The organism is Psychrobacter proteolyticus (assembly GCF_039762275.1).
Lineage (GTDB): Bacteria > Pseudomonadota > Gammaproteobacteria > Pseudomonadales > Moraxellaceae > Psychrobacter > Psychrobacter proteolyticus_C.
In genome coordinates, this window is record NZ_JBDLOB010000003.1 from 1 (window position 1) to 115,343 (window position 115,343).

Annotated in this window: 91 protein-coding genes, 1 tRNA gene and 1 pseudogene (1 of these 93 running past the window's edge); 59 read left to right on the forward strand and 34 right to left on the reverse strand. The window is 43.0% G+C overall.

The window, feature by feature from the left end:
- The 11 genes and pseudogenes from ABFV72_RS05850 to ABFV72_RS05900 all read left to right on the forward strand — a co-directional run.
- A pseudogene (locus ABFV72_RS05850) lies at positions 1 to 92 on the forward strand (elongation factor Tu); the annotation flags it as partial.
- Positions 93 to 423: 331 nt separating this feature from the next.
- Positions 424 to 499 (forward strand) — tRNA-Trp (locus tag ABFV72_RS05855).
- Positions 500 to 550: 51 nt separating this feature from the next.
- The gene (secE, locus tag ABFV72_RS05860; RefSeq protein ID WP_057761731.1) at positions 551 to 1,036 is read left to right on the forward strand and encodes a preprotein translocase subunit SecE; all 486 of its coding nucleotides are present in this window, start codon (positions 551 to 553) and stop codon (positions 1,034 to 1,036) included.
- A 71-nt stretch (positions 1,037 to 1,107) separates the two neighbouring features.
- Entirely contained in the window at positions 1,108 to 1,638 is a 531-nt protein-coding gene (gene nusG / locus ABFV72_RS05865) for a transcription termination/antitermination protein NusG (RefSeq protein ID WP_057761729.1), read from the forward strand.
- Between the two features lie 90 nt (positions 1,639 to 1,728).
- Entirely contained in the window at positions 1,729 to 2,160 is a 432-nt protein-coding gene (gene rplK / locus ABFV72_RS05870; RefSeq protein WP_057761727.1) for a 50S ribosomal protein L11, read from the forward strand.
- Complete coding sequence (gene rplA / locus ABFV72_RS05875; RefSeq protein WP_057761725.1) at positions 2,160 to 2,861, forward strand: 50S ribosomal protein L1; 702 nt, start codon at positions 2,160 to 2,162, stop codon at positions 2,859 to 2,861. The genes rplK and rplA overlap by 1 nt, the downstream gene beginning before the upstream one ends.
- Before the next feature lie 457 nt (positions 2,862 to 3,318).
- Positions 3,319 to 3,846 carry a 50S ribosomal protein L10 gene (rplJ, locus tag ABFV72_RS05880; protein ID WP_057761724.1) on the forward strand — a complete coding sequence of 176 codons (528 nt, stop codon included), beginning with the start codon at positions 3,319 to 3,321 and terminating at the stop codon, positions 3,844 to 3,846.
- A gap of 120 nt (positions 3,847 to 3,966) precedes the next feature.
- On the forward strand, positions 3,967 to 4,338 hold the full coding sequence (gene rplL, locus ABFV72_RS05885; protein WP_057761722.1) for a 50S ribosomal protein L7/L12: 372 nt from the start codon (positions 3,967 to 3,969) through the stop codon (positions 4,336 to 4,338).
- 764 nt (positions 4,339 to 5,102) lie between these two features.
- The gene (gene rpoB / locus ABFV72_RS05890; RefSeq protein WP_347162804.1) at positions 5,103 to 9,221 is read left to right on the forward strand and encodes a DNA-directed RNA polymerase subunit beta; all 4,119 of its coding nucleotides are present in this window, start codon (positions 5,103 to 5,105) and stop codon (positions 9,219 to 9,221) included.
- 151 nt (positions 9,222 to 9,372) lie between these two features.
- Positions 9,373 to 13,590: a DNA-directed RNA polymerase subunit beta' gene (gene rpoC, locus ABFV72_RS05895; RefSeq protein ID WP_102090387.1), complete on the forward strand. Its 4,218-nt coding sequence runs from the start codon at positions 9,373 to 9,375 to the stop codon at positions 13,588 to 13,590.
- A gap of 166 nt (positions 13,591 to 13,756) precedes the next feature.
- Positions 13,757 to 14,281, forward strand: coding sequence for a DUF6586 family protein (locus ABFV72_RS05900; protein ID WP_347162805.1), 525 nt, complete (start codon positions 13,757 to 13,759; stop codon positions 14,279 to 14,281).
- Positions 14,282 to 14,441: 160 nt separating this feature from the next.
- Here the strand turns inward: ABFV72_RS05900 and ABFV72_RS05905 are convergent, their stop codons facing one another.
- Positions 14,442 to 17,078, reverse strand: a complete 2,637-nt coding sequence (locus ABFV72_RS05905) for a penicillin-binding protein 1A (RefSeq protein ID WP_347162806.1) — start codon at positions 17,076 to 17,078, stop codon at positions 14,442 to 14,444.
- A 193-nt stretch (positions 17,079 to 17,271) separates the two neighbouring features.
- On the opposite strand from ABFV72_RS05905, the gene pilM reads away from it, so the two are divergent.
- The 11 genes from pilM to ABFV72_RS05960 all read left to right on the forward strand — a co-directional run bounded on the left by pilM (position 17,272) and on the right by ABFV72_RS05960 (position 34,258).
- A complete protein-coding gene (gene pilM, locus ABFV72_RS05910; protein ID WP_347162807.1) occupies positions 17,272 to 18,327 on the forward strand; it encodes a type IV pilus assembly protein PilM in 1,056 nt (351 codons plus the stop codon).
- Positions 18,327 to 18,980 (forward strand): PilN domain-containing protein, encoded by a 654-nt coding sequence (locus tag ABFV72_RS05915; RefSeq protein ID WP_101204297.1) that lies wholly within the window; start codon positions 18,327 to 18,329, stop codon positions 18,978 to 18,980. The genes pilM and ABFV72_RS05915 overlap by 1 nt, the downstream gene beginning before the upstream one ends.
- Positions 18,977 to 19,696 (forward strand): type 4a pilus biogenesis protein PilO, encoded by a 720-nt coding sequence (locus ABFV72_RS05920; protein ID WP_179799317.1) that lies wholly within the window; start codon positions 18,977 to 18,979, stop codon positions 19,694 to 19,696. Before ABFV72_RS05915 ends, ABFV72_RS05920 begins: the two co-directional genes overlap by 4 nt.
- Positions 19,696 to 20,229: a pilus assembly protein PilP gene (locus ABFV72_RS05925; RefSeq protein WP_347162808.1), complete on the forward strand. Its 534-nt coding sequence runs from the start codon at positions 19,696 to 19,698 to the stop codon at positions 20,227 to 20,229. Before ABFV72_RS05920 ends, ABFV72_RS05925 begins: the two co-directional genes overlap by 1 nt.
- A 27-nt stretch (positions 20,230 to 20,256) precedes the next feature.
- A complete protein-coding gene (gene pilQ / locus ABFV72_RS05930; protein ID WP_347162809.1) occupies positions 20,257 to 22,608 on the forward strand; it encodes a type IV pilus secretin PilQ in 2,352 nt (783 codons plus the stop codon).
- Positions 22,609 to 22,813: 205 nt separating this feature from the next.
- Positions 22,814 to 23,374 carry a shikimate kinase AroK gene (gene aroK, locus ABFV72_RS05935; RefSeq protein ID WP_102093188.1) on the forward strand — a complete coding sequence of 187 codons (561 nt, stop codon included), beginning with the start codon at positions 22,814 to 22,816 and terminating at the stop codon, positions 23,372 to 23,374.
- A 75-nt stretch (positions 23,375 to 23,449) separates the two neighbouring features.
- Complete coding sequence (gene aroB / locus ABFV72_RS05940) at positions 23,450 to 24,571, forward strand: 3-dehydroquinate synthase (RefSeq protein ID WP_347162810.1); 1,122 nt, start codon at positions 23,450 to 23,452, stop codon at positions 24,569 to 24,571.
- Between the two features lie 130 nt (positions 24,572 to 24,701).
- Positions 24,702 to 25,790: a hypothetical protein gene (locus ABFV72_RS05945; protein ID WP_347162811.1), complete on the forward strand. Its 1,089-nt coding sequence runs from the start codon at positions 24,702 to 24,704 to the stop codon at positions 25,788 to 25,790.
- A gap of 863 nt (positions 25,791 to 26,653) precedes the next feature.
- A complete protein-coding gene (gene gltB, locus ABFV72_RS05950) occupies positions 26,654 to 31,117 on the forward strand; it encodes a glutamate synthase large subunit (protein WP_347162812.1) in 4,464 nt (1,487 codons plus the stop codon).
- Between the two features lie 218 nt (positions 31,118 to 31,335).
- Entirely contained in the window at positions 31,336 to 32,757 is a 1,422-nt protein-coding gene (locus ABFV72_RS05955; protein ID WP_347162813.1) for a glutamate synthase subunit beta, read from the forward strand.
- Between the two features lie 289 nt (positions 32,758 to 33,046).
- Positions 33,047 to 34,258 (forward strand): FUSC family protein, encoded by a 1,212-nt coding sequence (locus tag ABFV72_RS05960; RefSeq protein ID WP_347162814.1) that lies wholly within the window; start codon positions 33,047 to 33,049, stop codon positions 34,256 to 34,258.
- Positions 34,259 to 34,339: 81 nt separating this feature from the next.
- Here ABFV72_RS05960 and ABFV72_RS05965 read toward each other — a convergent pair whose 3' ends face one another.
- Positions 34,340 to 35,473: an ABC transporter substrate-binding protein gene (locus ABFV72_RS05965; protein WP_347162815.1), complete on the reverse strand. Its 1,134-nt coding sequence runs from the start codon at positions 35,471 to 35,473 to the stop codon at positions 34,340 to 34,342.
- A gap of 374 nt (positions 35,474 to 35,847) precedes the next feature.
- Between ABFV72_RS05965 and ABFV72_RS05970 the strand changes: the two genes are divergently transcribed.
- Positions 35,848 to 36,675 carry a 3-oxoacyl-ACP reductase gene (locus ABFV72_RS05970; protein WP_347162816.1) on the forward strand — a complete coding sequence of 276 codons (828 nt, stop codon included), beginning with the start codon at positions 35,848 to 35,850 and terminating at the stop codon, positions 36,673 to 36,675.
- A gap of 215 nt (positions 36,676 to 36,890) precedes the next feature.
- Here the strand turns inward: ABFV72_RS05970 and ABFV72_RS05975 are convergent, their stop codons facing one another.
- A complete protein-coding gene (locus ABFV72_RS05975) occupies positions 36,891 to 37,721 on the reverse strand; it encodes a Cof-type HAD-IIB family hydrolase (RefSeq protein ID WP_347162817.1) in 831 nt (276 codons plus the stop codon).
- Positions 37,722 to 38,019: 298 nt separating this feature from the next.
- On the opposite strand from ABFV72_RS05975, the gene ABFV72_RS05980 reads away from it, so the two are divergent.
- The 4 genes from ABFV72_RS05980 to ABFV72_RS05995 all read left to right on the forward strand — a co-directional run bounded on the left by ABFV72_RS05980 (position 38,020) and on the right by ABFV72_RS05995 (position 40,892).
- Positions 38,020 to 38,526 carry a hypothetical protein gene (locus tag ABFV72_RS05980; protein ID WP_347162818.1) on the forward strand — a complete coding sequence of 169 codons (507 nt, stop codon included), beginning with the start codon at positions 38,020 to 38,022 and terminating at the stop codon, positions 38,524 to 38,526.
- 452 nt (positions 38,527 to 38,978) lie between these two features.
- Positions 38,979 to 39,452: a BLUF domain-containing protein gene (locus tag ABFV72_RS05985; RefSeq protein ID WP_347162819.1), complete on the forward strand. Its 474-nt coding sequence runs from the start codon at positions 38,979 to 38,981 to the stop codon at positions 39,450 to 39,452.
- Positions 39,453 to 39,825: 373 nt separating this feature from the next.
- The gene (locus ABFV72_RS05990) at positions 39,826 to 40,305 is read left to right on the forward strand and encodes a BLUF domain-containing protein (protein WP_347162820.1); all 480 of its coding nucleotides are present in this window, start codon (positions 39,826 to 39,828) and stop codon (positions 40,303 to 40,305) included.
- Between the two features lie 107 nt (positions 40,306 to 40,412).
- Positions 40,413 to 40,892 (forward strand): BLUF domain-containing protein, encoded by a 480-nt coding sequence (locus ABFV72_RS05995; protein WP_347162821.1) that lies wholly within the window; start codon positions 40,413 to 40,415, stop codon positions 40,890 to 40,892.
- Between the two features lie 129 nt (positions 40,893 to 41,021).
- Here ABFV72_RS05995 and parC read toward each other — a convergent pair whose 3' ends face one another.
- Positions 41,022 to 43,328: a DNA topoisomerase IV subunit A gene (parC, locus tag ABFV72_RS06000; RefSeq protein WP_347162822.1), complete on the reverse strand. Its 2,307-nt coding sequence runs from the start codon at positions 43,326 to 43,328 to the stop codon at positions 41,022 to 41,024.
- A 457-nt stretch (positions 43,329 to 43,785) separates the two neighbouring features.
- Here parC and ABFV72_RS06005 point away from each other — a divergent pair, with 457 nt between their 5' ends.
- The 6 genes from ABFV72_RS06005 to ABFV72_RS06030 all read left to right on the forward strand — a co-directional run bounded on the left by ABFV72_RS06005 (position 43,786) and on the right by ABFV72_RS06030 (position 52,380).
- A complete protein-coding gene (locus tag ABFV72_RS06005) occupies positions 43,786 to 45,579 on the forward strand; it encodes a vWA domain-containing protein (RefSeq protein WP_347162823.1) in 1,794 nt (597 codons plus the stop codon).
- Positions 45,580 to 45,932: 353 nt separating this feature from the next.
- A complete protein-coding gene (locus ABFV72_RS06010) occupies positions 45,933 to 47,660 on the forward strand; it encodes an AMP-binding protein (protein ID WP_347162824.1) in 1,728 nt (575 codons plus the stop codon).
- A 509-nt stretch (positions 47,661 to 48,169) separates the two neighbouring features.
- Entirely contained in the window at positions 48,170 to 49,969 is a 1,800-nt protein-coding gene (locus ABFV72_RS06015) for an AMP-binding protein (RefSeq protein ID WP_347162825.1), read from the forward strand.
- 181 nt (positions 49,970 to 50,150) lie between these two features.
- A complete protein-coding gene (gene rph / locus ABFV72_RS06020; RefSeq protein ID WP_347162826.1) occupies positions 50,151 to 50,867 on the forward strand; it encodes a ribonuclease PH in 717 nt (238 codons plus the stop codon).
- A 118-nt stretch (positions 50,868 to 50,985) separates the two neighbouring features.
- Positions 50,986 to 51,477, forward strand: a complete 492-nt coding sequence (locus tag ABFV72_RS06025; RefSeq protein ID WP_347162827.1) for a hypothetical protein — start codon at positions 50,986 to 50,988, stop codon at positions 51,475 to 51,477.
- 264 nt (positions 51,478 to 51,741) lie between these two features.
- A complete protein-coding gene (locus tag ABFV72_RS06030) occupies positions 51,742 to 52,380 on the forward strand; it encodes a hypothetical protein (protein WP_347162828.1) in 639 nt (212 codons plus the stop codon).
- Between the two features lie 111 nt (positions 52,381 to 52,491).
- Here the strand turns inward: ABFV72_RS06030 and hemJ are convergent, their stop codons facing one another.
- The 6 genes from hemJ to serB all read right to left on the reverse strand — a co-directional run bounded on the left by hemJ (position 52,492) and on the right by serB (position 58,284).
- On the reverse strand, positions 52,492 to 52,926 hold the full coding sequence (hemJ, locus tag ABFV72_RS06035) for a protoporphyrinogen oxidase HemJ (protein ID WP_102090486.1): 435 nt from the start codon (positions 52,924 to 52,926) through the stop codon (positions 52,492 to 52,494).
- Positions 52,927 to 52,966: 40 nt separating this feature from the next.
- The gene (bioB, locus tag ABFV72_RS06040) at positions 52,967 to 54,130 is read right to left on the reverse strand and encodes a biotin synthase BioB (protein WP_347162829.1); all 1,164 of its coding nucleotides are present in this window, start codon (positions 54,128 to 54,130) and stop codon (positions 52,967 to 52,969) included.
- Positions 54,131 to 54,375: 245 nt separating this feature from the next.
- Positions 54,376 to 54,882, reverse strand: a complete 507-nt coding sequence (locus ABFV72_RS06045) for an SCP2 sterol-binding domain-containing protein (RefSeq protein ID WP_296208198.1) — start codon at positions 54,880 to 54,882, stop codon at positions 54,376 to 54,378.
- Between the two features lie 206 nt (positions 54,883 to 55,088).
- Positions 55,089 to 55,481 (reverse strand): AciT family ciprofloxacin tolerance protein, encoded by a 393-nt coding sequence (gene aciT, locus ABFV72_RS06050; RefSeq protein WP_347162830.1) that lies wholly within the window; start codon positions 55,479 to 55,481, stop codon positions 55,089 to 55,091.
- A 282-nt stretch (positions 55,482 to 55,763) separates the two neighbouring features.
- Positions 55,764 to 56,759: a DUF368 domain-containing protein gene (locus ABFV72_RS06055; protein WP_347162831.1), complete on the reverse strand. Its 996-nt coding sequence runs from the start codon at positions 56,757 to 56,759 to the stop codon at positions 55,764 to 55,766.
- A 334-nt stretch (positions 56,760 to 57,093) separates the two neighbouring features.
- Positions 57,094 to 58,284: a phosphoserine phosphatase SerB gene (serB, locus tag ABFV72_RS06060; protein ID WP_347162832.1), complete on the reverse strand. Its 1,191-nt coding sequence runs from the start codon at positions 58,282 to 58,284 to the stop codon at positions 57,094 to 57,096.
- 427 nt (positions 58,285 to 58,711) lie between these two features.
- On the opposite strand from serB, the gene ABFV72_RS06065 reads away from it, so the two are divergent.
- The 6 genes from ABFV72_RS06065 to ABFV72_RS06090 all read left to right on the forward strand — a co-directional run bounded on the left by ABFV72_RS06065 (position 58,712) and on the right by ABFV72_RS06090 (position 63,845).
- Entirely contained in the window at positions 58,712 to 60,169 is a 1,458-nt protein-coding gene (locus ABFV72_RS06065) for a hypothetical protein (RefSeq protein ID WP_347162833.1), read from the forward strand.
- A gap of 186 nt (positions 60,170 to 60,355) precedes the next feature.
- Complete coding sequence (locus tag ABFV72_RS06070) at positions 60,356 to 60,592, forward strand: PA3496 family putative envelope integrity protein (protein WP_057761656.1); 237 nt, start codon at positions 60,356 to 60,358, stop codon at positions 60,590 to 60,592.
- Positions 60,593 to 60,908: 316 nt separating this feature from the next.
- Positions 60,909 to 61,466, forward strand: a complete 558-nt coding sequence (locus tag ABFV72_RS06075) for a UPF0149 family protein (protein WP_101206057.1) — start codon at positions 60,909 to 60,911, stop codon at positions 61,464 to 61,466.
- A 108-nt stretch (positions 61,467 to 61,574) separates the two neighbouring features.
- Positions 61,575 to 62,015: a YbjQ family protein gene (locus ABFV72_RS06080; RefSeq protein WP_227526636.1), complete on the forward strand. Its 441-nt coding sequence runs from the start codon at positions 61,575 to 61,577 to the stop codon at positions 62,013 to 62,015.
- Positions 62,016 to 62,108: 93 nt separating this feature from the next.
- Complete coding sequence (locus tag ABFV72_RS06085) at positions 62,109 to 62,615, forward strand: YbjQ family protein (RefSeq protein ID WP_347162834.1); 507 nt, start codon at positions 62,109 to 62,111, stop codon at positions 62,613 to 62,615.
- Positions 62,616 to 62,921: 306 nt separating this feature from the next.
- Entirely contained in the window at positions 62,922 to 63,845 is a 924-nt protein-coding gene (locus ABFV72_RS06090) for a bile acid:sodium symporter family protein (protein WP_179799341.1), read from the forward strand.
- A gap of 206 nt (positions 63,846 to 64,051) precedes the next feature.
- Here ABFV72_RS06090 and ABFV72_RS06095 read toward each other — a convergent pair whose 3' ends face one another.
- Positions 64,052 to 65,194, reverse strand: a complete 1,143-nt coding sequence (locus ABFV72_RS06095; protein WP_347162835.1) for a formate/nitrite transporter family protein — start codon at positions 65,192 to 65,194, stop codon at positions 64,052 to 64,054.
- Between the two features lie 260 nt (positions 65,195 to 65,454).
- Here ABFV72_RS06095 and ABFV72_RS06100 point away from each other — a divergent pair, with 260 nt between their 5' ends.
- The 3 genes from ABFV72_RS06100 to ABFV72_RS06110 all read left to right on the forward strand — a co-directional run bounded on the left by ABFV72_RS06100 (position 65,455) and on the right by ABFV72_RS06110 (position 70,942).
- A complete protein-coding gene (locus ABFV72_RS06100; protein WP_347162836.1) occupies positions 65,455 to 68,424 on the forward strand; it encodes a valine--tRNA ligase in 2,970 nt (989 codons plus the stop codon).
- 211 nt (positions 68,425 to 68,635) lie between these two features.
- The gene (locus ABFV72_RS06105) at positions 68,636 to 70,057 is read left to right on the forward strand and encodes an AAA family ATPase (RefSeq protein WP_347162837.1); all 1,422 of its coding nucleotides are present in this window, start codon (positions 68,636 to 68,638) and stop codon (positions 70,055 to 70,057) included.
- Between the two features lie 9 nt (positions 70,058 to 70,066).
- Positions 70,067 to 70,942 carry a hypothetical protein gene (locus tag ABFV72_RS06110; RefSeq protein ID WP_347162838.1) on the forward strand — a complete coding sequence of 292 codons (876 nt, stop codon included), beginning with the start codon at positions 70,067 to 70,069 and terminating at the stop codon, positions 70,940 to 70,942.
- A 291-nt stretch (positions 70,943 to 71,233) separates the two neighbouring features.
- On the opposite strand, the gene ABFV72_RS06115 is transcribed toward ABFV72_RS06110, so the two are convergent.
- Positions 71,234 to 72,130, reverse strand: a complete 897-nt coding sequence (locus ABFV72_RS06115) for an ABC transporter substrate-binding protein (RefSeq protein ID WP_347162839.1) — start codon at positions 72,128 to 72,130, stop codon at positions 71,234 to 71,236.
- 251 nt (positions 72,131 to 72,381) lie between these two features.
- Between ABFV72_RS06115 and ABFV72_RS06120 the strand changes: the two genes are divergently transcribed.
- The 3 genes from ABFV72_RS06120 to ABFV72_RS06130 all read left to right on the forward strand — a co-directional run bounded on the left by ABFV72_RS06120 (position 72,382) and on the right by ABFV72_RS06130 (position 73,720).
- Entirely contained in the window at positions 72,382 to 72,558 is a 177-nt protein-coding gene (locus ABFV72_RS06120; RefSeq protein WP_347162840.1) for a hypothetical protein, read from the forward strand.
- A 286-nt stretch (positions 72,559 to 72,844) separates the two neighbouring features.
- Entirely contained in the window at positions 72,845 to 73,267 is a 423-nt protein-coding gene (locus ABFV72_RS06125; RefSeq protein WP_102094045.1) for a YbaN family protein, read from the forward strand.
- A 243-nt stretch (positions 73,268 to 73,510) separates the two neighbouring features.
- The gene (locus tag ABFV72_RS06130; protein ID WP_045453470.1) at positions 73,511 to 73,720 is read left to right on the forward strand and encodes a cold-shock protein; all 210 of its coding nucleotides are present in this window, start codon (positions 73,511 to 73,513) and stop codon (positions 73,718 to 73,720) included.
- Positions 73,721 to 73,960: 240 nt separating this feature from the next.
- Here ABFV72_RS06130 and ABFV72_RS06135 read toward each other — a convergent pair whose 3' ends face one another.
- Complete coding sequence (locus tag ABFV72_RS06135) at positions 73,961 to 75,085, reverse strand: YeiH family protein (RefSeq protein WP_347162841.1); 1,125 nt, start codon at positions 75,083 to 75,085, stop codon at positions 73,961 to 73,963.
- Between the two features lie 220 nt (positions 75,086 to 75,305).
- Between ABFV72_RS06135 and ABFV72_RS06140 the strand changes: the two genes are divergently transcribed.
- On the forward strand, positions 75,306 to 76,241 hold the full coding sequence (locus tag ABFV72_RS06140; protein WP_347162842.1) for a LysR substrate-binding domain-containing protein: 936 nt from the start codon (positions 75,306 to 75,308) through the stop codon (positions 76,239 to 76,241).
- Between the two features lie 116 nt (positions 76,242 to 76,357).
- On the opposite strand, the gene ABFV72_RS06145 is transcribed toward ABFV72_RS06140, so the two are convergent.
- Positions 76,358 to 76,819: a universal stress protein gene (locus ABFV72_RS06145; protein ID WP_347162843.1), complete on the reverse strand. Its 462-nt coding sequence runs from the start codon at positions 76,817 to 76,819 to the stop codon at positions 76,358 to 76,360.
- A 99-nt stretch (positions 76,820 to 76,918) separates the two neighbouring features.
- Positions 76,919 to 77,380 carry a universal stress protein gene (locus tag ABFV72_RS06150; RefSeq protein ID WP_347162844.1) on the reverse strand — a complete coding sequence of 154 codons (462 nt, stop codon included), beginning with the start codon at positions 77,378 to 77,380 and terminating at the stop codon, positions 76,919 to 76,921.
- Positions 77,381 to 77,777: 397 nt separating this feature from the next.
- Here ABFV72_RS06150 and ABFV72_RS06155 point away from each other — a divergent pair, with 397 nt between their 5' ends.
- Positions 77,778 to 80,858 (forward strand): insulinase family protein, encoded by a 3,081-nt coding sequence (locus ABFV72_RS06155; RefSeq protein WP_347162845.1) that lies wholly within the window; start codon positions 77,778 to 77,780, stop codon positions 80,856 to 80,858.
- An 82-nt stretch (positions 80,859 to 80,940) separates the two neighbouring features.
- Here ABFV72_RS06155 and ABFV72_RS06160 read toward each other — a convergent pair whose 3' ends face one another.
- The 3 genes from ABFV72_RS06160 to ABFV72_RS06170 form a co-directional block, all read right to left on the reverse strand.
- On the reverse strand, positions 80,941 to 81,504 hold the full coding sequence (locus ABFV72_RS06160) for an NUDIX hydrolase (RefSeq protein ID WP_057761624.1): 564 nt from the start codon (positions 81,502 to 81,504) through the stop codon (positions 80,941 to 80,943).
- Positions 81,505 to 81,772: 268 nt separating this feature from the next.
- A complete protein-coding gene (locus tag ABFV72_RS06165) occupies positions 81,773 to 83,044 on the reverse strand; it encodes an AGE family epimerase/isomerase (protein WP_347162846.1) in 1,272 nt (423 codons plus the stop codon).
- Between the two features lie 4 nt (positions 83,045 to 83,048).
- Positions 83,049 to 83,864 carry an SDR family oxidoreductase gene (locus ABFV72_RS06170; RefSeq protein WP_347162847.1) on the reverse strand — a complete coding sequence of 272 codons (816 nt, stop codon included), beginning with the start codon at positions 83,862 to 83,864 and terminating at the stop codon, positions 83,049 to 83,051.
- A gap of 619 nt (positions 83,865 to 84,483) precedes the next feature.
- Between ABFV72_RS06170 and ABFV72_RS06175 the strand changes: the two genes are divergently transcribed.
- Entirely contained in the window at positions 84,484 to 85,218 is a 735-nt protein-coding gene (locus ABFV72_RS06175; RefSeq protein ID WP_057761619.1) for an NUDIX hydrolase, read from the forward strand.
- Positions 85,219 to 85,344: 126 nt separating this feature from the next.
- On the opposite strand, the gene ABFV72_RS06180 is transcribed toward ABFV72_RS06175, so the two are convergent.
- From ABFV72_RS06180 to nhaA, 3 genes are all read right to left on the reverse strand, one after another.
- Positions 85,345 to 86,733 (reverse strand): oxygenase MpaB family protein, encoded by a 1,389-nt coding sequence (locus tag ABFV72_RS06180; protein WP_347162848.1) that lies wholly within the window; start codon positions 86,731 to 86,733, stop codon positions 85,345 to 85,347.
- A 77-nt stretch (positions 86,734 to 86,810) separates the two neighbouring features.
- On the reverse strand, positions 86,811 to 87,413 hold the full coding sequence (locus tag ABFV72_RS06185; protein ID WP_347162849.1) for a DUF2799 domain-containing protein: 603 nt from the start codon (positions 87,411 to 87,413) through the stop codon (positions 86,811 to 86,813).
- A gap of 209 nt (positions 87,414 to 87,622) precedes the next feature.
- A complete protein-coding gene (nhaA, locus tag ABFV72_RS06190) occupies positions 87,623 to 88,825 on the reverse strand; it encodes a Na+/H+ antiporter NhaA (RefSeq protein WP_347162850.1) in 1,203 nt (400 codons plus the stop codon).
- Between the two features lie 464 nt (positions 88,826 to 89,289).
- Here nhaA and ABFV72_RS06195 point away from each other — a divergent pair, with 464 nt between their 5' ends.
- Positions 89,290 to 90,045, forward strand: coding sequence for a TSUP family transporter (locus ABFV72_RS06195; RefSeq protein WP_057761611.1), 756 nt, complete (start codon positions 89,290 to 89,292; stop codon positions 90,043 to 90,045).
- Between the two features lie 118 nt (positions 90,046 to 90,163).
- On the opposite strand, the gene ABFV72_RS06200 is transcribed toward ABFV72_RS06195, so the two are convergent.
- From ABFV72_RS06200 to radC, 3 genes are all read right to left on the reverse strand, one after another.
- Entirely contained in the window at positions 90,164 to 91,540 is a 1,377-nt protein-coding gene (locus ABFV72_RS06200) for a dicarboxylate/amino acid:cation symporter (protein WP_057761609.1), read from the reverse strand.
- Positions 91,541 to 92,063: 523 nt separating this feature from the next.
- Positions 92,064 to 94,994 (reverse strand): acyl-CoA dehydrogenase, encoded by a 2,931-nt coding sequence (locus ABFV72_RS06205; protein WP_347162851.1) that lies wholly within the window; start codon positions 94,992 to 94,994, stop codon positions 92,064 to 92,066.
- 349 nt (positions 94,995 to 95,343) lie between these two features.
- Positions 95,344 to 96,027 (reverse strand): RadC family protein, encoded by a 684-nt coding sequence (gene radC, locus ABFV72_RS06210; RefSeq protein ID WP_347162852.1) that lies wholly within the window; start codon positions 96,025 to 96,027, stop codon positions 95,344 to 95,346.
- Positions 96,028 to 96,155: 128 nt separating this feature from the next.
- Here radC and coaBC point away from each other — a divergent pair, with 128 nt between their 5' ends.
- Both coaBC and ABFV72_RS06220 read left to right on the forward strand, forming a co-directional pair.
- A complete protein-coding gene (coaBC, locus tag ABFV72_RS06215) occupies positions 96,156 to 97,571 on the forward strand; it encodes a bifunctional phosphopantothenoylcysteine decarboxylase/phosphopantothenate--cysteine ligase CoaBC (RefSeq protein ID WP_347162853.1) in 1,416 nt (471 codons plus the stop codon).
- An 80-nt stretch (positions 97,572 to 97,651) separates the two neighbouring features.
- Entirely contained in the window at positions 97,652 to 98,434 is a 783-nt protein-coding gene (locus tag ABFV72_RS06220) for a sulfite exporter TauE/SafE family protein (RefSeq protein ID WP_347162854.1), read from the forward strand.
- Between the two features lie 33 nt (positions 98,435 to 98,467).
- Here ABFV72_RS06220 and ABFV72_RS06225 read toward each other — a convergent pair whose 3' ends face one another.
- From ABFV72_RS06225 to ABFV72_RS06235, 3 genes are all read right to left on the reverse strand, one after another.
- Positions 98,468 to 99,382: a histone deacetylase family protein gene (locus ABFV72_RS06225; RefSeq protein WP_347162855.1), complete on the reverse strand. Its 915-nt coding sequence runs from the start codon at positions 99,380 to 99,382 to the stop codon at positions 98,468 to 98,470.
- Positions 99,383 to 99,527: 145 nt separating this feature from the next.
- Positions 99,528 to 100,343: a YbjN domain-containing protein gene (locus ABFV72_RS06230; protein ID WP_347162856.1), complete on the reverse strand. Its 816-nt coding sequence runs from the start codon at positions 100,341 to 100,343 to the stop codon at positions 99,528 to 99,530.
- A gap of 30 nt (positions 100,344 to 100,373) precedes the next feature.
- Entirely contained in the window at positions 100,374 to 101,483 is a 1,110-nt protein-coding gene (locus tag ABFV72_RS06235) for a hypothetical protein (protein WP_347162857.1), read from the reverse strand.
- A gap of 162 nt (positions 101,484 to 101,645) precedes the next feature.
- Here ABFV72_RS06235 and ccmA point away from each other — a divergent pair, with 162 nt between their 5' ends.
- The 5 genes from ccmA (at position 101,646) to ccmE (ending at position 105,139) form a co-directional block, all read left to right on the forward strand.
- Positions 101,646 to 102,275 (forward strand): heme ABC exporter ATP-binding protein CcmA, encoded by a 630-nt coding sequence (ccmA, locus tag ABFV72_RS06240; protein ID WP_347162858.1) that lies wholly within the window; start codon positions 101,646 to 101,648, stop codon positions 102,273 to 102,275.
- A gap of 84 nt (positions 102,276 to 102,359) precedes the next feature.
- On the forward strand, positions 102,360 to 103,067 hold the full coding sequence (locus tag ABFV72_RS06245; RefSeq protein WP_347163055.1) for a heme exporter protein CcmB: 708 nt from the start codon (positions 102,360 to 102,362) through the stop codon (positions 103,065 to 103,067).
- A gap of 300 nt (positions 103,068 to 103,367) precedes the next feature.
- A complete protein-coding gene (gene ccmC / locus ABFV72_RS06250) occupies positions 103,368 to 104,156 on the forward strand; it encodes a heme ABC transporter permease CcmC (protein WP_347162859.1) in 789 nt (262 codons plus the stop codon).
- Between the two features lie 16 nt (positions 104,157 to 104,172).
- The gene (ccmD, locus tag ABFV72_RS06255; RefSeq protein WP_160023571.1) at positions 104,173 to 104,394 is read left to right on the forward strand and encodes a heme exporter protein CcmD; all 222 of its coding nucleotides are present in this window, start codon (positions 104,173 to 104,175) and stop codon (positions 104,392 to 104,394) included.
- 244 nt (positions 104,395 to 104,638) lie between these two features.
- The gene (gene ccmE / locus ABFV72_RS06260; RefSeq protein WP_101206027.1) at positions 104,639 to 105,139 is read left to right on the forward strand and encodes a cytochrome c maturation protein CcmE; all 501 of its coding nucleotides are present in this window, start codon (positions 104,639 to 104,641) and stop codon (positions 105,137 to 105,139) included.
- A 96-nt stretch (positions 105,140 to 105,235) separates the two neighbouring features.
- Here ccmE and ABFV72_RS06265 read toward each other — a convergent pair whose 3' ends face one another.
- The 7 genes from ABFV72_RS06265 to ABFV72_RS06295 form a co-directional block, all read right to left on the reverse strand.
- On the reverse strand, positions 105,236 to 106,084 hold the full coding sequence (locus tag ABFV72_RS06265; protein ID WP_347162860.1) for an aldo/keto reductase: 849 nt from the start codon (positions 106,082 to 106,084) through the stop codon (positions 105,236 to 105,238).
- A 327-nt stretch (positions 106,085 to 106,411) separates the two neighbouring features.
- Complete coding sequence (locus tag ABFV72_RS06270) at positions 106,412 to 107,389, reverse strand: MetQ/NlpA family ABC transporter substrate-binding protein (protein ID WP_347162861.1); 978 nt, start codon at positions 107,387 to 107,389, stop codon at positions 106,412 to 106,414.
- Positions 107,390 to 107,559: 170 nt separating this feature from the next.
- A complete protein-coding gene (locus ABFV72_RS06275) occupies positions 107,560 to 108,246 on the reverse strand; it encodes a methionine ABC transporter permease (protein ID WP_057761583.1) in 687 nt (228 codons plus the stop codon).
- Between the two features lie 19 nt (positions 108,247 to 108,265).
- Positions 108,266 to 109,036, reverse strand: a complete 771-nt coding sequence (locus ABFV72_RS06280; protein WP_347162862.1) for a methionine ABC transporter ATP-binding protein — start codon at positions 109,034 to 109,036, stop codon at positions 108,266 to 108,268.
- Between the two features lie 256 nt (positions 109,037 to 109,292).
- Entirely contained in the window at positions 109,293 to 111,422 is a 2,130-nt protein-coding gene (locus ABFV72_RS06285; protein ID WP_347162863.1) for a sensor histidine kinase, read from the reverse strand.
- An 82-nt stretch (positions 111,423 to 111,504) separates the two neighbouring features.
- The gene (locus tag ABFV72_RS06290; RefSeq protein ID WP_057761578.1) at positions 111,505 to 112,227 is read right to left on the reverse strand and encodes a response regulator transcription factor; all 723 of its coding nucleotides are present in this window, start codon (positions 112,225 to 112,227) and stop codon (positions 111,505 to 111,507) included.
- A 260-nt stretch (positions 112,228 to 112,487) separates the two neighbouring features.
- Entirely contained in the window at positions 112,488 to 113,717 is a 1,230-nt protein-coding gene (locus tag ABFV72_RS06295; RefSeq protein ID WP_347162864.1) for an efflux RND transporter periplasmic adaptor subunit, read from the reverse strand.
- A 686-nt stretch (positions 113,718 to 114,403) separates the two neighbouring features.
- Here ABFV72_RS06295 and pilG point away from each other — a divergent pair.
- The 3 genes from pilG to ABFV72_RS06310 all read left to right on the forward strand — a co-directional run.
- Positions 114,404 to 114,781, forward strand: a complete 378-nt coding sequence (pilG, locus tag ABFV72_RS06300) for a twitching motility response regulator PilG (RefSeq protein WP_102091826.1) — start codon at positions 114,404 to 114,406, stop codon at positions 114,779 to 114,781.
- Between the two features lie 176 nt (positions 114,782 to 114,957).
- Positions 114,958 to 115,320, forward strand: a complete 363-nt coding sequence (locus tag ABFV72_RS06305) for a response regulator (protein WP_057761573.1) — start codon at positions 114,958 to 114,960, stop codon at positions 115,318 to 115,320.
- A gap of 3 nt (positions 115,321 to 115,323) precedes the next feature.
- Positions 115,324 to 115,343, forward strand: partial view of a chemotaxis protein CheW gene (locus tag ABFV72_RS06310; protein ID WP_160022438.1) — the 5' end (the start) only. 511 nt of this gene lie beyond the right edge of the window; 20 of the gene's 531 nt are visible here — the first part of the coding sequence; it begins with the start codon at positions 115,324 to 115,326; its stop codon lies off the right edge, out of view.

A 115,343-nucleotide genomic window follows, 5' to 3' on the forward strand; every position in this document is an offset into this window, starting at 1 on the left:
ACCCAATCGCTATGGACAAAGGTCTTCGCTTTGCAATTCGTGAAGGCGGCCGTACTGTAGGCGCTGGTGTTGTTGCTAACGTATTGAACTAAGACTTAAGTCTCAGCAATGAGCTTATGAATTAGTCGTAAAAAAGGCCATCCTATCTAGGGTGGCCTTTTTTTATTGGAGAAAGTTGAAGCATGATCGAAAATAGAATTATGCCTAACGTGTATTAATAAATTAGCTATATGTGTGACAGAGACAATTATTTGTTAGACAGCATATTGTAATCTACGGCATAGCTTGTTATATTATCGCTGCACTTGACGCTAGCAGTTATTTTAAACTACGGCAGTGCAAAATCAGGTAAAATTAATAATTTTACCGTCAAGGGCTTGCATTCTATGCTAAATATTGTATAATGCTGTCCTTTACACCCATAGGCGATTGGCTCAATTGGTAGAGCATCGGTCTCCAAAACCGAGGGTTGTAGGTTCGAGTCCTACATCGCCTGCCATCTTCTTATCACATCTTTGTTGTACCCCACCATCTCCGAAGCGAGTTCTTTATGAGCAATGATCAAGATAACCTCGAGACTAAGTTATCTGATGCCAAGGCGGTTGCTGGTGGAATGCTGTCTAAAAATAAGCATGTTTCAGCTAGCGGTACTACTGCTGTTGAAGTGGCTAAGACTGGCTCAATAAAAGATTTGATTTTGTGGCTACTTGCCGCAGCTGTATTAATCGGTGCGACTCTAGTAAATCAATACTTACCGGGCTATTGGCAACCTGCCAACGATGTTTGGGTACGTATTGGTATTATTGTCGCACTTGTTGTATTTGCATTAGTCTGTTTGGCGTTAACGCATCAAGGCCGTGCTTTTAAAATATTATTAAAAGACGCTGCTGTTGAGCTTCGCCGAGTGACATGGCCAGGTAAAGACGAAACCTTTCAATATACATGGCAAGTGATTGTCGTGATTGCGATTGCTGGTTTCTTTATTTGGTTATTGGATAACTTTTTTAATTGGTTCGTTGGTATCTTTATCGGTTAATAGCACGTATTAGTGACTATTAGCGAGACATTTACTCATAACAACTTATTTATAATGATCAGGAGCGTGATATGCGTTGGTATATTGTCCAAGCGTTTTCAGGATATGAAAAACAAGTACAACGTTCATTAACTGATCGTATTAATCGTAGTGACTTCGCTGAGTCATTCGGTGATGTATTGGTTCCTACTGAAGAAGTCGTCGAAATGAAAGACGGCAAAAAACGTAAGAGTGAGCGTAAGTTCTTTCCTGGATATGTATTGATCCAGATGGAGATGAACGATAATACTTGGCACATCGTAAAAGACTGCCCTCGTATTATGGGCTTCATCGGTGGTACGCCTGAGATGCCTGCACCGATTACGCAAGTAGAAGCTGATCGCATTTTAAACCGTTTGAACCAGACTGAAACTGACCCACGTCCTAAGACTCTATTTGAGCCAGGCGAAGAGTTGTTGGTTATCGATGGTCCATTTACTGACTTTAAAGGGTTGGTAGAAAAAGTGGATTATGAGAAGTCTAAACTACATCTAACGGTAAACGTATTTAATCGACCTACGCAGGTTGAGCTTGAATTTAGTAAAGTTGAAAAACTAGACTAAATTAGCAAAAAATTCATCAACCGGGGAGCTGTTAGTCAATTAGGTATATACCACGTTGATTTGGCGCTATCACCCATTTAGGAGAGTATCATGGCTAAGAAGATTGATGGTTACATCAAACTGCAAGTGCCTGCAGGCAAAGCAAATCCTTCACCACCTATTGGTCCAGCTTTGGGTCAAAAAGGCGTGAACATCATGGCATTCTGTAAAGAATTTAACGCTGCGACCTCAGGCCAAGAGCCAGGTCTACCGATCCCAACTGAGATCACAGTATACAGCGACAAATCTTTTACCTTCATCATGAAGTCACCACCAGCTGCATACTTACTACGTAAGGCTGCTGGTATTGCTAAAGGTTCAGGTACACCGAACACTGCTAAAGTTGGTAAAGTTGACCGTGCACAACTAGAAGACATCGTTAAGACTAAGAATGCAGATTTAACTGCAGCTGATCTTGACGCTGCTGTCCGTACCATCGCTGGTACTGCACGTTCAATGGGTATTACCGTGGAGGGTGTATAATGTCTAAGCTAACCAAACGTCAAAAAGAAATTCAAAGCCGTATTGATAACGAAAAACAGTACACTATTGAAGAAGCGGTTCAAATCCTAAACGATTTGCCAGCGCTAAAATTCAAAGAGTCTATCGATATCGCAGTAAACTTGGGCGTTGACCCACGTAAATCTGATCAAGTAGTTCGTGGTGCAACCAACCTACCTGCTGGTACTGGTAAAACCAAACGCGTTGCTGTATTCGCTCAAGGCGCTGCTGCTGAAGCCGCTAAAGAAGCTGGTGCAGACATCGTTGGTTTTGAAGACCTAGCAGAGCAAATCAAAGCCGGTAACATGGACTTTGATGTTGTTATCGCAGCTCCAGATGCTATGCGTGTTGTTGGTCAGTTAGGTACTATCCTAGGCCCACGTGGTCTAATGCCTAACCCTAAAGTTGGTACAGTAACGCCAAACGTTGCTGAAGCTGTGACTAATGCGAAAGCTGGTCAGGCTCAGTACCGTGTTGATAAAGCTGGTATCATCCATGCAACTATTGGCCAAGTTGGTTTCACTGCTGATCAAATCGAGCAAAACGCGCAAGCGATTCTTTCTGATCTAAAGCGTGCTAAGCCTGCTACTTCTAAAGGTACTTTCATTAAGAAAATTACCTTGTCTAGCACGATGGGTCCAGGTCTAACGATCGACGCTGTTCCTTATCGTACTGCTAAATAATTAAAGTTTTTATCTTCAAATATTTTGAATGATAAACACAAACAGTTTTTAAAGAATTAGGTCAGCGTAGTATTTGCTACGCTGTCTAAGACCGTAGGTAGAGAGTAGTTTAGAGTCATAGTTAGCGATCTTCGGATAGTTGCTTATGATAATAAGTCACTTTTGTTAATCGACGACAGATGAAAATCTTAGTTGTCCTACGCAGACGGTGGCCCACACAGTTTAAGACACGAGCGAATAGGGCGATAAGATTATTTATAACCTTCAAACTATTACTCAACGTCATTCTGATAACGGTGCCGTAATCAGTCGTTACCAGTAGATGCTTTTTTTATTAATTGAATCCGCTGGTAATGTGTCGTATCAAGTCAGTCTTAGCTTACAGTTTGAGCGCATAAAAACCTTGTTTTTGGCACTTTTATTATAAGTCGATTGATAAGATTAAAGGAGTCAACTTATGGCATTAACGCTAGAACAAAAACAACAAGTTGTGGCTGAAGTGTCTGAAGTTGCTGCTAATGCTTACTCAGCAGTAGCTGCCGAATATCACGGTATTGGTGTTGCACAGCTTACTAAGCTGCGCGAACAAGCTCGTGATAAAGGTGTCGTTTTAAAAGTGGTAAAAAATACACTAGCAAAACGCGCTTTTGAAGGCACTAAGTTTGAGAGCATGTCAGACCGTATGACTGGTCCACTACTTTTGGCTTTCTCTATGGAAGATTTGGGATCTGCTGCTCGAGTCGTTTTCGACTTCAGCAAAGATAACAAAGCTTTAGAGACCAAATTAGTATCAGTCGGTGGTGAAGTTTATGGTCCAGAAGAGCTAGAGCGCGTATCGAAGCTACCAACTCGCGACGAAGCAATCTCTATCTTGATGGCTACTATGAATGCACCAGTGACCAAGCTTGTCCAGACTATGAACGCTGTTCCTGGCAAGTTCGTTCGCACTGTAGCGGCAATCAAAGACGCAAAAGAAGCTGCTTAATTGCTTGTTTTAACGTAACTTTAACATCGCTAATTTTGGTTGCACTTTATTGTCACATTAGGCAAGCAATCAAGGCGATATTAGAATCAATTAATTTTTATCAGATAACGGAGAGTTCTCATGGCACTATCTAAAGATGACGTGTTAAATGCAATCGCTGAAATGTCAGTAATGGATATCGTTGAATTAATCAGCGACATGGAAGAAAAATTCGGCGTAACAGCTGCTGTTGCTGCTGCACCTGCTGCTGCTGGTCCTGCTGCTGCTGCTGCTGAAGAAAAAGACGAGTTTGACGTAGTTCTTGCCAGCTTTGGCGAGAAGAAAGTTGGCGTAATTAAAGCCGTACGTGAAGCTACTGGTCTTGGCCTAAAAGAAGCGAAAGATTTGGTTGAAAGCGCTCCAGCTCCAATCAAAGAAGGCGCATCTAAAGCTGAGGCTGAAGAGTTGAAAAAGAAACTTGAAGAAGCTGGTGCAACTGTTGAACTAAAATAAGTTTAACACTGTACGAAAAAAAGCTGGTAATGCCTTGCATTGCCAGCTTTTTTTTACTATAATTCGTAGCTTGACCTTTTGTGTCTGCCAACATACGTATGCAACATCACGGTGGATACCCATCAAAAGGACAGACGATATACATGCAAGCACACATGCCAGTTTTTGAAATCAGTTAATATGAGCTAAACGTCTGTAGATGTTTGGCATTTTTTTGTGTCTGCATGCTTTCCTATCAACACTATAGTTTATACTGATTCTAAAAGTTATAGTTACCCCGATTATTAATCCTGAAAAAAGCGGTATTCTTAAAAAAGTTGTTGATCATAAGTTGCCTACTTGGTGTGGCATGACTGTCGATATTCAGTCTCATAGACAGTTTGTATGTGTAGGGAACATGGTTCGGTAATAAGTAGTCTAGATGGCAAGTGGTATGGATGCAATCTTAGTAGACATTATTTCCCAGCAATGTATTTGTAAAGTAAGCCTGATAGGCAATGCGTTATAGATTATATAATATTGAATTTTTTGGTTGCAACAGTCATATAGACTGATTCACTTACCATGAATCTAGCAAGCAACGACGAGATTAAGTGAAGTGTGCTAGGTAAGCACTGAAGAGTAAAGTAGTAATTGACAGAAAAGACATGAACTGAACACGAAGACCCGTTTTATATTATCGTTTACGTCGCCATGTTTGCATCGTATTTATGCATACTGGCCACGCTTTTAATTTGTTTCCACGTTTACTGTAAGGACTCTCGATGGCATATTCTTATACTGAAAAAAAGCGTATTCGCAAAAGTTTTGCTGAATTGCCCACTGTAATGGACATTCCCTATTTACTGTCTATTCAAGTAGATTCTTACGAGCAATTTTTGCAAGAGCACAAAAAGCCGAAAGCTCGTGAGAATACTGGTTTGCAAGCTGCGTATTCCTCTATTTTCCCAATTGAGAGTCACTCTGGTAACGCAGAGCTACAATTTGTTGAGTACTATTTAGGCACGCCTGAATTTGATGAGCGTGAGTGTATCTTACGTGGTTCAACGTTTGCTGCGCCTATGCGTGTCAAAATCCGTTTGATCATCAAAGACAAAGACAGCAAAGACAAAGATAGCAAAGCTGCTATCAAAGATATCCGTGAGCAAAGCGTTTACATGGGCGAGATGCCTCTGATGACGGCTAACGGTACTTTCATTATCAATGGTACTGAGCGTGTTATCGTATCTCAGCTACATCGTTCACCTGGTGTGTTCTTTGATCATGATAAAGGTAAGTCGCATTCAAGTGGTAAAGTGCTTTATAACGCACGTATTATCCCTTACCGTGGTTCATGGTTAGACTTTGAATTTGATGCAAAAGATTTAGTATTTGCTCGTATTGACCGTCGCCGTAAGCTACTTGCATCAATTATTCTACGCGCACTTGGTCTAACAACTTCTGAAATCTTAGATTTGTTCTTTGATAAAGTTGCTGTTTATAAAGGCGAAGAGCAGTTTGAGATCGATTTAGTTGCCGATCGTCTACGTGGCGAAATGGCTCAGTTCGATATCGTATCACCTGAAGGTGACGTTATCGTAGAGCAGGGCAAACGTATTAACGCCCGCCGTATCCGTCAGCTTGAAGAAGCAGGTATGACGAAGATTGCTGTGCCTGATGAATATTTGTATGAGCGTATCTTAGCAGAAGATATCGTCGTTAATGACGAAATCATCGCTAAAGCAAACACGCCAATCGATCATGAATTATTGGTTAAATTGAGCGCGTTTGAAGCCAGTGAATCTATCAAAGAATTCAGCATTCTATTCACCAATGATATCGACCAAGGTAGTTATATTGCTGATACGCTACGTGCTGATAGTACGTCAAGCCGTGAAGAAGCGTTGATCGAAATCTACAAAGTCATGCGTCCAGGTGAACCACCAACGGTCGAAACTGCTGAGAAACTGTTTGAGAGCATGTTCTTTAACGCAGATCGTTATGATTTATCAAATGTCGGTCGTATGAAATTCAACCGTCGTCTTGGTTTAGAATTTGATAACACTGATGATCCTGATATCCAGCGTGAACGCAGTGTATTGACCAACGATGATATCGTTAACGTTCTAAAAGAGCTTATCGAGATTCGTAATGGTCGCGGTGATGTCGATGATATTGATCATCTTGGTAACCGTCGTATTCGTTCAGTAGGCGAAATGGCAGAAAACCAATTCCGTGTTGGTCTAGTACGTGTTGAGCGTGCTGTAAAAGAGCGTTTAAGTTCAGCAGAATCAGACAACTTGTCACCACAAGATTTGATTAACTCTAAGCCAGTAGCGGCTGCGGTTAAAGAATTCTTTGGTTCAAGTCAGTTGTCACAGTTTATGGATCAGAACAACCCGTTGTCTGAAGTTACCCATAAGCGTCGTGTATCAGCGTTAGGACCTGGTGGTCTAACTCGTGAGCGTGCAGGCTTTGAAGTACGTGACGTACATGATACGCATTATGGCCGTGTATGTCCTATTGAGACTCCTGAAGGTCCAAACATTGGTCTGATCAACTCACTAGCAACATTTGCTAAAACCAACAGCTTTGGCTTCTTAGAAACGCCTTATCGCCGTGTGATTGATGGTAAAGTTACTGATGTTATTGAGTATCTATCAGCAATCGAAGAAGTAGGTACTGTTATTGCACAGGCTGATTCTCCGATGACTGAAGATGGCGCGTTATCTGACGAGATGGTCAGTGTACGTAGCTATGGTGAATTTGTTCGTATGCCACCAGAAAAAGTGACGCATATGGATGTATCACCAAGTCAGGTAGTATCGGTTGCAGCAGGTTTGATTCCGTTCCTAGAGCATGATGATGCTAACCGTGCCTTGATGGGCTCGAACATGCAGCGTCAGGCTGTTCCTACGCTACGTGCTGATAAGCCATTAGTAGGTACTGGTATGGAGCGTCACGTTGCTCGTGACTCTGGTGTTTGTGTTATCGCTAAGCGTGGCGGTGTGATTGAAGATGTTGATGCATCACGTATCGTTGTTCGTGTGAACGAAGACGAGATGACTGCTGGTGAAGCGGGTATCGATATCTATAACTTGATCAAATACACGCGCTCTAACCAAAATACTTGTATCAACCAACGTATCATCGTTAACCAAGGTGACGAGATTGCTTTGGGTGATATCTTGGCTGATGGTCCATCAACGGATCTTGGTGAGCTAGCACTAGGCCAGAACATCCGCATCGCATTTATGCCGTGGAATGGTTACAACTTCGAAGATTCAATCTTGTTATCTGAAAAAGTAGTTAAAGAAGATCGTTTCACTACTATTCATATCCAAGAATTGACTTGTGTGGCTCGTGATACCAAGCTAGGTACAGAAGAGATCACGGCTGATATTCCAAACGTTGGTGAAGCAGCACTATCAAGTCTTGATGAAGCAGGTATCGTCTATATCGGTGCTGAAGTTGACGCTGGTGATATTCTAGTTGGTAAAGTAACGCCAAAAGGTGAAACACAACTAACGCCAGAAGAGAAACTACTACGGGCTATCTTTGGCGAAAAAGCGGCTGATGTTAAAGACACTTCACTACGCGTACCGACTTCAAGTAAAGGTACGGTTATTGATGTACAGGTCTTCACCCGTGATGGCGTTGAAAAAGACGCACGCGCAAGAGCGATTGAAAAATCGCAGCTTGATAGCTATCGTAAAGATTTGAAAGAAGAGCTACGTATCTTTGAAGAAGCAGCACGTGGTCGTATTGGTAATCTATTAGATGGCCAAAAAGTCAGCGGCGGTGCTGGTCTAAAAGCTGGTACGGTTATGGCCTTGGCTGATATGAAAGATATGAGCCTTGAGACCTTGCTTGATATCCAACCAGTAGAAGAAGAAATCTCTGAGCGTCTAACGCAAATCGCTGATTACTTGGTTGATAAGCAAAAAGACATCGATGTGAAGTTTGCTGAGAAAAAACGCAAATTGACTGCTGGTGATGATTTACAACATGGCGTACAGAAAATCGTTAAAGTATATCTAGCGGTTAAGCGTCGTATTCAGCCTGGTGATAAGATGGCTGGTCGTCATGGTAACAAAGGTGTTGTATCGCGCATCATGCCAGTTGAAGACATGCCTTATGATGAAAATGGTAATACCGTTGACATCGTATTGAACCCACTTGGTGTACCATCTCGTATGAATATCGGTCAGGTTCTAGAGACGCATTTGGGTATGGCAGCGAAAGGTTTGGGCGAGAAGATCGATGGTATGCTCAAATCTCAAGCAGCAATCAAAGAGCTACGTGACTTCTTGGACAAAATCTATAACCAAGTAGGCGGTGAGCAAGTTGATCTTGATAGCTTAAGTGATGATGACATCATGGCGCTAGCAGACAACTTACGTGGCGGTGTACCGATGGGCACAGCAGTATTTGACGGCGCAAGAGAAAGCCAAGTTAAAGACTTGCTCGAGCTTGCTGGTATGGATCGCGATGGTCAGCAGACGTTATATGATGGTCGTACAGGTCAGAAGTTTGACCGTAAAGTAACCGTCGGCTATATGTACATGCTCAAGCTTAACCATTTGGTTGATGACAAAATGCATGCGCGTTCAACGGGTTCTTATTCTCTAGTAACGCAGCAGCCATTGGGTGGTAAAGCTCAGTTTGGTGGTCAGCGCTTCGGTGAGATGGAAGTGTGGGCACTAGAAGCATACGGCGCGACTTACACGTTGCAAGAAATGCTAACGGTGAAGTCGGATGACGTTGAAGGCCGTACTCGTATGTACAAAAACATCGTTGATGGTGAGCAGTATATGGATCCAGGCATGCCTGAGTCGTTTAACGTACTGACCAAAGAAATCAAATCACTGGGTATTAATATTGAGTTAAAACAAAGCAACTAGCCCGTTGTTTAACTTAGTTGTCCACTAAAGGCAGTCTGCTTTATTGCTGCTGCTTTTAGTGATTTGTCTCAACCCTATTCATTGCCTTCATTCATCTTATCTGCGTCAATGGTACGCTGTCAGATGATTATAAAGATAACGGAGAAGCAACTTGAAAGATTTACTCGATATCATGCAAAGCCCTACCGGCAACGGTAACCAAGAGTTTGATAGCATTCAAATTACTTTAGCCTCACCTGACGTCATCAAGTCATGGTCGCACGGCGAAGTGAAAAAGCCTGAAACCATCAACTATCGCACGTTCAAGCCTGAGCGTGATGGTCTTTTTTGTGCCAAAATCTTTGGTCCAGTAAAAGACTTCGAATGTCTATGTGGTAAATATAAGCGCCGTAAGTTCCAAGGCGTTATCTGTGAAAAATGTGGTGTTGAAGTTACCACTGCTAAAGTTCGTCGTGATCGCATGGGTCATATCGACCTAGCCAGTCCAGTTGCGCATATTTGGTTCCTAAAGTCATTACCAAGCCGCATCGGTCTATTGCTAGACATGACGCTACGTGATATCGAGCGCGTTCTATATTTTGAAAGCTATATCGTTACTGAGCCTGGTCTAACTAGCTTAGAAAAATACCAGTTGCTTGATGACGAAGATTATTACAAAGCGCTTGAAGAGTTTGGTGACGAATTCACAGCCAAGATGGGTGCTGAAGCAGTTCAAGACCTATTAAAAGATATCGATATCGATCTTGAAATTGATGAGCTACGTGAAGCGATTCCACAAACTGGTTCTGAGACTAAGCTTAAGAAGATGTCTAAGCGTCTCAAATTATTAGAAGCATTCCGTGATTCTAATAACAAGCCTGAGTGGATGGTAATGAACATCTTGCCAGTACTACCACCAGATTTGCGTCCTCTAGTACCGCTAGAAGGCGGCCGTTTTGCGACGTCAGATCTAAACGATCTATATCGCCGTGTGATCAACCGTAACAACCGTCTTAAGCGTCTGCTTGAGCTAAGCGCACCTGACATCATCGTACGTAACGAAAAACGTATGTTGCAAGAGTCAGTAGATGCCTTGCTTGATAACGGTCGTCGCGGTCGTGCCATCACTGGTAGTAACAAGCGTCCATTGAAATCTTTGGCAGATATGATCAAAGGTAAGCAAGGTCGTTTCCGTCAGAACTTACTTGGTAAGCGTGTCGATTACTCTGGTCGTTCGGTTATCGTTGTAGGTCCAACACTACGTCTACATCAGTGTGGTCTACCTAAGAAAATGGCACTAGAATTGTTCAAGCCATTTACTTATAACAAATTATTGTCTCATGGTTTAGCGACTACGATTAAAGCTGCCAAAAAGATGGTAGAACGTGAAGAGCCACAAGTGTGGGATATGCTGGCCATGGTTATCCGTGAGCATCCAGTACTTCTTAACCGTGCGCCAACACTTCACCGTTTGGGTCTACAGGCATTTGAGCCAGTATTGATCGAAGGTAAAGCCATCCAATTGCATCCGCTTGTTTGTACTGCATTCAACGCCGATTTCGATGGTGACCAAATGGCCGTTCACGTGCCATTGACGCTAGAAGCGCAGCTTGAATCACGTGCCTTGATGATGTCTACCAACAACATCTTGTCACCTGCGAACGGTGATCCGATCATCGTACCATCTCAGGATGTTGTACTAGGTCTATATTACATCAGTCGCTCGTCTATCAATGCCAAAGGCGAGAGCATGATTTTTGCTACCGTTAATGAAGCATTGCGTGCAATTGGTTCAAACGACTTACATGTAAACGCCAAGATCAAAGTGCGTGTTACTGAGACGCAAATTGACGAAGAAGGTAACGAGACTAAAGAAATCAGTATCAAAGATACGGTTGCTGGTCGTCTACTTATCTGGAACATCATGCCTAAAGGTATGACGTTTGATGAGTGTAACCAGGAAATGACGAAGAAAAACATCTCTCGTTTAATCAACTCTTGCTACCGTAAAGTTGGCGTAAAAGAAAGTGTTATGTTTGCTGACCAATTGATGTATCTTGGTTTTGCTCAGGCAACGCTATCTGGTGTGTCTATCGGTATCGACGACATGGTCATTCCACCACTTAAGAAGCAAATCATTGAAGTGGCAGAAGGCGAAGTTCGCGAAATCGAAGATCAGTTCGAGCAAGGTTTCGTAACTGCTGGTGAGCGCTATAACAAAGTCGTTGATATCTGGTCACGTACCAATGACAAAGTCGCTAAAGCGATGATGGACAACTTGGCAACAGATAAAGTTATTAATGCACAAGGTGAAGAAGACGAGCAGAAGTCATTTAACTCTATCTTCATCATGTCAGATTCTGGTGCTCGTGGTAGTGCGGCACAGATTCGTCAGTTGGCTGGTATGCGTGGTTTGATGGCGAAACCAGATGGCTCAATCATTGAGACACCGATTAAAGCCAACTTCCGTGAAGGTTTGACTGTACTACAGTACTTCATCTCAACTCACGGTGCACGTAAAGGTCTAGCGGATACGGCACTGAAAACGGCTAACTCGGGTTACCTAACTCGTCGTCTAGTTGATGTGGCACAAGATTTGGTTATCACTAGTGATGATTGTGGTACTGAAGAAGGCTTACTCATGAAACCACATATCCAAGGTGGTGAAATCATTGAGAAGCTAGGTGAGCTAGTACTGGGTCGTGTCACTGCTCGTGACGTTACTTATAACGATGATGCTGATAAAGTATTGATTCCAGCTGGTACATTGATCGATGAGTACTGGGTTAACGTCCTTGATAACAACGCAATCGATGATATCTGGGTACGTTCAGTAATTACGTGTGATATCGAACATGGCGTATGTTCACAGTGCTATGGTCGTGACCTTGCACGTGGTCATAAAGTGAATATCGGTGAATCAGTCGGTGTTATGGCAGCTCAGTCTATTGGTGAGCCGGGTACTCAGTTAACCATGCGTACGTTCCACGTGGGCGGGGCAGCGAGCTCAGCATCTGTAGACAACAGCATCTCTGTACGTAATGCTGGTCAAGCGCACTTTGAGAACATGAAAACAGTACAGCATACCGATGGTCACTTAGTCATCGTATCGCGTTCAGCTGAAATCGCATTGACCGATGAGCTTGGCCGTGAGCGTGAGCGCTATAAAGTACCGTATGGTTCAAGCGTACTTGTGAAAGACGAAGAGCAGGTTGAAGGCGGTCAAACTATCGCTAAGTGGGATCCGCATACGCATCCAATCATCACAGAATTTGCTGGTACCGCACGCTTCAGTGACATCACTGACGGTATGACTGCAACAGTGAAGGTTGATGATGCGACTGGTATGAGCTCATTTGAGATTCTAGCCACTCGCGACCGTTCAAGTTCAGCAAAAGACTTACGTCCTGCGATTATCTTGAACACTGACGAAGGCAAAGAAGTGGTTTACTTCTTACCAGCTGAAACTATCATCCGCGTGAGCGATGGTGAAAAAGTAGCAGCAGGTTCGATTCTAGGCCGTGTACCACAAGCGTCTTCTGGTACAAAAGACATCACCGGTGGTCTACCACGTGTTGCTGACTTGTTCGAAGCACGTCGTCCAAAAGATCACGCCATCATGGCAGAAATGACTGGTGTGGTAAGCTTTGGTAAAGAGACTAAAGGTAAGAACCGCTTCATTATTACTAATGAAGATGGCGAAGTACATGAAGAGCTAATCCCAAAATGGCGTCAAATCAACGTCTTTGAAAACGAGACGGTAGCACGTGGTGAAGTGATCGCTGATGGTCCACAGAACCCACATGATATCTTGCGTTTGAAAGGCCAGACTGCACTTGCTGATTATATCGTCAACGAAGTACAGGACGTTTATCGCTTGCAGGGTGTAAAAATCAACGACAAGCACATCGAAGTTATCATTCGTCAGATGCTGCGTAAAGTTGAAATCACTGACGGCGGCGATTCAAGTCACTTCAAAGGTGATCAGGTCGAGTATGCAGATATTAAAGCATTGAATGCGAAGCTAGAAGCGGAAGATAAATTCCCAGTACAGTTTGAGCGTCAATTACTAGGTATCACCAAAGCAAGTCTAGCAACTGAAAGCTTTATCTCAGCGGCTTCTTTCCAGGAAACAACCCGTGTACTAACTGCGGCTGCTGTGACTGGTAAAGTGGATGAGCTACGTGGTCTGAAAGAAAACGTGGTTGTTGGTCGCTTGATTCCTGCAGGTACTGGTCTTGCTTATCATAAGGCACGTAAAGAAAAAGCAGATCAGAAGCTACAAGATAAAGATTTGAATGCAGCGTTTGACATGACTGCAAGCACTGATAGCAAAGACTTTGCAAGCTTCGACGAGGCATTTGCTCAAGAGTTAAATCAAGATAATTAATCGTATTAAGTATCCTGATTCATTCTTAATTTGATAAAAAAGCCAGCCTAAGTTGCTGGCTTTTTTGTGCGTATAAAAAACTGAGAAAGGCATGGTGCTATCATCTAAAAAAATAGTACACTGGAAATATGCTCTAATTCACTATTCATAAAAGGATAATTAGCAAATGGCAGGTAAAACTCGCGTCGCCAAATATCAAGCAGATCGAACCAATCAAAAGTTATATTTCTGTCGTTTATCTTGCCAATCTGCAGGAAGTACCAATGACAAACAGTTATACCAAGCACACTGTGAGACTGCCATTTTTCACTTGCATGGTGCTTTATTGGCATTCATTCAGGAGCTCGGTCATTTCTATAGCCTAAATATGACGGCGCCAACTTTGCTCGATATTGAGCAAGCATTGAACGAGCGAACCCAAGTATCTCCTGAGATTCAGCGTCTGCAGCAACTGCAACAGCAAGGTTTTATCGCCAATATAGAGCGTGCTTATCAGCGTTGTCTTTATGCGGTACCGCCAGATACTATCGTCGATGAAGCGCTAAGCAGTCATTCAGCGTCACCAGACTTGATTGTCAATGTTGTCACCTTATCCAATCAATGGCTGCCTGATGAGACCACAATACGAGAATGGCGCAATCAGCTTTTGGAGCTGATTGAACAACTGCGTGCAGGTATGGTCGAGTTCTAATAGGAAGTAAACTAGAAGATTTATTTTTTGATAGCTATTTATTGAACCACTTGAAAGTATGATTAAGTAGGGTAGGGCATAGTCTACAGCGTATAAAAAAGGCTTATTCAATCATTATTGAATAAGCCTTTTTCTTATTAACTAAAAATTGTCTTGTTTGTTACTCTGGCATCGGAGGCATACTTTCAACGGGTGTCACCGTTAATGGATTTTCCGGTACGCTGTCATCACTACGATTGCTACTTGGTTTCGTTGATGGTGAAGTGCTCGTCTCCTCAGTAGGCTCTGGAACCGAAGGCTTACGCTGCTGGGTTTGAGTCTTGACTGGTTTTGCTGATTTATTAGCGCCATCATTAACTAGGACACCATCATCAGTCATCTCTATGATACTTTGCTGTTGCTTTTTGGATTTTGAGCGGTTATTGATAGATACCCATTGGCTTGGCGTGTCTTTCAGCTGAGCTTTCATAAAGTCCATCCAGACTGGCAGTGCTGCCACACCACCATATTCACGCCGGCCCATAGTAGATGGTTGGTCAAATCCCATCCATACTACTGTCGCATTGGTAGGATGGAATCCAGCAAACCACGCATCTTTGGCCTGATTGGTGGTACCAGTTTTGCCACCGATATCATTGCGACCTAATGCCTTTGCTCTTACCGCTGTACCGCGTTGGACTACATCGCGTAGTATATCTGCCATCTCAAAAGCGACTCTAGGTTGCAGGATGCGTGGTGCTTGTTTGGCCCTTACATATTGTACGGCAGGCGCTTTTAGGCGGTCTGATTGTGGACCTGCGTTATATACCGTTAAATCAAGCTCTTTATCTGTTGTTTCGCTATCATCATTGCTTTCTGATGATGAATTATCGGGAGTTATTTCATTAGTACTATCATCAAGCGCTTCAATTGACTTCTCATACTCTTTAACTAAGCTGCTATTAACCTTTTCAAGTTTTTCGTTAAAGCATAGTGCACATGCTTGACGTGGATTTGCCTGAAACAACAGCTCGTTTTTATAATTGTAAATTTGTTCAATAAAGTAAGGTTGGACACGATGACCACCATTCGCGAAAGTTGAATAAGCCGTGGCCATTTGTAATGGTGTGGCTTGTCCGGCTCCAAGTGCTAATGATAGTGTTGTTGGTAGCTTTTCTTTATCAAGACCGAATTCATCTAATAGGTTGCGCGTACTTGAGATACCGATAGCTTGTAACAAGCGAATAGATACGAGGTTACGCGACAAATATAAACCACGACGTAAAGTGATATCACCTAAGAAACGTTCATCAGAGTTTTTCGGTTTCCAGTCACCTACTTGAATAGCTCGGTCAGAAACGATGGTATCTGAACGATAACCTTTTTCTAAAGCAGCGGTATAAACAAGTGGCTTAATGGTTGAGCCAGGTTGACGCCAGCCTTGTAAGGCGCGGTTGAATTTACTGTGGTTAAAATCAAAGCCACCAACCAATGCATTGACAGCACCAGTCTCTGGATTCAACGAAACCAAACTGCCTTGAATTTTAGGTATTTGACCTAGTTGCCAATTGCCATTCGAAGTAGGTATCACACGAACGATATCGTTTTTCTTAACGACTTGACTGGCATTGCTAGGGTAATAACCAATACGGTCAGCAGAAATATATTTACGTGCCCATTTCATACCAGACCAATTAACGGTCACTTCTTCGCCGGACTGCAAGACTGCATCAAAACTACGAGAATTGACTTTAGTCACCTTGGCAGGAGACATATTGCTGTAACGTCGGAAGTTTTCGAGAGGCTCATCATTTGCTTCAGCCCCACGCCAACCATGGCGATGCTCATAGGCAATTAAACCTGTTACTACTGCTGCTTCGGCATCTGTTTGTGCTTTACTATCTACTGTGAGACGTACGCGCCACCCACCGTGCATGACTTGATCACCATAACGTTCGACTAAAGAAGCGCGCGTCATTTCTGCCAAATAAGGCATATTTACATCGAGCTTTTCTTTGTATAGGTTGATACCGATAGGGGAGTTGACCGCTTCATCATACTGAGCTTTGGTAATATAGCCAAGCTCATGCATGCGTCCAACGATCCAGTTACGGCGAGTCAGTGCACGGCTAGGATTGGCAACAGGATTGTATTTAGAAGGGGCTTTTGGTAGACCTGCTAACATCGCCATTTCAGCAATGGTTAGATTGTCTAATGACTTACTATAATATTTTTTGGCCGCAGCGCGAATGCCATAGGCGCCTTCACCCAGATAGATCTTATTGACATATAGTGTCAAGATATCGTTTTTACTCAGTTCGTCTTCGATCTTACGCGCCAAAAACAACTCTGTTAGTTTACGGTTTAAAGTACGTTCTGGACTTAAGAAATAGTTTTTAGCGACCTGCATCGTAATGGTAGAGCCACCGGTTTGACCATCGTCATCAGTGACTGCTTCGGTGACAGCGCGACCAAGACCTTTAATGCTAATTCCGCTATGCTGAAAGAAAGAAGCATCTTCGGCCGCTAAAAAAGCATGAGTTAAATCTTCAGGAATGTCTTCAAAACTAACTGGTAACGATAAACGATTGCCGTATTGGCCGATTAATTTATCATCACTACTATAAATCTGTAATGGCATTTCTAATTTGGCTGTTTTAATCTCTTGCGTACTAGGTAGGGTCGGCGATAGATACATAGCCATCCCATAAAAACCAATAGGTACAGCAAGTGCTAGAACAACTGCCAATGCTAGGCAAGCGATAAAGAGTCCCACCAAAAAGCGAATGAGACGAGCGGTAGCATTTGTTTTGGCCATAATAAGACTTATTAGTTAGAATTTGTAGCAGACAATATTATTATACATTGAACAAAATAGGCAGGTCATAATAAATGTGTAAGTTGGCCTTAATATATTTTTAAATGCTTGAATCTATCAATTAAGTAAAGTATTGTATTGAATTATTACAAATAACTACCAGATTGTACACTTAATATAAGGTATAGAGCTAGTGAGGCTATTTACTTCCAAAAGTCGACATTTGATTGGCGTGGATATTTGTGCCACTTCAGTAAAGTTGGTTGACATACAGCGTCAGCAAGGCATGTTCCACCTAAAATCTTATGGTATTGAAAGACTACCGGAAGGTATCGTGGTCGATAAGATTTTAGTAGATACAGAAGCTGCCGGTAATATTATAACGAGCTTGGCAAGACGCTGCCAAGTCGCGGGTAGCAATGCTGCGACCGCTGTTTCTGGCTCTGCAGTGATTACTAAAATCATTGATATGGATATGACACTCAGCGATGTGGAGCGTGAAGCGCAAATACGTTTGGATGCCGACCAATACGTGCCTTATCCATTAGAAGACGTCAATCTAGATTTTGAAGTATTAGGACCGTCTTTGGTTAGTGAAGATATGGTTCAGGTGTTGCTTGCTGCTTCTCGTTCAGAAAACGTCGACCAACGTGTCGATGCTTTAGCCTTTGGTGGCCTACAAACGAAAGTCATGGATATCGAGTCTCATGCAATCGAGCGTGCATTTGGATTGATGGTAGATAGCCTACCAAATGTACCAGAACTAGTAGCGTTGGTAGATATTGGCCACAATCAAACCACATTATACATCGCTAAGAATGGTGAGTTTATTTATAGTCGTGAGCAGTTATTTGGTGGTGCTCAGCTGACCGAGGCAATACAAAATCGCTATGGCCTGTCAGCAGAAGAAGCGACACTAAGCAAACGCGAACGTACCTTACCTGATGATTATTATCCTGAAGTACTGACCCCTTTTATAGAAAATACCATTCAACAGATCACTCGCTCTTTACAGTTTTATTTCTCATCAAGTCAATATAGCAGTATCGATCATGTGGTGCTTGCAGGAGGCAGCAGCTCTATTGCAGGTCTCGCTGGTATGGCACAACAAAAGCTGGGTGTAACTGTCAGTGTTGCTAACCCTTTTATCAATATGACTATTGCACCAAATATCGATAATGAGCAATTGGCAGTTGATGCGCCAAGCTTAATGGCTGCATGCGGTCTTGCGTTAAGGAGCTTTGACTAATGGCTCGTATTAACCTTTTACCTTGGCGACAAGAAGAGCGTGAACGTCGTAACAAAGAGTTTATGACTCTAATAGTGGCGGTGACATTACTGACGCTATTAGCAGCCTTTGCTTCATGGAGTTATTTTAATAATGAACTTGATGAACAGCTTGATGCCAACGCATTGATCGAACAAGAAAACACTCGCTTAGACACCGCATTGACCGAGATTGACAGTTTAGAGCAGCGCCGTGAAGACATTATTTCACGCATGCAAGTCATTCAAGACTTGCAGGGGCGACGTCCTGTGCCTGTACGTTTATGGGATGATCTCGCTAAAGCTATCCCACCAGCACTTTATCTAAATAACCTTAAACGTGAAGGCGATGTCCTAACTTTGACAGGCTTAGCGGACAATCCAAACATTGTGTCCAGTCTAATTCGTAACCTTGATAACAGTAAATGGATGGGCAACTCAGCAGTAAGTAACATTCAGCAGAATATTAGCGCTTATGAAGCTGCTCCAGTCCTCAACAATACGGTTAATACTGGTGAGCAGGCGCGACCTGTTTATCCTGAAGACAGTTACGTACAGTTTGTAGTAACGACTAGAGTACAATCGGAAACTCCGACTGCTGCTGATACCGATACTGGTCTAGGAGGTGCGTTATGAAGCTTATCCGCAAAAAGAGCCTCTCTAAAACCAAAAAATCTGCTTTAAAGCCAAAAAAGCAATTCGATTTAAATGAGTTTCGCCGTAGTTTTGAGTCGCTAGATTCAGAAAACTATGGCAGTTGGCCACTACCTGTAAAGGTGACAGTGATTGGTCTTATCATTACCTTCATCGCAGCGTTGTCATGGGCATTACCCATCAGCAGCAAAATTGACGAGATCAATGCGGCTGAAAGCCAGCAGCAGACCTTGCTCGATAGTTACCGTGAAAAAGAGTCGCGCGCTCGTCATTTAAAAGCGTATCAGGCACAAGTTGTCCAAATGGAAACTGAATTTAATACTTTATTGGATCAGTTGCCGAAAGATACGCGTGTGTCAGAATTGGTAGAAGGCATAAACATGACAGGCGTTGGTAGTAATATCCGTTTTCAGGATATTTCAGTAGAGCCTGAAATTGAAAATGAATTCTTTATTGAGCAGCCAATACGTATTGCTGCGTTAGGTGAATACCATCAGTTTGGTAGCTTTATCAGCGGTCTTGCTGCACTGCCTCGAATTATTACGATGCATGATTTTGAAGTCAGCAATCCACAGCCTACATTGGATGTTTTGCCAGAGCTTAACTTAGTCTTGCAAACTAAGACCTATCGCTCTAAAGAAGCGGCTCCTGAAGGTGATGCAGCCGCTGCTACTGATGCAAATGCAGGAGGCAACTAATGAGTATTCAAAGAATGCCCATGCTATTGGTTTTAAGTGTCGCTGTTTTATCTATGACAGGGTGTAGTGACCGTATAGGTATGGCAGAGCAGGCAATGACTGATATCCGTAACCAGCCTGCACAGCCTATTGAGCCGCCGCCTAAAGCCGAACTGGTAGAGGATTTTGTGTATAGCGCTAGCTCGCAGCGTAGTCCATTTTTACCACCGAGTTTAGTCAATGTACAAGGCCCGACCACTTCTATAGATGGTGTACGACCAGATATCAACAGAATCAAAGAACCGCTTGAGCAGTATGAGCTGTCGCAATTGGTCTTCCGAGGTGTGGTGATTTCGCCCGAAGGTCAGCGATATGCATTGATACAACGTCCAGATGGTTCGGTTGCGAGTGTTAAAGTAGGCGATTATCTTGGATTGAATGACGGCCGTATTGTTGAAATCACGCCGACCCAGGTTAACTTGATTGAAATTGTGCCAGATAGCCGCGCAGGGTTTGTAGAAAAACCCCAGTCGCTGGTATCCCCTATAAGCTAAGTCGGCAGATTTTTTGAGGAATAAATAATGACAGTACGCAATAACAAGGTAATGATGATGAGCAACCGCATGTCTTCTGCTTTTGCCATTTCAGCACTGGCAGTCAGTATGGTGGCTGTGACTAATAGTGCTCATGCTGCACAGCGCATCGATAATGTCTCTGTAGTACAGACCGCACCTGCAGTGACGCAAATGCGTTTGGGGTTTACAGGATTGCCAGTATTGCCTGCAGCCTATCAGCTTGATGATCCTAGTCGCTTAGTCCTAGATTTTGAACAAGTACAGAATGGGCTTGCTAGCCGCTTTAACGAATACAACATCGGTGCGATCAATGACGTTACTACACTCAGCAGTGACAGTACCACGCGCCTTATTGTTGGTTTAAAAGAGTCAGGAAATTATACGACGGCGATTGAAGGCAACGATTTATTGCTAACCATCACTGACCCTAATCGTCCTGTCATTACCAGCGACCCGATTCAAGATGTACTTAATAACAATAATAGTATGACAACGACTGCAGTCATTACGCCTATTGTTGAGAGCTCTACTGTACCAGTGGCACCTATACGTACCACGAGCAAGGTTGTGGTGAAGAACGAAGTACCAGCTGATACGATGGTGGTCAGAGTCAATCCGCTTTTGAACCCTCAATTGGCCGCTTCACAAGTAAGCAAACAGTATAATTATGATGGGCTAAGCGCAGTCAATTTTTCAGCAGGTAACGATGGTGGCGGTAACGTCAGTATGGTACTGGCCAACGAAGCTATTCCAGTAGATGTGCAGCGTCAAGGTAATAAACTTGTCGTACGTTTGACTGGTAGTACGGTTCCAAGAAACTTACTGCGCCGATTGAATATTAACAGTGGCCTTGTTGGTAGTATTGATACTAAAAACCAAGGACAGAATGGCGTCGTCACCATTAATTTGAATGATGATTATGAATATCAAGCCTACCAATCAGGTAACCAGTTAAATATTGGTATTAAAAAGCCCGAGCTATTACGTGAGCCGACGTTGGAAGAAAGAGTCTATAGTGGTGAACCGCTATCTATGGAATTCCAAGATGTTGAGGTTCGTAGTGTCTTAGATATTTTGGCGCAGTTTACTGAGATGAATATCGTGGCAAGTGATTCCGTTGCTGGTAACATCACTTTGCGTTTGATTAACGTTCCTTGGGATCAAGCCCTTGATATTATTTTGAAAAGCAAAAACTTGGGCAAGCGTGAGAATGGTAATGTGATTTTGGTGGCGCCTTCTACTGAGCTCGCTGAGCAAGAAGCACGTGAATTAGAAGCGCAGCAAGCTGTTCAATCTTACGCACCTCTGCGTACTGAGTACATTCGTTTAAGCTATGCAAAAGCACAAGATGTCTTAACGCTTATTTCGCAAGGTAGCGGCGCGACCGGCAATAATAGTGGCCTATCAAATCGTGAGGATAATAATACGTTGTTATCCAATCGTGGGACGGTAACGGTTGACGAACGTACCAATACTTTGATTATTAAAGACGTTGCTGACAGTATCGAAAACATTCATAAATTAATTAGCAAGATTGATATTCCTGTTCGTCAGGTCATGATTGAAGCACGTATCGTCAGTGCAACTGATAGCTTCAGTAAAGAGATTGGTGTTCGTTGGGGTATCTTGTCAAACGGTGCAGCTAATAACCGCAGCTTGTTGGTTGGCGGTAGCGATCAAACCTTATGGGATTTGAAAGATTTTGATGTAGAGACGACGACCGTTAATGGTCAAACAGTCTCTTATCCTTCTTATGACATTACTCGTCCTGATAACCTAAACGTTGATTTAGGTGTTTCTAACCCAGCGGGTAGTATCGCCTTTGGTTTGCTCAGTATGTCTGATGTAATGTTAGATCTTGAATTATCAGCACTGCAAGCGGATAACCGCGGTGAAGTTATTTCTACACCTAAGATTTTGACGGCGGACAAGCAAACAGCAAAGGTCTCTTCTGGTACTCAGATTCCGTATCAGGAAGCGTCAGCCAGTGGTGCGACGACAACCAGCTTTAGAGAGGCTGCATTAAGTCTAGAAGCGACACCAAACATCACACCTGATGGTAAAATTGGTTTGCAATTGGTCATTACCAACGGCACGCCGACAATCATTAATAATCAGGTTGCCATCTCTGAGGATTCTATATCAACCAATGTTATTATTGAAGATGGTCAGACAGTGGTGTTAGGCGGTGTCTTCAAAAACCGTACCAATAACGGTGTAGATAAAGTACCTTTCCTAGGAGACTTGCCTTATATCGGTCGTGCCTTCCGTCGCGATGTACGTAGTAATAACAAAGAAGAGCTACTTATCTTTGTGACCCCAAAGCTTATTAATGATGGTACGAGTCGTCTGAACTAATCATAAATTGTTTAGCTAGTTACTAAAAAAAGTAAGCCATAGTGCTTACTTTTTTTGTGCGCGAAATTAGTGGTTTTAGCGTTGTAATATCTATGTATGTACCGATGAATGATACACTCTAAATTTTACTCACAATAATCACGGCTCATTACTAGCCAGAATAACGATGACGTTGTATCATACCTAATTTAGCTGAGTAAGTATTATGGGGCAGGAATTACCGTCGGTGTTTTTAGTGGGTCCGATGGGAGCAGGGAAGACGACAATCGGAAAACTGCTTGCCAAGCAGTTAGGTCGCACTTTTGTAGACAGTGATTGGTATATTGAATCGCAGACAGGTGCTGACATTGCTTGGATATTTGCCAAAGAAGGCGAGGCAGGTTTCCGTGAGCGTGAAACGCGTGCCATTGATGAATTGACCCAAAACTCTCAAATCGTATTAGCGACCGGTGGCGGTGCAGTCATGTGTGCTGAAAACCGAGAGTTCCTAAAACAGCGTGGCATCGTCGTTTATCTTAATGCACCTGTCGAGGTGCAGCTGGCACGTACCTCTAAGGACAAGTCTCGACCATTATTGCAGCAGCCTAATCCTAGAAAAATATTGCAAGATTTGTATAGTGCTCGCGATCCACTCTATCGCCAAGTCGCCCATATTATTATGCCTACTGGTCACACGTACCCACGCCACATGGTCAATCAATTGATGCAGCAGCTAGAATCATTCGTCGATTGCACTACCGACGCATCAGCGCATCAAGAAGATTAGTAATAGACTGGCAACTACGATTGATATGCAGACTCAATTACTTTTACCTCATCGAAAATGCTTTAGGAGTATCACATGGTAATGCCGTTTCATGATGGCCTAATAGTTCATACGCAAAGTCATGATTATCCTATTGTCATTACTGAACAATCTGCGACTGAACAATCTGCGACTGAGCATAGCAGTATGGCGAAGCAGATCATGCCTTATATCAGTGGCCTTCAGGTTTTGATTGTCACTAATGATACTGTGGCACCTTTATACTTAAAAGCATTAGAAGATGAGCTAGCAGGACAGTTTGTGGTAAAGGTGTGCGTATTGCCAGATGGTGAACAATACAAAAATCAGGCAAGTATTGATCAGATTTATGATGCGCTGATGACAGAACACTTCAATCGCGATGTGACACTTATTGCTCTTGGAGGTGGTGTAATCGGTGATATGACTGGCTTTGCTGCTGCTAGCTTTATGCGCGGTGTCAATTTTATTCAAATTCCAACGACGCTATTGTCACAAGTAGATTCTAGTGTTGGTGGTAAAACGGGTATCAATCATCCGCAAGGTAAAAATATGATTGGTGCTTTTTGGCAGCCGCAAATGGTACTTGCTGATATGAGTACGCTTAAGACACTGCCTGCGCGTGAGTTGTCGGCTGGAGTGGCCGAGATTATTAAATATGCCCTTATCATGGATGAGGCGTTTCTAACGTGGCTTGAGGCAAACTTGCCTGCAATGATGGCGCTTGACTTGGCAGTACTTGGTGAAGCTGTAAAGCGCTGCTGTCAGTACAAAGCCGATGTAGTGGCACAAGACGAAAGAGAGTCCGGTGTGCGCGCGCTATTGAACTTTGGTCATACTTTTGGTCATGTGATTGAAACACATGAAGGCTATGGTAATTGGTTGCATGGCGAAGCAGTAGCGGCTGGTATGGTACAAGCAGCTGAGCTATCGCAAAAGATTGGCTGGTTAACTGATGATGAAGTTGTACGTATTAAGCGTGTTTTAGAATTGGCAAACTTACCTATTACGCCACCAGCTATTGGTGTAGACACTGCTCTAAATTTAATGGGCCACGATAAAAAAGTGAAACACGGACAAATCCGCCTAATTTTGTTAAAATCAATAGGCGATGCGGTAATGACTAATGAGTTTGACAGCCAGTTATTACATGAAGTTTTGTCAAAACATAGCGCATAACGTCTCAAGAATTTATCGTTTATATATTTATACTAAAATCTCGTACTTATAGCCAACTGGTTAGCTGTACCTCTGTTTGAATAAGCATTTATACCATGCTGTAAAACATGTGTTTACCAAGGACCGCCTCATGGCAACATCAAAAACAAAAACGCGAACTGCTAGCCAATCATACAGTCGTCAAGCACTGATTTGGCTAATAGTGACCCTACTTTTAGGGGTGGTCACAGCGTTAGTATGGATGTTTAGTCAAACGCCAGCCATGGGTGCCAAAATTGAAAATGCACCGATATCAGCGCCAGAGATTTTGAATGAAGAGTTTGAACAACCACTAAAAGTCGAATCGCTACATGAGCTAGATACGGATGTACAACCGATTAACTTTGATGCAACGATTCGGGATTTGCGCGATTATCCGGACGAGTTCAAAGACAAGCGTTATCTGCTGGCTAATAAAGGCAAGTGGACTGTTCAAGTAATGAATGTCGCTGAAAACGATGTGATTGTTAGTTATTTAGAAGGTCGTCAAGATCGCGATAAATTCGCTTATTTCCGTTATCTTGATGATGAAAAACAAGTCCGTTATATGCTGACTTATGGAATTATGAGTAGCCCGCAAGAAGCGGTAGGAGCCGCAAAGCTAATAGACTTTAAGTTACCTACAAACGTACGTGTACTGCCAGAAGAGATTAATCGGTATGTCAGTATCATTGATAATTATGAGCGTCCTGACCCAGTAAAAGATCTAAGTACAAAACGTACACGTGCCGTCGATTTAAAGCCTACTAAGCGCGAAGTGCCTGCTCGTTTGCAAGAAGAAGCTGATGACGCCGCTGCTCAATCAGCTAGTACTAACAGTAATCGAGGTAACCAAGAAAGCGCTAATAGTAGCAGTACTCAAGAGAGTATTCGTCAGTCGGTAGATACCTCTGCCACATTATCTGTTAGCGAAGAGCGTACAGTTGGTGGTGAGACGCAGACAATATCTGAATCATCGCCAAAAGACGAAAACAACGCAAGTAAGCCTGCGCCAGAAAACAAAAAGCCTGCGGCACCGGCGGAGAACGCTACTAGTAAAAAGCCACCACTCGTGCCAACGCCTAAGCCCCCTAGTAGCACAAACAACAATTCAAATGCTAATGGCAAAAGTGCTAACGCTAATCCTCCCAAAAATAATAGCGACAGTATAAAAGCGCTAATAGAAGATAAGAGTAATTAATTTTTGCTTGATTAATTAAACCCACTAGCTATTTGGTTAGTGGGTTTTTTTAGCACTATACAAAAAAGTTTTATCGTCATGATAAACGGCAAGCTACTATTGTTAAGTATTATCAAAGCCTTTTGCTAACTGTCATTTATATGGTTTGCATTAAAATTTTAATAGCAGTTATATTTGTCTCATAACCAATAGTAATAAGTCCTCTTACAATTTATGGCTGATGAATCGATAGAAAAGACTAGATTTTTCGACAATCATTAACTAATATAACTGTGGGCGACGTTCTGTATAGTTATCGTAAAAAATGTCTATTTAACAACTATTTAGCGGTTTTTTCTTAGTTTTAGAGTTCTTTACTAAATATTATTGTCTCAAGCGCGGTTACTTACTATCTATAATAAGGTTATCGTAAGTGACGCAACCTCTCTTATTGTCACTCTTTTTAGGGTAAACAAAGTGCTTGAATACAGAGCGTCAGATATTCAAGATAAACAAGTGCACCGTTATTAAGTCATTGTATGCTTAGCTCTAAATGCTAAACATGACAATATAACAAATGATGCTTAAATGGATGGCATTAGGTATCACTGATTGAGTAACTGGCATTTAAGGGCGTAAATTCTCCCGTTGCCAAGGGCTGCTACTTACTATCTTTTGATACACGGACCACATGTCAAGACATCAGCTAATGACCAGGAGGGTCAAGGGTTTTACTTTCTCTTAGAGTATGATGTCTATCGAGCATTGCACTATTTGCCAATTCGAACACACGAATATCCACTATCAGCCCGTTCTGCTTACGGGTACCAACTTATACTCCGCATTGGAAATGTAAGTTGCCCGTCTACTTAAAAGGACAAGCTATGTCAATGATTTCCTCACAAACACACCTGGCCACGCCAGATGATTTTTCTGATAATTGCGGTTTTGGCCTAATTGCCCATATTGAGGGTGAAGCGAGCCATGATTTGGTAAAAACTGCCATTCATAGTTTAAGTTGTATGACACATCGCGGCGGTGTTGCTGCTGACGGTAGAACTGGTGATGGTTGTGGCTTACTATTAGCGACGCCTACCGATTTCTTTAAACAGATTGCTGACGAGCAGCAATTTGCCATTACGGACAACTTTGCTGTCGGTATGGTGTTCGTTAATTTAGATAGCGATAAAGCCAAGCATAGCCAACAAGTGTTAAGCGATGAGATTACCGCCCAAGGATTAGAAGTGGCTGGCTGGCGCAATGTACCACTTGACCTGAGTATTGTTGGTGAGATTGGTCGTGAGACATTGCCAGACTTTAAGCAAGTGTTCGTTAATGCGCCAGATGATCTAGCTGCTGATGACTTCAACCGTAAGCTGTTTGTTGCACGCAAAAAAGCAGAGCAGCGTTTGACGGATGATGAGCTATTTTACGTCTGTTCATTGAGTTGTCAGACCATTATTTATAAAGGCTTGGTAATGCCTTCAGACTTGCCAGCGTTTTTCTTGGATTTGCAAGATGAGCGTTTGGCGTCACATATCGTAGTCTTCCATCAGCGTTTCTCAACCAATACCTTGCCGCGCTGGCCACTGGCACAGCCATTCCGTTATCTTGCGCACAATGGTGAGCTCAATACCATTACAGGTAACCGCAACTGGTCTAAAGCTCGTACGCCAAAGCTAAAATCAGACAAACTGCCTAACTTGAATGAGCTGACACCACTTGTAAATAGTACCGGCTCAGATTCATCTAGCTTAGATAACATGCTCGAAGTGCTTATGTCTGGTGGTATGAATCTGTTCCATGCAATGTCTATCTTGGTACCGCCAGCGTGGCAGAATGTTGATAGCATGGATATGGATCTACGTGCGTTTTATGAGTTTTACTCACAGCATATGGAAGCGTGGGACGGTCCAGCAGGGCTAGTCATTCAAGATGGACGCTATGCGGTCTGTATGCTCGATAGAAACGGTTTGCGCCCGTCACGTTGGGTAACCACTAAGAACGGCTATATCACTGTTGCATCAGAAGTTGGCGTTTGGGATTATGAGCCACAAGACGTGTTAGCAAAAGGTCGCGTTGGACCTGGACAAATGCTGGTCATTGATACGTTGACTGGTCAAATTTTAGATACGACGGCTATTGCAACTTTACTAAAAACGGCGCATCCATATCGCAAATGGTTGCGTGAAGAAGCAACGCGTGTTCGTGATGATGAACGTCTAGAAGAAACGTTGGCAACGCAAGCGTGCCGCGGTGATAAGCTCAAAGCGCTACAAAAGATGTATCACATCACCAATGAAGAGCGCACAGAAATCATTCGCCCTAATGCTGAAAATGGTCAAGAACCAGTCGGCTCAATGGGTGACGATACGCCAATGGCTGTATTGTCGCAGCAAATTCGCCATGTCGGTGATTTCTTCCGTCAACAGTTTGCACAGGTAACCAATCCGCCAATCGATCCATTACGTGAATCAATCGTAATGTCATTGCAGACTTGTTTAGGCGCTGAGACTAACGTGTTCGCGCCATCTGCGAGAGATGCTCATCGTATTATTTTGTCATCGCCAGTATTGTCAGCTAGCAAGATGCAGCAGCTTGAAACCTTGGATGATCCAGCGTTCAAGATGGCTCGTATTGATCTAAACTATGACCGTACTCTAGAGCTATCTGATGCTATCGTGGCTATTTGTGAGCAAGTGGCAGATAACATTCGCTCAGGTAATACGTTGATTGTCTTGTCTGATAAAGATATCGATGCAGACAAAGTACCCGCCAATGCCATTATGGTGACTGGTGCTGTGCATCATTATCTAATCGCGCAAGGTATTCGTACCGATGCTAACTTAATCATTGAGACGGGCCTTGCCCGTGACTCGCATCAAATAGCGGTATTGATCGGCTTCGGTGCAACTTGTGTCTATCCATATCTAGCATATGATGTCATTGATGATTTGGTCGCTACTGGTGAGTTACTTGGTGATCCGATTCAAGCCCGTGTTAATTTCCGCAAAGGCTTGGATAAAGGTTTGCTAAAAATCTTATCAAAAATGGGTATCTCTACCATTGTTTCTTATCGTGGCGCGCAGTTGTTTGAAGCAGTAGGCCTATCAGAAGAAGTCGTCAATTTGTGCTTTAAAGGCGTACAAAGTCGTATCAAAGGCGCTACCTTTGCAGACCTTGCTACTGATCAAGCACAATTGGCTGCCAATGCGTTTAAGCGTCGTGCCCCTTTAGATCAGGGCGGTCTGCTTAAGTTCGTCTTCAATAAAGAGTACCATGCCTTTAACCCTGATGTGATTAACAGCTTGCATACCGCGGTACGTACAGGTGATTACGATAATTACCGCAATTATGCCGATCTAGTTAATAGCCGTCCGGTCGCGACTTTACGTGATTTATTGCAACTGAAAACCGATAACAGTATCGATGTCAATGACGTAGAAGATATCTCTGAAATCTTGACGCGTTTTGACTCAGCTGGCATGTCATTAGGGGCGCTATCTCCTGAAGCGCATGAGTCCATTGCGATGGCTATGAATACCATCGGTGGTCGTTCAAACTCTGGTGAAGGCGGTGAAGATCCTGCGCGTTATGGCACATTGCGCAACTCAAAAATAAAGCAAGTTGCCTCTGGTCGTTTTGGGGTAACGCCTGCCTACCTTCGTTCCGCTGAAGTCATGCAGATTAAAGTAGCCCAAGGTGCGAAGCCTGGTGAAGGTGGGCAATTACCTGGTGGTAAAGTCAATGCGCTGATTGCACGCTTACGTTATTCAGTACCAGGTGTGACTTTGATTTCACCGCCACCGCATCATGATATTTATTCTATCGAAGATTTGGCACAGCTGATTTTTGATTTAAAACAAGTCAATCCAGATGCATTAGTATCGGTTAAATTGGTCTCACGTCCAGGTGTTGGTACGATCGCGACAGGCGTTGCAAAAGCCTACGCCGATTTGATTACTATTTCGGGCTATGACGGTGGTACGGCAGCGTCTCCGCTATCGTCTATCCATCATGCAGGCTCGCCATGGGAGTTAGGTTTGGCTGAGACTCATCAGTCTCTACGAGTGAATGGGTTACGTGATAAGGTACGTGTTCAGACTGACGGTGGTCTAAAAACAGGACTGGATGTAGTAAAAGCTGCTATCTTGGGTGCAGAAAGCTTTGGCTTTGGTACCACGCCAATGATTGCAGTTGGTTGTAAGTACCTACGTATCTGTCATTTAAATAATTGCCCGACAGGGGTTGCTACTCAAAAAGCCAAGCTGCGTGATGAGCATTTCATTGGCGAAGCAGAAATGCTGATTAACTTCTTTAAGTTTGTCGCGACCGAAACACGTGAATGGTTGGCAGCGCTAGGTGTTCGTAGTATGGAAGAGCTGGTCGGTCGTACTGACTTGCTTGATATCTTAGAAGGTAATACGGATAAGCAGCGTCATCTTGATTTAACGCCATTGCTATTTAGTCACCCAGCCAGCGTAGGCAAAGCACAAACTTGTCAGGTTGAGCGTAATGAGCCGTTTGATAAAGGCTTGCTTGCTGAGCAGATGATTAGCGATATGCTGGTGAAAATTCGCAAAGGGGCGGGCGGCGACTATAGCTATTTCGTTGGTAACTGTGACCGCTCTATTGGTGCTCGTATTTCTGGTGAGATTGCGCAAGTCTGGGGCAACCTTGGTATGAGCGATATGCCAATTAAGCTTCGTCTGACAGGTACTGCAGGACAAAGCCTAGGCGTGTGGAACGCTGGCGGTTTAAATATCGAGCTTGAAGGCGACGCCAATGACTATGTGGGCAAAGGTATGGCAGGCGGTGAGATTGTTATTTATCCGCCGAAAGACTCAAACTTTGTAGCACAAGAAACGGCCATCATCGGTAATACCTGTCTCTATGGTGCAACTGGCGGTAAGCTATATGCTGCCGGTACAGCAGGTGAGCGTTTTGGCGTCCGTAACTCTGGCGCACACGCAGTTATCGAAGGCACAGGCGACCATTGCTGTGAGTATATGACTGGCGGTATCGTCACGATTCTTGGACGTACTGGACTCAACTTCGGTGCCGGTATGACGGGTGGTTTTGCGTATGTACTCGATATGGAAGGTGACTTCTTTGACCGTTGCAACCATGAGCTAATCGATCTAAACCGTATTTCAAGCGAGCAAACAGAAGAGCATCGCATTCATTTGCAACAAGTGATTGAAGCTCATGTAGATAAAACAGGCAGTGCATGGGGTCAGACAATTCTGAACGACTTTGAGCACTATGTTCGTAAGTTCTATTTGGTGAAGCCAAAAGCGGCGAACATTGCAAGCCTTCTTAAAACTACCATGGCCGACCCACAATAGCCGATACATGACTGCCTATCGTATCAATGGAATGTATTGATGGATTGGCAGTCGCTTTAATCAGGTTAGCCAGCGTTCCGTTTTTAGAGACGTTTTAACTCACAGGTTTTCAGCAGGTACGTGACAGCAGCGATACATTTCTTAGATTTTAGACAAACCAAACATCGCTGACTGTCGCCACCCACTGCAAAAGAGCCTTATATAAAAGAGATAGCACCATGGCAAAACGCTTAGAAAATAACTTCCAGTTTTTAGATGTACCAAGATTTGATCCAACCAAAAAAGACATTGCAACGCGTTCAACAGAGTTTGTTGAAATTTATAAGCCTTTCGAAAACGAAGCCGTTGCTCAGCAAGCGCATCGCTGTCTTGAGTGTGGTAACCCGTACTGCGAGTGGAAATGTCCAGTACACAACTATATCCCTAACTGGCTAAAACTGGCCACAGAAGGCCAGATATTTCAGGCAGCTGAATTGTGCCACCGTACCAATACCTTACCTGAAGTATGCGGACGAGTTTGCCCACAAGATCGTCTGTGTGAAGGCGCTTGTACGTTAAATGATGGTTTTGGTGCAGTGACCATTGGTAATGTTGAAAAATATATCAACGATACTGCGTTTGCACTTGGCTGGCGTCCAGATATGTCTGAAGTAGTTTGGACAGATAAAAAAGTCGCTATCATTGGCGCAGGACCAGCGGGTCTGGGTTGCGCGGATATTTTGGTCAGAAATGGCGTCAAACCAGTCGTCTTTGATAAGCGCCCTGAAATTGGTGGCTTACTGACATTCGGTATCCCTGAGTTCAAAATGGAAAAAGACGTCATGCGCAATCGCCGCGTGATCTTTGAAGACATGGGTATCGAATTCCGTTTAGAGACAGAGATTGGTACAGACGTCACCATTGATGAACTATTGGCTGAGTATGACGCGGTATTTATGGGTATGGGTACATACACCTATATGCGCGGCGGCTTCGCTGGTGAAGAGCTGACAGGCGTCTACGATGCACTAGATTACCTGATTGCCAACGTAAACCGTTGCAATGACTGGGAAAAAGACGCTGAAGAGTACATCGACTTTAAAGGTAAAAAGGTGGTGGTACTTGGTGGCGGCGATACAGCAATGGACTGTAACCGTACCAGTATCCGTCAAGGTGCCGACAAAGTAGTTTGTGCCTATCGCCGTGACGAAGAAAACATGCCAGGTTCACGCCGTGAAGTGGTCAATGCTCGCGAGGAAGGCGTCGAGTTCTTATTTAATCGTCAGCCAACAGAAATCATCGGCTTAAACGGTAAAGTTAACGGCGTAAAAGTTGTTACTACTCAGCTGGGTGCACCAGACAACCGTGGTCGTCAACGCCCTGAGCCAATTCCTAATTCTGAAGAGATCATCCCATGTGATGCAGTCATCATGGCCTTTGGTTTTAGACCAAGTCCTGCTGATTGGTTCGAGTCTCAGCAAGTGGGGATGGACAGCTCTGGTCGCGTATTAGCAGCCGAAAAGCAAACCTTCAAATTCCAGACTCAAAATCCTAAAATCTTCGCTGGTGGCGATATGGTGCGCGGTTCTGACTTGGTTGTGACCGCGATTTGGGAAGGTCGTGAAGCTGCGGAAGGTATTTTAGACTACCTAGAAGTGTAATACGCTAGCGCAATAGACTGCTATTCATTAACACTGACGCAGTTCTCAATGAAGAATTTGACGAGTCATTTGATAAGTAATCTTCAATAGCCTAGATTTCAATATAGTGTGCTAGGATATTTTTTATAACGCCTTTTACCTGTGAACAATAGGTAAAAGGCGTTATTTTTTGCCCGTCATTTTGCTGATAGAATATCCATTTATACTTACCCATAGTTATTGAGATTTTTTAATAATCCTTTACTAAAATGTCTCACTTAAATATTCCATCCAAAAAGAGTAGCCTTGCGTGAAATCCACCCTTTATCAGCGTATTACTGCTCCATTTGTCGAACCCTATGTTCGCTACCAACATGCAGATATCCTACATGCCACCCGACTAGGTACGGCTGTGATACTGGCTTTATTGGTCAATAAAATCACTAACCTTCCGCACGGTGAATGGACGACTATTACCGTATTTATCATTCTAGGGTTGTTGCAATACCAAGGTGCTATTTATACCAAGGCTAAAGAGCGCGTAATCGGTACTTTATTAGGTATTGGTACTGCGCTTGGGGTGTTATGGTTTAATCAAAATGCAGGTGCATGGTTGTGGGTGGACTATGCGCTTATTGGTCTGCTCAGCGGTATCATTGGCTATTTAGCCGTCAGACAGCTTGGGTATACAGGGCTGCTAACGGGCATCACTATGTTGATGATTGTCTCTGATTTAGGCAATAATAGCATTGGTCAAGATGGCATCTACCGCGCGCTAAATATCCTACTGGGGACAGGCGTTTCGGTAGCAGTGACGCTAATTTTGCCGCTCAAATCAACGTTGATGTGGCGGTTCTTATTGAGTAGCAACCTTGACGCTTGTAGTAGCCTCTACGCAGGCGTAGGTCATCATATTGACGCAACGGATGGAGTAGTGGATGATTCTGTTCAAAAGCTGAACCCATTGGCTTTTCCTGTTAAGGAAGTACCCGTTGATAGAGCATTGGTCACAGCGTTACAACAGATCAATAAACGTCTGCTGGCTGTGCGTCCACATATTGCGGCGACAGCCAGTGAGTCAGGTATCGAAAAAGAAACGCTAGAGACGATCCAACGTACCCATCGTAATATTATCGGAACGATTGATTTACTACTAAGTGCGGCACCGCGCTTGGCAAATATCGAAATTGATGAAGAAAACCATGTTCTATTGGTACATTATCAGCATGAGCTAACCCAAGCGATGCAACATATGGCAGCGGTGTTACGTAGTCCAAGCGATGAGGTATTTCGACCCATTACTCGTATTGCTGTCTCGGAGTATCCAAGCGTACAGCACCTGGCGTTTGAATGGCAGGGCTATTTTTGGTTGACCCAAACCTTGCAGACTCAGTTGCAGCAGCTGAGTGATTTACTTCAAACATCGAAGCCGCATTGGTTTGCTGCATCCGGTCTGGGCTATCAGCGCCGCGAGCAGCGCCGAATGAAAGAGCAGGGCGGCGAGACGGATTTACATTTATAGCGCAAAAAAACGCTGACCATTTAGGATCAGCGTTTTTATTTTTAAAAGACTACTTTATTTTAAAGTACTAAATCAAAACTATTAACGACCAGTCTTTAGCTTATCCCAATACTGTTGATACACTTGCAACGCCTCATCGCCCACATCTTCTTGGAACTCAGCTTTTGCCAGTACTTCTTTAGAAGGATAAATCGTTGGGTTGTTTTGGACGCTCTCATCCATCAGCTCACGCGCTGCTATATTTGGTGATGCGTAGCCAATCTCTTCGCTGACTATTTTTGCATTTTCAGGACGTAATAAATAATCAATAAACTTATGTGCTGCATCAACTTGTTTGGCATTTTTTGGAATGACAAAGTTATCCATCCACAAGATAGCGCCTTCGGTTGGATACTTATAAACCAAGCTGGTCAGACCTTCGTCATTGGCCATGACTGCTTCACCATTCCATGTCATACCAAGCGCAGTCTCACCCTCGATATACGGCATACGTGTCGCATCAGAGTTAAAAGTTTTGACGTTTGGCATCAACGTGGTGAGCTTATCGTAAGCGGCTTCGATTTCGTCAGGATTGCTACTATTACCTGAGTAGCCAAGGGTCAGCAGTGCCATACCGAATACTTCACGCACGTCATTGGTCAGCATCACCTGACCTTTATACTTAGGATCCCATAGGTCATTCCAACTATTGACAGTTTTTGGATCGACACCGTCACCGTTAATGGCTAGACCAGTGCTGCCCCACATATAAGGGATAGAGTATTTGTTGTCAGGATCAACTTTGGTATTGGTAAATGAGGTATCAAGGTTTTTGAAATTGCTCAATTTAGATTTGTCTAGCTCTTGCAACAGCCCTTCTTTCGCCATCTTTTCAACATAATAAGTCGATGGAATCGCTAAGTCATACTGGCTCGAATCATCCAATAGTTTGAGCTTGGCATACATGGCTTCGTTAGAGTCAAATGTGGTGTAATTAACTGAGATGCCAGTTTCTTCTTCAAAACCATCTAAAATCTCTTGCGGCATGTATTCTGACCAGTTGTAAAGGTTCAGCGTCTCATTACTCGCCGCAGCACTGCCATCCGCTGCATTGTCAGAGTTGCTACAACTGGCAAGTACCAAGCCGACAGCCGCTGCTAACAATGCTTTTGGCACTATACGACCGACACTAGCCGAGGTGTGAGTAGTTGGATGGGACGATGATAAATGGGTCAAAATATCTCTCCTAAATAAAGATAATGCAAATCAGAAAAATTCAATAAAAAGCCAAAAAGATAAAAGCCTAATAAGGCCAATAGAACTATTATGGTCATTAGTTTATACAATTTAAAGGGTTGTTATTAAGGTAATACTTAATAATACTAATAAAAATAGCCAGTTGGGTTAATGAGAAGAGTAGCAAAACTAACTGAATAACAGCTAATTTTGGGTAGAATTGCTAGCGAGCTGCTAACGTCGAATCGAAAAAAGATAGTATATAACCATGCTATGATTGGCACAGGCCGAAGTATGACGAACATCATTTAAGCAGATATCAGCCTTTGGCTCTAAGACACCAACCATACCATAATAATAAAGGATACAGCACAATGACCGAAAGTACCTCAACTCAAAACACCTTGAATAAAAGCCACTCAGTTATACCAGCATTGCTTACGGATAAAGTCGCCATAGTCACTGGTGCCAGTCGAGGGCTTGGTGCACAGATTGCACAGCAAATGGCAGCAGCAGGCGCTATCGTTTGCGTCAACTACCTCAATAGTAAACAGGCTGCTGAGGCGGTAGTGGCTGACATCATCGCGACAGGTGGCCAAGCATTTGCTTATCAGGCGGATGTGACCGATCTTGAGCAAGTACAAGCCATGGTAGCTGAAGTCATCACTCGTCATGGTCGTATCGATATATTGGTCAATAATGCTTTGCCCAGTTATCAGTTCAATCCAAGTGCTGCGTACACCAGTATTGAGACCGTAAAGTGGTCGCATTTTTCACAACAAATGGACGGTATCGTTAAAGGCGCAGTCAATACAGTGCAAGCGGTGCTGCCTCAAATGAAAGCGCAGCAAGTAGGTAAAATTATTAATATCTCAACCAATCTTGTCTACAACCCAGTGGTTACCTATTATGATTACACCACGGCTAAATCAGCGTTGATTGGGCTAACGCGCAACCTAGCAAGTGAGCTTGGTCAGTATGGTATCCGGGTTAATTTGCTGGCAGGCGGATTATTAAAAACTACCGATGCAAGTAGCTTAACCACTGAAGAAGTATTCGACTATATCGCGACTACAACACCGCTGCGCCAAGCGACTTCGGTGGCTGACTTTGCCAATTCAGTATTGCTCATGGCATCCGATTTGAGCATGGCGATTACTGGACAATCTATCGCTGTCGATGGTGGCTTGACTATGCCTTAATTGAGCCCTTAACTGACGCCTTAAGGTTCTATTGGATTTGTAGAAGAAAAGAAACGATCGTCGACGTAATGAAATCATCACCGCTACAGTTTTCATTTGAATCGTCTATATAAAATTAGACCATAATAAAAAGCCCTTACTAGTCGGTTAGTAAGGGCTTTTTTAAATGAACGTTAATTAGATAAATATTAATGGCTTTATGTGCCTGAACAGTCTTATGACTTCATTTCTAACTGATTAAGTACGGTTTGAATACCATACTCTTCAATCGTCCCAGTGACGAAATCAGCGCGTTCTATTAAAGCTGGCTGCGCATCTCCCATGGCCACGGCAAACCCAACCAGATCAAACATCTCTAGGTCATTCATACCATCACCAAATGCCATGCACTCGCTTGCATCTACATCATAGTACTCGCATACATCTTTGATACCGCGAGCTTTTGATGCCTCTGCTGGTAATATATCAGCACCAATCTGATGCCAATGTACCAGCTTTAAATCATACTGGGCAAAATTGATGTCTTGCATCTTTTCTTGCTGATTGTTAAAAAATACCGAGCACTGATAGACAGTATTTAATTTGTAGTACTCAGGGTCAAGGATCGAATTGGACGTGACCGCATTGAACTCGCGTAAACGTTCATTTTCACCTGACCAAGCGATATGAGTGGCAGAGTCAAACTTATGAATCAAATCACTCTGCTGGCACAGGCGCACGATTTTATCTGTCTGTTCAGCAGTTAATGGATAATGGCTGATTCGGCCGCTTTTATCAAAACTATATTGTCCATTCATACAAATAATGGCATCCAATATATCTGCGTCGAGCAACGCTAGAATGTCTTCAGGCAATATGGCTTTAGAACGACCAGTCGAAATTACCAGTTTAATATCGGTATCTGCAAGCTGCTCAAGCGTCGCTTTATTGTGTTCAGCGATGATGCCGTTACGACTTAGGGTATCATCAATGTCAAAAAAGATGATTTTGGGGGTCGAAATCTTAGTAGTCATACTTTCTTTGGCAATCTTATCTTCGATAAACATGATGATCCTATTATTCTTAGTCGTGTAGTTACAATGATTCAGATACTACTACAACATACCCAATCAGATAAATACCTATCGAGTAACCTATGATGCTGCAAATACGCTTATTGAGACAGTATTTGGATGTAGCCTGTAGAACCGCTCATTGCTTGTCCAAAGGATTAACAAAAATGCTAAACGATATGATTAACTTAACCGTGTTTATTTATTATAAAGTTATATTCAATTATCAAAACTAATCTACGAAATAAGATGACTATCATCATTAATGCATCAGTTACCTAAAGGAATAAATATGAACTTCTTTACCTTAAAATCGGTTACAGTTTTGGCAACCTTGGCTTTATCTGCCAATGCTTTTGCAATGGATGTTGAATTTAATGATGCTGCTTGGGATGGCAAAAAAATACCTGAGGGGCAGCAATGTTTAAACTATGATGGCAAAAGTCCAGCCACGCCTAGCATGACTGTTTCAAACATTCCGGTAGGCGCGGAAAGCTTGGTGTTCGTCTACAACGATGTAAGCAACAAACGTATGCAGCATGGCGGCCATGGCATTGTCGAGTTTGTACTACCAGAGGGTGCTACGAGCGCAGAAGTGCCAAGAGTATTTGGTCATACTTACGAAGTACCAGTAGGTATTGAGATGGTTGCAGAATACCGTAACCGTAAAGGTGAGGCGGGCGGTGCATATAAGCCGCCTTGCTCTGGCGGCAAGAACCATCTATATACGGTAGATGTACAAGCATGGCAAGGCGACTCGGTACTTGCTGAAACAACAGTTGAGATGGGTCGGTATTGATACGTTAGCTATTCAATTAATATGCAACAATTAGTATGCAACAAAGTCGTCTATACAAAACTGTTTATACATAGCATAGACGGCTTTTTATTGAAGGTAGGTTGTGTTTTATATACCTATAAATACGCTAACTTAATAAACATGATAGACCCTGATAAATGCTTGTAGAGTTTAGTCTATAAGTAAACATGACTTAGTCATATAAGTGCGTTGAGGCAGGGCTATAGGAGAATATAGATTAGGCTTGTTAACTATTAGAATAATGCCAAGATACTGAACGTGACAACTTTGTAGTATAATTTTACTACTATGGATATCGGTATGCTATATCATTGAAACTTCTATGTTATAAATCTAAAAAAATCATAGCAAATGATAAAAAACGTTATTAATTATACTTTATCCTAAAGTATACCTTGATTTGAATGAATTTTTTATAAATAAGGTTTCTTATGAACATAACGACAAGCCAACCTTCAGAAGATAGAAAAAGGCATGGCGAGCATATTCTTATCCACATGACATATATCGCCAAAAATGTCGATCTAGATTCGGGGATTGAGCTGACTCGCGCACTTGAGTACTGGCGCAGATATTTTGAAGAGAACGATATCGTTTCAGCTTTAGTCATTAGTGAAGGTTATTTCGTTCAAAGTTTTCAAGGGACAAGACCTGCTATCAATACTGCCTTGGAAAAGATACTTGACGAGCATTCCACTATTGTTCCTAATATTGTGAATATAGAGGAAATTGAATCGCGCCAATGGAGTGGGTTTTTAGTTAAACATCTAACCTCAAGCGTTGAAGATGAAGAGCATGCCCTAAAGAACTTTTCAGCAGGCTCTGACTACAATCCTTATCTAATGAAAAGCTCTCAGATTGAAAGCTTTTTGAAAGCGATATTTAAAGATGCTGAATCTAATTAACTTTAAATGAATAGCATTTAGTTTTTAAGCATTTACCTCTTAGAATAGGCAACATCCACTTGTCCTAGCTAAAATATAAAAGCCGTCTATACCTGTGTATAGGCGGCTTTTTGTTGAAAGTAAGTTAGCAGTATCGGTACAGGATGTTTTCTTAGCAACTGGATAAAATATTGGCGGATGTTCATAAGTGACTATTCATACCTGACTCTTGCAGGACTTAACTACTAAAAATGACCTAGTGATATCTGTTTTTATCATGTTATTACAAATTATAGATGACAAGAAACTGGTCAATTCCCAAGAGTTTTATTGATTATACTTTATGATAAAGTGTATATTAATTTATATACCTATTATATAAATGGATTTTCTTATGCAAATAACGACCAATCAAACGTCAGAAAATAGGAAAAGACATGGCGAGCATCTGCTGATTAGCCTAACGTATATCGGTAAAAACATCGAAATGAAAACAGGTATAGAGTTGACTCGTGCTCTTGAACAGTGGCGAAGATACTTTGAGGAAAGTGGGTTAGTTGCAGCGCTTGTGATCAATGACGGTTACTTTGTTCAAAACATTCAAGGCTCAAGACCGGCGGTCAACGCTGCTCTAGCAAAGATAATTGATGAGCATTTTAAGATTATTCCTAATGTTGTCAAGGTGGAAGAGATAGAAGCGCTTCGATGGGATGGGTTTGTAACCAAACACCTGACGGAAAGTGTCGAAGATGAAGAGTATGCCTTAAAAAGTTTCTCAGCAGGGTTTGATTTCAATCCTTACCTAATGAAAAGTACTCAGATTGAAAATTTTCTAACAGCGATATTTGAAGGTGCTGAATCCGATAGGTTTTAAGTGAGTAGCATTTACATATCATAAGAGTCATCTATTTTAATTGGCGTAAAAAAGCCGTCTATAAAGTATCTTTTGATTTAGATAGTTTTTTATAAATAAGGTTTCTTATGCGTATCACTACCGGCCAACCTTTAGAAGATAGAAAAAGACATGGTGAGCATATTACTCTCAGCCTAACGTATATTGGCAGAAATAGTGACAGTAATAATGGGATAGGGTTGGCTCGTCTGCTTGAGCAATGGCGAAGGAATAATGAAAAAAGTGGTGTAACCTCAGCGCTTGTCGTGAATGACAATTACTTTATTCAAAATATTGAAGGTCCAAGACCTCTTATCAATGAAATACTAGTAAAATTAATCAGTGAGTACTCTTACCTAGTACCCCACCTCAGTGAGATTGAGGAAATAGAAGAACGTAGGTGGGATGGGTTTTTAATAAAATATTTAACATCAAGTGCAGAAGACGAAGCATATACCCTAAAAAGCTTCTCGGCAGGTGCTGACTTTAATCCGTATTTAATGAAAAGCACTCAGATTACAAGCTTCCTGAAAACGATCTTTGCGGTTAGTGAATCCAATAAATCTTAAGTAAATTCTTGATTTTGATTGTCATAAGAAAGCCGCCTATACATTGTGTATGGGCGGCTTTTTAATAGGAGCTGTTTAATTTTATCATCTAAGTTTTAAACTAGGATTTCCAAAATTTAACTAGTCAAACTAGCCAACCTCAACACTCGTCACATTCTGAAAACCTCTTGGCAACTGACCACCACGATTACCACGAACACCCGTATAGTTAGCCAAATCATTTGGCTTGAGTGTCACATGGCGTTTGCCAGCAGTGATGACAAGGCTGTCTTGCTGACTAAGTGGTGTGATAGCAAGTACTTCTTCCCCGTCTTTTAGTTTAATAAGTTTGTTACCTTTACCGCGAGCCTGTTCAGGCAAATCATCAAGGGCAAATATCAGTAGGTATCCTGCATTGGTCGCGACAGCAACATGATCAGGGGTCACGCGTGTATTGCTATTTTCACCTTCGGTATTAGCGGCGGTCTCTACTGGCGCGTCGATACGTGCAACAGGGAGCAAGCGACTATCAGTTGCTAGGTTAATGACGTTTTTACCAGCTTTTTGATTGCTATCGAGGTTGCCAATGGTATTGATAAAACCATAACCTGCTGAACTAGCAAGGATAATGCGTTGATCGTTATCACCCGTTAGTAGCTGCTCAAAGCTAGCGCCCGCTGGCGGCTTTAATACACTGGTCAATGGATCACCTTGACCACGCGCAGACGCTAAGTTGTGCGCATCGATACTATAGCTGCGTCCCGTACTGTCGAGTACGTAAATTCTTTCGTTTGATTTGCCGCGCACGTGCGCTTGATAGCTGTCACCTGAGCGGTAACTCATACCAGCAGCATCGACATCATGACCTTTGGCAGCACGAATCCAACCCGCTTTTGATAAGATGGCAGTGACCGGCTCACTCGGTACGAGATCTGACTCTTTCAGTGCTTGCGCCTCTTCACGCTCTGCTAATGGTGATGCACGCTCGTTGCCATGTTCTTTCATATCGGCGGTAAGCTCATCGATCATCAGATTGGTTAGACTGTCTGGATTGTCTAAGTACTCTTGAATGATGGCACGTTCGGCAGCGAGTTCATCTTGCTCGCGGCGCAGCTCAATCTCTTCTAATTTTGCCAACTGACGCAAACGAATATCCAAGATAGCATTGGCTTGAATGTCAGTCAGGTCATAATCCTGCATCAAGGTCGCTTTTGGATCATCCTCTTCACGAATGATGCGAATCACTTCATCAATATTCAGATAAGCAATCAGTAAACCTGCCAAGATATGCAAGCGTTTATCGATTTTATCGAGGCGATATTGCAAGCGTCGCGTGACCACCGAGCGGCGACAGATTAACCATTCTTCCAAGACTTCCTTTAGGTTTTTCACCTGAGGCTTACCATTTAAGCCAATCATATTCATATTGACGCGGTAATTGCTTTCTAGGTCAGTACTAGCAAATAGGTGACTCATGACACGATCGACATCGACTCGCGTTGAGCGTAACTCAAGGACGATACGGCAGGCATTTTCGTGATCTGATTCATCATGAATATCCGTCACCCAAGGCAGCTTCTTATCAGTCATAAGCTTAGCAATTTGCTCTTGGATTTTGTTGCCTGAAACTTGGTAAGGAAGCGCATCAATAATGACGAGATTTTTTTCTTTAGGATCGATATGGAACGTCGCGCGCATCTTATAACTGCCACGTCCAGTCTCGTACATCGCTTGCAAATCTTTTTTGCTAGTGATGATTTCCGCTGGCGTTGGTAGGTCAGGTGCTGGTACCGATTGGGTAAGCTGCTTAACCGACAGCTCTGGGTTTTTAAGCAGACGAATGGCAGCGCGTACCACTTCATTAAGGTTATGCGGTGGAATATCGGTTGCCATACCAACCGCAATACCTGTTGTACCGTTTAATAAGATATTAGGCAGGCGGGCAGGTAGGGTAGTTGGCTCTTGCATCGTACCATCGAAGTTATCTTGCCAGTCGACCGTGCCTTGACCCAATTCTGCGAGCAATGTATTGGCATAAGCCGACATTTTAGCTTCGGTATAACGCATCGCAGCAAAAGATTTCGGATCATCTGGGCTACCCCAGTTACCTTGACCAGTGATAAGCGGATAGCGATAACTAAACGGCTGAGCCATCAGTACCATGGCTTCATAACAAGCGCTATCACCATGTGGATGGTATTTACCCAATACATCACCGACCGTACGCGCGGATTTTTTCGCCTTAGCAGATGACTTTAGCCCAAGCTCGCTCATGGCATAGACGATGCGACGCTGGACAGGTTTTAGACCGTCGGCGATATTTGGCAGCGCCCGATCCATGATGACGTACATGGCATAGTTGAGATAGGCCTGCTCAGTGAACTCTGCGACTGAACGAGTATCCATCGGCTCATTAGGGATAATTGGGGCGATCGTATGATCAATAACATCAGACATAAAATAGGATTCACTTATCAGTTTTAATAGGTATAAATAATTGGTTCAAGCATACAAATAGGATAGTGCTATCGTAAAGGATATTGCACCAATTAAAAAGACGTATGTCAGAATATACGACATCTCGTGACGTGCTTAAAATAAGCGCTTATAAAGGTCTTTTATAGTATGGTGATTCATAGCTTTTATAGATTAAGTTAAGTATAGTAAATCTAATATTTGTTTTTTATAAGGGTAATAAATATCTTAATATTTAATCGTTTTTATTTAGGATATTTTATCTGTCTGTAGTCTACAGACAGTAGGTTCAGAATAGTTTTAATGCAAAATTAATAACTGAAAGTATGACAGTTAATAGACTGAATAAGGCGGCTGATTTGTCTATTTAAATAGCATTAACCATATATTGACACGGACAAGTCGCTACCGAATTATCTTACAATAAGGAATTTCTGTTATGTCATTTGACCCTTTATCTAAAATTTCTGCCTCTACAATGCTAAAAAATGAAAATAAGCGCATAGGGAAAAAGTCTACTAAAAATGTACTATTAATTACTGCTATAGCAAGTCTAGGATTGACAGCCTGTAGCCCTTCACAAATGAGCAAAACGCTACCAGCCGAGACAAGCAGCACAGTCAATCAAGATGCAGCAGTGGTGTCAGAGTCTATCATGGCGTCACCCAGTGTTAAGCCCTCAGTCATCAGCCAACAGATGATGATACGTTCTGCGGCGCAGACAGGTATCGTACGCCCACTACCGAGCATCATAGTCACGCCAGAGGCAAAAGACAACTATCAAAAAAACGCAGCCAATCCTGTACATCGAACTACGGATATGGCGGTTTCTACCTTGTCTATCGATACCGATACGGGCAGCTACGCCAATGTGCGCCGCTATTTAAACGAGGGTCAACTACCACCTGTTAATGCCGTACGGGTAGAGGAATTGATTAATTATTTTAACTATCAATTTGATGATGGCAAACGCTTAGGTAGTGCCCCGTTTGTTGTATCAACTGAAGTAGTGGACTCGCCTTGGGATAGAGCGGATCAGGATAATAAAATCGTAAAGGTTGGCATCAAAGCCGTTGATAGTAGCTGGTCGCAAAAAACAGATAAGCGGTCTATACCACCTGCCAATCTCGTATTTTTAGTAGATGTCTCAGGCTCTATGTCGTCGCGCGATAAGCTGCCACTGGCACAGTCTTCGCTTAAGCTGTTAACAGAGCAGATGCGCGCTCAAGACAGCATCAGTATTGTGACCTATTCAGGTAGTACTAGTGTGGCGTTGCCTGCGACCAATGGTGACCAAAAAGCAAAAATATTGGCTGCAATCGAGGGATTAAATGCCTCAGGCTCAACCAATGGGGAAGATGCTCTTAAATTGGCCTACAGACAAGCTGAGCAAGGACTAAAAAAGAACGGTATCAATCGAATCATGATGTTAACGGATGGCGATTTTAATGTCGGTATTAGTGATGTCGATGAGATGCTTGATTTGGTCAAAGCCAATCGCGATCGCGATATCTCTTTGTCTACCGTTGGCTTTGGTCGCGGTAATCTGAATGATCACATGATGGAGCAGATGGCGGACAACGGCAATGGTAATTACAGCTATATTGATAGTCTAACTGAAGCAAAAAAAGTCTTTGGCGATGAATTAGCCGCGACATTTAACACCGTCGCTAAAGACGTAAAAGTCCAAGTTGAGTTTAATCCTGATGTGGTGAGTGAGTGGCGCTTGATTGGTTATGAAAATCGCGTACTGGCTGAAGAAGATTTCAATAATGACAAAATTGATGCAGGTGAGCTTGGGGCAGGTAAGGCGGTTATCGCTTTGTTTGAAGTGACACCAAAAGGTCAAAAAGGGTTATATAGCGATCGCCGTTATGCTAATAGTAATGCCAGTATTAGTTCGAATAACAAAAAGAACTCTAATGAGCTTGGCTATCTAAAAATTCGTTATAAAGAACCGACAGGTGGTAGCTCCAAACTCGTTAGCCAACCTATTAATAAAGCTAGCCACGCTTTAAATAAAGCCAGTATCGATACTCAGTTTGCGATGGCAGTAGCAGGATTCGGTCAACGCTTGACTCAAAGCGATTATATTAACGATTGGCAGTACAGTGATAGCACTAAGCTTGCCAAAAGTAGTATCGCAGATAGACCAAGTAGCGATACTGATGGTACTCGTCGCAATTTTGTGACGTTGACTGAGCTGGCGAGTACACTAAAAAACAGCCGATAGTGAACAGATATCGTGTCGGCAGGGTCATTAAGGGGCAAAAGTCAATGGTCATATTTTCTAATAGCTTGACTGAGTTTTTTAATCTAATATGTTGATATATATATAGATATTGAGCGTCAAGCCTATTTGAGAACTGGTGTAGCAATCTTTTGTATTGAGTACTATGTATAAAGTGTGTATGTTAATGAACAAAGGGCTATTTACCGCTATATTGTTCGCTCAGCACTATACAAATATGTCGCAGTCTTGCTTTTTATCATAACGATAGGCAAGACTCTGACCTTTTGTATATTTATCACACTGTGATTGGCGTGGGTTGACGGTAATGTATTATTACTAGGAGAGAAAAGATTATGGAAAATCAAGGAAACTTAACCCGTCGTGACGATAAAGTTTGGCTAAAAACGTATGAAGAACTTGGTTTGGAGTATGACATTGAGTTGCCAGCCGACAATACGTCACTTATCGATATTTTCGAAAAAAGCTTCGCTGAAAATGCTGATAAAACTGCCTATATCTGCATGGGTTCATCGTTAAGCTTCCAAGAAGTAGATCTATACAGCCGTCAAATGGCCGCTTATCTACAATCATTAGGATTGGTCAAAGGCGATAAAGTTGCGGTCATGATGCCCAACATTTTGCAGTTACCCATCTCTGTCATCGCTGTACTACGTGCAGGCCTTACCTTAGTCAACGTCAACCCTCTGTACACTACCAGAGAGCTTGAGCATCAATTGACTGATTCAGACGCCAAAGTGCTAATCATGGTCGAAAACTTCGCCAAAACCTATCAAGACATCGGTCGCAATGTGGTTGATAAAGTCGTGATTACGGGTATGGGCGATTTGATGGGTACACTCAAGGGCTTTATGGTCAATACAGTCGTCCGCCATGTTAAAAAAATGGTGCCAGACTACAGTATTTCTAATAGCATCAGTTTCAAAACGGCACTAAAGCAAGTCACGGCTAGCAAATATAAGCGCCCAACCAATATCACGCTTGATGATATCGCTGTCCTACAATATACCGGTGGTACGACAGGTGTGGCGAAAGGCGCCATGCTAACGCACAAAAACTTGGTGGCAAACTTAATTCAGTCTAATACCTTTTTGGGCTCTGCTTTTGATGATTTCGATCAAAGAGGTGAGCAACCTGTGATTATGACTGCATTGCCGATGTATCATATTTTCTCATTCACCGTATGTGGTATGTTCGGTCTGTATCGCGGTTGTGTGGTGCTATTAGTACCAAACCCACGCGATCTTGATAGCTTGTTAAAAGCATATAAAGCCAATCCACCAGCGTTCTTCCCAGCGGTCAACACGTTGTTCAACGCGCTTGCCAATAACGAAGAATTTATCGCGATGGATCATAGCAAGCTGCGTCAATCGATGGGTGGCGGCATGGCAGTACTGAGCCCAACGGCTGAAAAATGGCGTCAAGTAACGGGTAATATTATCATTCAAGGTTACGGCCTGTCTGAAACAGCACCAGTTGCGACCTCTAATCCTAGCAACAGCAAAACATTCACAGGTACCATTGGTGTACCGATGCCAGCAACAGATGTGGCAATTTTGGATGATGCAGGTAATGAAGTAGCACTTGGTGAGCGCGGTGAGATTAGTGTTCGTGGCCCACAGGTCATGAAAGGCTACTGGAACCGTGAAGATGCTACTGCCGAAGTCATGACAGCAGATGGGTTTTTCCGTACTGGTGATATCGGTATCATGGCTGACAACGGATATGTGACCATCGTTGACCGCAAAAAAGATATGATTTTGGTGTCTGGTTTTAACGTTTATCCGAACGAAGTCGAAGAAGTCATGGCTGGCCATCCTAAGATTTTGGAATGTGGCGTCATCGGTATTGAAGATGAGAAGAGCGGTGAGATTCCTAAGATCTATGTTGTCCGTAACGATCCTAGTCTGACCACTGAAGAAGTTCTTGAGTATGGTAAAGAGAATCTAACAGGTTATAAACGTCCTCGTCGTGTTGAGTTTATTGACGAGCTACCAAAATCGAACGTTGGTAAGATTCTGCGTAAAGATTTACGCGTACTTGAAGAAAAAAACCACGGTTAATTTGCTGATACACGCACCTAGATAGTTGTTTGATAGCTGCGTGTATTAACTAAAGGCACATGTGAAAGTGTCGCTAAATTAGATACTGTAGTAACTAAAGTAGTAACCAAAAATGATAAGGCTGCAACCATGCTGTCTTATCATTTTTTTGTCTTTATCGCTTTTGACATTTGCGGATGACAGCTACTATTAATAGAGAATATCTATTAAAACTGCTATAGTGCCCATCGACGTATTTTTGTTTTTGTCCAAAAAATCGTACTGGTTTTACTTAAGGTAACTGGTGAAATCAGGGTAGTAAATATCGTTTTCGACTTGGTCGTCCTGAGTGGTAGTATTATTTATCATAGACCCAGTAACACACTTTAATTTGCAAAGCTTATGAATGACAAACCCGATCATACTTATCTATTTCTTATTCATAAGCTTCTGCTGTCAGCGATAATCATAAAAAATGGTGTTTCCATTAGCATATTCAATGTTTTTAACAGTAACATTTAGGGAAAATTATGACGGATAATATTAATAAAAAAACGACAGATAATAGCGCTGCAACTGATGATAAAGCCAATACTACTAACGACGTTTATCAAAGCAATGCGTTTCCTACTATGCCAACCATCGACAGCGATAGTCCGTGGCTGAGCGCTTATGAGCGCTATAGCATCGATGCTACTATCGAGATGCCAGAAGACAATACCTCTTTACTGGATGTGTTCGAGCGTAATTTTAGCCGTTATGGCCAAAAACCTGCCTATATCTGTATGGGTGCATCTATTACTTTTAAGCAATTAGATCTATATAGCCGACAGATTGCTAGCTATTTGCAGTCAATAGGACTGGTCGCAGGCGATAAAGTTGGGGTAATGATGCCCAACGTCTTGCAGTATCCAGTGGTCGCTTTGGGTATCATTCGCGCAGGGATGGTGTTGGTCAATGTAAATCCTCTATACACCAGCCGTGAGCTGTCACATCAGTTGCATGACAGTGGTGCTAAAGCGCTATTTATCGTTGAAAACTTTGCCAAGACGTATCAAGATGCCGAAGACAAAGGTCAGGTAGAGCATGTAGTCGTGTGTACCATTGGTGATATGCTAGGTACGATTAAAGGAGCCGTGGTCAACCTCGTGGCTCGTCATGTCAAAAAGATGATTCCTGCTTATAGCATACCGAATAGTGTGAGCTTCAAGCATGCCTTAAATGCTGAGTCAGCCAGTAAGTACCAACGCCCTGAGTTGAACTTAAGCGATGTGGCCTTGCTGCAATATACTGGTGGTACGACGGGAGTGGCGAAAGGGGCGATGCTGTCTCATGGCAATCTAGTCGCCAACATGCTACAGGTCAGTGCGCTGATGAACAGTGCATTTGATGATGATATAGATGGTAGAGACGTGATTTTGACTGCACTACCGTTATATCATGTATTCTCATTTATGGTCTGCGGTATGTGTAGTATGTATCAAGGTTATGCCTCGCTACTCATTCCGAATCCGCGCGATCTTGATGGACTTATCAAAGAGATGGCCAAGTACAAGCCAGCGTTTATCCCTGCCGTAAATACCTTGTTTAATGGCTTAGTACACAAAGATAACTTTGCTGATTTGGACTTTTCTAACCTAAAAGCGTCTATCGGCGGTGGTATGTCAGTATTGCCTAGCGTAGCCAAAGAGTGGCATAAAATCACTGGTCTGCCTATCGTTGAAGGTTATGGCCTATCTGAGACCTCACCTGTCGTAGCTTTCAATCCGATGACTATTGCGGAATTTACTGGAAAAATCGGTATTCCTGCGCCTAGCACCGATATCGTACTCATTGATGATGACGAAAATATAGTAGCCATGGGCGATCGTGGTGAAATCTGTGTAAAAGGTCCACAGGTCATGATTGGTTATCAGAATCGTCCGAAAGAAACTGCTGAATCCTTTACGGCTAGTGGCTACTTAAAAACTGGCGATATCGGCATCATGGACGAAAAAGGTTTTATCAAAATTGTCGATCGCAAAAAAGACATGATTTTGGTGTCCGGTTTTAACGTCTATCCAAACGAAATTGAAGAAGCGATGAGTGAACATCCAGCAGTCGTAGAATGCGGTGCTATTGGTGTTCCAAACGATGATCGCGGCGAAGAACCAAAGCTATTTGTGGTCAAAAAAGGTAACGTGACTGAAAAAGAGCTACTAGAATATGGCAAAAAACAACTGACTGGCTACAAGCGCCCACGTCATATACAGTTCGTTGACGAATTACCAAAGTCGAACGTTGGCAAAATCCTACGTAAGGAATTGCGTAAGATGGAAGGGTTAGAATAGCTTATATCTGACATTCTGTTGATAACGATGGCGTAATGGCAGGTGTGAATCTTGCTATTGCGCCGTTGTCACGTTAGGATATCTTAAGATTTTAGTCGACTACATACCTATCAATGTGTTTGCTAACGACTGATAGGTATTTTTATGACACTGCTTTTATAACATTGTACTAGGAATTTTTATGCGTATTGACAATCGTGAGCTTGACCAACTTCGCTCGATCAGCTTTGAGCGCCATTATACGAAGCATGCTGAAGGGTCAGTACTGGTAAGTTTTGGCGATACCAAGGTACTATGTACTGCCAGTGTAGAATCTGGTGTGCCGCGCTGGCTCAAAGGTAAAGGCAAAGGTTGGATCACAGCTGAGTATGGTATGTTGCCGCGTGCGACCAACACGCGCAATCAGCGTGAAGCGGCTCGCGGCAAACAGTCAGGTCGTACGCAAGAGATTCAGCGTTTGATTGGTCGTAGCTTACGTGCCATGATTGATCTGAGTAAGCTTGGTGAAAACACTATCTATCTAGATTGCGATGTGTTGCAAGCGGATGGTGGTACTCGTACGGCGAGTATTACTGGTGCTGCAATTGCACTTATCGATGCGCTAGAGAGTATCCAAAAGGCCAAGAAACTTAAAGCAGATCCGCTCATCGGATTGGTTGCTGCGGTTTCTGTTGGTATGAAAGATGGCGAAGCATATCTGGATCTGAACTACGAAGAAGACTCTAGCTGCGATACCGACTTGAACGTCGTGATGACCCAAAAAGGTGAGTACATTGAGGTGCAAGGTACTGCTGAAGAAAAGCCGTTCACTCGTGCTCAAGCAGATGCTATGCTGTCATTAGCTGAAAAAGGCATCGCTGAATTGATTAAAATGCAACAGACGGCGCTTGGTTGGTAGACTAGCGTTTAGATTCAACATACTGTCTTTGTTTTTAGTGTCAATAACTGCCTGTTAGCTACTAATAGGCAGTTTTTTAATAGAAAATATTCGTACATTACGTAATAGGTAACAACACATGCTCAAGCTGACAGATGATGGCGCCAAAATCACCTTACAAGGGCAAGCAAATGCTGCTGATAATGGCATGTTTTGGTTTGGTTCTGCATTATTAGTAGGGGCCGTCGCAGTCGCCATGGCGATGAGCTTGTTGCCTGAGCGTTTAGCCATCGGTGCACTTGCACTGCTTATCATTGGTAGCTTTATTTTCAATAAAAAGCGCCAGCAGCATAAGAAAGCCATGAGCGGTATGATTAGCAGCGGCATATTGTGGGTAAGGGCTGGCGAGCTGGTCCATGACAATCTAGGTAAGCGTGAACATATTCATTTGACTGACGGTGATAAGATAACGCTGACTGGCGAGCAATTACAGATTGTCGATAGCAGTGACGTTCGCAAGTATCGTATTACTGGCTTTGAGAGTGCTCAAGAAGCAAAAGCTGCGAAAGCTATCTTAGAAGGGCAAGCGCTAACGAAACGTCATGTAAATATTAAAATGAAAAGTAATTAGTATCTTTTCTTAATTTCATACTTTACCAAAGCATAGCTATTGTCTTCGTATTATCTAAACTTCTAACTTAAGTGTCATTTTAAATTTCACTCGACGCGCGTCTTCCCAATATCGTCATCTATCAGTATATTTATACCGTCTATCACCTGTCGCAGGCGAATAGTACTTGCAGATTTGTGCGCAAATGGTTTATAAGTAGGATTATAAAATTTATCCTTCTTATTATTAATACTGTCATTGAGATCTATTGACAAGGAGTTAGTCATGCTGCGTTTGTCTATACCGTCAGTCGCCGCGTCGTGCGGTTTTTTACTATTTACCTGCGGCATGGTAGGACAAGCTCATGCAGATAGTATGAGTATGCTTATCGCCCAAAAATCTATTCAACCAACGACGAATACGTCCTATCGTTATCCTGAGGTACAGCGTTCAGCACCTACGGTTTTACCGGCGTTTTTATCAGGAAACTATGACAATGTCGATAGCGAATATTTGCCGCTATTGAGCAATGCCGAGACGCAGAGTAGTATGGCAGCACGTGAGGTAGTCAGTACCGCACGCAAAATGGCACTTAACGAGCGCACAATTATTCAAGGTGGCTGCTGGGACTATTTAAATGCTGTATTTAATCGGGCAGGGGTATCGCGTAATACCATACACAAAGGCACTTATGCGCAAGGGCCCTATGCTAGTAGCAGTGAGATTGAAGCAGGCGACTGGCTCTATTATATCAATCATGGTTACAATGGCGTCGAGCATAGTGGACTGTTTGTCGGTTGGGTCGATGAGCGTGCCAAGCAGGCTTTGATACTGAGCTATGCTGGCGAAAATCGCCGTGAACCAGCTCGTTACCGCGTTTATGACTTAAGCAATGTTTACCAAATTATGCGCCCTAGTGTTTAGTATCTGATATTTCCAGTTTGACAACCTGTTCTATAAGTGAATAAAAAAGCGTCCGCAACTCATTAAAGTTACGGACGCTTTTGTTTTACAGGTTAAATGGTTTTTCTGATATTAAAACGGTTTTACCACGACTAGAATGACGATAATCACTAAGGCGAAGACAGGCACTTCATTAAACCAGCGCCAGAATTTATGCGTTTTATAATGTGGATTATCAATTAGCTTCTTACGATAAAAGCCGCAAGCACCATGATAGCCTGACAGTAGCACAACTAATAGCAATTTGACGTGGAGCCAGCCTTGGGTTTTATAAACATCCCAGCCTAGTCCCAACATCCATAGACCAAAGACCCATGTCGCTATCATTGATGGGGTCATGATGCCGCGATACAGCTTGCGCTCCATAATGGCAAAGCGCTCATGACTGATGCTATCGTCACTCATTGCATGATAGACAAACAGGCGCGGCAAATAAAATATCGCCGCAAACCAGCAGACCATCGAAATAATGTGCGCCGCTTTAATCCAGTTGAAATAATCTGCCATCATAGTTTCTCTTGCTTAACTTGTATATTTTAGCTTGGGCTTAGTCTGCCAATACAACTTGTGTTTGATGACCATTCATCGCATCCATCACAGGCAGTACTTTAGGCGCTCTTGGTGCGGCAAACTGTTTGGTTAGGCCAAGCTCACGCATGAGTCTATCGTCGCCTGACTGGCTTGCATTACCAGTAGTAAGAAGCTTGTCACCATAAAAGAATGAGTTAGCACCTGCCATAAAGGCTAATGCTTGCTCAGAATCAGATAGACTTTCGCGGCCAGCAGATAAACGCACGTAGCTAGTCGGGCAGCAAATACGGGCGACCGCAATAGTACGAATCCACTCAAGTACAGACAGCTGACCCTCGGCCAGTACTTTGTCCCCAATCGGTGTACCTGCAATAGGCACAAGTAAGTTGACTGGAATTGATTCAGGCGCTTTTGGCATTTTTAGTAGCTCAAGTACCCAATCGATACGGTCATCACGGCTTTCACCCATACCAACGATATTACCACTACAGACGTTGATGCCAGAGTTACGCACGTTTTCTATTGTGTCTAAGCGCTCATCATAGCTACGTGTGCTGACGACTTGTTCATAGTAGCTGCGTGAAGTATCTAGGTTATGGTTGTAGTAATCTAACCCTGCATCGGCCAACTGTGTTGCTTGATTGGTATCAAGCATACCCAGTGTCATGCAAGTTTCAAGTCCCAATGCTTTCACTTCTTTGATCAGCTCAACCACATAAGGCATGTCTTTGGCACTTGGATGTTTCCATGCGGCACCCATGCAGAAGCGCGATGAGCCACTGTTTTTGGCACGTTTGGCCGCTGCGATGACTTTGTCAACTTCTATGCGCTTTTCTGCTTGTAGTTTGGTAGTGTCGCGATGATGACCTGACTGTGAGCAGTAGCCGCAATCTTCAGGGCAGTTGCCCGTTTTGATAGAGAGTAGCGTGCTGATTTGTACTTCATTGGCAGTAAAATGCTTTCTATGGATGGTTTGTGCTTGTAATAGCAAGTCCATTAGAGGTAAATCAAACAGTTGCGCGATTTCTTCACGGCTATACGTGGTGGCAACTTTATGATCAGTTTGAGTCGCGTCTGTGGCTAGATTGGCCAAAAAATCACTGTTGGTCGTATCTGGCTGAGTGGCTAGATCAGTTGGCTGGGTGGCGTCAGGTTCGGAGATGCTAAGCAATCCTGCCATAAGGTAAGTCCTTTTATAAGAATGAGAGGGTATTAAATAAAACCAATGTTTTTATCTATTGTCATTTATAAGGTAACAAAAAAGGTTGCCGTATAGTATACCGCAACCTTTTTAGAAAATCAGAACACTGCTAGACAGTATGTATAATTGTCACAGTAGCGCACATAAATAGTAACTATACGTTTGGCTATCTAGTTCTATATCATCCATTCTACCAATGACTACCGCTCAGTGCACCATTCTTTTTATTTACCAAGTTTGTGCTTGGCGATACCAACCCAATGCTCAGCAAATTTCTGTGCTTTATAAGCGTAAGGTTTAGCTTTTTGGATATATGGTTTGCACTCTTCTGGGATAGCTGGAACGATATGCTTAGCAAGTTTGTTGAACCACATCATTAGGCTATAGTCGCCTTCGATGCTCAAGTTACCTTCTTGTACAGCAGTCATAAAGGCAGGCAAGCTACCTTTGGTTAGCAGTCTAACGCCAGTCATAGAATCTTTAAAAGTGATGGTCAAATCGGCTTCTTTTGCATGGCCGCTTTGTTGATTGAACTGTCCATTGTCAAAGCTAAAAGAACGGGCGATATCAGACTCAGTACTAGCAAACTCAATCGTAACTTGACGATCAGCGAATAATGCTTTGACGTCTTCGTTATCGCTATCAGCTAACATAGACAGACGATAGCCAACTACAGCTAATAAAGCATCTAATGGATCAGATTTGATATCTAATACAGGAACAGTAAACATAGCAGAACTCCTAAAGAAATGAGGCATAAAAATAAAGCGTACTTTATACCAGTTTTTATGACAAATATATAACTGGATTATAAACTATCACAGGGTGCCAACTCTTTAGGAGTTAAGTAGAGAGCGTTAAGTATCTTGTAACATTCGATGTCACTGACGTAAGTAAGGTGTTGATATAGACAAACAGAGGTATAAATAGGACAGTTTTAACGGAAACGTGGCTGATAATTATCATCGTAGACAGGAGTATGCTCGATATAGCGTGCGGCTTCTAGCTCACGTTGCTGACTAACTGTTTGGCTCACATCATCATAGCGCAATGCCCGATACAATACCCAAGCTGCCAACGGTAACCAACTGATGCCCATAGCGATGATATAGCGATGCCATGACGATAGCTCCATCAATATAGGACGACCTGCTAATATATTTTGAATCAACTCAACGGTGAACCAGTAAGCCATACCACCAAACAGATATAGCAGTAGCCAACGATATGACGACAAAGCTAGCACCATTACTAAACTGGCTAGCAGTCCATAACCAAGCCATGCCGCGCCGCTCCATGCCTCTACACCGATAAAAGAAAATATAGTCATTAACATCATTCATCTCGCTATTCATAAGGTGAATTCCAATGAGACTATTATGAGAGGTTATTGAGTAAAGCTGAAGAGGGTGCAGGCGACTTTGCGACAACCGTTGACGTTTGGTTTTTTGGCTTGTTTTGCGATATTTGATGGCTAGATTTTAGGCTAAGCGCCGTGAGGAGTAGCGCTTATTTTGAGGAATATGGAAACGATTTTGCTAGGCTAGGAAGGCGTTTGTTAGCTAGCAGACCGAGCCAAACTAGCAAACAGGATTGACAGTTCGTTGAATACTTAGACTCGATTGGTACGATTACCCCACCAAGATAATAGCGAAACTAAGATAGCACCGAGTAGCATAAGTCCTACTGTCGTTGACCACTGTGCGCCAGTAGGATATTGCCACGGCATGACATTATGAACGGCTTCAGTATTTAGTGAGCCTAGCGCATCTACTTTCCATGGCCAGACTTTTATTAGAGATCCTGCGATAAAGCCTGTCAGCAATGCCAAGGTAGCCTGATAATAATGTGACAGTAGCCATTTAAGTGCGCGCGTGAATAGCAATAGCCCAGTCGCCATACCCGCAATGACTGTGAAAATGGCACTCAGATTCATCGTATCGACTGCTTCTAATACTGCATCGTAAGCACCTAACAAAAGCAAAATAAACGACCCTGATATCCCCGGTAGGATCATGGCACAAATAGCAATTGCCCCTGCAAAAAACAGATACGGTAAGCTAGGCGTGGTCGTGAGTAACGGCATACTACTAATGACTACGGCGGCAATAAGTCCAGTCGCAAACAGTGCGACACGTCCTATATTCCAGCGCTTTATCTCACTGAGTAAGATAAATACCGTTGCAACGACCAGTCCAAAAAAGAATGACCAAATAAGCAATGGTTGATTGTCCAATAAATGCTTAATGATACCGGCTAAGGTTGCAAAGCTAGTGGCAATACCCAGTAGCAAACACAATAGGAATGTCGCGTCTACTTGTCGCCAAATTGCAGCGAATCCTTTGACGCCACCTTCTTGTCGAAAGATAGTCCAAAGATTGGGGCCGATACTGCCAAGCGCGTTAATCAAGCGCTCGTAAATCCCTGCAATCAGCGCAATGGTGCCGCCAGAGACGCCAGGTACGATATCAGCTGCGCCCATGGCCATACCTCTGATATAGATACCTACCAGCTGCTTTGGGCTATCTGTACGTACAGGTACCGTATCTTGTTCTAGTGGCGTTGGCGCTGACGGCTGAGTTGGCCGTGGAGATTGTGGTGCCGTCATGGGCATTCCTTTATCGTTTAAAAATAAGTGTTATCTGAAATTTAGTAATAGCGAAAAACAGGTATAAGCTAAAAACAAGCGTTAGCTAAACATCAGTGTGCATAGCAGATTTTATTAATTATCATCACTTACTAAGGCGTGTTTTCCATTCACTTAATAGTCATCTAACTGAGCTAAAAATGGCTAAATCTTGTCAGACATCGTCAAATAGCTGGTTAATATATCGGTACTATCTACGCTACTTTTCTTGTCTAAGCCATGCCCTAAAGCATAAAAGCCAGATTAATGACAAAACATTAACCTAGCTTAGCGGATAATCTAGAATTCTTAGCGATTACTCAGTAGGAGCGAGGGCTGGATAGCCAAGAGCGTACAAAGTACCTTCAAGCCCTGTCACGTTGATAGCGGCATCAGCACGTGCTTGAACGATTGGTTTGGCATGATAGGCCACACCCAGATCAGCCAGTGCCATCATCGGTAAGTCATTGGCCCCATCACCGACACAGACCACTTGTGACATCTCAATGCCTAAGCGCTCAGCGGTATGCTCAACGATAGCGGCTTTTTTGGCACCATTGACAATAGGCCACTGTACATGACCAGTCACTTCACCTTCCTCGATATCTAGAGCGTTGGCATGCACTTCATCGATACCCAACTGCTCAGCGATATAACGGGCAAAATAAGTGAAGCCGCCCGAGACCAGCACCGTATGATAACCCAGTGCTTTTAGCGCACTAATCGTTGTGCGCGCACCAGTCGATAATGTTAGGCGACTACAGATATCATCCAGCACATCAGTAGAAGTGCCTTTTAGCAAAGCCACACGCTGAGCAAACGATTCATCAAAATCAATCTCGCCGCGCATTGCTGCTTCAGTGATGGCTTCAACTTCTTCGCCAATCCCAGCTGTTTTTGCCAGCTCTACGATGACTTCTTGCTCGATCAAGGTTGAGTCCATATCGAAGCAGGCAAGTTTGTGCGTCCGTAGCATATGACCGACAGACAAGATATGACAATCCACGACGTTTATGTTGCCTGTGCTGTCGACACTGCGTGTGTTGTTATATTCTTCAGTTAGGTCATGACGCAAGCGAGTGGTCAGCTGATCATCAATGATGTGAGCGGCTGCGGTTTTTTTGCCAGGATGCATTAGCGTGTCAGTGACTGGTACTAGCAGATAACGGTAGACTTGAGTATGGGTAAAGGGTAGGCGCTGTGCGTCTGAAGCTGTAGGCTCTGTATCAGATACCGTGATATTGACGAAGCTAGCGTCAGTATCTTCGGCAACCGTCACTAGATGCCAGCTTGGCTGTTCATCGACCCACGACTGAACGTACTGATGAATATCTAATGCGGATACCTGAGTCGGCAGTACGACGATGAGCGCAAAAACAGGTAGCGACTGTAGCGCATCAAAGTCTTGCAAATTGGTATCTTCGGGTAATAATGCCGCAATAGAATCAACGGCTTGTTGCCATGCTTTGCTGTCTTTTGGTAACGAATAAGATGTATTTTTTGGCATGGCTCAATTGTCCCTTGTATGCTCATATAAGATTAGGAATAATAACAGTTTTACTGGGCAGCGCCTATAGATGACGCGCAAAGTAACAATGATGCTAAAAAACAGATTTTATGGCGTAAGAAGCCATAGAAAATGCAATAAAGTTATTATGATAAATTTATAAAGCGCTCACGCTATAAGGCTTATTATGGTGATATAGTAGATGAGATAAGCTGGCTGTTGCTTGACGATGCTTTCTTACTAACGATGCATTCGCAAAAGATAGCAAGGCAAAATTGATGCTGTTGATAGTCGTTAATAATCAGTACCGCTTTATCACTATGTGCGCACTATCATTGGCGCGCATCATAATTGTTTAAAAATTAGCCAAAAAATGAGCAGTAGCCTCGTTTTTTAATTTCTTCTCTCCAAAAAAGTTTAACATATCATGACGTATTTAGCGCCGCGGCAAGGGTTGTTTGCCATTATTCTTCTGGTTAGTTTTTGTTTGCAGACGCTGTTATTGGTCATTAGTACTGACCAACAGCTGAGCAATAGTCGTGCGTTAAAAGGCGAGCAGATGGTCGCCCAGCTGATTGATGAAGCAAGGTTGTCTTTAGAAAATAAAGACCGTGTGAGTTTAAGCGTTATTGCCAACCGCTATACCAGCGAGCAAGACGTCACACGGATACTGATTAAGGACAACAACGATGATATCTTGGTGCCAGTAGGCAATGCGCCAATGCAGCAAGGTGACACTATTCGTCAAATCGCCACCAATGGCGATGCAGTCATCGGTAGCGTTGCACTGACTTTGAAAGACGTTAGCAAAGGCGAGATCATCGCCATGCAATGGCCGTTTGTCATCGGCACCATGCTGCTACATTTATTGCTGTGGTTGATTTATGGTTACCTCGCTCGTCCGACCAAAGAGCAAATCAACGCATTAAGTCGAGATATCCAAGAGCTATATCGTGACCAATATAGACCAGTCGATCAACGTGGCTATGACCGTGAACTTGAGCGCCAGTCAACGGGTCAATCAGCGTCTCATTTAGCAGACAGTCAAGTAGCGACTGATAATACGGCTAATGTCACAGATGACGAAGTGACTAATGCGCGCAAATTTAATGTACATAATGAAGTGAACGAGTACCTTAGAACTCAGCAAAACCAAGAAACAGGTAGCGATACTGACAATCTAGCGAGTGCGAGTGAAGGTAGCGAAAGCGCAGTAGCGGATATAGACGGTGTTGCTTCTCAAGCTGCCAGCCATACGTCTAAACTGTCTGCCACACGGTCTATTGATAGCGTCAAAGTCCAAGTCGTATTCCATGATGAGTTCAATATGCTTGAACGCCTTGCACCTGCGCAGCGTCTTCCGTATCTAGCGCTCTGCACCCAGCTACTCAATCAAGCCGTGACTGAGTTGCTAAGACAACCATTGCTACTGGGCGTGAGCGCGATGAATGAAGCTCACTTCGAAGATAATGGCGCAAGTGTGGTACTAAAGGCTGATAATAGCCATGCAAAAGTGGCACTCGCAGGCGTGATGCTTGCCAAGCTATATTTAATGCTCAACAAAATTATCCACGACAAACATATTGAGCTGTCACGTTTTGCCTTACCAGCAAAAGCGGGTGTGAGTGATGACGCGCAGTCAGAGCCGATGACCCACTTGCTCCAGAGTATCGGCAAAAAAGAACAGCTATTAATACTATTGCCAAATGCCGGTCTCAAGCAAATCAGCAATCATGTACAAGTACATAACATCATGCGTCCAACTACCGTCTATGAGCGTGAGTGTGCAATATTTGATGGGGCTAACGACTCATTGATTCAGCGTTTGGCCGATGTGCGCAATGCGGTTCTGATGATTGAAGATGAGGACGAGCTACACATTTAATGCCGACTGTATTTGGTCATTTATATTACAATTGTCTGTTATATAGCCTACTGGACTATCTTAATCGTAGAGATGAAATGTACCATATTGCGAAAAAGGATTGACAACATTCAATAGAGACTTTATAAGGCATATATATATTGATGTATTCTTAATACCCTTGCCTAAAAATGATAGGAGTTTGTCATGAGTGACGCTGATATTGACGACGATTTTGATGATGATTTTGTCGACGATGATGATGCAAAGATGGTTGAAGAAGCTGAGACGAGCGTACGTACACGTTTAAGTAGTCTTGAAAAACGTCGGCTAATCGATAATTTGCTAGAAGAAAAGCGTTTGGCTAAAGAGTTAAAAGACGACTTAGACGACATAGACAACTTCGATGAAGACGGTGACGATTGGGATGATGACGATTTTTAATTTGTCGGCATCAGTCATTTCAGTGGACTAAAGTGCTCTAATGGCTACTTTAATGACGGTAACTACTTTAACGGCAGTGACTACTTTAGTGACTAAAATTATTTAACCAGTCAAATTGGTTGCTTGCTATTTGCCACTTTTCTAATTTTCTAGGGTTGCTCGCAACCAGTTCATCTCGATAATACTTACCTGATAGAGGTTGCTTGAGTTTGATTAATTAAGCAGCCTTTAGTCTTTAGTTAAGTACTCGTCCTCTTTTATTTAACCGATCGCCCACTGCGATTGATGACATCTATCTGCTAAGGAAAACCAAATTATGAGTAACCAACTAAGTTTTGATGAATTACTAGACTATTTGGACAATCAAGAAAGCCAGTTCGTGCTAGATAGTGTCGCAGCGCATGGTTTTTTGACAGCGACAGTCATCGGTCGTCCATTGCCTAACTGGATGGATGCCCTGTTCGAAGGTCACGTAAGTGAGATTCCAGACAACGTCATCGACGGCATCAAACGCTGGCGCGATTCGATCATGGCTGAGCTAAAAAACGAGACGCCGATCGAATTACCGTTTGGTGAAGATGCTGGTAACGAAGAAGTGGCGGTTGATTTCTCTGACGAGTCAGACATCGTTGCTTGGTCAATCGGTTTTGTCGATGCCATGTATGGTGACGAAGCAAGCGACTGGTTTGAAGATCAAGAAACGGCAGAAGATGTGGCGGTATTGACCTTGCCAATGATTGTACTAAGCGGTATCGATGATGAAGACCCAGAGCTATCTGAGATGCGTAAAGACGAAGACAAAATGGTACAGATGGCTAATAGCATCGAAGGCAATTTGACTGAATTGTTCTTATTGTTCCATACCAACGATTAGTTATGCTAAGAAACAGCGCTGTTAGCAGTGCTGCTTCTATTTTGCTTATGCTGTATTACAGTGCTTTGGTTTACCATGTATTTTATAAGTCACCGATAAGGTCATCCTATGACTGTGCAACTCTCTAACCTTGAACACCTACCTAACTATCAAATCACCGAACGCCTAGACGTGGTGTACGGTAGTACCGTACGCTCAAAGCACGTGGGCAAGGATCTGTTCGCTGGGTTAAAAAACATCGTTGGCGGTGAGCTGACGGCTTATACCGAGCTATTAGAAGAGTCACGCCAAGAAGCGATAGATCGCATGATTGTCAAAGCAGAGGCGCTAGGTGCTGACGCGGTGGTCGGTCTGCGTTTTTCGACTTCTAGCATCGCCCAAGGTGCGTCAGAGCTATTTGTCTATGGTACGGCGGTCAAGGTTGCGCCGATATCACAGCAGCAATATCAAAACCCACCAAGCGATGGTTACAACCATTCTAATCAAAATGTGAGTACTCAGACCCAAGTCGCACCCGATGACTTACCGCGTTTCAATCCTTTTGGTTGATCCTATAATACTAAAAGCTACAATGCTAAAAGCTACAATACCAAATCCTATAATCCTAAAAGCACCGATGCTTTTTATGATGAGAAACGTGCTATGAATGATTCACTCACGCAAGTGCTCATCAATTATGGGCCGTTTGTCTTCTTATTCGCGGCTGGCTGGTTCTTTGGGTCGCGCCATGAGCGTCAGCATTTGGCACAGCTAACAGTAGCAGAGAAAGCATTGGGCGATATTACTGTCTCAAGCGAACGTTTATACCGTCCCAAGTTAGCAGCGGGTAGTGAAGGCGAGCTGGTGCTTGGTAGTGTCGTCATCGCTCAAGATTATTTCAAAATGATCATCGCTCGCGTATTAAGTGTCTTTGGCAAAAACTTAACCACCTATGAGACTTTGCTAGATCGTGCGCGCCGCGAAGCCATCGTTCGTATGCGGACTGATGCAAAAGCCAAAGGCTACACGCATATCTACGGGTTACGTCTTGAGGTAACCAATGTCAACCAATTAGGCAGTATGGTCGAAGCCATCGCCTACGGTACAGCTGTTATCAGTATCGACCATACTCACTCTACATCTGCTGTAAATCACAAAACCTCCGCTTAAATCATTTCTACTTTTTTATCAAGTGTAAAAACCTATAATTGACTGACGAGTAGTCAGAAAAATCAAAACCATACACTTTTACAACGATATACTGAATTTTGCCGTTCCGTTATTATTTCGGTTCGTATAAACCAGTTTTATCAAAAATTGTCGGTTTAAAAAATACGACTGTATGGAAAACTGTCATATAAAGAGCTGACAACGTCGGTAGCTTTTACCCAAGATATCAGCAGGATTGGCTGATTGAGCATGACGAGGTTGTCATAAACCTGCCCGTGTAAGGGCTCTATCTACAAGGATGTAGTTATGGAAGGTGTTGAGTTAGTCACGTTTATAAATGCAAAAGTCATTCCCATTAGTATCTTTTTGATTATGATGGGAATGGGATTGTCCTTAGTTACCAATGATTTTAAGAGAGTCGTCAAATACCCTAAAGCAGTCGCCATAGGCTTGACCAATCAGTTAATATTTTTACCACTAGTAGGTTTTGCTTTGGCAACCACCATGTCTCTCGAGCCAGAGTATGCCGTTGGGGTTATGTTGCTGGTACTGTGTCCTGGTGGCACGACATCGAATCTATTTACCTATTTAGCCAAAGGTGACGTCGCACTTTCGGTCACCATGACCGCTATTGCCAGTGTCATTACCGTATTTACCATTCCTATCGTCCTCAGTTTTTCGCTCGTATACTTTATGGGTGCGGGTAGTGAGTTTCAGTTGCCAGTGGTCAAGACCATGATCAGCCTAATCGCTCTGACTATCTTACCCGTCAGTATTGGTATGTTGATCAAACGCTATGCGCCTAACGCGGCAGACAAGGGACAGGTGATGGTGTCTCGTTTTGGCGTGATATTCTTGAGCTTCTTGGTACTTTTCTTAAGCTATGTGCAACGAGACATTATCGTTGAAGCATTAATCGCTACTGGCCCTGTGGCATTGATATTGAACGTATCGACGATGGCGCTTGGGTATTACACCAGTAAATGGTTCGGTCTAAACCCTGCACAAAGACGCTCGATTACTATGGAAGTCGGCCTACAAAACAGTACGCTTTCAATGTTTATGGCGTTGACGCTATTGGCTAACTATAAGATGTCGATGACGCCAGCCATTTATACGCTAATCATGTTCTTGACCGCTGGTATCATGGTCAGAGTATTTACTGCCCAGCACAATAAAGCCAAAAGAACTGAGATAGAAAACAGCGTATTGGCAGCACGTAGAATGTAAAAGGTTTAAGATAACTGTAGTAATACATTGTTGCGCCAGTTGAGACAATACTTGGCAAACAAGCAGCAATGTATGATGTAATAAAAAAAGCCCATAATCCGCTTCGTATAATGAAGCAGGTTATGGGCTTTTGCGTTTAATGCTCGTTTTAACCCAAATCAGTTCTAACTCAAATCAGTTTAGCTCAAACCATTTTTAGCTCAAATCTAGAATCTTCGTCTGTCCATTTTCGCTCTTGCCTCGGCAGCTTGCTCTTTGACTTTTTCAATTTCAAATAAGAACGTACGGTTTTTGAGCACCGCGACGAATACCACACCGCCCACCGTATTACCCACCAATACCACGACTAAAAATACCAAGTAGCGCCAGAGACTGACGGTATTGCCATACAGCAGAGCTGAAAATACCTCGATATTGCCCACGATACTATGATGCAAGCCTAAAAACCCGATACTACCTGTAATCAGCGTCACCAGTACGATACGGCTAAGTGTGTCCCGTGCAGAGGTCACTAGCCATGCAGCCACGCCCATCATCCAGCCTGCTAGCACCGCGCTACCAAAGATAACCCACCACTCAAAACCTAAGATGTGCTCGGCATAGACATCGATGGCATGGTCTGTAAACAGATGCATATGCAGCCCTAAACCAATCATTAATGCTGCAAATATACAACCGCCAACGATATTACCAGCGATGACAATGCCCCATAGCCGCAGGAGCTTATGTAGCGGTTCAATTTTATTTAAGACAGGCAAGCTCAAGAGGGAAGTCTGTTCTGTGAATAATAACGACTGACCAATCACCACGATAATAAAGCCGATCGGATACAGCAATGACGACAGCACCATGGCATAGCGACTTGGTATCACGTCATTGAGCAAGGCAAACGCTGATAAAATCATAAAAAAGCTGATGCCAATCTCTAGTCCAGCCGTAAAGGCGCTAGTAAAGAGCGAGCCAAGTGAGCGCTCAAAAGTTTCTTTTGCGTGGATAACTTGCTCGACTAAGATACTGGCGTAGCTTTTCGCTTGGCTTAGATTGTCATCGCTGGCGACCTTTTTAATGGTTTCTTTGTCTTCGTCGCTGATTTCTTCTGGCAGGTCGTCATTTTCTAAGTCTTCGGTGGCTTTGATAGGTTCGTCTGCGTCACTATCTGAAATTTCGTTTGCATGACTGTCTGTAGTGTCGTCTGCGTCCTTATCTATCTTACCGCTTTGGGAAGAGTCGCTGCTTTCTTCTAACGTATGATTATCTTTAGGCATAGGAGGGGTGGTGTTCACGCTCACACGCTCGCTGTCTGATAGATTAGCCTGAGAATCATGGTCATGCTCGGTATCTTGGGACACGGTTGGCTCGCTGGTTATAGGCTAATGATTTTGCTGCATAAGTAATCTCTATTATATTTCCCATTCTTCGGATTGCTGTTGTTAATTGATTAACAATTTGGGTAATAAATCGCCTCCAGGCTTTATAAATTGCCTTACCATCTAACAAAATCTGCCTATCTGCGTTAAAATCACACTATCAACTATTTTTCCTGTTTTTGTAGCGTTTTACGCTATCTCATTTTGACCACATTCATTATCAACAATAAGATCACCCTATTATGAGCAATCCTAATACCGATACCAGCATTGATAGCAATGCGAAAACCAATCTGACCCAGTCGATCCAAGCGGCGCTAAGCCAATTAGAGAGCGCCTACAATCCTGCGGAAGTCGAAGCAGGTATGTACCAAGGCTGGGAAGAAAGCGGCTATTTTCAGCCGACGTTTGACAAAGACGAGTCGTTTTCTATCGCGCTGCCACCGCCAAACGTCACGGGCTCGCTACACATGGGTCATGGTTTTAACAACGCTATTATGGATGCGCTCACCCGTTATCACCGTATGGATGGTGACAATACACTATGGCAACCAGGTACGGATCATGCAGGTATCGCAACCCAGATGGTTGTTGAGCGTCGTCTGGAAGCGCAAGGCATTAAGCGCCGTGATATGACGCGTGCAGACTTCATCGATAAAGTATGGGAATGGAAAGAAGAGTCGGGCGGCAATATCACCAGCCAGATTCGTCGTTTGGGTAGCTCGGTTGACTGGTCGCGTGAGCGCTTTACCATGGATGATGGTTTGTCTAACGCAGTAAAAGAAGTGTTCGTACGCCTGTTCGACGATGGACTTATCTATCGTGGTAAGCGTTTGGTTAACTGGGATCCAAAATTCCAAACCGCATTATCTGATTTAGAAGTAGAAAACCACGACGAAAAAGGTAGCTTGTGGCATTTCCGCTATCATTTCTCGAATAAAGACCTAACGACTCAAGATGGTAAAAACTATCTGGTCGTTGCGACTACGCGTCCTGAAACGCTCCTTGGTGACACCGCTGTTGCGGTCAATCCTAGCGATGATCGTTATGCACACTTGGTCGGCAAAACCATTACCTTGCCAATCACTGGTCGTGTCGTGCCTATCGTCGCTGATGATTATGTCGAAAAAGACTTCGGTACAGGTTGCGTAAAAATCACTCCAGCGCATGATTTCAACGATTATGAATTGGGTCGTCGTCATAGCTTGCCATTGATTAACATCCTTGATGAGCGCGCCAATATTTTGCCAGCGATGGAAGTTTATCCTGATTTGCAGACGCGTGAGCCAGAGTTGGAGACCACGCCGAGCGAGTATGCAGGGCTTGAGCGTTTTGCCGCTCGTAAATTCCTTGTAGAGCAAGCAGGCGAGCAGGGCTGGCTAGAAGATATCGAAGACTATGCGCTAAAAGCCCCGCGTGCTGAGCGTGGCGGTACAATCGTTGAGCCGTGGTTGACCGATCAGTGGTATGTCGCGGTTAAAGAGCTTGCCAAGCCTGCGATTGACGCGGTAGAAGACGGCAGCATCGAGTTCGTCCCTGCGCAGTACAAAAACATGTATATGGCGTGGATGACCGATCTACAAGACTGGTGTATCAGCCGTCAGTTGTGGTGGGGACATCGTATCCCTGCATGGTATGACGATGCGACAGGTGAAATATATGTCGCCCGTGATGAAGCGGAAGTGCGTAGCAAATACAACTTAAGCGACGATGTAAAACTGCGCCAAGACGATGATGTACTCGATACGTGGTTCAGCTCTGGTCTATGGACATTCAGTACGCTTGACTGGGCAGACGTCAACGCTGATCCACGCGTGATGGACACTTTCCACCCAACCAGCGTGCTCGTGACAGGTTTTGACATTATCTTCTTTTGGGTTGCCCGCATGATCATGATGACCATGCACTTTGTGAAAAACGAAGATGGTACGCCACAAGTCCCATTTAAGACTGTCTATGTCCATGGTCTGGTACGTGATGGCAATGGTCAAAAAATGTCAAAATCAAAAGGCAACGTCTTAGATCCGATTGATCTCATCGACGGTATCGAGCTAGAAGCGCTAGTAGAAAAACGCACCAGCAACATGATGAATCCAAAAGACGCGGCCAAGATTGAGAAGCAAACGCGTAAAGAGTTCCCAGAAGGCATCCCAGCGTACGGCACCGATGCATTGCGCTTTACCTTTACCTCATTAGCCAGTACGGGTCGCGATATCAACTTTGATCTCAAGCGGGTCGAGGGCTATCGTAACTTCTGTAATAAAATCTGGAACGCCAGCCGCTTTGTACTCATGAACTGCGTCGATGGTGACAGCAATGCCAAGCCTATCGACCAGACTGCAAACCCTGACGTATGGGAATTGCCAGAAAAATGGATCATGAGTCGCCTAAACTCTAGCGTCAAAGACATTCATCAGCATTTTGCTCAGTATCGTCTCGATATGGTCAGCCAAGATATCTATGAGTTCATCTGGAACGAGTATTGTGATTGGTACGTTGAGCTTGCCAAAGCCAGCCTAAATGATGACTCGGTATCGGACGAGCGTAAGGCGCAAATCCGCTATGTGCTGCTGCACGTACTAGAGACGGCGCTACGTTTCACCCATCCAATCATGCCGTATCTGACTGAGCAAATCTGGCAGACCATCGCGCCGCTACTGGGTCGTAAAAACACCGACAGCATCGTGGTCGCTGACTATCCACAGACCGATGATAGTCAAATCAGTGAGCAGACTGAAGCGGATATGGCATGGCTACAAGAGCTAATCGCGAGCGTCCGTAACATCCGTGGTGAGATGAAACTGGGCAATGCGGTACGTCTGCCAGTGCTACTACAAAATGTCTCTGCCGATGAAGAAGCACGTCTATCACGTATCAAAAACCAGTTCAAAGCGCTTGCCAAAGTCGAGAGCCTAGAGATCGTCAAAGAAGGCGATGAAGTGCCACTGTCATCATCAAGCATGGTCGGTCAGCTACGGGTACTCGTACCGATGAAAGGGCTAATCGATCCAACGGCTGAGCTGGCACGTCTGGGCAAAGCGCATGAAAAGCTACAAAAGCAAGCCGATGGTATCGCGCGTAAGCTAGGTAATGAAGGCTTTGTGAGTAAAGCACCTGCGGAAGTGGTCGATGCTGAGAAGGCAAAACTGGCTGAGCTAGAAGGGCAGTTGACGGCGATGACGGCGCAGATGGAGCAGTTGAAAGCGTTGTAATCTAAACGTAGATATCCGTATTAGCAAAGAACGCTGTCACGATTGTGATGGCGTTTTTTATTGTCTACTGATTAGTTCCCTAACTAACTCTTATCCATAATAAATACTGAATATTTGTGTGCTATTATGACAGGGCTTTAGATTGTACTTTTTTGATCAGATATAACGCAATAGTAAGATATTCCCGACGAAATATAGAAGGTGATAGAGTATGTTTATTAAAAGTATTAGCATTAAAAAACTGTTCGGACTATTTGACTATAATCTCAATTTTAAAGATGAAATTAATATCATTACTGCTCCAAATGGATATGGCAAAACTATATGTCTTAAAATAATACATTCACTATTTACTTATGACTACTTATACTATTTTAATTTAGATTTTTCTGAAATTATATTCGAAACAGAGTCTGGTACTCTTAAAATATCTAAAGATATTTTTAAAGAAGAGGTCAATAAAAAAAAGAGATTTACCCAAAGTCATTCATTAGACGATGAATTTTTCTATTTTGAAAATAGCATAATTATTGAAAATAATGAAGATGATGAAGTTGATGAAGATTACAGGCCATTTAATTTAAGATTTAATTTTGAAGGGTATGAATACGTTCTAACTGAGAGTAAGTTTAAAAGACAACTCATAAATATTTTGTCCGAAATATCTAATTTACGTAAAGCAGGTCGCAATGAATGGATAAATATTAAAACTAGAGAAATATCAGGATTTGAGCAGTTAATTAAGGAACTCGATTTAACAAAACCAATTAGAAACTTCTTACCTGAATGGTTAGGTAACTTCTCTACAGGTCACACTAGCTATTTTATTCAAGACCAACGGCTATTGAAACGCATAAATAAGTCACCTCATAAGAATCTCAACTCCTATGTACAAGCAATTGATACATATGCAAAAGAGTTAAAGAATCATTTGATCCAATCTAGTCTAGACTTCTCAGTAATTTCTCAGGATTTAGATTCAACTTTTCCACAAAGACTACTATCTAAGGATAATAGCAGTACAAATGTTAGTAAGGAAAAAATTGTTGAAGAGCTAAACAAAGTTCAAGGGAATCGTGAAAAATTAAAGAAATTTGATATTCTTCCAAAGAATACTAGTGTTGATAGCTTGATTACAGCAAAAAATATTGACGATATCTATGTATCTGTTCTGAATCTATACTTAAATGATACAAAATTAAAATTAAAAAAATTTGATGATATTTATAAAAAAATAAATTTATTTTCTAGCATTCTGAATACTAAATTATCTTTTAAGAAAATTAAAATTGATTCAGAAAAGGGTTTTTATTTTATTCGGCAGATAGAAAATAATATTGATTATGAAAAAGAACATATATTAAACCTATCTCAGTTATCCTCAGGAGAACAGCATCAAGTTGTACTTATTTACGAGCTTATCTTCAATACGAAAGAAGATAGCATAGTTTTAATAGATGAACCTGAGATTTCCTTACATGTTGTATGGCAAGAGCAATTTCTTGATGACTTAAAAATGATTACTGAAATGAATAAAGCTAAAGCAATAATCGCTACACATTCACCGCAAATTATTGGTGATTACTGGGATCTGGTTATAGACTTAGAAGAAATCAGAAAATTTGGTTTGTAGGGTATAGAAATGAGTTCAATTAAAGAAGCGTCGAATAATCCTAGAAATATTATAAATTCTATTCTAATGAGTTTTAATCATCCGGATGGGAAAAGAAAAAATTTAATCATTGAAGGTAAAACAGATGTTAAATTATTTAAAAATTTCATAGATGAAGAACAAGTTAAGCTCAGATCTGTAACAGGTAAAGATAATGTGTTAAAAGTAATGAACGGATTTCCAGTAAATAATAAGCATTTTTTGCATGCTGTAGCAGATGCTGATTTTGATCATGTTCTCAAGAAAAAAGATGAAAGAGAAAGAAATAAAATCTATATCACAGACTTTCACGATATGGAAATTATGATGATACTGTCAAAGTCTTTCGATAGACTGTTTAATGAATACAGAGACTATTCAGTTGAAAATGACTCGATAAATATTAATAAACTGAAGTCAGTGATTTTTGGGGTTTGTAAAGAATTAGGTAAAATTAGATATCTGAACTACGTAAATAGTTACGATCTTAAATTTAAAAATATAAGCTATGATGATTGTATTGCATTTAAAAATGACAGCTTAGTTCTAGATTTAGATATCTTATTGCATAAGTTAATACAGCGGTCAGAAAATCGTAAAGTAAGTATAGATGTCTTAAGAACAGAAATATTAGAGCTGGAAGATGAGAATTTCCAGTTAGAGCAAGTATGTTGTGGACATGATTTTACAAAATTATTAGCTATTTTCCTAAAGGAATCAAAATATTTTGAAGGGAAAAATCATAATTCTGATAAGTTGGAGAGTAGCTTAAGGCTTTCTTTTTCTAAAAATGAATTTGAATCATTTGAGTTGTATAAAAAATTACATTCCTTAGGAATGATAAAGATACTAAAAGCTATTGGCTAGATTTTATGATTAAGATATAAATGAAAGTAATATAGATTGTGAGGGTTTTTCCGTATTAGAAATTATATTATCTTTTTTTTAAAAACTACTACTATCTCACCGTTGTACAACGTGTTCCTTTGAGCAACCTTGCTATTGATGACACCATACCAATAGCTTAAGTTCACCCGTCAAAGCCCGATAGAGATCGATATCAGCTGTTTTGTACTAACTTAGCGTCGCTCAAAAAACCGTCATAGCAAACACTATGGCGGTTTTTTATGGTTCAAAGTATCTTAACTACTAAAACGTCTACAGCGCCCAAAGCGATCGATACTGCTCATCAGTTAAGGTCACGATATCGATTTCGGCTAGCATCTCGCGCAGTTCTTCCCATTTACTTGCATCAGGCTTGATCGGTGTAATCAATCTGCCTAGCGTGTTGTCAATGATGGCATCCATCAGCACATCGGCTTCGGTTTTACTATAGTCATAATACATACGGTGGGCAGTGGCTGGTTCGTTTTTGCATAGTTCTGTCATCTGATTGGTCACTTGGATAAAGGTATCTATTGCGTCCTTTTTCGCGCTATAGATCTCATCCGTCGTTAGAATCTCTAAAGCCGAGAAGTTCGGGTAAGGTGACAGATTCTGATCGATAAACTCAAACTCTAAACCCTCATGAGTTGCTTCAACGCCTTCAAAGTTATAAAAGCATAGCCATGCGCCATCTAGGCTTGGGTCTTCTTGCAGATTTTTTATATGATAAAAGTCTTTTTGTACAAAGCTCACATCGTCACGGCTGATACTAAAGCCATTTTGCTTGGCATAACGCGCTAATATCTCAAAGCCAATACGATTGGTCTTTTCTTCAGCAGCAGGGGTGCAGATGCGGATAGGCTGATTGTTTTTTAATTTATCCATGCTAGCGCGTTGCATCAATATGCCGCCATCGGTCTCAAAAAAGCAGCCCAGCGCACGTAGATTAGGCGCGTAATGTTCAAACAGATGGATAGGCTCATTGACATGCAAATCGATACTTTGGTTTTGTAATTCGGCAAAGCCATCATAGTGGTCATCTGGCTCGATAATGGTGATATCAAGCCCCGCCTGCTCATATGCGCCCGTGTTCACACCAGCGATAAAGGGCAGATGATCAGGGTTTAAAAACCATTCGAGGGTCAGAGTAAGTTTGGTGGTCGGCTGCATGGTTGTTTCCTTTTTAGGTATGGAAAACAATCAGACTGATACTATTAAGGTAAAACAAGAAAGGCCAAATAAGAAAGACGAGGTCGCAATGCTAACTGTCAGATGCTCGGCGTTTGATATGGTTATCATCACCAGTACATCATCTACAGACTGCTCTTATTTATAGACCTATGAGGGCGTGTCACGCTTGTTTCCTACGTCAGTGCTAACTGCTTCAGGTTCACGGGTGTGTCTCAGCGATGATGTAGGCTGTGTCTACAGCGTCAAATCAAAGCACCCCGACAAGATTGATTGGTATTACATTATTTTTGATCAGTACCGCTAATGAATCCGTACTGCTAATGACTATTATCGATAGCTACTGCGTCATCATAGACGACTTACGAGACGTGATGCAAGCGCGTATCGGGAATGAGGATGGTAGGTGATGACTGATGTTCGATAGCAGATCTTTATAACAGTTCTCATTTGTGACGGCTTTTTATAAGCGCTTTCAATCGACGTGCTAATAGAAGAGTAAAGCATTTATCATTGGTACTTACCCAATTACTAACCAAACATACCTATCAATAGCAAAAACCTTATATAAATAGTCTTGTGCGCAGACGGGCGATATTGCATGATTAGCCTTCTATGCCACCGCTTATATAATAGGCGCTACTTTAAACAACTGACATTTGGCATAACTGACAACTTACACGATCGACAACTTATATGACCGATAATAAAAAAGCGTTCTATTACCGACCCAAGACGGATCAATCCAACAGCCCAATGCTGCGTTGGACCTTTGTGACGCTTGGTTGGCTGTTTTTTATCTTAGGTATTATCGGTATATTGTTGCCAGTGATGCCCACCGCGCCCTTTATCTTGCTAGCAGCAGGCTGCTGGGCACGCAGTTCTCGACGCTTTCATTTTTGGCTGATTAATCATAAATACTTTGGTAAATTCGTCCGTGATTGGGAGGAGAATCATGCCGTTCCGCTTTATGCCAAGTGTTTAGCGACGGTTATGATGGCAGCATCGACAATTATGTTATTTTATCGTTTGCCTGCCGATATGATGTGGATGGCATGGGCGGTAGCCGCTGTCTGTAGTGGGGTAGCGATATATTTGTTCCGTTTACCAAATGCCTAAATCCGTTGCAATTTGCGCCAAAATCAGCCAATAAATGGCTCTGGTTACACGAAACATGAGATAAGACTTGCGATACTAGGATGTACCCCTTATAATACGCCCAAGCTTAAGAGCAGTTCTGCACCAAATCATTACCTCGTAGTATTAGTTATAATCCTTCGTTTTAATATTTATCGTTCAGTAGCTATTTGCAAGCGTTACCGGTCACTAGACCATTAATAAATTTAAAAGTAGGATTATACTATGTCAGACGTTCAAAAAGGTACAGTTAAGTGGTTCAACGAAGCTAAAGGCTTTGGTTTTATCGCTCCAGAAACTGGCGCAGACGTTTTTGCTCATTACAGCGAAATCACTGGTTCAGGTTTCAAAACTTTGGCTGAAGGCCAAGAAGTTGAGTTCACTGTAACTCAAGGCCAAAAAGGCCCACAAGCACATAACATCGTTGCTATCTAATTTGTCTTTATAGACAGATAGATGAATAGATGTAGAAAAGCGAACCTTCGGGTTCGTTTTTTTTCGTCTATGTTTTGGTATTTAAGATATGAGTACTGAAGCGAGTAGAAGTCTTATTCGAAAGATTTTAACTAATCATATTAGACCGCGACCGATGCAAAAAGGCCTCTAGCTATTTATAACTAGAGGCCTTTTATATTGTGCAATGACATCAGCAGTTAAGAATGGACATTTAGCTTATTATATAAAGCTAATGCCGATATTAATCAGACCGCCGCCCAGTATCAACCAACCAAACATAATGGCACCCAAGATAAGCGGTCTAACGCCAGCTTGCTTGATCGCGCTTAGATGAGTGGTCAGACCTAATGCAAACATAGCCATCGTCAGTAATACATCATCTAGCATCACCATACTGCGTACGACACTCTCAGACATTGGCACCCACGTATGTATCAACACAATGCCGATAAAAATAAACGCAAACCATGGCACTTTGACTTGTTTGACACGAGTCATAAATGACGCTGTCTCGTTTTTATTGCTCTTATCTTCTATAGCAGCATTATTTACGGTGCGATCTTTGGTTAGCGCAAACGATAACACGAGTAAGAAAGGCGCGAGCATCATAACGCGTATCATCTTGGTCACGACTGCGGTATCTCCAATCTCAGTATTGATTGCATTACCTGCGACTACGACTTGCGCCACTTCATGAACGGTTGAGCCAGTGTACATGCCGTACTGCTGGGCGCTAAGCCAAGGTTGTAACCAACCAAGATGATATAAAAAAGGATATAGCAACATCGCGATAGTGCCAAACACCACCACGGTTGCCACGGCGATAGTGACTTTATGGGCCTGCGCGTTGACCACAGGCTCTGCAGCAATAACGGCAGCAGCACCGCAAATACTCGCGCCTGAGCCAATCAAGATAACCGTTTCTTTATCAACTTTTAACCATCTAGTACCTAGCCAATAGGTTAGTAAAAAGGTTGATGACAGTACCAGCGCATCAGTCATAATCGCTGGCATACCGACGCTCGCAACTTGTGTCATGGTCAGTTTAAACCCATAAAACATAATCGCAAGGCGTAGGATTTGGCCCTTTGCAAAGCAAACACCGCCGTTCAAACGTTCAGCGAATTTAGGATAGATGGTATTGCCTAATATCATGCCCAGCAATATCGCTAGCGTTAAAGAGGATAAGCCAACGATACGTCCGTTTGACCAGATATCCAAACTACTATCCAACCATAAGCAAAACAAACTACCAATCAGAACAACTACCAATCCCGCCAAGTGACGGTGATTAGGAGTGTAGTTATGAACGGAGTTGCTGACTGATTGGACGAATGTGTGCATGACGCGGCATCCTATTACTTATATTAAGATAAGCATAAGCTTATGAATAGACAGTATATGCCCGCTGTATTTATAATAAAAACAGATTAATAAGATACAAACTATCGATTTTTTAGGTTATAGTCTATGATAGGAGTCGATATACCGCGCATGAGCATCAAAAAAGACAAAAATCACGGATAAAACAGCGCAAAAACTGACATAGGGCAACATCAATATCATGAAAAAATCTGTGCAGACAGTGCCAAAGATTACGCTTAAGCAGCTCGCTGTTTTTGTCAGTATTTATCAGACAGGTAGCACCAGTCGCGCCAGTGAGGAGCTGCATTTATCACAATCAGCAGTTAGCAGCGCACTGACAGAGTTAGAGTCTAGACTACAGATGCCGCTATTTGAGCGCGTCGGTCGCAGGCTTAATCAACACCCCAATGCTCATCCTATTTATATACAGGCACAGGCTATCTTGGGTCAGTCGCTCACGCTTGAGCATTATCATCAGTATCAAGCAGGGCAGATTCATATCGGTGCTAGTACCACTATCGGCAACTACGTGCTGCCGTCATTGCTTGGTAAGCTATATGAGGCGCTGCCCGATGCCAATGTCGATATGTATATTGCCAATACGCAAGAGGTAGTGAGCGAGGTTGAGCAACTAAATATCGATATCGCGCTGGTAGAAGGGATGCCGCGTCCGGTAGATATGAAAGTTATTGAGCAGCGTGAATGGCGTACCGATACGCTAGTGATATTTGCCAAGCATGATAGCAAGTGGCTAAAGGGTATAGCTACCTATAGCGAAGACGAAGACTACTATCAGCTGAGTATTAATCAGCTAGCGCAGTTGCCGCTACTGGTACGTGAGGCAGGGTCGGGCACACGGCAAATTATCGATGAGCAATTGCTTAAGTATCTACCTAATGCAGAAGTGGTAAAGGCGATACATCAATCAGAGGCCATCAAGCACATGGTAAGTGCAGATATTGGTCTTGGTTGTCTATCGCAGCATGTGATTGAGACGGAATTGGCAACAGGGGAGTTGGTACAAGTGAACGTGGCGGGGATTGATCTATCAAGGACATGGTGGCTGGTCTGGCATAAGGCTCGTCACCAAAGCCCGATTTGGCAAACCTTTATAGATATTATTCAACAAGGTTAAACGATAAGACTGGATGAACTTAAAATCTATTAGCCATAAAAAAGCGCAGCGTTAAAAGTTACGCTGCGCTTTTTTTTAGAGATTCTTTAATAATATAAGATAATCAAAGCATATTGTTATGCGGAAACAGGTTTGTCCAGTCTCACGACAAAACTGTCGCAAGGTACATTGGGCAAGATATTATCCGCAGTTGCGCCACTGATCCATGCAGCGATACCAGTACGCTTATGACGACCGATGACCAACAGATCGACATCATGTTTATGACAATAGCTGACGATACCTTCACTGCTAGAGATGGCAGTTGTGACTTCTGACGTTGCTGCATTTAGCTGATTGCGTTCAAGGAATTGTGCCAGCTTTACACGCGCTTCTTGGCAGCGTTCATCATCAATCTCATCGTATAGGCTAGAGGCGGGCACCAGCTCATAGCCGAAGCCAACCATGGTGTCTTTGACAATATGTAAAACAGATAGCTTAGAGCCTGGGCGGTTTTCGACGATGCGCTTGGCTTTTTGGGCGACTATATCTGCATCAGAGAGTAAGTCGGTGACCAGTAAAATATGTTCGTAACTCATAGCGTCTTCCTCATGTCAGATAGTATTTACTATAGCACTACTCTAGGGCGCTGTTAAGTAAAGCTTGTCGTCTTTAGCAGCGGATGAGAGCGATGCCAATTATTCCAAGACAGGCTGATCAAGCTTAACCACTAAGCTGTCGCAAGGAACATTTGGCAAGATACTATCGGCAGTGGCTCCAACCAACCAAGCAGCGATACCATGACGCTCATGACGTCCAATGATAAGTAAGTCGACCTCTTTTTCACGGCAGTAATTAATGATACCTTTGCTATTAGAGATGGCAGCGGTGACCTCAGAGTTGATCGCTTCTAGCTCGTTACGTGCCAAAAATTGCGCTAATTTAGTCCGTGCTTCTTGCCACTTCTCACTATCGACATCACCTGATAGGCTAGAGGCAGGCACGAGCTCATAACCGAAGCGCACCATGTCATCTTTGACTATATGCAAGACGGACAGTCTGGCTTCAGGAGAGCCTGCGAGGATACGCTTGGCTTTTAGCGCCACTTTGTCCGCATCAGACAGCAAGTCAGTGACCAGTAAAACGTGTTGGTAGCTCATAAAGTACTCCTAGTTAGTCGTTAACTTTACAGTATAGTCAATCCTTTATAAAAGAGTTACGGTGTTAACCTCGCTTGAGGTATCACGTATACATCTGCACTCAGTTGCCTTGTAATTCTTTTAAACTGAATTAACTATAGCAGTGCAGGCCGTCTTTGTTAAGTAATAAATCCATAATAAAATTGTGGATATTGATGAATTTGTAACTATAAGGCTCTGATAGCTAAAGTTGATAGCCGCGTAGATTATGTGCTGGATTATTGCATGGCTGTTGCCTTGACTTATCCATGTCGCAGCCCCACTAATAGCGCTAAGCCAACTCTTTTTTAGCCAATTTATTACTCTATTTTCCCTGACAGTCAGGGCACTATACGCATGATAAGCGATAAGGATAACTATGACGGACACGCCATTTACTGCTGATTTAACCTTGCATCCAGCATTTGAGCTGATTGAGCATCGCCATATTGAGGCGCTATCGATGGATGTGCTGATCAGTCAGCATGTAAAAACAGGAGCGATGCATTATCATCTGGCACACCCAAGTGATGAAAATGCGTTTTTGGTCGGTTTTCGCACCCAGCCGATGGATTCAAAAGGCGAGGCGCATGTCTTAGAGCACGTGGCATTATGTGGTTCGAATAAATTCCCTGTCCGTGATCCGTTCTTTTCAATGATTAAGCGCTCATTAAACACGTTTATGAATGCGATGACCGCAGCTGATTGGACTGCCTATCCATATGCGACGCAAAACAAAAACGACTATTTTAACTTGCTCGCTGTCTATCTAGACGCGTCGTTTTTCCCAAATATTCATCCGCTCGATTTTGCCCAAGAAGGCATTCGCGTGGAGCTTGACGAAAATGATAAACCACAGTTTAAGGGTATCGTTTTTAATGAAATGAAAGGCGCGATGAGTGGCGAGATTGATCAGTTATATCATACCGTTGCTCATCATCTGTTCCCAACGACGACCTATCATTATAATTCAGGCGGCGATCCTGCTGATATTCCTGACTTGACGCACACTGAGCTGACCGAGTTTCACCAGAGCCATTATCATCCATCAAATAGTGTGATCATGAGTTTTGGTAATATCCCTGTTGCTGAGACGCAAGTCAAAATTCATGAAGATGCCTTGATTCAGTTTGAAGCGGGCAAGAAGCATGTATCACGTCCAGAGCAACGTTTGTCTGCACCAATCAGTGCGGTTGATACTTATACTGCTGACGAAGCGGGCCCAGATCAGACGCATCATGTGGTTGCTTGGTTATTGCCATCGATTACCGATCCTAAGCAGCGCTTAGCATTACGTCTATTAGAGGGCGTATTGATTGAGCATGCAGGTTCGCCATTGCGTGCTTATCTTGACAGCCATCCACTGGGTAAAGCCCCAAGTCCTCTATTGGGACTTGATGACAGTCATTATGAGATGGTCTTTTATACGGGTCTGCGCGGCTCTAACCCTGAACATGCTGAAGCGGTAGAGCAGGGCATCATTGACTTGCTGACGGAAGTGGCCAATTCACCAGTTGATGACGAGACGATCGAAACCATTCTGCATCAGATTGAGATTGATCAGCGTCACATCGGCGGCGATAGCATTCCTTATGGTCTAAACCTTATGCTAGAGGGCTTTAGTACAGCGATTCATGATGGCAATCCTATCGACGTTTGGGAAGTAGACGAGCATCTACAGTGGCTACGCGAGCAAGTCGTCGATCCACAGTGGCTACCGAACTTGATTAAAACACATCTATTGGACAATCAGCATCGCGTACGCGTGACGATGACCCCTGATAGCGAAAAAACAGCTCGTTTGGCAGCAGCTGAGCAGACTCGTTTGGATACTATCGCGATGGATTTGACTGCTGATGACAAGGCTATTTTAAAGCAACAAGCCTTAGATTTGGCTGCACGTCAAGCTGCGCCAGATGATTTGAGCTTATTGCCAAAGGTAGGTCTAGAAGACGTACCAACGGACATTAGCTTTAAAGAAGGCACCCAAAAGCAGGTGCGTCTGAGCGGGCAAGATAGCACGCTATTTGAGTATGAAGCGGGCACCAATGGCATTTACTATTATCAAGTAATTGTCCCGCTCACTGAAGCAATAGGTAATACGAGCGCAGATGAGCTACCAGTCAATGATGTAATCAATCATCCATTGTTGCCTATTTATTTGAGCCTACTGTCTGAGCTAGGTACTGACTCGCTTAGCGCTCATGAAATGCAAGCCAAGCAAGCAGCACATTCTTCTGGTGTGACCGCTCGTATCAGCCAACGTACCAACGTCGATGATAGCCAAGCGATTAGCAGTTATTTTGTGGTGGCAACGCGTGCGCTAAATCGTAAGCCTGAAGCGATTGATTTGCTCAAAGAAGTCATGGAACACAGTATCTTTTCTGAGCATGACCGTATCAAAGAAATTTTGCAGCAGCGTCAAGCGGGTTGGCAGTCAAACCTAGCGGGCTCAGGGCATTCTTATGCGATGCAAACGGCCAGTCGTGGTATGAGTCGCCAAGCGCAGTTGGAATATGTACGCAGTGGTTTACCAGCATTGAACGCACTTAAAGATTTCTTGGCACATGCTAGTACAGATGATACCCAGTGGGATCAATTGGCTACGAGTTTGATGGATTTACATCAACGTCTGATCAGCTTGCCTAAGCATGCCGTTATTATCTGTGAAGCAGAGCAAACCGAACGCTTGAGTAACTTAATCGTTGATAGCTGGAAAGACAGTCAAGTAGCAAAGTCTGCTAGTAACTTAACGAACGCGGAAGCAAATGTCCCAAGTGAGTTTGCCAATCTGCAATTAGATACTGCGTTAAATGGTGCGACTGATGCGGGTAAGACGTTAGAGAGTGGCGACGATGTCAAAAACAAAGTGCTAGATGTTGCAGATTTAGCATGGCTAGTACCAACCAACGTCTATCATAATGCCAGTGCTTATACCGTGCCTGCTGCTGATCATCCTGATACCGCTGCACTCATGGTATTAGCGCCTTACTTACGTAATGGCTACTTGCACAGTGCGATTCGTGAGCGCGGCGGTGCCTATGGCGGCGGCGCAGGTTACGATGCCAACGCTTGTGCCTTTAAGTTCTTTAGCTATCGTGATCCGCAATGCGCTGAGACCTTTGCTCACTTTGACGCCAGTATCGAGTGGATCTTAAACGAGCCACAAACTGATGAGCAATTAGAAGAAGCTATTTTAGGTATTATCTCAGGCATGGATAAGCCAGGCTCTCCTGCAGGCGAAGCAATCAAAGCCTGCTTTGCAAACCTGCATCATCGCGGTGTTGACTGGCAGCGTAAAATGCGTGCGTCAATATTGGCCGTGACGGTTGCTGATTTGCAGCGCGTTGCCAAGCAATATCTGCAAGGACAAAAGCATGTACGTGCCGTATTAGCGCCTTACGACAAAGAGGAGGCAGTAAAAGTCCTAGGCTTTGAAGTATGTAGAATAAAGAGCTAAGACAATTAGGTTTGTTCTTGATTAAAAGTTAAAAACAAAAAAGCCAAGCATCATGCTTGGCTTTTTGCGGTTAGGTAATTGACTAATATCGCTTGATACTCAAATCTTTGCCAATTTTGTCTTGATGAATCGGAAATTCTGACAATTCGTTATACTGCTTACGATCAGCAAAGTAGCTTTTTAGAGTACGGCGAATGGCTTCAAACGCCAGTGTATCCCATGGGATATCTTCTTCGCTAAACAGTGCACAGTCGAGACTTTCTGAGCCAATACCATACGCGCCATCTTTTAGATCGGCCAGATAGATAGAGTAGATCTGCCCAATATCTGGCAAGTCATAAATGCAGTATAGATGCGGATTCAGTACGATGGCATCAGCTTCTTCGTAGCTCTCGCGTGCTGCGCCTTCAGCCATGGTCTCGCCGTTTTCCATAAAACCTGCAGGTATCGTCCATAGCCCATATTGTGGCTCAATCGCTCGGCGGCAGAGTAGCACTCTGTCTTCATGTACCACCAGCGAGCCACAGATAACTTTTGGGTTTTCGTAGTGGATATAGTGGCAATTAGGGCATACCAAACGCGGCATATTGTCCGTAGGTGGGATTTTTCGTTCTGCTTCATGACCGCATTGGAGACAATAGCTCATACCAACTACCTTTATTAATAAATATTGTGTGTCCACTTATCTTAAAAGTTTTTTTGCCGTTCTGATGTTTGCTTTTGTATACAGCAATGATAGTGGAAAATGCTTTTAAGCATATCCTTTAATTTTTCACGAGAAAAGCTATTTTATTTAATTTTTATGATTACAGTGAAAACGCTCTGACAGCGTATTTCAATCGCCATCAAAGCGTTCTTATCTTATCGAGTAGATCCTACTTAGGAATTAGGTCATAAAAATTAGGTCATAGGAATTAAGTTTTTGTTTCGAGCAACTGTGTGCGTAGTCCACCAGCTACCGACGCAGAGATAGGAATCAATGGCGTTACAGTGGCTTGAAAGTCATGATAAAGATCCTCGCGCGTCGGATACACGACCGTACTTAAGTTGCCATCTGCATCTACCTCATGACGCCAACCGCCATGCTCAAGATCAATCAAAGTACTGGCGATATAATCCCATGCTAAGCGGTAGTAATGTTCAAAGCGTGGATCATCCGTACGGCGCGATAGCATCAGTGCGGTATTAGCCATCTCAGCCTGTACCCAGTAAGGACGGTTTGGTATTGAAATCTCATCATCCCAGCCAATGGTATAGACCATGCCGGGCTGACCGTCAGGTGCCCAGCCGTGATCGATAGCACTATCAAATAATACGGTAGCATCAGGTAGCAGCCAATCAGGTACGTCATAACCATGCGCGATACAAGCAGACTCGACCTTGATCAGCAGTCCTGCCCATTCTGCAAAATGACCAGGTGTGAGTCCCCAAGGTCGCAGGTCATCAGAAGGTTCATTCGCATCATAGTCGGGTAACAGATTCCACTCACTATCAAAATGTTCAGGTAGGCGACCATCGTAATTACTAGGAATATCATGGCCGAAACGCTTGGCTAAGTGTAGCGCACGGTCTAGCCAACGCGTCTCACCCGAGGCATCTGCCAGTGCTAAGCAAGCTTCGGTCGTATGCATGTTGCAATTGGCGCCGCGATAATCTTCAGGATCAGACCAGTCAGCCGCAAAAGAGGGCAGCATCGATTGCTCATCTTCTAGCCAGAAATGCTGATCGATAATGGTTATTGCAGCTTGCATGAGCTCTGAACCGCGCGGGCGACCAGCAATGCTAGCAGACGCGCCAGCAAGCGCGACAAATGCATGCAAATAGGCGTTTTTGCGTGATGGATTTTTATGAGTTGAAGAAGCATCACTGAACCAACCGCCATGTACCGAGTCGCGTGATGGGCCATCGAGCAACGCATCTAGGCCATGGTCAGCAAGTGTTGCTGCACCCGGTATACCCATTAGCGCCGCTAGCGCATAGCAATGCACCATCCTTGCAGTGATGATGCTCTTTGCGGTGTCATCTACCATGTTGCCATCGTGACCGAGAGTAGCAAACCCTGATGGCACGCGTGCTTTGGCATAATGTTCGAGCAAACGTTGCCCTTCAGCAAGCAACCAGCGGCGATGAGTACTGCTATCTGCCCAGCAGACAGATAGCAGATCAGGAGAGTCAGGAGAATCCATGATATCAGCCATTGGTAATCATACCTCCGTTTATGTGTAAGGTCTGCCCGGTCACGAAGCTACTATCTTGGCAAGCAAGAAATACATAGGCAGCACCCATCTCACGTGGCTGACCCATACGTCCCATTGGTGAGGACATTGATTCTAAAATATCTTTATCAAAGTCTTTGAATACCAGTTGAATCTCACTCACCACAGGACCTGGTGCTACTTGATTGACGCGAATACCGCGACTAAGTAGTTGTTGCGATAGCGCGCGGGTATAGCCAACGATAGCACCTTTGGTTGCGGTGTACGGCACCAATACATCGTTGCCGACATACGCATTAACAGATGTCGTATTAATGATGCTATCGCCTTCTTTCATATGCTCAAGGGCGGCGCGGGTTGCATAAAACATCCCTGCCATATTGACATCGAAATGCTGTTGCCAGTCTTCATCACTGACCTCAGACAAATCATGATATGGCTTTTGCATACCAGCATTGTTGACTAGCACATCGATGCCGCCCCATTTAGCCACGACGGCTTCTACTGCCTCTTTGCAACTACTGCTATCTGCCGTATCACCCTGCAATACCAACGCGTCTGCGCCTTCTGCTTCAATACCTTCACGTGTCTCATTCGCGCTTTCTTCATCAGAGTGATAAAGGATGGCAACCTTGGCACCTTCACGTGCCATATGAAAAGCCACTGCGCGGCCGATACCGCTGTCTCCGCCAGTGATTAAAACGCGCTTATCAGCCAATTTTCCTGAGCCTTTATAATTATCATTAATGTATTCAGCAGGTGGCATCATGTTGTCGATTTGGTCTGTCATAATCTGTATCCTTTGTTCTTTTGAGGTGTCATCTATTTTTATTACAGCAAACCTATGACGCTGGCATCGATATTTTTATAATGCTATTTTAGAATGTCTGCCTCATAGCCTTACTAACGACTATCATAATACTCAGATGCATTTTTTGAAATATTACTCGGTTAATGTTTGGTAATTTAAAAATGCGGTTATGAGACTTATTACCATGAACGAATATCAAGCAAAAAGGATATTGAGAAAGTCTCATTCAATAAATCTATTACCGTCTAAAGTAGACGGGATAAGGTATTGAGTAATTTAAAAAGGTGTAAATACACAGCAAAAAACAGTCATTTAGTTGAAAAACTCACCTTAATAGAGGCTTAGTCTACATAACAAAGCCTATACATAAGCGACAAGCAATTTTATATTTATCATAGTAACCCGATATATGTATAGCAATCAGCCGATACGTTAATGAGTCGCATTTTGCCTAAAACAACATCAATATGAGATGCATCTACTAAAGCAATAATCGGACTAATAAGAAAAGCTGCCATACTAGCAACAGGTTATACTGGTATGCTGGCACAGGTATTTTCATGAATAATATGAAGATGACCACTCATAGGATTTGATAATGACCATACCCGAAAATATTGATTTCTTTAACAAGTTTAGCGTCGCTGTCCCAAGTTTTATTCGTCATCCTACACTCAGAAAACTGGCCGAGCGAGTGCAGCACGAGACATTGAACGCGCTGACGAGTCCAGCAATGTACGAGAGTGGCAACACCTCACAAAGTACGCGTATTTTAGACAGCTTATATCAGACACCCATTGCTGATGCATCAATATTGGTTGCGATTACTCATGAGCGCAGGCCTAAATTATTATTAACACGCCGTGCCGCCCATATGAACAGTCATGCGGGTGAAGTGTCTTGTGTGGGTGGTAAACATGATCGAGGCGATGGTAACAATGTCGTTACCGCATTGCGTGAAGCCTGTGAAGAAACAGCGCTACCGCCCAATAAAGTCCAGTTGCTTGGTCAGCTGCCTATCCAAACTTCAAAAAGTGGTATGAGCGTACGCCCAATCGTGGCACTTATCGCCCCTGGTCTAGTACTCGTACCTGAAGCGGGAGAGATATCACGTATCTTTTGGGCAGATTTAGAGTCGTTAGTCACTCAACCAACGGTAGAGTATGAAATTGAGTATAAAATGCAAGAGCAAATGGCTACCATACTAACACCTAGCTGGCAGGTCGATGGTGAGACAGTATGGGGGCTAACAGGACGGGTAATTGCTAACCTATTAGAAACAGGGTTTGATCGACAGCTCGAATGGTATTACCGCGTAGAAAACAAACGCTGATAAATGTCATCTACTAATAATATAGTCGATGCAATTTAAAAGTAGTACAAGGCAACCGAATGTAGATGTAATACTTCAAACGAGGTTAACGCAGTAATGCTTTTATAGTGGAATGACTATGGTCATCTACTTATAATAATCATCGTTCTTTTTCAGCCACCAGTTCATATTGTCTTGGCGCTTGGCACGGAATGCTTCTAGCTTATGGGCTACGGACGCATTATGCTGCCGCGCAGTATCAAGTGCAAAAAGAATCGGTACTGAAGATAACACACCAAAGCGTATCTTCGATTTTGGTAAGTCCAGCCCATCGCCTATATCATCACCGACCAAAGTACGGGTGACACTTGCGTTGACCATTTCGACAAAACGTCCACGGCGATTATCTTCACCCATCAGCTGACGCGGTAAATCATGCAATGCTTTTGCCAATGGCTGACCCATCTTAAAGTCTAGCTGCTGTATCGATAGATAGGTATAGAGCCATTCCCAACACGCGGCCTCATCTTTTGGTAAACGATCTAAATCAACCCCCATCCAATAACTGGCAAGATTCCATAGATGCAAGATACCTTCGGCTTCTTCTGTACTAATACGTGCGCCCAGTAGTCGTAGACCGCGCATAATCAGTAAGGAGAACTGTAAATGGGTGGCAATCATATCGGTTTGATTGATAGGGATGCCCCAATAGTCAGTATTCCAACTGCCGTCAAGGTTATGATGTTGCTCGGCATTTGGTATCACGCCTGTAGCCGCATTGCCTTTCCCTTTGAGTAAGTTTTGCCGTACCAAAGTATGTATCTGACGTACTTGGATCGATTGTCGCCAGCCCTCAGAGCCAATGGCTAACACTTGCTCGATAGGTTTATTTTGATTGCGTGTGCTCATATTAGATGAAGGGTGTTCAGACACGGCCAAGATATAAGCATAAGTACGCATCAATCGCGGTAGCGCATCGTGCATCAGTGCACCTGTCTGAATGAGCGGCAGCGATAAGGCAGGGATGCTATAGCCAGCCATCAGAGCAACATTACGCAGTAGCCAAATGAGCATCAATGGGTAGCGCCGATAGGCAACCGCGCCTATTTGAGCAAGTTTTGGGTCGAACCAGTCAGGATGGTTGCTAAATTGCTCAGTGAGCGCGCTAAATGATGGATTGTTTACAAGGTCCTTGTTTACAAGATAATTGTTTGCAGGGTTATTGTTTAGACTATTGCCAAGAATAGTATGCTGTAAAGGCTTTGCGAATTTTATGTTCTGAGCGGCTAACGCGTCTGCGAGTGGATCGCCAATATCGTAACCTGCCACGATTTCATCAAGTAGAGCAGGCGAGATCGTAAAGTCTTTTGGCAACAGATAACGTTTAATGCGTTTTAAAACTTGCAAATCACTATGGTCATTAATAGCAGTGGTACGTCCATGACGCTGATAAGTGTTCGATGATTGAGCCTTCGATGATTGAAAGTCAGGTTTGTCAGTTGAAGTACTTGCCGTATTGATGATTTTCTTATCCATAGTTATCAAGTACCATTTTCAGAGTGAGGACATGCCTTAGAACGTAAAACTTGCATTGCGATAGCTTCGCATCACAATCATTCGTAAAAATTACTGGATTGGTTCAATGAATCTAATTGCTGCTGTGTTGTTCGGATACGGCGTTTAGTATCACGAATCTCATCAGTTAGAGATAGCAGCCGTGCACGGGCTTCTTTTTCATTAGCAAAATCTAGCATTTCACCGTTTTCTAGCTTATCGAATTCTGATTGGTAAGTATCTAAGAGGCGATTATCTTTGTCTAATTGACTGTCTAAGGTGTAATAATCTAGCCCTTTTTGATTAGCCACTTGCAATGTGTTGGCCATAGTGATCGGGCAAACGTTGTTCAATTGACGACCACGTCTACCGATGTTATAGGCATTATTGATGGTGCAATATTGTTGCAGGCCAAGTTTACGACCTCGCTCCCATGCTTGGTAGTCAGGTGCGACACTGGCTTTGGCACAGGCTTTTGTATGAGATGCTAAGCGATCTGAATGGTAACCTGCCACGCCATCGTTATAGCCGATAGTTTGCCAGTCACCGACGAGACATTCTTGCTTGGAGAGTGTTGCACAGCCTGCTAGCAGATAGACACTACCGAAAACAGATAACCCTAATGCCAGTTGACGTACAACGCGGTGTATAGGTCGGTACATGGTTAGCTCCGATAGCTGTAATAACTATGATAACGATAATAACTATGAACACAAATAAATGATGCTAGCAATCAATCACGTTATATAGTCTTGTCATTGATTGCTAAGTCACTTATAAATATCTTGATAACGCACATATAAATAAAATAGAGCAGCTTATAAGTGGCATCAGTATTAAACAGTACCACTATAAGCTACTCTACGTTTCATCAATGCGGGCGAGTCAAGTCGACCGATGTACCGCTAGCATTGTCTTTTAAGCTCATTTTCAGCATGATGTAACCAGCAATACCAGAGACGATTGAACCCATGATAATACCTAAACGCTCATCAAACATAGTGGTGTCGCCAGCGAACGCCAAACCACCGATAAATAAACTCATGGTGAAACCAACACCGCACAATAGGGCGGCGCCGTAGATTTGCTTATAGTCCATACCTTTTGGCATGGTTGAGATACCAAGTTTAAAGATTAACCAGCACATAATCATGACGCCTAATTGCTTACCGATAAACAAACCAGCGGCAATACCTAGCGGCACTGAGTGGAATAACTCAGCAAAACCTGCGCCTTCGAGCGAGATACCCGAGTTGGCAAAAGCAAAGATTGGCAAAATACCAAAGGCGACGGTATTGTGCAGATCATGCTCTAGCTCTTCAAGCGGAGAGTGCTCAGGATCAGTGCGGTCGAACATCGGGATAAACAGTGCTAATACCACACCTGCCAATGTTGCATGGATACCAGACTTGAGTACGGCAATCCACATGATCAGACCAATGAGTAGATATGGCGTGATATTGGTGACGTTACGGCGATTAAGAACATATAAGAACGGCAAACATAGACCAGCTACTGCCAATGATTCTAACGACAGCTCACTGGTATAAAACAAAGCGATAATCAGAATCGCACCAATGTCATCAAAGATAGCAATAGAGACCAAAAAGACCTTTAAAGAGTTAGGTACACGATTACCTAAGAGACTCAAAATACCAAGTGCAAAGGCAATATCTGTCGCAGCAGGAATGGCCCAACCTTTCCAAAACTCAGGCTCATTGTAGTTAAAGAGCAGATAGACAATCGCTGGCATGATCATACCGCCAAGTGCAGCCCCTGCTGGCAGTATTATCTGCTTGACGTTGGACAGCTCACCGATGAGTACTTCACGCTTAAGCTCTAACCCAACCAAGAAAAAGAAAACCGCCATCAGACCATCGTTAATCCAGTGATGAGCGTCTTTGGCAATCTCAAACTCACCAATCTGAATGGCGACTGGTGCATGAATAAAACCTTCATACCAAACATTAAGAGGGGAGTTGGCAATGATCATTGCAGCAATGGCAGCCAATGCTAAGACGATACCGCCTGCTGCCTCAAATTCAAAAAATGCCTTAATCCTTCGTATTGCCATATCATCCTCATTCGCTAAATACAATTTACTAAATAACCTCAAATATCCATCAATGTCTGCGCTACCTATAATTTTGAGGTAGCAAATAGACAGAAACAGTTTCTCATACTCTTATCAATATAGACAACAAAATACGTTGAGCCAGTGCCAACGGTCTACTTTTTTATATTCACAATAGCAATATTATAAAGAGGATTTAACAAGCACAATAGTTGTAAGTCGTTACATCTTTTTAATAAGTCGCTATTCGGTTGAGTATATTCGGAATGTTATTAGACAAATTTAGCAGACTTTGTTACGTTTTTGGCTTTTTTTACGGTTTTATCTTTATAATGAGCAGCGCTGTGCGATGTGTCATTATTTCTTTTGCTAGCACTGGTAAGCTGTCAGCTTATCGATAACGATATTTTAGCCTTATCTCAGAACTCCTTTTCTCTTCTTATCATATTTTGCAGGTCAGTGTCATGGACTTAACTTTCTCGTTAGAGATTATTTTAATGCTTACTGCGGTGGCCGCATTGGCAGGATTCATTGATGCTATTGCTGGCGGTGGTGGATTATTGACTATCCCAGCCATGCTACTGGCCAATATCCCACCAGTATTGACGCTTGGTACCAATAAACTGCAAGCGGCATCAGGCGCACTGGCGGCGTCTATTACTATGATTAGAAAAGGAGTCGTCAAACCGCAACGTATCAAAGTAGCTATCATCGCCGCTTTTATTGGTTCTGTTATTGGCACCATCGCTGTACAGATGTCACCACCTGACTTGCTTGAAAAGGTTATTCCATTTTTGATTGCTGCTATCGGTATCTATACATTATTTGCCCCTAGGTTGGGTGAGGTAGAGGCTGCACCGCGCATCTCAGAGGGCAAATGGCAAAAAGTCGTGGCACCGTTGATTGGTTTTTATGATGGTTATATTGGTCCAGGTACAGGTATGTTTTTTGCGCTTGGCAATGTGGCATTACGTGGTCGTCAAATTATCGAAGCAACAGGCGCGGCAAAAGTATTGAATTTATCGACCAATATTGGCTCGTTAATTTTCTTTATTTTGGGTGGCAACGTACTATGGAAAGTGGGGCTAGCGATGATGGTTGGACAAACCATCGGTGCCTATTTTGGCTCGCATATGGTGGTTAAAGGCGGTAGTAAATTGATTCGTCCAGTAATTGTATTGGTCTGTCTGGCAATGTTGACCAAGTACGTGTTTGGCTAATTAGCCATTGATAGAACCGTATTAACCAATATTATTTACTGGTTATTAATCATAAAAAAACCTCAGCCAATTCGACTGAGGTTTTTTATTTTATGCACTTCTAGCTAGCAGGAGTGGGTTAGCGGCGACGATCGACATCATCGTATTCACTACCCATGATGCCATCACTAAAGACTTCAGAGAACTCACGCTCATTGTCTTCATCGATATGACCATCAAATACATCTTTTGCACCAGCGTTAGGATCGTTGTAAATAGCCAGATCCATTTTGCCTTCTGATTTTGCCACGATAGTAGTAACAGCAGCATCACCACCGACGTTTACAGCAGTACGTAGCATATCAAGGATACGATCCACACCCAAGATTAGGCCGATGCCTTCGATTGGTAGACCCACTTGAGCAAATACCATAGACAGCATGATTAGACCAACACCAGGTACACCAGCCGTACCAACAGACGCCAGTACTGACATCAAGATGACGGTTAAGTATTCGGTTACGCCCAAATCAATGCCGTAAATGTTGGCAATAAAGATGGTCGCAGTACCCTGCATAATGGCCGTACCATCCATATTGATGGTAGCACCAAAAGGAACAGTGAACGACGCAACTGAGTTGTTTACACCCATACGTTTGGTAACCGTACGCAAGGTAATAGGAATCGTCGCGTTCGAGCTTGAGGTACTAAAAGCAAAGATCTGTACTTCACGCATTTTTGCCAAGAACGTCTTGATAGACAGGCCTGAAGATACTTTAAGTACAATCATCATGGTTACAAAGAAGTGGAAGGCCAATGAACCAACCAATACCGCGACATAGCCAAGTAGTGACCAAATCAAGTCTAAACCTAGCTCTGCCATTGCTTTGGTCAATAGCGCAAATACACCATATGGTGCAAGGTTCATGATGATCGTGACCATCTTTAAGATAACTTCGTTGATCAGTTCTAGGCTTTGCACTAAGCCTTTAGCAGGTTTGCCTACCATCAAGATACTGACACCGATCAAAATAGCAAAGAAGATGATCGATAACATATCGCCATTTGCCATCGCGCTGATGGGGTTCGATGGGATAATGTTAGAGAACACATCAAGTAGAGGCGGCGCTGACGCAGCTTCAAACTCGGCTTCCGTTCCGATATTCATGCCTTTACCGATACCGAATAGCGAGCCAAGACCAATCGCAGTCGCAATAGCGAGTGCAGTGGTTATCATATAAATAATGAACGTTTTGGTACCAATACGTCCAAGTAGGCGAATATCACCAATACCGCATACACCGCAAATCAGTGAGATAAGCACCAAAGGTACGACCAACATTTTTAGCGAGTTGACAAATAGTTTACCAACAATGGCAAGGAAGCCATTGGTGATGTAAGTGTTAACAAAGCCACCTTCGCCGTTCAATCCTGAGTAGTTTAGAAATAGGCCCAGTCCAATACCGAGCACCATGGCAACAATGATCTTGCCCGTCAGTCCCAAATTCTTCCACATAATTCATATCCTTTGTGTGCATAACAGCTTTATAGTAAGTGTTCATTAGCCAACATGATTGTACTTATCAGCCTTACTACAAAGCTTGTTATGACTATTAAGTTCCCGTGATTGTCGCTTGATGTCACATTTTCGTGGACAATATAAAAGAATAGCTAAGGGCACTGCAAGATTTTTTTCTGATTTTATTCTAAATGTACATGCCTCGTTACAACTATGTGCCCATAATATAGTCAATATTTATTCTAAACGGTTTGTTTCCCATATGAAACAAAATATTCATGAAAGAGTTTTTAGGGTAAGCAAATATGTCAAACTATTGATATTGAACCATTGGTTTCGAATCAACAAAATGGAAAGAAAGAAGTAAGACTCATATGATTAATTAAGCTTAAAATTTCCCATAGACCTAAAAAAGCCAGACTATCGTTTATAAATAGTCTGGCTAATAAAAAATGAAACTCTTACTATAACTCTAATAATACTTAGTTTCTAATATCAATATTAAAAACAGCATAGACTTCTAAACTTTATCGTCTTCTTCGCGTGACAAAGGTGATTGGCGTTCTAAAGGTTTGATATCATTATCACTTACTTCAGAATTTATCTCGCCAGGTGGTGAAATATGACGATTGTGATTATTACCCATACGCTCGTTAAGATGTGACTCAGCATCACGATGGCGATGATCGAGTGCCTCTATCTCAGGCTCTGACTCTTCAAAATCTGTCTGCGAATTTACTTCTTTGATAGTATCTTGCTCACCCACTAACTCTACATCGCCATCACTTTCATAACCATGATTAGGATTGGCATCGCCAGTATGATTGTCTGTGTTTGCAGGACTGTCTAGATCGTTAATAGTTGGTTCGTTAGTGGCTAGCTCATCAACGGCAGCTGCATTGGTATCCACAGCGATACCGTTTTTACTCTGAGCTTGTCTTTTGAGCTGTGCATAATCAGTCAGTTGGTGAACTGCATTTTCAAGCGCATGCGGATTGTCACGTTCTAGCGCTTCTGATAGATGCTCGTCAAACGTATCGGTCAATAATGAATCAAAACGCATGGCGTTATATTGAATCAGTACTTCGGCCTCTTCTTCGGTAATGCCGCCATTTTGACTGGCGTGTACCACATGGTCTTCAAAGGTTAGACCTTCAAAGCTGTCTTGATGCTCTGCCTTTTTGAACTTCTGCCACAACGGTTCGATTTCGACTAAGGTCTGATAAGCATGTTCCATACGACCAGTTACATCGTCTGCATCGGTATTGTAATAAACCATGGTTTTCAGATAATCGCGGAATGGGTTGGCTGCAAAATCATCCATGAAAGTATCACCCAATTGGCGTTTTAGCTCATCGCTTGCTGGGGTAAAGATACGTCCACTTGGGAAAGTCACAAAGCTAACCACATTGGCTGCCATACGATTAGGGAAATTAGCAAAGAATGATACAAAGGCTTCTTGAATCGTATACAAACTGTTTTGTAGCGCAACTTCGGCATGCAATTGCTCAGACTCTGACTTACTACCATGTTCATAGAACTGCAAAATAGCAGTCGCAATAAATAGATGACTATGGATATCTGCTAAACGACCAGAGAGCATCTCTTTACGCTTTAAATCCCCTGCTAGTAGTCCTAATGCCATATCAGCAGTTAGGGCAAAGCTCGCACTTAAACGATTAATGTGTTTGTAATAAGGACGGGTAAAAGCATCTGCGAAATTCGGCGCCTTATCGCTACCACCGATGTAACCTGCGACAAAGGCTTTTGCACCACGGTTAAACGTATAACCCAAATGCTTGAAGAAAAGGGTATCAAATTTTTCAGTGGCAGCCGCTTTGTCTTCGCTTTGTAGTAACTGAAGCTCGTCGAATAAATAAGGATGACAACGCATTGCACCTTGACCAAAGATCATGAGTGAGCGGGTCAAAATGTTGGCGCCTTCTACCGTGATAGAGACAGGAATCGCCTGATAAGGTGTCGCTAAGAAATTACGCGGACCCATTTGCACAGCACGACCACCGACCACATCCATACCGTCGTTGACGACACTACGCATGGTTTCAGTTGCATAGTATTTTGCCATGGCAGTCATGACTGAGGGCGTGCCACCTTGGTTTAATCCGCAAGTGACCAAATGACGGAAGGCTTCTAACATATAAGTGTTACTCGCCATACGGCTAGTAGCGTCTTGTACACCTTCAAATTTACCTACTGATATCTTGAACTGTTCGCGAACTTTTGCGAACGCACCGACAGACAGATAGGTCATTTCACTGGCTGATGTCGATAGAGCTGGTAGAGAAATACCTCGACCAACGCCCAAGCATTCCATCAGCATACGCCAGCCGCGACCAGCGTTCTCAACACCGCCGATGATGTAATCTAATGGGATAAAGACGTCTTTACCATCGACCGTACCATTCATAAATGGTGAACCGATTGGGTTGTGACGTGGACCCGTGACCACCCCTTCATGATTGGCAGGGATAAGTGCACAGGTGATACCATAATCGGTTTTGTCCGGATCACCAAGCAGACCTTCTGGATCATGCATTTTAAATGCTAAACCAACCACAGTGGCGACAGGTGCTAGGGTAATCCAACGCTTAGAGAAGTTCATGCGTAGGCCAAGCACTTGCTCGCCCTCATGCGTGCCATAACAGACGACGCCTGTATCAGGAATCGCACCTGCATCAGAGCCCGCTTCGGGCCCAGTTAAACCAAAGCAAGGCACTTCATCACCTTTCGCAAGACCTGGCAACCAGCGCTGCTTTTGCTCGTCTGTACCATAGTGCATCAATAGCTCACCAGGGCCGAGCGAGTTGGGAACCATACAGGTCACAGCGGCAGTCGGCGAGCGCGAAGCGATTTTACTCATTACACGGCTTTGCGCATAAGAGCTAAATTCTAAGCCGCCAAATTCTTTTGGAATGATTAAACCTAAGAAACCATTACTTTTAATAAATTGCCATGCCTCAGGTGATAGGTCTTTATCTTTATGCTGAATTTGCCATTCATCAAGCATGGCACATAAGGTCTCTACTTCATTATCAATGAAACTTTGTTCTTCTTCTGAGAGCTGCGGATAAGGATAATTGGCAAAGGTATCCCAGTTTGGCGCACCCATAAACAGCTCTTTTTCCCACCAGCTAGTACCCGCGTCAAGCGCTTCACGCTCTGTATCACTCATACTCGGCATCGCACCGCCTAGCGCTTTATATACAGGCTTAGTGATTAACGATTGGCGAAGCGGTGCAACGAGTAAGACCAAACACAGTAGTGCCATTGGTATACCCAAAATGAGCGACCATGGGCTGATAATTGCGGTGACGATAACCGTAATCAGGGCGACGATGCTACCGGTGACCCGTGATAAGGACAACAAGAAGATGGCCAAGACCACGGCTAACTGAATGATGACTGCCAAAATAAACAAGCCAATTGCCATGACTATCTCCTTTGAAACGCTGAATAAGAAATGCGAAAAGTACATAAATGAAAGAGCTAACTATAATTATTTTTTGTCTTGCCACTTACTGTCTTACAAGTAAATCGAATGATTTGTTAATCCATAAATGCTCGGTTTTACGTCTCTTAAGTACTAGTATTAACGGTCTAGTAAGTAATTGACAAATAAATGACAAGAATGGCTACTAATATGAAACAGTTGTCGATAACTATCAAGAGCCAAAATGCTACGCTCTGTCGATGATATGTATCAAACATCATTGTTTATAGGTTAATCATATGTCTAGTTGGAACACGTAGCTAGCTATTGTCGGAAACTAGGCAAATAGCTAGTTGAAAGGGGTAAGGCAACTCTCGGCATAAGACAAAGTGTCGTTACGTCCGACGATGATGTGATCGACAAGCGAGATATCTAACAAGTCACAGGCTTTTTTTAGCTCATAGGTCAGTAAGTTATCAGCGGTCGATGGCTTGGCATCGGTATGAGGATGATTGTGGGCGATGATAAGTTGGCTAGCAGCATGGCTTAGTGCATGCCGCAGTACGTGCTTGATGCATACCGAGCATGATGAGATACCACCAGTAAATAATATCTCAAAGTCTAAAAGGTTGAGGGCATTGTCTAGACAGAGCACTGCAAATACTTCACGGTGCTCACCGCGCAACTGAGTACTAATATAGTCTTTGACCGCTTGTGAACGGCCGAGTGCTTGCCCAGTTTTGAGTTGGCTGTCCAGATAGCGCGTACCCATCTCAAGTGAGGCTAATATTTGGGCGTATTTCGCAGGGCCAATACCATGACAGGCAAGAACCGTCTGTTGAGGGGCGGCTAATAGTTCGGCTAAGCTACCAAACTGATCAATCAAATGCCGCGCTAATTCAATCGCTGATTGGGACTGAGTACCGGTGCGCAAAAATATGGCCAGTATCTCGGCGTCAGACAAATGAGCTGCACCAAATTTTAAAAGTTTTTCGCGTGGCCTGTCATCCTCATGCCAGTCTTTGATCGCCATTGTCACTCCTTGAAAATGGGGGGATACTCGTTATCTGAGATAGATACGGAAAATCTTACCCAATTTATCTCATAATTGTTACTATAAGCGCAATTTTATCTTTTCACTTTTTTGTTGATGCCACGCTTATGTCCAATATTGTGCTTGCTATTACTGGCGGTATCGCCGCTTATAAATCTGCTATATTTGCCCGCTTGTTAGTCAAGGCAGGCTTTGATGTGCGCGTTATCATGACGACAGGCGCACAAGCATTTATCACACCGCTGACGCTACAAGCATTGACGGGTAACGAAGTGCATGTCTCATTGCTCGATGAGCAAGCAGAGGCAGGTATGGGGCATATTGAGCTGGCTAAGTGGGCCGACTTAATCGTGATTGCACCTGCTTCAGCCAATACGCTTGCGCGTCTGGCCATGGGTATGGCTGATGATCTATTGACCACAGTGTGTCTGGCCACTACTGCGCCCGTCATTATTGCTCCTGCCATGAATCAGCAGATGTGGGCGCATCCAGCAGTCAACCTAAACGTACAAACATTGCGCGATATGAATTATCAAATTATCCAACCAGCTAGCGGTGAGCAAGCGTGCGGTGATGTCGGAGCAGGGCGATTGCCTGAGCCTGAGCAGTTATTGGATGAGGTGTTGCTGTTCATAGCAATGAACACGACGCCGCAATTGCTGGCAGGCAAAAGAGTAGTCATTACCGCAGGTCCAACAGTAGAGGCGATCGACCCTGTGCGTTATTTGTCTAATCACTCTTCAGGAAAAATGGGCTTTGCATTGGCACGCGCCTGTGTAGCTGCTGGCGCAGACGTTGTCTTAATTGCTGGTGGTAAAGTGGCATTGCCCACGCCGCTTAATGTCACACGAATCGATGTGCTGTCTGCCGAAGATATGCTGATAGCCGCGCAGCAATGTGTGGAAGGTACGCATAGCGAGTTTCAACTAGTCTTTGAAGATGAGCATGACCATTCTCATGAGCACGATCACTCTCATAACCATTCTCACGAGCATCATCATGGCGACTGTGGTTGCGGTGATGATGATGTAAGCGACCATGATCACAACCATAATGACAATAATGACTCGCTACAGTCTTATGATGACAACCAATTTGTAAAAGCAGATATCTTTATTGCGACCGCAGCCGTGGCAGATTATCGTACGGAAGAAGCTGCACCGCAAAAAATTAAAAAGACACAAGACGCCATGACGCTCAGTCTGGTTAAAAACCCTGATATTCTAGCGACGATTTCTCTTGCGCATCCAGAGCTATTTGTCGTTGGTTTTGCCGCAGAGACACAAGATGTTGAGCGTTATGCCCGTGGTAAGTTGGTCGCAAAAGATTTGGATATGATTGCTTGCAATGATGTCTCACGTGCAGATATCGGTTTTGCCAGTGATGACAATGCGATGCAGGTGTTTTTCTCTGAGCGCTATGAGCGTGACACGGTAACGCTTGAGAAGACCAGTAAAGATAAAATTGCTGAGCAACTAGCTAGCATCATCGGTCAAGTAATCGGTCAACGTAAAGATAGTTAGAACTACAGGCGCTAAATCTGATAGCTAGCATGTAGATAGTGTGTAAATACAGACGCTGAGCCTAAAATGGTGTGACCGATATGATGAATATAGCTGGTAACGATAGCAATCAGATGCTAGTGCTGACGATCATTTTTGCGCTTGCCTCACTGCTGCATGGTATTAGCGGACTTGGCGCAACATTAGTGACGACCACTGCGCTTGCTAGTATGTACCCATTGCAACACGCCATTGTGTTAGTGATTTTCCCCTCGCTAGTCGTTAATGTGATGACCTGGCTAGTAGGCGGTGAACGCACCATTTGGCAAAACTTTATCTACTACGGCAGACGCTATTGGTTGCTTGCGCTTACTAGCCTATTAGGTAGCATTTTAGGTGCGAAACTATTGCTATGGATCGATAGCGCTTATATCCTCTTATTGTTGGCCGCGGTCATTGCCTTCTACGTTGTGAGTAGTTTACTCGGCAAACAAATCCGTCTACCAAATACCAAGCCTATGTTAATTGCCGTTGGCTTTGGTGCAGGTGTCATCGGCGGCTCGACCAATGCGATGTCGACCATCCTGATGATGTATTTGTTGTCTGCCAGTGACGATAAAAACACCATCGCCAAAGTCGGTAACATGTGCTATTTCTTAGGAAAGATTGCCCAAATTATTGTGTTGCGTGAGCCTATCATGGCACTGAGCAGTGGTGAGTGGCAGCTGATTACTTTTTTGAGTGTGCTGTCTATAGTGACTCTTTTGGTTGGAATCCGTTTGCGTCGTTATTTACCGCAAGCGCGTTTTCGTCAGCTTATTTTATTGATTTTAATCGTGCTTGGAATACGCGTTGGCTGGCAAGGTATTACCGCATTGTTATAGCTAAAGTGTATAAGCCTTTTCAGCGATATTTTATTAGGCCAATTCTTTAAAAAATATCTGCTGTGCCAAACGAAAGGTATTACAATGCGCTTCGACCACATCTTCGATATCTTCTGAGTAGCCGCCACCCATCACGATAGCGACAGGGATATTAGCGGCTTTTGCTTGCTGCAGAACATATTCATCACGCGACTTGCACCCTGCTTGTGTCAAACCAAGTTTGCCGAGCTTATCGGTAGCGAGCACGTCGACAGCAGACTGATAAAAAATCATATCTGGTGCAACCTCAGTGATTAAGCGTGGCAGTGTATCTTCTAATATCTGTAAATACTCAGCATCGCCAGTATCGTTGTCTAGCTCAATATCTAAGTCTGATACTTGCTTACGAAATGGATAGTTCTTTGCACCATGCATGCTAAAGACAAAAACGCGTGGCTCATTTGCCATGATACTGGCGTTACCATTGCCTTGATGAACGTCCAAATCGATAACTAAAATTTTCTTTGCCTGTCCACGATTTAGTAGTAAATTGCTAGCGATACAGACATCATTGAATACGCAAAAGCCTTCTCCGTGACCAGCAAAAGAGTGATGTGTACCGCCTGCAACGTTCATCGCCACGCCATATTGCTGAGCATATAGCGCGCACTCATACGTTGCATGGGCAATATAACGACCGCGCTCTACCAACTGCGGCGTCATCTCAAATCCGATCGCACGAGCAGCCTTGCGCGGCAGTGTTTGAGTTTTAAGCTGATACCAGTACTCTGCGGTATGCGTGGTCAAAATCTCATCTTCGCTTAAGCGAGAAGGGGCAAAGAAGTTATCTTGGCTAATAGTCCCTTCTGCCAGTAAGCGCTCAGGAATCATAATGTACTTTTGCATGGGGAAGCGGTGTTTTTCTGGCACGGAATAGCGAAAGACGTCAGAGTAGGCGATTTTTAGCATAAGATTTCTAGCTTAGTATTGATGTTTTTTTGGATAGAAAAATAAAGAGATAAGTATCCGCGATCGTAGATTGTGGCTTGACTGAAAAACCAGTTTATCGGATGAACTGAACTATTGAACAAACTGAGTTATCGAACAAACTGAGCTATTGAACAAACTGAGTCGGTAAAAAGAACGTGCGCGCATCTGACTGTTGACGTAGCTCGACAAGTAGCGTTTGCATGTCTTCAGCAGGGTCTTGATTATTGACCAAGTTGCCAAATAGCTCGTTGGCAACCGTGGTCATCGCAACCACGCTTTGTAATAAATGCTCAATAATCTCATTATCAATCCCAACTGCTTCGACATCGATAGCATTTTTGTAGCGTATCTCACCATCGTTGACATCCATCTCCAGATTACCGACTAGCATGTCATAGTTGATTTGGGTGATGAGTAGCATTGCGGCACTTTGATGACTTTCTGGTATCAAAAATGGCAAGATGCCGTAGATGGCCAATAGTTTGTTTTTTTCTTGCACCCGAAACAGATAGCCACAGTTTATTTGCTTATGACGCATTCTTAAGGATAAATGATGCGATTTTTGGCTGTCGTTGGTTTTGGGTCGATAATGCGTGTAGTGCCATTGTTTGTCATTGAAGTATTGTTTTAAGCAGTCGACGATAGGTGTGTCACTCTGGTCTTCAGGTTCTGCATTTGCGCTATCGGTTTTTAAGTTATCGGTTTTGAGTTGAGATGTATTTGTTTGCGCTTGTGCTTGAGGGTTATTCTGTTCGCTGCCCTGATTCGCCTCTAACTCATGAGAGATATCAGCCGATATATTTTTTGTATTATTAACCTCGCTGTCAGCAAGTGATGCAGGCCTTTGCTCGCTTGCAGCATCGACGACTGACTGCGGTGCGGCAGCAGTCAGTAACCGTTTTATTTTTTGCCACAAGCTGAGTTTATTGCATTGACTCATAATAGTATGCTGACAAGTAAGGGTTATAAATTAATCGTGAGTGAATGCCAAACCTTCTTTGATAGCAGGCTGTGCATAGAACGCTGCTAGCATTTCACGAATATGAGCCGTCAACCAAGGCGTCTCAAGAGCATCGTACACGATAGGCAGTAGTGTAGTGCTACATTGCTTCATAGCTGCTTCATCAATGTGCAAACTCGCCGCAATGGTCGCCATCGTGTCAGACTGATGATTGGCATACCAAGTGTCGATGCTTGCCGTTACCAAGCTGTGCAGATACGGTGACAGTCGCAGGCGATTGTAGCTTTGTTGGATACTGGCTTCGATATGGTCAATGCTACTATTATCAGGCTCATCGCTTAAATAGGTTTGCAACTCGCTGATCGGTTGGTCTTTGATGCGATCCCAGCCCATAACCATCAGACGCGCCACTTCTTCGTTTGATAAGTGTTCTTGGGCATTGGCTTCGGCTTTGCGTGTTAAATCTTTGATATTGCGATGCAAGTAGGTTTGCAGTTTTTCATCGAGGTTTCTGTTGGTCGCCTTTTCAAAAGAGCTACGTCCAAGCTTCATCAATTTACCAACGCCACCTGCTTTATCGAGGGTGCTTTCCATAAAGTCATTGATAGCGTGATAGAGTGTTTGGGTCAATAAATCTGCAAAGGTTTCGTTACCGACCAGCGTATGAATCAATATATTGCGCTGCTGCACATGGCTACCGATATAGTTGGCCAGCGTTTCAACTTGGGCATCATCGACCAGCTCAGACAAAGGCACATTGTCATTGACTGGGTGATAAATAATGGTGTGCAAAATATCACGGATATCGGTACGCATCACCTCAGTCATCGGCTGATTTAACAGCCAGTCTTTCATCAGCTGCTGTAAATGATCACAGGTAATATATTTGCTTAAAGGCTGCGCACCAAACCATTGCCAAGCTTCTATCGCTAGCGGCTCAGCTTGATTGTGCAACCACTGCTGCATAAAGTTGACTTGAGCATCGATCAAGCTATCTACTGTCAAACGGCTAGCTGATGGCTGTTTTGACAAGCTAGTGTCTGCATTGTCATTTTTAGTTTCTGCAGCAGTATTAGGTTTTTGGCTATCTTGTGAAGTCGGCATAGGTTTTGAAGTCATATTTTAAAGTCGTATTTTTTTGAGGTCGTACTTTTTGAAGTCAGAGTAATCGACAATTTGTTATACTGTGTGTTTGTAGCGAGCATAGGGTATTATGCCACGAACATTACCTTTGTTTGTGATGAATATTGACTGCTGCTTGATAAATAACCAGAGGTTTTGATGACGGTTTTGGATACGCCTTTACTTGCACTTGATGAGCTGACAGTTCAGCGCGGTGAGATACCGCTGTGCGAAGGAGTTGCGTTGCAGCTATCTGCGGGTAGTATTTGCCATCTAATCGGGGCAAATGGAACCGGAAAGACCACGTTACTCATGCAGTTGGCTGGATTGTTACCTGTTTTGTCAGGTGAAGTTACTTATCAAGGACAATCGTGCCTGCCCATCCAGCCTTTATATGTCTCGCACCAGTTAGGCATCCATCCGAATTTGACAGTAGCACAAAACCTGACGTTTCTACTGAACTTATATGGCATCACGCCTCGCGCTGTTGACATTGACGATGCACTTACATGGGTTGGGCTACAAGGGTTTGAAACGATCAGCTCAAGTCATTTGTCCGCTGGGCAAACGCGGCGCATCACGCTGGCACGATTGTACTTGTTAACTCCTGACGTGACACCGCTTTGGTTACTTGATGAACCTTTCACGGCATTAGATGTCGATATGGTGGCACGTATGGAAGAGCGATTACGCGAATTTGCACAGGCTGGCGGGTCTATACTAATGACCAGTCATCAGGCAGTCGGTGTCGCCAATCAGGTGCTCGATTTGTCAAATCATATGGTATAAGTTTGATTGCTATCAGTACCATCAGTATATGTGCAAGGACAAATAATGACAGACAGTCCAATACAAGTAGGATCAGTAGCAGCCATGAATAAAAGTCCAAATGCTATTGTCGCAGTGCCTCGCAGTATTGGCTTCCTGCAGCTATGGCGACGTGAATGGCAAGTCAAGCAGCAAGGAGCGGTACAATGGTTGTATCCGTTGGTACTGTTCTTAGTGATTATCACTTTGTTTCCGCTGGCAGTCGGTAGTGAACCTGCGTTATTACAGCGTCTGGGCGTATCAGCAGTGTGGATTGCTGCGTTGTTGTCACTGGTAATGGGCGTTGATGGATTATTCAAGCCTGCGCTTGATAATGGTACGCTTGCGCAATTGGTCGTGGCCAAAGCGTCACTACCGCTATGGGTGCTGATTAGACTGGTCATTCATTGGATTTTTAGTAGTGGTATTGTGGCGGCGCTAAGTTTGCTTGCCGTGCCGTTGTTTCAGCTTAGTTGGTTTGAAGCGTGGATATTGATGGCTTCTATCGTGACAGGTAGCCCAATGCTTTTGATGTTATCAGCAGTGGCCAGTAGCTTGACGCTATCGTTAAAGAATGGGGCAGTATTAGTGCCTTTGATTGCTTTACCGATGCAGTTGCCGGTATTGATTTTTGCTACGGGTGCGGTTGATTTATTTGCTTCTGGGCTGAATGGTTTGCCTATCTTAGCTTTATTACTAGCAGGAAGTATTGTTTCTGTCCTAGTTATGCCTTGGGTGATTGCTACAACTTTAAAAATGTCATGGCTTAATTAAACGATTTGCGTTTTGTAATCCTAAAGTCCAGTTGTCGAAATTTGATTAGCTAAACCCAGTTATCTAAACCCAGTTATCGAAAACTAGTTATCGAAAACTAGTTATCTGAACCTAATTGTCTGAACCCTATGTATTAACATCATGGTGAAAACTGACAATTTTGCTATAATAGTCAATTAAATACGTAAACAGCTCTTTGTAGATTCTATCCAGTGTTTAACGCCAGCAGGTGAGTTGATAGTGGTGCTTTTATAGACCTTCTCATTTATCGCCAGTAAGCTGTGTAATAGGTTTCTTCCCATGCCCAACCTGAATAACGTCTCATCCCCTAGCTTGTGGCAGCGCATTTGGCAGGGTTTCTTGACCACTGTGGGTACCAAGCAGTTTTTTCGTATCTTTAGCCCTTGGGTCAAGTGGTTAGCGGTACTAGCCAGTCTCTGTTTGCTCATTGGTAGCGTATGGGGCCTTGCTTTTGCGCCGCCTGATTATCTTCAGGGTAATAGCTATCGCATTATCTTTATCCATGTTCCAGCGGCTAGTCTTGCCATTTCTATTTACTTTTCCCTTGCAGTTCTGGGAGTGATTTATTTGGTATGGAAGATTAAGACGGCCAGTTTGGTCGCGCAGGCACTTGCCCCGATGGGGTTTTTGCTGTGTGTCATCAGTTTGCTTACAGGCTCTATCTGGGCAAAGCCAACATGGGGTACTTACTGGGTATGGGATGCACGCCTTACGTCAATGTTGATATTGGCGTTTTTGTACGCGGGCGTAATGGCTCTGTTTGCCGCTTTTGAGCATACGGCCAATCGCGGTAAAGCGGCTGCTATTTTATCTATTGTAGGCGCAGTGAACCTGCCTATTATCAAGTACTCAGTAGAGTGGTGGAATACCTTACATCAAGGCGCGACCTTTAGTTTGACTGCAGCACCGAAGATGTCGGCAGATATGTGGATGCCCTTGCTACTGATGATTATCGGCAGCTATTTACTGGTTGCGACATTAGCGATTTATCGTACCAATACGCTGATTTTATACCGTGATCAAGGCAAAGCGTGGGTTAAAGAATACATTCGTGGTCAACACAAATAACGGCTAGGAAAATACTATGCAGCCTTACTTTTATAGCGTATCTGAGTTTTTCGCCATGGGTAAGCATGGGGTTTTTGTATGGTCGTGCTGGGCGATAACGATCGGCGTGATGTTGGCATTTATTATCTATAGCCGCAGACAGCGACAGTCACTTATCAAACAGCTGACTATTCAGCAAGCGCGTCAAGCCCAGCGAACCACCAAAACCTCAACGCCTGTGACCAAACAAGCTGAATGAAAAATCATCTTAATATCAGGGTTTTAGCGTAAGAAACCGTATCCTTTTACTGACAAAAATATGACCTTGCAAGTAGCGATAGGGCTTATTGATTTGTCTGAAAAATGCTACCATATAGCGATTAGAAGAGTACGATTAGAAAGACATTTTTAGAACGTTTTTCTAATGGTGGTTTCTTCAAATTTTTCTGCTTTATAGATTGATTATGATTTATAAAACAGTGACTCATTAATGGGGTAGTGGTATGAATGCAGTTCGTCGGAAAAAACTGACGTGGGTTATGTTTACGCTAGCAGGTGCGGCAGTAGCAGTTATGTTGGTTATCTATGCTATCGGGCAGCAAACTGACTACTACTTTGATGCAACTGCGATTGCCCAAGGTGAAGCGCCTCAAGACAAACGTATTCGTGCTGGTGGTATGGTGGTTGCCGGTAGTGTGCAGCGTGCAGCAGACAATCCATTAAATGTTGAGTTTGCGATTACTGATTTTCAATCAACCGTGCCAGTGACTTACCAAGGTATTCTGCCAGACTTATTTGCTGAAAACTCAGGTGTCGTGGCTACGGGTAAAATGCAGGGCGATACTTTCGTCGCTGGTGAAGTACTGGCCAAGCATGACGAAAACTATATGCCACCAGAAGTTGCTAAGTCTATGAAAGAAAATAATCGCAGCGGAGCGATACCTTCTTCTGAACAGTATAATCCTGCTGAAAAAATACATGAGACCGAAACGCTACAACAGTAATGATTGTGAGTTTCCATACCATATAAAAAAAGCCACCGATTATCGGTGGCTTTTTATTGCGCTGTGGTGTTTAGCTAATCGTACTTATTAACCCTGTTAGTCATCCCATACTGGGCTATAGTCAGGATGTTCAATTTTACGACCGTCAGAGCTGGCTAAGTTGCCGATTTTTTCTAACTCATCTGCACTTAATTCAACTTTGATGGCATCTAGATTGCCTTGCAAGTGATCAGGGTTAGACGTTTTCGGAATAGCCACACGATGCTTGTCTGATAAGATCCAAGCTAGTGAAATTTGTGCTGGTGTTACGTTGTGATTATCTGCAATCTCTTTAATCACTTCGTTATCAAACACATCACCACGCGCTAATGGCGAGTAAGCTTCTAGCAGAATGTGATGATTATTTAAGAAGGTCTGCAATGTGTTTTGCTTAATAAACGGATGAAACTCTACTTGGTTCACGACGATAGGCACATCAGCATATTTCTTGGCCTCAATGATATTAGCGATATTGAAGTTTGAAACACCAATATGACGCGTTAGACCTTGCTTTTGTAGTTCACACAGCGCAGGAATGGTCTCAGATAATGGTACGCGGTCATCAGGCCAGTGCAATAGCAATAGATCGACATAATCGGTACCCAAGTCTTCCAAAGAACGTTTCGCTGCTGCGACCAATTTTTCTGGCTCAAACTTCATATCATCTGGAAAAATCTTGGTAGTCAAAAAGAACTTATTGCGAGCCACGCCTGATTGTCTGATACCTTCGCCAACTTCTTTTTCATTGCCATAAGCTTGAGCGGTATCGATATGCTCATAACCCATTTCTAATGCTTTTTTGACCACGTCTACGCAGTCTTGCCCAGTTGACTGCCAAGTACCTAGCCCTAGGATTGGGATATTTGCTTGTCCAGCGGTACGAATATTATAGTTTTTAGCGCTCATATTATTATCCTTGTTATGTGTATCTTATAATTTTCATTAGTTTTAAATGTCATCAATAGTATGGTCTAACGAGTAAATTACTATTGAGCTTGTCCACTATAAGAAAAACCAAGGACAAGTGGAAGCGTGAGTGACGGTTTCCTACAAAGGGCAAACAGGCTGTAACGTGATTTTTGATAGTTATTTAATGCACAGTTAGTCTTTTGATAACGGTATTAGAAAACAGCTCTCCCAAAATCAAAGACAAAAAAACGCCCATTACTCTAAGTAATGGGCGTTTCTATTAATCATAACACCTAAAAAACTAGGTACTTTTGATTTAAAGTCTTACTGAGCAGCAGCTTCTGCAGTTTCTGGAGCGTCAGCGCTTTCAGTTTTAGCAGCAGTGTCCATGTGTGCGCTATGATCAGTACCCCAGATTTTTGGGTACTTGTAGCCAGGGAACGTTTCATGAGCGTACTTTTTGAAAGCTTCTGAGTTATAAGCGTTGGTCACATCTTCAACCCATTTTTTACCAGTATCAGCAGATTTGATCGCTGACCAGTTTACATAAGCAAAGCTTGGCTCTTGGAACAATGCTTCGGTCAATTTGATACCAGAGTCGGTAGCATAGTTACCATTGATAACCGCGAAGTCAACTTCATCACGTGCGCGTGGTAATTGAGCAGCTTCTAGTTCAACGATTTCGATATCGTATTTGCTGTTATCTGCGATATCAGCTTTTGATGCTGTCAATGGATCGATGTTGTCTTTCAATTTGATCCAGCCAAGATCGTTCATCATAACCAAAGCACGTGCAAAGTTACTAGGATCGTTTGGTGCAGAGACACTCATACCTTTGAATGCAGCATCAAGACTGGTCTTTTTACCTGAGTAAATGCCAAGCGGAGCCGTTGGTACTTGGAATGCTTCTACTAGATCAAGATTGTTTTCTTTTTTGAAATTATCAAGGTAAGGCTTATGCTGGAAGATGTTGATATCCAAATCGCCTTCAGCCAATGCAAGGTTAGGACGGACATAGTCAGTAAAAGCAATCAACTCAACTTCATAACCTTGAGCTTCAAGCGTGCTCTTTACTTGGTTACGAACCATATCAGCAAAATCGCCTTCAGTCGTACCGATAACGATTTTGGTATGATCAGGATCGATATTGCTAGCGGCAGTTTCTGCAGTTGCACCTTCGGTTACTGGCTCTTTAGTCGCTTCTGGCGCTGATGAATTGCTGCAACCAACTAAAACTAGACCTGATACACCAACAGCGGCAAATGCGGTAGCTAACTGACGGCTAATATCTGTTAATTTCATAATATGTCCTTAATAATGAATGGGGTTGAGTAAAACGTTTATCGTCTGAACATTAAAAAAGCAACATTATAAATAGTAATGCTGCTTTTGTTGTAAGAGCTGAGATAAGGGTTGAGTGTTGCCAAAAATAAACCTAGTCGCTCGTAAAGTCAAGTATTCTCTAAAGCGGTTTAACGTTTGTCTAAACGATTGGCGAGCCAGTTACCAGAGGCTTGAATCGAGACGACCATGATGGATAGTACAATCACGATAAAAATCATTACCTCGGTTTGATAGCGATAATAGCCATAACGAATGGCCAAATCACCCAAACCGCCACCACCAATCATACCAGCCGCCGCTGAATAAGAGAGCAAGCTGATACAAAGAATAGTGACTGACAATACTAAACCTGAGCGCGCTTCATTAAGTAGTACTTTAATGATGGTAAAAGGCCTGGCACCCATTGATTCGGTTGCTTCGATAATACCGCGCGGCACTTCACGCAAATTTTGCTCGACCAAACGCGCAAAATAAAACGAACCAGCGATAGCAAGTACCAATGATGCAGCGATGGGTCCGATACCTGTGCCAACAATGGCCTTGGTAAACGGACTCATCGCAATCATCAAAATCACGAAAGGGAAGGCACGCATAAAGTTAGTAATACCGCCAAGCACACCGTACAACGTCTTGTTTTGCAAAAACTGTCGATCACTAGACAAAAACAAGAATACGCCAAACAGTCCACCGATGACGATTGCGACTGTGGTCGAAATACCGAGCATCACAAACGTATCAATAAACGCGCTCACGATCTCTTTGCGTAACACAAGTAGCTTGTCTATAGAGGCGGATAATTCAGTACCAGTTAACATATCTATTTCTCCTGCCTCATTAGTCCTCGACGACTAGGCCTTTGCCAATCGGGGTGGTTGCTTGAATCAGACCGTCTCGCACATCCGCAACTTCTAATAGTTGTCCTTGATGCAATAAGGCTGCGCGATCACAAAGTCTACGAATAACACTCATCTCATGGGTCACGATGACGATAGTCACGCCAAGTTGCTCATTGATATCGCGCAGACAAGTCAGCAAACTACGGGTCGTTGCAGGGTCAAGCGCACTGGTTGGCTCATCGGCCAACAATACTTTTGGACTAGGGGCAATCGCGCGGGCAATACCCACACGCTGTTTTTGTCCGCCTGATAGCTGCGCAGGATAGTGACCAGCACGATCGGACAAATCAACAATCGCAAGACAATCCATGACGCGCTTATGAATGTCGCGACTTGGATAACCTGAGATTTTTAAGTTAAATGCCACGTTGTCAAAAACCGTTTGATTAGACATCAGATTAAACTGCTGAAAAATCATACCGATATTGTGACGGGCAATGCGCAGCTCACTGGCAGACAGCGTGGTTAGGTCAGTACCGTCTATCACGACTTGACCCGAATCTGGACGTTCAAGCATGTTGATTAGGCGCAATAAGGTAGATTTACCTGCACCTGAATAGCCCATTAGACCAAAGATTTCGCCTTGTTTGATAGTCAGAGATGTCGGCTCAACAGCGGTAAACCAATGTGGTTTGCCGTCTTTGTCTTTGATTGATCGGTCGCTTAAAAAACTTTTGGTCACATCGTTTAAGACAATCATGTCATTCATGGAGGGCTCAAAATTTAATAAATTTTTTAATGGTTAAAAACGCGTCATCAGGCCTCTTTCAATATGTAAGAAGCTTGTCAAAACGACAACAGTCAATAACCGTATAATAAGGGGCGGTAATATAGCATATTATCAGGCACTTTGGATATGCACATACGTGTCCGGCTTATGATTAATAGCTATTAAGAATAAGCAGTTAAAATGGCAAGTGTGAAGGTGACAGCGTGATAGCTGCCTATATAATGATGGGGATTGATTACTCGTGATAGTTGTAATGAGGGTCATGATGAATTGGGATGGTCACCAAAAATCTAGTATGACCATTTAGTGTATCTGTAATAATACGTCCTTGATGGGCGGTGACGATTTGTGAGACTAAGGATAACCCTAATCCAGAGCCTTTATTTTTTTGCTGTAAACGTACAAATGGGCTAAAGACTTCTTCTCGCTTGCCTTCAGGGATACCAGTGCCTTCGTCGATTACAGCCAGCACCGCATATTTCGGCAAAGGACGTTCGGGCTCAGTTTTGGCTTTTTTCATATGCTTAGCAAATAAGCCTTCTTTACGCACGACTGCGCCTGAGTTCTCATTGTTTGAGCTATTAGATTTGGCGTCATCTTTCGTATTATTTGAGCCGTTATTTTTAGTAGCGGTATCAATAATAGATTTATCTGATTTTTGAGCACTATTATCGACGAGAGTGCTAGCATTCGCGCTTTCTACATTGCTTATAGAGTTTGTTGATGCTACTTCAACCAAGCCAGCATTGTTAGTAGTATCAGTGTCGCTAGCAGGTTCAGTAGAATCTGGAACAGCCTTCCAAATAACTTTCTTAATTCTGTCAGTTAACTCACTGGTAAAGCTGTAATAGTCAGCAAGTAGCGATGATTCGCTAGTAGTAGGTTGGCGTTTGCTAGCACTGTCTATCAAGCTTTCATCTAAAAGGTCGTCATCAATACTGACTTCGTCATTGCTCTCGTTGTTCTCATTGCGAGCAGCTATATCTTCACCGTTTTTATAGATAGTCGGCGTTGGTAGCTCTACTATTGAGTCAGTTGTTTCTGATTTATTTTTGTCAACTGAACTAGTAGCTTCATGTTTAGCGGTTTGGTGTTCAATTATTTTGGCATCAGCGTTTTCTTCATAATCGTCGAAGTCTAAACTATTGTAATCGACAAAGCTGCTGCATAGCACTGTTTGTAATAGATAGTCAGGTACAGTTCCAGCTTCTTCTATGCTCTGAACACCGTATAGCAATACCGTAACAGGTGGCTTGCCATGTAGCATAGCGTTGGTAAGTAAGTTACGAATCAAATGAGTCAACATTGATGACTGACCATCTATCACGATGTGCTCACCAATGAGCGTGGCTTCAGGATAATGCTGACGCTCTTGATTTACCAAATCGTATAAATCGAGGTTTTCAACTTGCTGTAAAGCATGTCCCGCATCCAAACGGCTAACCAGTAATATGCTTTCTACTAAATCATTAAGACCTGACAAGTCTCTATTAATGGCTTGTGCCCGTTTATCGAACTTTGCTTTGGTATCAGTTGGCAGCGCACCAGCCAACATATCCATCATTTCAATCTGTAGACGAATACGTGTAATCGGTGTGCGTAGCTCATGAGAGGCATGTGCCAGTAGCAAATTATTGGCATCAATTAAGTGTTCAATTTTTTGTGCCGCTTGGTTGAATCCCCGTGCTAATGCAGCGATTTCATCGTTACCACGCGCATTCACTCGCACCGTAAAATCACCATCACCCAATTGAGTCATTTGTTGGCTCAACTGGTCAATACGCCATGTCATCGTCCGTGCAATCAACCATAGTACACCTGCCATAATGAGCAAGAGTAGTAGCGTACCAGTGAACAAGTTCAAGGCTGCAGAAAGGACAGGTTTTTTAGGCGTTAGACGTGATTCATACAGTAAGGTATAACCTGTACTGCTATACACTTGGGCTTGCTTGGTAGGTGATGTATCTGCAAGTGATGGAAAAACGCGTGAGAACAAAGACGGAGTAGGGGGAAGCTCTAGGGGTAGGTCACTGTTGTCAGTTTGCATGAGCAGTCGACCTTCACTGTCATACAATCCCATTTTTGCTTGCAGTGATTCGTCAAAAATATCAAAGCTTTTCTTAACGACAGCCAGCATAAAACGCGACTGCAAACGATTGTCTTTGCTGATAGAAATATTCAATTCATGCAAGAATGGATCGATCTGCCCCAGAATCTGTGTGGCTAATATCTCTGAGCGAATACCAGCGTCTTTGTCATGAACAAGTTGGGTCAACAGCACCATTGCCACAGCAAATAAAGTAAGTGCCAGCATAACGCTGGCAAATAGTTTGGCAAATACGGAACGAAAACCCAATTGCTGCATTAAACGATCTCTACTATTAAACGCTTCCGACTCATGGTATAGAGTTTACACCATGAGTCAGCTAATTAGGCATCCTTTATGATTACACCTGATCAGTGGCAAATTGATAGCCGACGCCGCGTACAGTAATAATACGCTTTGGCTGGCGTGGATTGTCTTCGATTAAAGCACGTAGACGCGAAATATGTACATCAATTGCACGGTCAATGTTGTCTGAGCTGTCATCATTTGGCATCGCTTGCCAGAGTTGCTCACGATTTAAGACCTTGCCAGAATGAGTGGCAAAGTAGTGTAACAACTGAAACTGATGCGTGGTTAGACGTACTGGTTGGTCATCGATAGTGACTTCATGACTATCAGGGAACACACTCAAACGGCCAAAGGTGAGGCTGTCTGATTGGCTATCGGCTTGATTTGGTTGCTCATGACGACGAATAACCGCACGAATACGAGCTAAAAGCTCACGTGGCTCAAAAGGCTTGGCGATATAATCGTCAGCACCCATCTCTAGCCCCAACACGCGATCGGTTGTATCGCCTTTTGCGGTCAGCATAATAATAGGTACTTTATTGGTCATATTATTCTTGTTGCCACGAATCTTTTGACATACTTGCATACCGTCCATATCAGGTAGCATAAGATCCAATACAACCAAGTCAATATCGCGCTCTTTAGTGTCTAATAAGTCGAGACCTTCTTGACCAAGACCAGCATGATGCACATCATAATAGTTCATGGTCAAATAATCGCTGATCAGCTCAGCTAAATCTGGATCGTCTTCAATCAATAAAATCTGCTTACTCATGGGGTGTCCTCTAATTGTTATTGTGATTTATAAAAAGTATAACGTTTCTGGTAATGATGAGCTGTTAGTAATGATGAATAGTTAAATTACTAAGCCTCTACGTTTTCAAATATATAGAATAGCGCATAATTAAATGTGAGTCGTATTTTAATACTCGGATAATGCTATATATAATAGGGTCATATTGCCTAATTATGCTGTTACAAAACAAGAGAAGCTTTGTTAATGTTTCTACGCAATGTAACTGTCAGCATAAGCTATTATGACACAATGACTTTTTTACCTTTAGAATCAACAGGTAAGTCAGCCAAACAAATTAAGCTATCATTGCTCACACCTGCTATCAAATACTGCTGCGTAGTAGGATCGTATTCAACTACCTCAATAGGTTGACGCGTTAAACGCTGATCTTGTCCGATTATCCAAACATTTGCAGTCAATGGTTGTAGCGGCATATAAGGAGGATTTTGCAACTCTGTCAGGTCGACATCATGTAGCGCGTGCTTAGGTACAATAGTCCCGACATCTATTTGACCATAATTGACGCGCCCTGTAACTTTCATATTTGGTAATAACTTATCTCGACTAACCTCGTTGTCGATGACATTAACATAGACCAAGAGCTTTTTGGGTTGACTGGTCGATACCAGTTTGCTGACCTGTCCCGTAAATTTGTCTGAGATACCTTCGGCGGTAAAATTGACCGTTTGCCCAACTGAGAGCTGTGGTTTGGCTTGTATAGGCAGGGTAGCCATAAAGTGCAGTTTGGTCTCGTCACTGATCTGTAGTAGAGGTTCGCGCGCCGCTAACTGTTGTCCTGCATTAGCAGATAAGCTTTCTACTCGACCCGAAAAGCTGGCATGAATGGTAATCGAATTATACGGTGCATCTTGTTTAGCAGTATTAATGTCTGCATCCTGACTAGTAGAGGTGTTGCTATCAGTATTTATCGCAGATTTTGCTTCTAATGTTTTATCACTCTCACTATCAGTTTTTCTTACAACAGCGATATCTGCGTCTGGCGCAGCTTGTGCGGAATTAGCACCAGAATTCTGCGCGTCTTCTGGATTGGTTTTATTAACATCGTTTGATTCTACATTATCTTGTTCAGGCTTTTTCAAACCTTCAGCTTTGCTAGCAGTACCTACACGCCTAAATACGAGCAATGGCGTGCCTTTTTCTACCCATTGACCTTCACTGACCAGTGTCTCTTCTATACGAATCGGATGTACCGCAACAAATGTGGTCTGCTTGATAGGTTCGATATTACCTTGTAATCCGAGACTCGGCTGATACCTTGAAGGTTTGATACTCAAGATATGTTCAGGTGTCATTGTGACACTGTCGCTTGTGATGATAAGTGGCGTGTCAGCAGTCTCTGCTTCAGTATCAGTAATGGCCGATTCATTTATAGGTGACGGCTGACAAGCAGCGATAAATAGCACGCTGAATAAATAAAGGCTTTTTCTTAAATGTTTAGAAGCTGTCATAGCAGTCACCATTGTAATCGTCATATTATTATATAGTGAATTGTAACGCGGTGGAACGACTGTAAAATATTTACTAAGCTTAAGAAAGTTGATAACTCAGTATTGAGAAGAGTTGAAGTTATACCTTTAATAAATAAGAACAGCTATTTGTGCTACTAATGAGTTCGAACATAATTTTGCTAATTACTGGAAAAGCAATAATAACTGTGCTAAAACAAACACTATAAAATATACTGATACATTTTTATTACAAATGAAAATTATTCAGTAATATCATCGCCAGTTATATACAATACAAAATTATAACAACGATGCCTTTTCTTCAGGTTCTAATTTATTTATATGTCAAAAAACGGATTTATAGTTAATTGGAATCATTGTTATATTTGAATTTTTTATTAGATATTCGCAGAGTAAGTTAACTTATCCAAGGCACTCAAATAACCCTGGATTTTGTAAGATTAATAATAATAAAGTGCGTATAGTACGCTATATTGATACCGAGATTAGTCAGTAGGCATCAATCGTAGAAGATTCGCTGTTATAACAAATTTCAACGCAGACAATGCAAACGTAGGTACTTATATCGATCTGACAAGAGATGATATAAAAGTTTAAAATAGCTAAGCAAATTTTGTATTGTTAGATAGCGTTACGAACAAATAGTCGTTTACAGGACAATGAGAATGGAAAATAATTTTGAAGGTTTAAAAGTAATGGTAATTGATGATTCAAAAACCATTCGCCGTACTGCAGAAACTTTATTACAAAAAGCGGGCTGTGAAGTAGTGACCGCTATCGATGGTTTTGATGCGTTAGCAAAGATTGTAGATAACAATCCAGATATTATTTTTGTCGACATTATGATGCCGCGTCTAGATGGATATCAGACTTGTGCGCTGATAAAAAATAACCCTGATTATGCTGATAAACCGGTAATCATGTTGTCATCTAAAGATGGTCTATTTGATAAGGCACGTGGTCGTATTGTGGGTTCTGATGAGTATCTGACTAAGCCATTTAGTAAAGATGAGCTTTTTGATGCCATTAATCAGTACCGTTAATCGAATAAATATAGACTTGAAAGGAGTGATTGATATTATCGCTCCAGATTATTCAATACTGAATAACTATGATTAAAGAATGGCTACCAGTAGATTTAGTACCATTTTTGATCATTTTATCTGAACCATATATCAATATATCTTCATAGATATTTTAGAACTTAAAGGAACCTCCTATGACTACCGTTTTAGTCATTGACGACTCGCCATCAGAAATGGCGAAATTTCGCGATATGCTTGCCAAAAACAACTTCCAAGTGTTGGAAGCGACCAATGGTGAGCAGGGTTGCCAGATGGCAGCTGAACATTTGCCAGATGTGATTTTGATGGATGTGGTCATGCCTGAAATGAATGGTTTTCAGGCCACACGCAAGATTACCCGCGGTAAAACCACTGCTCATATCCCTGTCATCATGATTAGTACCAAAAACCAAGAGACAGATAGAGTTTGGGGCAAGCGTCAAGGCGCTAAAGAATATATGAACAAACCAGTTGATGAAAGTGGATTGGTCAATATGATTCGCAAAGTGATGGAGTAACTTGTGGCTTCTAGAGGATTTAT

What these genes read in the sequence shown, in the direction of transcription:
- ABFV72_RS06055 (WP_347162831.1), bottom strand. Translation starts at nt 56,759, where the DNA reads ATGACGGCACCACAATCTCCACGGCCAACTCAGCCGTCAGCGCCAACG.
- parC (WP_347162822.1), bottom strand. Translation starts at nt 43,328, where the DNA reads ATGTCTGATGTTATTGATCATACGATCGCCCCAATTATCCCTAATGAG.
- ABFV72_RS06135 (WP_347162841.1), bottom strand. Translation starts at nt 75,085, where the DNA reads ATGCACACATTCGTCCAATCAGTCAGCAACTCCGTTCATAACTACACT.
- ABFV72_RS06105 (WP_347162837.1), top strand. Translation starts at nt 68,636, where the DNA reads ATGTTTATTAAAAGTATTAGCATTAAAAAACTGTTCGGACTATTTGAC.
- ABFV72_RS06165 (WP_347162846.1), bottom strand. Translation starts at nt 83,044, where the DNA reads ATGGATTCTCCTGACTCTCCTGATCTGCTATCTGTCTGCTGGGCAGAT.
- ABFV72_RS06305 (WP_057761573.1), top strand. Translation starts at nt 114,958, where the DNA reads ATGACTACCGTTTTAGTCATTGACGACTCGCCATCAGAAATGGCGAAA.
- ABFV72_RS06070 (WP_057761656.1), top strand. Translation starts at nt 60,356, where the DNA reads ATGAGTGACGCTGATATTGACGACGATTTTGATGATGATTTTGTCGAC.
- ABFV72_RS06205 (WP_347162851.1), bottom strand. Translation starts at nt 94,994, where the DNA reads ATGGCAATTGGCTTGTTTATTTTGGCAGTCATCATTCAGTTAGCCGTG.
- ABFV72_RS05920 (WP_179799317.1), top strand. Translation starts at nt 18,977, where the DNA reads ATGAAGCTTATCCGCAAAAAGAGCCTCTCTAAAACCAAAAAATCTGCT.
- ABFV72_RS06180 (WP_347162848.1), bottom strand. Translation starts at nt 86,733, where the DNA reads ATGGATAAGAAAATCATCAATACGGCAAGTACTTCAACTGACAAACCT.
- ABFV72_RS06170 (WP_347162847.1), bottom strand. Translation starts at nt 83,864, where the DNA reads ATGACAGACCAAATCGACAACATGATGCCACCTGCTGAATACATTAAT.
- ABFV72_RS06200 (WP_057761609.1), bottom strand. Translation starts at nt 91,540, where the DNA reads ATGTGGAAGAATTTGGGACTGACGGGCAAGATCATTGTTGCCATGGTG.
- ABFV72_RS06115 (WP_347162839.1), bottom strand. Translation starts at nt 72,130, where the DNA reads ATGCAGCCGACCACCAAACTTACTCTGACCCTCGAATGGTTTTTAAAC.
- ABFV72_RS05945 (WP_347162811.1), top strand. Translation starts at nt 24,702, where the DNA reads ATGGCAACATCAAAAACAAAAACGCGAACTGCTAGCCAATCATACAGT.
- ccmA (WP_347162858.1), top strand. Translation starts at nt 101,646, where the DNA reads ATGACGGTTTTGGATACGCCTTTACTTGCACTTGATGAGCTGACAGTT.
- ABFV72_RS05975 (WP_347162817.1), bottom strand. Translation starts at nt 37,721, where the DNA reads ATGTTTATCGAAGATAAGATTGCCAAAGAAAGTATGACTACTAAGATT.
- ABFV72_RS06010 (WP_347162824.1), top strand. Translation starts at nt 45,933, where the DNA reads ATGGAAAATCAAGGAAACTTAACCCGTCGTGACGATAAAGTTTGGCTA.
- pilG (WP_102091826.1), top strand. Translation starts at nt 114,404, where the DNA reads ATGGAAAATAATTTTGAAGGTTTAAAAGTAATGGTAATTGATGATTCA.
- ABFV72_RS06280 (WP_347162862.1), bottom strand. Translation starts at nt 109,036, where the DNA reads ATGAATGACATGATTGTCTTAAACGATGTGACCAAAAGTTTTTTAAGC.
- ABFV72_RS06175 (WP_057761619.1), top strand. Translation starts at nt 84,484, where the DNA reads ATGACCATACCCGAAAATATTGATTTCTTTAACAAGTTTAGCGTCGCT.
- rplK (WP_057761727.1), top strand. Translation starts at nt 1,729, where the DNA reads ATGGCTAAGAAGATTGATGGTTACATCAAACTGCAAGTGCCTGCAGGC.
- ABFV72_RS06080 (WP_227526636.1), top strand. Translation starts at nt 61,575, where the DNA reads ATGACTGTGCAACTCTCTAACCTTGAACACCTACCTAACTATCAAATC.
- ABFV72_RS06245 (WP_347163055.1), top strand. Translation starts at nt 102,360, where the DNA reads ATGAATAAAAGTCCAAATGCTATTGTCGCAGTGCCTCGCAGTATTGGC.
- ABFV72_RS06290 (WP_057761578.1), bottom strand. Translation starts at nt 112,227, where the DNA reads ATGAGTAAGCAGATTTTATTGATTGAAGACGATCCAGATTTAGCTGAG.
- ABFV72_RS06110 (WP_347162838.1), top strand. Translation starts at nt 70,067, where the DNA reads ATGAGTTCAATTAAAGAAGCGTCGAATAATCCTAGAAATATTATAAAT.
- ABFV72_RS06145 (WP_347162843.1), bottom strand. Translation starts at nt 76,819, where the DNA reads ATGAGTTACGAACATATTTTACTGGTCACCGACTTACTCTCTGATGCA.
- ABFV72_RS05970 (WP_347162816.1), top strand. Translation starts at nt 35,848, where the DNA reads ATGACCGAAAGTACCTCAACTCAAAACACCTTGAATAAAAGCCACTCA.
- rpoB (WP_347162804.1), top strand. Translation starts at nt 5,103, where the DNA reads ATGGCATATTCTTATACTGAAAAAAAGCGTATTCGCAAAAGTTTTGCT.
- rplA (WP_057761725.1), top strand. Translation starts at nt 2,160, where the DNA reads ATGTCTAAGCTAACCAAACGTCAAAAAGAAATTCAAAGCCGTATTGAT.
- rplL (WP_057761722.1), top strand. Translation starts at nt 3,967, where the DNA reads ATGGCACTATCTAAAGATGACGTGTTAAATGCAATCGCTGAAATGTCA.
- ABFV72_RS06155 (WP_347162845.1), top strand. Translation starts at nt 77,778, where the DNA reads ATGACGGACACGCCATTTACTGCTGATTTAACCTTGCATCCAGCATTT.
- hemJ (WP_102090486.1), bottom strand. Translation starts at nt 52,926, where the DNA reads ATGGCAGATTATTTCAACTGGATTAAAGCGGCGCACATTATTTCGATG.
- ABFV72_RS06125 (WP_102094045.1), top strand. Translation starts at nt 72,845, where the DNA reads ATGACCGATAATAAAAAAGCGTTCTATTACCGACCCAAGACGGATCAA.
- ABFV72_RS06100 (WP_347162836.1), top strand. Translation starts at nt 65,455, where the DNA reads ATGAGCAATCCTAATACCGATACCAGCATTGATAGCAATGCGAAAACC.
- ABFV72_RS06150 (WP_347162844.1), bottom strand. Translation starts at nt 77,380, where the DNA reads ATGAGCTACCAACACGTTTTACTGGTCACTGACTTGCTGTCTGATGCG.
- ABFV72_RS06045 (WP_296208198.1), bottom strand. Translation starts at nt 54,882, where the DNA reads ATGTTTACTGTTCCTGTATTAGATATCAAATCTGATCCATTAGATGCT.
- ABFV72_RS06085 (WP_347162834.1), top strand. Translation starts at nt 62,109, where the DNA reads ATGAATGATTCACTCACGCAAGTGCTCATCAATTATGGGCCGTTTGTC.
- ABFV72_RS05955 (WP_347162813.1), top strand. Translation starts at nt 31,336, where the DNA reads ATGGCAAAACGCTTAGAAAATAACTTCCAGTTTTTAGATGTACCAAGA.
- bioB (WP_347162829.1), bottom strand. Translation starts at nt 54,130, where the DNA reads ATGGCAGGATTGCTTAGCATCTCCGAACCTGACGCCACCCAGCCAACT.
- ccmE (WP_101206027.1), top strand. Translation starts at nt 104,639, where the DNA reads ATGAATGCAGTTCGTCGGAAAAAACTGACGTGGGTTATGTTTACGCTA.
- rplJ (WP_057761724.1), top strand. Translation starts at nt 3,319, where the DNA reads ATGGCATTAACGCTAGAACAAAAACAACAAGTTGTGGCTGAAGTGTCT.
- ABFV72_RS05995 (WP_347162821.1), top strand. Translation starts at nt 40,413, where the DNA reads ATGCGTATCACTACCGGCCAACCTTTAGAAGATAGAAAAAGACATGGT.
- ABFV72_RS06230 (WP_347162856.1), bottom strand. Translation starts at nt 100,343, where the DNA reads ATGAGTCAATGCAATAAACTCAGCTTGTGGCAAAAAATAAAACGGTTA.
- ABFV72_RS06065 (WP_347162833.1), top strand. Translation starts at nt 58,712, where the DNA reads ATGACGTATTTAGCGCCGCGGCAAGGGTTGTTTGCCATTATTCTTCTG.
- ABFV72_RS06270 (WP_347162861.1), bottom strand. Translation starts at nt 107,389, where the DNA reads ATGAAATTAACAGATATTAGCCGTCAGTTAGCTACCGCATTTGCCGCT.
- aroK (WP_102093188.1), top strand. Translation starts at nt 22,814, where the DNA reads ATGGGGCAGGAATTACCGTCGGTGTTTTTAGTGGGTCCGATGGGAGCA.
- ABFV72_RS06025 (WP_347162827.1), top strand. Translation starts at nt 50,986, where the DNA reads ATGCTCAAGCTGACAGATGATGGCGCCAAAATCACCTTACAAGGGCAA.
- ABFV72_RS05985 (WP_347162819.1), top strand. Translation starts at nt 38,979, where the DNA reads ATGAACATAACGACAAGCCAACCTTCAGAAGATAGAAAAAGGCATGGC.
- ccmC (WP_347162859.1), top strand. Translation starts at nt 103,368, where the DNA reads ATGCCCAACCTGAATAACGTCTCATCCCCTAGCTTGTGGCAGCGCATT.
- ABFV72_RS06015 (WP_347162825.1), top strand. Translation starts at nt 48,170, where the DNA reads ATGACGGATAATATTAATAAAAAAACGACAGATAATAGCGCTGCAACT.
- ABFV72_RS06075 (WP_101206057.1), top strand. Translation starts at nt 60,909, where the DNA reads ATGAGTAACCAACTAAGTTTTGATGAATTACTAGACTATTTGGACAAT.
- radC (WP_347162852.1), bottom strand. Translation starts at nt 96,027, where the DNA reads ATGGCGATCAAAGACTGGCATGAGGATGACAGGCCACGCGAAAAACTT.
- ABFV72_RS05915 (WP_101204297.1), top strand. Translation starts at nt 18,327, where the DNA reads ATGGCTCGTATTAACCTTTTACCTTGGCGACAAGAAGAGCGTGAACGT.
- ccmD (WP_160023571.1), top strand. Translation starts at nt 104,173, where the DNA reads ATGCAGCCTTACTTTTATAGCGTATCTGAGTTTTTCGCCATGGGTAAG.
- ABFV72_RS06195 (WP_057761611.1), top strand. Translation starts at nt 89,290, where the DNA reads ATGGACTTAACTTTCTCGTTAGAGATTATTTTAATGCTTACTGCGGTG.
- aciT (WP_347162830.1), bottom strand. Translation starts at nt 55,481, where the DNA reads ATGACTATATTTTCTTTTATCGGTGTAGAGGCATGGAGCGGCGCGGCA.
- ABFV72_RS06220 (WP_347162854.1), top strand. Translation starts at nt 97,652, where the DNA reads ATGATGAATATAGCTGGTAACGATAGCAATCAGATGCTAGTGCTGACG.
- ABFV72_RS05925 (WP_347162808.1), top strand. Translation starts at nt 19,696, where the DNA reads ATGAGTATTCAAAGAATGCCCATGCTATTGGTTTTAAGTGTCGCTGTT.
- ABFV72_RS06140 (WP_347162842.1), top strand. Translation starts at nt 75,306, where the DNA reads ATGAAAAAATCTGTGCAGACAGTGCCAAAGATTACGCTTAAGCAGCTC.
- ABFV72_RS05990 (WP_347162820.1), top strand. Translation starts at nt 39,826, where the DNA reads ATGCAAATAACGACCAATCAAACGTCAGAAAATAGGAAAAGACATGGC.
- serB (WP_347162832.1), bottom strand. Translation starts at nt 58,284, where the DNA reads ATGCCAAAAAATACATCTTATTCGTTACCAAAAGACAGCAAAGCATGG.
- ABFV72_RS06295 (WP_347162864.1), bottom strand. Translation starts at nt 113,717, where the DNA reads ATGACAGCTTCTAAACATTTAAGAAAAAGCCTTTATTTATTCAGCGTG.
- pilQ (WP_347162809.1), top strand. Translation starts at nt 20,257, where the DNA reads ATGACAGTACGCAATAACAAGGTAATGATGATGAGCAACCGCATGTCT.
- ABFV72_RS05900 (WP_347162805.1), top strand. Translation starts at nt 13,757, where the DNA reads ATGGCAGGTAAAACTCGCGTCGCCAAATATCAAGCAGATCGAACCAAT.
- ABFV72_RS06235 (WP_347162857.1), bottom strand. Translation starts at nt 101,483, where the DNA reads ATGACTTCAAAACCTATGCCGACTTCACAAGATAGCCAAAAACCTAAT.
- secE (WP_057761731.1), top strand. Translation starts at nt 551, where the DNA reads ATGAGCAATGATCAAGATAACCTCGAGACTAAGTTATCTGATGCCAAG.
- ABFV72_RS06030 (WP_347162828.1), top strand. Translation starts at nt 51,742, where the DNA reads ATGCTGCGTTTGTCTATACCGTCAGTCGCCGCGTCGTGCGGTTTTTTA.
- gltB (WP_347162812.1), top strand. Translation starts at nt 26,654, where the DNA reads ATGTCAATGATTTCCTCACAAACACACCTGGCCACGCCAGATGATTTT.
- ABFV72_RS05980 (WP_347162818.1), top strand. Translation starts at nt 38,020, where the DNA reads ATGAACTTCTTTACCTTAAAATCGGTTACAGTTTTGGCAACCTTGGCT.
- ABFV72_RS06130 (WP_045453470.1), top strand. Translation starts at nt 73,511, where the DNA reads ATGTCAGACGTTCAAAAAGGTACAGTTAAGTGGTTCAACGAAGCTAAA.
- ABFV72_RS06160 (WP_057761624.1), bottom strand. Translation starts at nt 81,504, where the DNA reads ATGAGCTATTGTCTCCAATGCGGTCATGAAGCAGAACGAAAAATCCCA.
- ABFV72_RS06275 (WP_057761583.1), bottom strand. Translation starts at nt 108,246, where the DNA reads ATGTTAACTGGTACTGAATTATCCGCCTCTATAGACAAGCTACTTGTG.
- aroB (WP_347162810.1), top strand. Translation starts at nt 23,450, where the DNA reads ATGGTAATGCCGTTTCATGATGGCCTAATAGTTCATACGCAAAGTCAT.
- ABFV72_RS06185 (WP_347162849.1), bottom strand. Translation starts at nt 87,413, where the DNA reads ATGTACCGACCTATACACCGCGTTGTACGTCAACTGGCATTAGGGTTA.
- ABFV72_RS06005 (WP_347162823.1), top strand. Translation starts at nt 43,786, where the DNA reads ATGTCATTTGACCCTTTATCTAAAATTTCTGCCTCTACAATGCTAAAA.
- ABFV72_RS05905 (WP_347162806.1), bottom strand. Translation starts at nt 17,078, where the DNA reads ATGGCCAAAACAAATGCTACCGCTCGTCTCATTCGCTTTTTGGTGGGA.
- ABFV72_RS06265 (WP_347162860.1), bottom strand. Translation starts at nt 106,084, where the DNA reads ATGAGCGCTAAAAACTATAATATTCGTACCGCTGGACAAGCAAATATC.
- nhaA (WP_347162850.1), bottom strand. Translation starts at nt 88,825, where the DNA reads ATGGCAATACGAAGGATTAAGGCATTTTTTGAATTTGAGGCAGCAGGC.
- coaBC (WP_347162853.1), top strand. Translation starts at nt 96,156, where the DNA reads ATGTCCAATATTGTGCTTGCTATTACTGGCGGTATCGCCGCTTATAAA.
- ABFV72_RS06225 (WP_347162855.1), bottom strand. Translation starts at nt 99,382, where the DNA reads ATGCTAAAAATCGCCTACTCTGACGTCTTTCGCTATTCCGTGCCAGAA.
- ABFV72_RS06090 (WP_179799341.1), top strand. Translation starts at nt 62,922, where the DNA reads ATGGAAGGTGTTGAGTTAGTCACGTTTATAAATGCAAAAGTCATTCCC.
- rph (WP_347162826.1), top strand. Translation starts at nt 50,151, where the DNA reads ATGCGTATTGACAATCGTGAGCTTGACCAACTTCGCTCGATCAGCTTT.
- nusG (WP_057761729.1), top strand. Translation starts at nt 1,108, where the DNA reads ATGCGTTGGTATATTGTCCAAGCGTTTTCAGGATATGAAAAACAAGTA.
- ABFV72_RS06285 (WP_347162863.1), bottom strand. Translation starts at nt 111,422, where the DNA reads ATGCAGCAATTGGGTTTTCGTTCCGTATTTGCCAAACTATTTGCCAGC.